Below are 112516 nucleotides of genomic sequence, written 5' to 3'. Positions count from 1 at the left end.
CGATCTTCTTGGTGGCCGAGCTGCGGCGGATTTCCCCCTTGCCGAACGGCAGGCCGTCCAGGCTTTCCAGCGGCGTGACACCCACGCCGGCACCGCGTGGATAGCGCACGCAGACGGGGTGGTTCTGCGCATAGGCCGTGCTCAGCAGCTGGCGGGTTTCGCGCTCGTCGGCCGGACAGGCCATGCTCATATTCGGGATGCAGCGCACAAAGGCGATGTCATAGGCACCGGCATGGGTGGCACCGTCGGCCCCCACCAGGCCCGCGCGGTCCAGCGCAAACACCACTGGCAGGTTCTGCAGCGCCACATCGTGGATCAGCTGGTCATAGGCGCGCTGCAAAAAGGTGGAGTAGATCGCCACCACCGGCTTGAGGCCTTCGCAGGCCATGCCGCCAGCAAAGGTCACGGCATGCTGCTCGGCAATGCCCACATCGTGGTAGCGGCCGGGGAAGCGCTGGTGGAACTCCACCATGCCCGAGCCCTCGCGCATGGCCGGCGTGATGCCCACCAGACGCTGGTCCTTGGCGGCCATGTCGCATAGCCACTGGCCGAACACCTGCGTGAACGTCTGCTTGGGTTGCGTGGCCGGCTTTACCAGGCCCACGGCCGGGTCGAACTTGCCCGGACCATGGTAGGCCACGGGGTCGGCTTCGGCCAGCTTGTAGCCCTGGCCTTTCTTGGTGACCACATGCAGGAACTGCGGGCCCTTCAGGCCCTTGATGTTTTCCAGCGTGGGAATCAGCGAATCCAGGTCGTGCCCATCGATGGGGCCGATGTAGTTGAAGCCGAACTGCTCGAACATGGTGGCGGGCACCACCATGCCCTTGGCCTGCTGCTCCAGGCGCTTGGCCAGCTCCAGCAGCGGCGGCACCTGCTTGAGCACGCTCTTGCCCATATCCCGGGCCTTGGCGTAGAACTGGCCGCTCATCAGCTGGGCCAGGTAGCGGTTCAACGCGCCCACGGGCGGGCTGATGCTCATGTCGTTGTCGTTCAGGATAACGAGCAGATTGGCGTCTGCCACCCCACCGTTGTTCAGCGCTTCAAAGGCCATGCCGGCCGTCATGGCCCCATCGCCGATCACGGCAATGGCGCGGCGGTTTTCACCCTTTTGCTTGGCGGCCAGGGCCATGCCCAGTGCGGCTGAGATGCTGGTGGACGAGTGCCCGGCACCGAACGCGTCGTACTCGCTTTCGGTGCGCAGGGGAAAGCCCGAAATCCCGTCCAGCTGCCGCAGCGTGGACATGCGCTCGCGCCGGCCGGTCAGGATCTTGTGCGGGTAGGTCTGGTGGCCCACATCCCAGACGATGCGGTCATACGGCGTGTCGAACACCGCATGCAGCGCCACGGTCAGCTCCACCGTGCCCAGGTTCGAGCTCAGGTGGCCGCCGGTCTGGGAGACGCTGTCGATCACATAGTTGCGCAACTCGGACGCCAGTGCCTTCAGGTTGCCACGCGGCATGGCGCGCAGGTCGGCAGGCGCATTCACTTTCTGCAGCAGAGGGTAGGCGTTGGTGGTCATCAGCTCTTTTTTTACGGGCTGCCTCGGCGCTTGCGGGGCGCCTCGGCAGCTGTTTTTCATCAATAGGGCGGGCTTTGCAGCCCGGAGGGCAGCGTGCCGCTGGCAGTCAGTGCGAGCGGTCCACCACCATGTGGGCCAGGGCCCGCAACGCCTGCGTATCACGCAGGCCGCTGCGGTCCAGGGCCGCCAGTGATTCTTGCAGCAATGCCGCCGCATGGCGGCGGGCGCCATCCAAACCCATCAGCGACACATAGGTAGGCTTGTCGTTGGCGGCGTCCTTGCCGGCGGTCTTGCCCAGGGTGGCGGAATCGGCCACCACGTCCAGCACATCGTCCACCACCTGGAATGCCAGGCCCAGCGCCGCGCCGTAGTCCTTCAGCGCCTGCAGCGTCGCAGCACCGACCTGTCCGCAGGCCGCGCCCATCAGCACGCTGCCTTCCAGCAGGGCACCGGTTTTCAGACGGTGCATCTGGCGCAACTGGTCTTCGCTCAAAGGCAGACCCACGCTGGCCAGGTCGATGGCCTGGCCGCCCGCCATGCCTTGCGCTCCCGCCGCGGCACCCAGCAGGCGGCACAGCCGGGCCTGCATGGCGTCGGGCACGGCCTCGCCCTCGGGCGTCAGCAACTCGAAGGCCAGCGCCTGCAGCGCATCGCCGGCCAGCAGCGCACGGGCTTCGCCGAACGCCACATGCACCGTGGGCTTGCCACGGCGCAACACATCGTTGTCCATGCAGGGCATGTCGTCATGCACCAGCGAATAAGCATGGATCAGCTCCACGGCGCAGGCCGCGCGCAGCGCGGCCTCGGCATTGCCCTGCACCGCTTCGGAAGCGGCCAGCACCAGCAACGGGCGCAGGCGCTTGCCGCCATCCAGTACGGCATAGCGCATGGCTTCACCCAGACCGGCAGGCGCACTCACCCCCACCCATGCCGACAGTGCGGCCTCCGTGCGCTGCAATTGCACCTGGCTCCAGGCGTTCAGATCGAATGCCTGTGCCGTCACGTCCTCACTCATTGCTTCCATCACTCCTGGGCCCATTTCTTCAGGGTCTCGCCGTCCAATACCTTGATCTGCGCTTCCACCCCGTCGAGCTGTTCGCGGCAATACGCCAGCAGCACCGAGGCACGGCGGTAGCCCGTCAGCATGTCGTTCAGTGGCAGCTGTCCCGACTCCATGCGCACCGCCAGCTGCTCCAGCTCGGCAACGGCGGCTTCATAGCTGTCGGGCGTCTCAATCGGATCGGGTGCAGGAGAAGCCTTTTTGGGCATGGCAACGCTCGGGTGAAAGAAAACCATCGATTTTAGGCGCAGCACCTCCCTCCCGCCGTCGCCCACGTCCACAGATTCCCCGCGCTGGTGCAGCCTGCCCCTGCCAGGGCCGATCCGGACGACCCTGCCGGGCTACAAAGCCCTTACAAAGCGCTTGGCATTAACCAGAAATGCCAATACACATACGGAGGGAACGGAAATAACCCCACCACCTATAATCCCATTCCCGTCGAACCGGCCCCACAGCCTGTGCAGCCAGGCGGACTCCAGCCTCCGGAAGCTTTTCCGGCCAAGGCGCTGTCCGCTTCCTGCCAGCCGCATGGCCGGTTTTTCTTTTCATCGCGTGCGCACGCGCACCCTCCCTGTGGGGAGTCTTTAGGTCAGGTCACCCATGTCTGATTTAAGTCTTCAACTGCAGCAGGCCGCCAGCCAACTACCAGTTTCCAGCTATTTCGATGAAGCGCTGTTTCAGCGCGAAATGGCAACCATCTTCCAGCGAGGACCACGCTATGTGGGCCACGCCATCTCTGTCCCCCATGTGGGCGACTACTACGCCCTGCCGCAGGAAAACGAAGGCCGCGCCCTGGTGCGCAATGCCAACGGCAAGGTCGAGCTGGTCTCCAACATCTGCCGTCACCGCCAGGCCATCATGCTCAAAGGGCGTGGCAACCTGCTGGAAGAAGGCAAGGGACACGCTGGCGGCAACATCGTCTGCCCGCTGCACCGCTGGACCTACAGCCCCGGCGGCGAACTGCTGGGCGCGCCCCATTTCAGCCACGATCCCTGCCTGAACCTGAACAACTACCCGCTCCAGGAATGGAACGGTCTGCTGTTCGAGGCCAATGGGCGCGACGTGCACGCCGACCTGGCGGGCATGCAGCTCAAGGAGCAGCTGAGCTTCGAGGGCTTTGTGCTCAGCCATGTGGAAATGCACACGTGCAACTACAACTGGAAGACCTTCATCGAGGTCTATCTGGAGGACTACCACGTCGGCCCCTTCCACCCCGGCCTGGGCAATTTCGTCACCTGCGACGATCTGACGTGGGAGTTCGCCAAGGAATACTCGGTACAGACCGTGGGCGTGGCACCCAGCTTCGGCAACCCCGGTTCGGACGTGTACAAGAAGTGGCATGAGGTGCTGCTGCAGTACCGCAACGGCCAGCTGCCCGACCGTGGTGCCATCTGGCTGACCTACTACCCCCACATCATGGTGGAGTGGTATCCGCACGTGCTCACCGTCTCGACGTTGCACCCCGTCAGCCCAACCCAGACCATGAACGTGGTCGAGTTCTACTACCCTGAGGAAATCGCGGCCTTCGAGCCGGAATTCGTCGAGGCGCAAAAAGCCGCCTACATGGAAACCGCCATCGAGGACGACGAGATTGGCGAACGCATGGATGCGGGCCGCCGCGCCCTGCTGGCGCGTGGCGACAACGAAGTGGGTCCCTACCAGAGCCCCATGGAAGACGGCATGCAGCATTTCCACGAGTGGTATCGATCCACGATGGGTGAGCACGTCCCGCGATCTTGAGTTTTTTGCTAGCATCCCCAAGCTGCCTGCGCTGAATTTGTCAGCGCAGGCAGCTTTTTTTCGTTCTGACTGGCGGACCCAATGCAAGTGCTGTGGATGGTGATGAGTACATTCCTCTTCTCGACGATGGGGGTGTGCATCAAATATGCGTCGGACAGCTTCAACACCGCCGAAATCGTCTTCTATCGGGGCCTGATGGGCATGCTCATCCTGTGGGCGCTGTCGTCCTCGCAGGGTGTCAGCCTCAAGACCAGGCACCCGCTGATGCATGTCTGGCGCAGCGCCGTGGGCGTCACCTCCATGGGCTGCTGGTTCTACGCCCTCACCCAGATCCCGCTGGCCAGCGCCATGACACTGAACTACATGAGCAGCCTGTGGATTGCCGTGATCATGCTGGCTGGCGCCGCCTGGACGCTGCGCCCCAGCTACCAGGGTCAGCGCCAGGCACTGAACATTCCGCTGGTCATCACCATCGCCATCGGCTTTGCCGGCGTGGTGCTGATGCTGCAACCCAGTTTCGCCAAGGACCAGACCGCTCCTGCGCTGATCGGCCTGTCTTCCGGCCTGCTCTCGGCCCTGGCCTATATGCAGCTGGGCGCGCTGGCCCGCATCGGCGAGCCGGAAAGCCGCACCGTCTTCTACTTCGGCCTGGGCTCCGCGCTGATGGGCCTGGGCGGCATGGTCTTCATGGGGGTGTCGGACTGGCCGGGCTGGCAGCAGGCCTTGTGGCTGCTGCCCATAGGCGTGCTGGCCGCCGGCGGCCAGATCACGCTGACCAAGGCCTACTCCAGCGCCAAGACCCGCAAGGGCACGCTGGTAGCCGCCAATCTGCAGTACTCGGGCATTGTGTTCGCCAGTCTCTACAGCATCTTTTTGTTCGGCGACCACCTGGGCACTGCCGGCTGGACCGGCATGGTGCTGATCACCTTCTGCGGCATTGCCGCCTCCATCTTCCGCGCCCGCGGGGCGACGCAGCCGGCCCCCGCTCCGGCTGCGTCGCCGGGCGCCGACATGCCCTCCAGCAACCACTGAGACCCCAACCCGCCTTCCCCGCTGCACATCAGCGGATACAGCGCCGGGCATGCGGGCTGTCGCACAATGCAGCATTGTCGTTTGCACTGTGCCACCGCCCATGACCTACACCACCCTCATCACTACCGCCCAGCTCCAGGCCCTGCAGGCCCAAGGCCAGCCGCTGATGGTGTTTGACTGCAGCTTTGACCTGGCCCAGCCCGCCGCCGGCCGCCAGCAGTATCTGCAAGCCCATATCCCCGGTGCCGTTTTTGCGGACCTGGACCTGGCCCTCAGCGCCAAGCACGGGCTGCCGGACCGCAACGGCAATGTGGCCGTGGAGCAAAGCGGCAAGCCCGCCTCAGGTGGCCGCCACCCCCTGCCCAGCCGCGAACGCTTTGCCACCTGGCTGTCCAGTGTGGGCTTTGCCAACGGCATGCAGGCCGTGGTGTACGACCGCAACGGCGCCAACTACTGCGGCCGCCTGTGGTGGATGCTGAAGTGGGCGGGCCACGATGCCGTGGCCGTGCTGGACGGCGGCCTGCAGCACTGGCAAGCCGCAGGCCTGCCCGTGGCCGAAGGGGAAGAGCCCAACCGCTTCCAGAGCAATTTCGAGCTGCACCCGCCGCTGCGCACGCTAAGCACAGCCGCCGACGTGCTGCGTGACCTGGGCCAGCCCGCCGTTCAAACCGTGGTCGACGCCCGTGCCCCGGCCCGCTACCGCGGCGAAGTGGAACCGCTGGACCCGGTGGCCGGCCACATCCCAGGCGCCCTGAACCGCCCGTTCACCAGCAATATCGCAGCCGACGGCCGCTTCAAGCCCAAGGACCTGCTGCGTGCCGAGTTCGACGAACTGCTGCAGGGCCGAGACCCCGCCAGCGTGGTCCACCAGTGCGGCAGCGGCGTCAGCGCCCTGCCCAATCTGATTGCCATGGAAGTGGCCGGCTATGCCCCCACCCGGCTGTTCGCCGGCAGCTGGAGCGAATGGTGTTCCGACCCCAGCCGCCCGGTGGAACGCGGCTGACACAACGCCCTGAAAGCCGCCACGGCGCGAGCCCGCCAGCGAGGCCTGCATCGACCCGTGACGCAAGCGCACGGCGGATGCGGTAGAGCGCGGCGGGAGTGGCTTCTGCCCTCCTTGCCATCACCCGCGTCAGCCCATCTGGAGCGGCTCGCCCCGAGGAACCGGGGCGAAGGGACAGGGTTTCGTGCGAGGAATCCAGGCGACAGGAGCGAGCGCCTGCCGGACGCAAAGCCCATTACGATGGCTGGCTGATTGCACATCGAGCCCGGCTTCGGGCTTGCCAAAAACCAAGGAGACCACCATGTTCAGCCACATCATGCTCGGCACCAATGACCTGGATGCCGCCAAGAAGTTCTACGACGCCCTGCTGGGCACACTGGGCGCCAAGCCCGGGGTACTGGACCGCCACCGCCTGTTCTGGCGCCATGCGGGCGGCACGTTCAGCATGTCCCAACCCATCAATGGCGAGCCCGCGACCATCGGCAACGGCAGCACCTTTGGCTTTGCCGCCGAATCCATTGAACAGGCCAACGCCGCCCACGCTGCCGGCATTGCAGCGGGTGGCGTGACCTGCGAAGACCCGCCCGGCTGGCGCGGCGAAGGCAAGGGCGCCATGTACCTGGCCTATCTGCGCGATCCGGACGGCAACAAGGTCTGCCTGCTGCACCGTCCGCCCAAGGCCTGACACCGCCGCCTGGCTAAGCCGGCCAGGCCCTGCACACCACGGCCACCTGGGCCGTCAGATGCGTCCCTGTGCAGGGTGGTTGATGGCCAGATAGTGTTTGACCACCGGCGGTTCGCTGCCGCTGTGGTACTGCAGCACATCGGCCTGGACATCGGCATCGTGGTGCGTCACACGCTGGTGCTGGCGCAGGTGCTCGGCCCAGGACTCGACCTGGAACCACTCGACCAGGGTGTTGTGCGCCGCGGCGTCCTGCACCACGCCCCAGGCATAGGCGCCATCGCGGCGGCGCTCGGCAGACAGCCGGGCCAGTGCCTTCAAGAAGGCGGCCTGCTGGGCATGCTCCACTTGGTAGGTGATCTGTATCATCACCGGTCCCCGGTCGTTGTCCACTTCGGCCTCCGTCAGCGGCTCGGGCCAGTGGTTGGATGGCACGAGGTCCGCCTCCCCTTGAGGCAGCTTGATGCGGTGCGCAACCAGGCCCATCACGACCAGGCCGGCCGCACCGGCCAGCAAGGTGTAGGGCACGCCGATGGCCTTGGCCGTGAAGCCCCAAGCCAGACTGCCCAAAGTCATGGCACCGTTGAAGACCGTCAGATACACGGCCAGTGCGCGGCCACGCACCCAGTTGGGCAGGATGGCCTGTGCCACGCCGTTGAGCGTGGTCAGCGCCGTGATCCAGGCGGTGCCCAGCAGCAGCAAGGCGACCGCTGCCGCCCATTGCGCAGGTCCGATGGACAAAAATGCCATGACCGCCGCAGTGACGCAGGCCGACAGCAGCAGCAGGCCGTCGGAAGAGAACTGCGCGCGCAGCTTGGGCAGCAGGAACGCACCGCCGATGGCCCCCACACCAACCGCCCCCAGCAAGATGCCGTAAAAGCCTGCGCCACCGCCCAGCAGCTGGCGTGCCACCAGCGGCAGCAGCGCCCAGACCGAGCTGGCCAGCGCAAAGAACAGGAATGCGCGCAGCAGCACGACATGCAGTTCACGGCTGGCGCGGGCATAGCGCAAGCCGGCACGGAAGGCCCCCGCAAAACGCTCGGTCAGATCGTCTTGCCCGGACTTGGGGCGCGGCCACCACAACAGCGCAGCCACCACGAACACATAGCTGATGACATCCACGCCATAGGCGACAGACGCACCCAGGCCCGCCAGCACCATGCCCCCCAGCGCAGGGCCCACGGCGCGCGAGATATTGATGCCCAGCGAGTTCAGTGCGACCGCCGATTTCAGGTCTTTCTTCCCCACCAGCTCCGGCACGATGGCCTGCCAGGTCGGCCCCATCAGCGCGGCGCCAATCCCACCCAGAAACGTGAACGCCACCAGCGAGAACACGGTCTGCATGCCCAGCGCAGACAAGGTCATCAGCGCGATGCTGACGCTGGCCAGCAGCAGCTGGATGCAGATCAGAAACTTGCGGCGGTCCAGAATGTCCGACAGCACACCGGCCGGAATCGCCAGCAGGAACGCCGGGGCCGACGCGGCCGCCTGCACCAGCGCCACGGCCGTGGGTGAAGGCGACAGGTCGGTCATGATCCATGAGCTGGCCACATCGCGCACGAAGCTGCCGGTGTTGCCAATGACGGTGGCCACCCACAGCACGGCAAACAGCTTTTGCCGCAACGGCGCAAAGCTGCTGTCACTGGCCGCTGGCGGTGTGGGGCTGGGAGGAATGGAAGCGTTCATGGTTGCGTGTGCAAATGCAGCCCGGTGGACGGCACCATGCCGCCCGCCAGACCCGAATGTGGATAAAAGGAATGGGGTGCCCCAAGGCGCCTCACTCCCGCCGCGGCTGCGCCATCGGGCCGCAGCACCCGGCCTGCCGCGCACGTGGGCGCGAAGATGGCCTGAACCGCCGATATCGGTAACGATGGCGGCCCCAAGTGCCGCCCGCCCTCCGCAGGCCCTACCCTATGGGCGAGGGGGTCGGCACAGAAAATTTCCGAACTATTCATCGCCCCTCCCGGCCCGGCGGGCCATGCAGAAAAACGAAGCCGGCACCGGCCGGCGCCGGCACGGCACATTTGGTCAGAGCCAGCAGGAACACCCCAGCGCCCCGAAGAAGCTCTTGGGGTCGGAGGTGGGTACGCCCGATGCCCAGGAATTCGCGTGCTGGTGCCCGTGCATGCCACAGCTGGTGCCGCAGCCGCAGGCGGCGGCCATCTGGCGGTAGCGCGTGGGGTTCAGTGAGTTCTGGCCTGCACCCTCCGGGTCGCCCCAGGCCGCAAACCCGCCATAGCGGCGCACCGGCGACCAATCGGGCATGGCCGGGGGGATCGGGTTGTCATCGTGCTGCTGGAAGTTGCCCGCGCCATACACCACACGCCCGCCCACCACCGTCATATCGGACACCAGGAAGGAAATCTCGTCCTCCGCCACCTGGAAGTAATCCTTGTCCGGCACGATCAGGTCCGCGAAATGGCCCACCTGGATGCGGCCGCGCTGGTCCACCTCGTTGCTGAACCAGGCCACGTTCTCGGTCCACATGCGCAGAGCGGTTTCGCGGTCGAGCAGATTGCGCTGGGGGTACATCGGGGTGCCGCCCACCGTCTTTCCGGTGACCATCCACGACAGCGACACCCAGGGGTTGTACGAGGCCACCCGTGTCGCATCGGTGCCGGCGGACACCTTGACGCCTTTTTCCAGAATCTTCTTGATCGGCGGCGTGGCTTCGGCGGCCCGGGCGCCGTAGCGCTCGATGAAGTATTCGCCCTGGTAGGCCATGCGGTGCTGCACGGCAACACCACCACCCAGCGCCGCAATACGGTCTATGGACCGGTCCGAAATGGTTTCGGCATGGTCGAAGAACCAGTTCAGGCCGTTGATCGGCGACTCCTGGTGCACCTTCTCGAACACATCGAGCGCACGGCTGATGGTCTCGTCATAGGTGGCATGCAGGCGCCACGGCCAGCGGTTCTGCACCAGGATGCGCACCACCTCTTCCAGCTCGCCTTCCATATTCGGTGGCATGTCGGGCCGGGGCTGGCGGAAGTCTTCAAAGTCCGCGGCCGAATACACCAGCATTTCGCCCGCGCCGTTGTGGCGGAAGTAGTCGTTGCCCTGCTTGTAGCGAACGCTCTGCGTCCACTGCAAAAAGTCCTCTTTCTCTTTCTTGGGCTTCTGCGTGAACAGGTTGTAGGCCAGGCGCACGGTGATCTGCCCATCCTTGTCGAGCTGCTCGATGACGCGGTAATCGTCGGGGTAATTCTGCGAGCCCCCTCCGGCATCGATCACGCCCGTCACACCCAGGCGGTTCAGCTCGCGCATGAAGTGGCGCGTGGAGTTGAGCTGGTAGTCGAACGGCAGCTTGGGCCCCAGCGCCAGCGTGCTGTAGAGGATGGTGGCATTGGGCTTGGCCAGCAGCAGGCCCAGGGGGTTGCCGTTGGCGTCGCGCACGATTTCGCCGCCGGGCGGCTCGGGTGTGTCCCGGGTGTAACCCACGGCACGCAATGCGGCAGCGTTCAGCAGCGCGCGGTCATACAGGTGCAGCAGAAACACCGGCGTATCGGGGGCCACCGCATTGATTTCCGCCAGCGTGGGCAACCGCTTTTCTGCAAACTGGTGTTCGGTGAAACCGCCGACCACCCGCACCCATTGCGGCGCGGGTGTATTGGCAACCTGGGCCTTGAGCATGGCCATGGCATCGGCCAGCGAACGCACGCCATCCCAGCGCAGTTCCAAGTTGTAGTTCAGGCCGCCACGGATCACATGCGTGTGGTTGTCGCACAGCCCGGGCAGCACGCTGCGTTGCTGCAGGTCGATCTTGCGTGTGCCGCTGCCCGCCAGGGCCAGCACTTCGGCGTCCGTGCCCACCGCGGTGAACTTGCCATCCTTGACGGCCACAGCCTGGGCAACGGGCTGACCCTTGTTCAGCGTGGTGATCCGCCCGCTGTGAAAGATGACGTCGGGGGGGCTGTGGGGCATGGCGGGTCCTTGCGAAGAATGGGGGAGCGAACGGCAACCCAGCATACCGCCTGCCGCCAGGCCTGCTGCGGAGGTGATGACTTTGCGGCGCGTGGTCATGAAAGGAAATGGATCAGGAATCTGGGTGGGTGTCGTGCGGTGTGGCCGTGGCCGCCGGTCGGCTTTTGCCGGGCAGCTGCCCCAGGACATGGTCATCGGCCTGGCATGCGGTGCATGCCGTACCGAACGCCGTGCCCGCCAGCAGTTGCTTGCCTATGGGCACGATCTGCTCGCCCAGCAAAATCCCCAGCAGACCGACCAGAGCCACCAAAGGTGGTGCAGGCGAGCGGACCTGGAGCAGGCTGTAGACGACACCGACCAGCAGACCTGCTGCCAGCGAGAGCACATAGAGTTTCATGGAAGGGCCTCCCTGCACCCAGCCCGGGCTGGTGCGGATGGGAATTGCTGTCCTGCACCCTGCAGGGAACAGGGTGCAACGTGCGGGGGGGAGATGGTGGTGGCGCAGCCACCGCCGGTGGTTTTATGGCTGGGCAGGGTTGGGGCCGATGGTGCCGCCATGCTGCACACGCTCCGGCGCCTTGTGCACCATGGTGTAGCAGTAATCCACGCCCATGCCGTACGCCCCGGAGTGTTCGCGCACGATGTCCATCACGGCGTTGTAGGTGTCACGCTTGGCCCAGTCACGCTGCCACTCCAGCAGCACCTGCTGCCAGGTCACCGGCACCACACCCGCTTGCACCATGCGCTGCATGGCGTAGTTGTGTGCATCCAGCGACGTGCCGCCCGATGCGTCGGCCACCATGTAGATCTCGTAGCCCGCATCGTGCATGGCCGACAGCGCAAAGGTGTTGTTGCAGACCTCGGTCCACAGACCCGAGACGATGATTTTCTTGTGCCCCTTGGCCACATTGGCGGCCAGCGCATCGCGGACATTCTGATCGTCCCAGGAGTTCATGGAGCTGCGCTCCAGCAGCGGGTGGTCGGGGAACACGCTCAGCAGCTCCGGATAGGTGTGGCCGGAGAAGCTTTCCGTCTCCACCGTGGTGAGGGTCACGGGAATATGGAACACCTTGGCCGCCTTGGCCAAGCCCACCACATTGTTCCTCAGCGTCTGGCGGTCGATAGACTGCACACCGAATGCCATTTGCGGCTGCTGATCGATGAAGATGAGCTGGCTGTTTTGCGGGGTCAGAACTTCCAGGTAATTGCGATGGGACATGGCAAGGCCTTCCAGGTTGAGGAAATCAGGGTTGAAGGAAAAAAGAGCAGTGAAAGCGCAGGCGCCAGGGCTGTGGCTAAGGCAACGGGGCGGCGTCGACCAGCACGACTTCGCTGTCTTCGCTGGCGGTAATCCGGATGCGGGTTTCGCCGTGGATGGCCGCACCATCCTGCTGGCGCAAGTCCACGCCGTTGACCGTGGCCGCCCCCGTGGCCAGTACCAGATAGCCATAGCGGTCGGCATGGGCAAAGTGGTATTCCACGCTGTCTCCGGCTGGGATGGTGGCGCCCAGCACGCGCGCGTCGGTGCGCAGTGGCAGCACATCGTGGTCGCCCGCCATGCCGCTGGCCAGCGTGACAAACTCCCCTGCACGGTCGCCCTTGGGGAAGGCCTGGCTACCCCAGCTCGGCTTCTCGCCCTGGCGGTCGGGAATGATCCAGATCTGGAAGATGCGGGTGACACCCGGCTCCAGGTTGTACTCGGCGTGAGTGATGCCGCTGCCGGCACTCATGACCTGCACATCCCCCGCTGGCGTGCGGCCTTTGTTGCCCAGGTTGTCTTCGTGCGTGATGGCACCTTGGCGCACATAGGTGATGATTTCCATGTCCCCGTGCGAATGCGGGGGAAAGCCGCTGCCAGGCTGGATGGCATCGTCATTCCAGACCCGCAGACTGCCCCAGTGCATGCGCCGGGGGTCGTGGTACTCGGCAAACGAGAAATGGTGCTTGGCATCCAACCAGCCATGGTTGGCCCCGCCCAGGCTGTCCAACGATCGACGCTCAATCATGTGTCATCCTTTGCTGACGCGATGGTGGAGCAAAGTCTAGTGGCCCCGCATGTGCAGCGAGATGACAGCTATCGAATATCTGGCTTTCACTTTTCGATACCCTATCCAGAGGCCTGCAGTCTTACAGTGCGTCGGCCTACAGCGACTTACCACCCCATGAAAAAACTGCCGGATCTGGAAGCCTGGGCCATCTTTGCCAAAGTGGCTGAAACAGGTTCATTCGCGCGCACGGCACAAGAGCTGTCGCTGTCGCAGGCCACGGTGTCCAAAGCCATCTCCCGGCTGGAGAGCCGCCTCAAGACCATGCTGCTGCACCGCACCTCGCGGCGTGTGGCGCTGACCGATGCCGGCCAGGCCGCACTGGAGCGCGCCACCCGCATCCTGCAGGAAGGTGAATCGGTGGAAACCGAAGTCATGGACCATGCCACCAGCCTGCGCGGGCAGGTGCGCGTGGCGGCGCCCATGACCTTCGGCATCTCGCGGCTGGCGCCCCTGCTGCCGGGCTTCATGCTGCAGCATCCGGAAGTGGATCTGCAGGTCCACTTCAGCGATGCCCAGGTGGACCTGATTGCCGAGCGCTTTGACCTGGCGCTGCGCATTGCCAACCTGGAAGATTCCAGCCTGCTGGCCCGCCAGCTGTGCCGGGTGCGGCTGCCGCTGGTCGGTGCACCGGCGTACTTTCGGCGCCATGGCCATCCCCGGCATCCCAGCGACCTGCGGCAGCACCGCGCCCTGCACTACGGCCACACGCCCCATGGTGCCCCCTGGCACTTCCGGCATGCGCAGCAGGGCGAATTCACCCAGGTCGTGCATGCCCAGTTGCACGCCAACAATGCCGAGGCGCTGACCCCCGCCCTGCTGGCAGGCATGGGACTGGCATTGCAGCCGGCATTTCTGGTCTGGCCGCTGCTGCAGTCAGGCCAGCTGCAGGTGGCGATGGAAGACTGGCAGGCCGACCCGATCGCGCTGCACATCCTCACGCCACCGGGACGCATCCGCCCGGCGCGGGTGCAGGCGTTCATCGACTATGTCGCAACCTGCCTGCCGAACGAGCCCTGGGCGGAGCGGCAATAGGCCGCAGCCCTTGCGGTGGCGGGAAGGCACGGCCTGACCGCGTCCGCAAGGGGCGGCGACCTGGCCGGGCTTTCAGGCTTTTTCGATCTTCAACGCGGCTTCGTCCAGGATCGCGGCGATGGCCGCCACCTGGGCGTCAGTCAACGGCGCGGCCGGCACGCCGGGCTGGCCGTGGGTCTTCAGGCGCAGCGCCGTCTTGAAGTTTTCCATGGCACGCACCAGGCCGGCCGGGCGCTGGCGGGCTTCGCGGTCCTTGCCGTGGGCCAGGCGGGCCAGCAGCTGCTGCAACGCGCCATCCTGCTCCTGCAGCGCGGCCTGGCCTTCGGGTGTGATGGCGTAGCGCTTGCGGCCGCCTTCCACTTCGGTGGCGGTCGCATGGCCCATGTCGACCAGATAGCTCAGGGTGGGGTAGATGGTGCCGGGGCTGGGTTGGTAGTCGCCGCCGACCAGTTCGCCAATGGCGCGGATCACGTCATAGCCGTGGCTGGGTTGCTGGGCGATCAGGTGCAGGGCAATGAGCTTGAGACCGCCGGCCTCGAACATGCGCTCGCGGCGGTGGCGTTCCGCGCCCGGGCCATGCTGAGGGCCGCCATGGCCGTGGCCATGTTCGCGGCCGTGGCCTCGGCTGCCTTCGCCGCCGTCATGGTGCATGCCGCGCGGGCTGTGGAAAGCGTGGTGGGGATGGTGATGGGGATGCATGGTGAATTCCTTGGTTTAGATGTATCTAAGATATATCTTAAAAAGATAGATTTCAAGGCCCTCCATACCGTTCACAGCGCAATTCACACAACTTTACGTCACACCCCTCGGCCCTCTGCCGCAGCCGGCACCAAGCAGAACTTCCGCGGTTTGGGCCAGTTCTAGTTGGCGGGATCAATGCAGGCTGCTATCGAAATCAAGGCATCAGACGTGAAAAAGCCCGCAGCGGCGAACCGGTGCGGGCTTTCAGTATTGGACGATGACTCTTACGCGATCACCGTTTTACGGCAGAACGTCTCTGCAGCTGTCACTTGTATTTTTCTCGTCGGGTGCCCGACGTGCTGGCGTGAGATCAGCATTGTTTGCGCAAACAACGGAGCGAATTATAACCATGTTGCATATTTCATGCAAGTCATACCTGCTTTTCTGTCTATGCAGCCGCTCCGCTGTTGCGCGCCAGGGCCTCAGGCCTCGGCCTTGAAGCCCGTGCTGCGCACCACGGGGCCCCATTTATCGAGGTCCCCTTTGAGCAACTGGGCAAATTCGGCCTGGGTGCCGGTGGTCACGCCAAACGCCATTTCGGCCAGCGCCTTTTGCACGGCCGGCTGGGCAAAGGCGCGGTTGGCGGCATCGTGCAGGCGGGCCGCCACCTCGGGCTTGGTGCCCTTGGGGGCCAGCAGACCGATCCATTCCTGGCTGGTCAGCTCCTTCATGCCCAGTTCGGCAAATGTCGGCACCTTGGGCAACTGGGCAATGCGCTGCGGGCTGGAGACCGCCAGCACGCGCAGCTTGGGGCTGGCGGCATGGGGCACGGCCTCGCTGACCACATTGAAGCTGGACGTCAGCTGGCCGCCCATGACGTCCTGCAGCGCCAGCGAACCGCCCTTATAAGGCACATGCAGATAGTCCACTCCCGCGCTGGCGGCAAACATGGCGCCCAGAAAGTGCGGCGTGGTACCGGCGCCGGGCGATCCGTAGCTGGCCTGCTGCGGATGGGCCTTGAGCCACTGGCCAAATTCCTTGAGCGTGGTGACCGAGGCTGGCACCCCGGGACCGATGTTCACGCTGTAGGGCACAGCGCAGAGGTTGGCCACCGGCACCAGGTCGCGCAGCGGCTGGTAGCTGAGCTTATCGTAGACATGGGGGTAGATGGTGAGGATGGAGCCAGGCGTGACCAGCAGGGTCAGGCCATCGGGCTTGGCATTCTTGGCCACATCCACCGCAATGCGCCCGCCGGCACCAGGGCGGTTGTCCACCACCACGGTGGCGCCCAGTTCGGCCTGGAGATTCTGCGCCAGCTGGCGGGCCACAAAATCGGCCGCACCACCGGCGGCAAAGCCCACCACCAAGCGCACCACATTGGACTGGGACCAGACCGTGGGTGCCAGCGGCAAGGCGGCTGGCAATGCCGCAGCGGCCAGGAATTGGCGACGAGAAACCATGTTGAATATCCCTTGGAGTTTTGAATGGCGAGGCCTTCCAGGGAATATTCAAATTATTCAGATTTCAATAAATCAAATAGCACCCAGCGCAGGCAGGTGGCTGATTTTGCTGAACAAATTACCTGCTTCATTCTCCACCATGGAAAATGCGCATAGGTATTTATCAGATTGAATTAATAATGGTTTTATGGTAGCCTATATAATCGTGCAGACTGTTTTTCAAATATGCACAAAACCTGCGCGCAAGCGGCTCTTTGTGACAGAACCCTGCGGTCTGCGCAGGCCGGCCTGACCCGTTCCCTGCCCCATTTCCGGGCAAACCCGTGCATCCCGCTCGGCCGCCCGTCCGTCTGCCCCATCCCGGGGCCGTGCATGCCTTCCGCCCTCGTCCCGGCAGCCTGCACCGGCAGTGCCGTGCGCAATACCGCAGCGCCCCACGCGTGGAGACGGCCTGGGCCATACTCGGCCGCCACAGCGCATGGGCGCTTCAGCAAAGGAAACTGCGTGCAATCAGCAAGCGGCGAGTGGTTTGACGAGGCGTACTACCAGCGCTTTTACTTCGACAAGAAAACCAGCGTGATCGATCCCGAGCACGCGCGGCGGCTGGGGGCGTTTGTCTGCTCGTACTTGGCGTATCTGCGCGTACCCGTGCACCGCGTGCTGGATGTGGGCTGCGGCATCGGCCTGTGGCGGGATGCGGTGCAGCAGCATTTCCCCGGCGCCAGCTACCAGGGCGTGGAGTTCAGCAGCTATCTGTGCGAACGCTATGGCTGGGCCCAGGGCTCGGTGGTGGACTGGCAACCGGCCGACGGCCAGCCGTTTGATCTGGTGATCTGTCAGGGCGTGCTGCCCTATCTGAGCCCGGCCGACCTCAAGAAGGCCCTGGCCAATCTGGGCCGTCTCACGCGCGGGGGCCTGTACATCGAGGCCGTGGCGCGCGAAGACTATGAGCGCGACATCATCGACGAAGAGCTGACCGACCCCCGCCTGTACCGCCACCGCGCCGAACTGTACCGCCGTGGCCTGCAGCCTTTTTGCAAGGAACTGGGCGGCGGCGTGTGGCTGAGCCGCCAGGCCGAACTGCCGCTGTTCGAGCTGGAATGCCTGGGCGGCTGAACGCTCCATTCCTTGCTCTCCCAGGCATGCACGGCCCCCCCCCCCCGCGGTGGTGGCCTCTGCACTGCCCCATGCCCATGCGCGCCGGTGCGGCCCGCTTTGCGCGGACAATCGCGAGCGTGCCGTTTTCCTCTGATCCGTCCTCTTGCATGGCGTCCCCGCACGCCAGCCCCTCCGCCACCACCCCGCCGCAGGTGGCGCCCCATGCGGTCGCCCGCCTGCGCGACGCCCGACTGGCGCGCAGCACCCGGCCATTTCTGGCCCGGGGCGGCCCCAAGGGCGAACGCTGCGAAGGCTGCCGCCTGCGGCCCAGCCACTGCATCTGTGCGCTGCGCCCCGACCTGCCCACCCACGCCGGCTTTTGTCTGCTGATGCACGACGCCGAACCGCTCAAGCCCAGTAACACCGGTTGGCTGATCGCCGATGTGGTGCAGTCCACCTGGGCCTTCGGCTGGGCGCGCACCGCCATCGATCCGGCCCTGGAGGCGCTGCTGGCCGATCCGCAGTGGCAGCCCTATGTGGTCTTCCCCAGCGAATATGTGCAGCCGCCCGAACGCGCCGTGCAGACACTGCCCCCCGCGCCATCGGCTCCGGTTTCCGGCCACGACGGCGAAGCCGCCAGTGCGGCTGCAGCAAAAAGGCCGCTGTTCATCCTGCTGGACGCCACTTGGCCCGAAGCGCGCAAGATGTTCCGCAAAAGTCCCTATCTGGATCGCTTTCCGGTACTGGGGCTGCAGCCCGAGCAGATCAGCCGCTACCGCCTGCGCCGCTCCCAACGCGACGACCATTTCTGCACCAGCGAAGTGGCCGCCCTGTGCCTGGAGCTGAGCGGCCACCCGCTCGACCAGCGCGCCGGCCAGGCTCTGGAAGCGTATCTGGAGGTCTACACCCACCACTACCTGCAGGCCAAACACCAGTTGCCGGCCGATCTGCACAGCCCGGCGCACCAGCAGCTGCAGCAGGCCGCGGCACGGCAGCCCGGCTGACGAACCACGGCTGCGGGGCATCCGCGGGCCGCACACGCTGCTGCGGCGCCCGCCATCCATAGATGTGTAATTTCCCGGCAGCGTCGGCACCCACACCCGCAGCGACGGCGCGGCCGGGGGCATAAGCATTCCACTGCAAGGTATGAAGCATCTGGAAGAATAGACGCCCTCCCCCCAACTTCCTTTGAGAGGCGCTGCCGCGGTAGCGCCTCCTTTTTTTGCCATGCGTTCTGTGTTTGCCGGGTCTGTCGCCCTGCTGGCCCTGTCGGCCAGTGCCTTGTCTGTCCATGCCGCGCCGTCGGCCACCTTGCAGAAATGGCGCGACGGCGGCACCGTGGTGGTGGGCGTGCGCGAAAGCGCCTCTCCCATGGTCTACACCCTGGACGCCAACGAAACCTTCACCGGCTACCACCTGGAGCTGTGCCAGAAGGTGATCCACGCCATTGCGCCCAAGGCCCGGCTGAAGTACATGGTGCTGACAGCCCAGAACACCATGCCGTTGATCGACAACGGCACGGCCGACTTCAACTGCGCCAGCATGACCAACACCCTGCGCCGCCAGGAGCAGGTGGCCTTCGGTCTGACCACCTATGTGAGCGAGGTGCGCATGGCGGTACCTGCCCATTCGCCCATCACCAGCTTTCAGCAACTGAATGGCAAGAAAGTGGTTGCCACCACCGGCACCACGGCCGTGCAGATTCTGCGCAAGTACGCCGATGCACACAGCATCCAGTTCGACACCCGCATGGGCAAGGACCATTTTGAAAGCATGCTGCAGCTCGAAGCCGGCCGCGTCGATGCCTTTGTACTGGACGACAACCTGCTGGCAGGCGTGATCGCCCAGTCCAAGAACCCGCAGGGCTGGAAGATTGTGGGCGAGGTGATTGGCGCCGAGCCGATTGCCATCCAGTTCACCCGGCGTGACCCGGAAGTGAAGAAAGCCGTGGATGCGGCCTTGCGCCAGATGATGAAGAGCGGCGAGATCCACCAGCTCTATGCCAAATGGTTCACCCAGCCGATTCCACCCAAGAACGTGAACCTGAACCTGCCCATGGGCGAGACCCTCAAGCGCATGCTGGCCCAGCCCGACGACACGCCGCTGGAACAGCTGCAGCTGCCGCTGGCACACTGACAGCGCCCTTGTTCCCGGGCTCGATGGCACGAACCTTTGGAACGGCAGGCCATCCTCCGGGTACCGACGCAGTGCCCGGATCTGGGACCCATGCGGGGACCAGGCGGCCGAGCGATCTCTTTCGCCATAGCCACTTGCAAGCACATCTTGCGGGAATGTCTCGTTTGTCACATTGCGTACAGTCCAGCGACATTGCCCGGGTGCTGCCGCTAGAATGCGCCCACCCCTGCGGGCTGTGCCGGATACCGGACAGCGGAACTTCAGGGCTGCGCATGCACTCAGTCTGCATGCCGTGAAAGCCTCCTGGCGCGCTCCGCCCAGGCCCCGCTTTTGCTGTGGGACGTCCATCCGCTGCCACTGCGCAGGGAGACGGACAGGTCCAGATTGTCTGCCCCTGGGTACGGAACATGCTGCACCAGGACTCCCACACCTTGTTTGAGGCGCCGCGTCCCTGGCGCCACGCTGCAGTCCATGGCGCGCATTGCGCAGGATTGCACTTTGTCTGTTTGCACACCGGGCACGCTGCCCGATCCGAGGAGGTGCCGCGTTTTGCCCCAGAACCCCTTGAAGCTGGCCTACAACCCCGCACTGGATGGACTGCGTGCGGTCGCCATCCTGCTGGTCATCCTCTCCCACGCCCATGCGCCCATGTTCGACGGCGCATTCTTTGGCGTGGACCTATTCTTCGTGCTCAGCGGCTATCTGATCACCTCGCTGCTGCTCAAGGAAATACAGGCCACAGGCCGCGTCGACTTCTGGGAGTTCTACCGTCGGCGCTTTTACCGGCTGATGCCGCCGCTGGCCGTGTTTCTGGCCGCCTACGCGCTGCTGGCGCCCCTGGTCTGGCCCGATCTGGAGGATGTGTACAGCGATGCCCTGGTGTCGCTGCTGTACCTGGCCGATTACGGCATTGCCTTCTTCGACAGCCCGGACACGCTGCTGCACATGTGGTCGCTGTCGGTGGAAGAACATTTCTACCTGGTCTGGCCCATTGCCCTGCTGTGGCTGGCCCGCCGCAGCAGCCCGGGCACGCTGTGGCGTGCGATTGCGGCCCTGTTCGTGCTGGGCTGGGCCTGGCGCGTGCTGTGGGTGATGCTGGGTCAGGAGTTCTATGCGGTGTTCTTCCGCTTTGACACCCGCACCACGGGCCTGCTGCTGGGCAGCTTGCTGGCGGCCCTGGTGCTGGACCGCCACCCGCTGCTGGAGCGCCTGCAGCAGCACTTGCCGCGCCTGATGTGGATTCCGCTGGCCGTGCCGCTGCTGATGGCTATGGAATGGGGCGACATGGGCCCCATGGTGTGGGGACTGACGGTGGTGGAAATGGCCGCTCTGGTGGTGCTGTTGGCCGTGCTGCCCGGCCAGGGACTGGTCTATGAGATGCTGTCTGCCCCCTGGCTGGTCTACATCGGCAAGCTGTCCTACGGCATCTACCTGTGGCACTACCCCGTGGTGCGCTGGCTGCGTGCGGAATTCGCCTGGCCGGTCACCGTGCTGCTGGGTTTTGTCATCTCCACCGCCCTGGCCGCCCTGTCGTTCTACACCATCGAACGCTGGGCACTGCGCCGCCGCGATGCCATCCCCCAGAGCCGCCCACAGACGGCTGCCGACACGGGCAAGGTGGAGGCAGCCAACATGGAAACCGCTCCACGCGGCCGCTGACCGCGCTGCTTCACCGGCCAGGAACCGGGAAGCACGGGAAGCCGATAACACAAAGGCAGTCTTTCTTGCGAAAGCTGCCTTTTTTCATGGGGCGTTGACCCGCTTGCGCCGGCCCTGGGGCGGATGCTGCCCCCACATGGGAGACGGGCCTTCAGCCCTGGCTACCGGGCAAAGACGGCGCCGCAGCAAGGTCATGTCCCCTGCCCGCCTGTGCACCGTGGTGCACGCGCGGACACCGGGCACGCAGCGCCAGCGCTGCAGGCGCTGCACCATCTCACGCAGGCGCAGTACCGCTGGTACAGCCCTTGAGCATGGTGTAGAGCCTTTCCTTGATCAGCAGCTTTTCCTTTTTGAGCTTTTCAATCTGGGTGTGCAGACTGGGCGTACGCCGGTCTTCCAGATTCTTGATCTCATGGTCCAGCGCATTGTGCTGTTCGAAGAGGCGGCTGAAATGGCGGTCGTTGGCGCGCATGTCCGCAATCTGTTCGCGAAACTCAGGAAACATCATCACTCCTTTGCTTGGGTCGGCGAGAGGGGGGTGGTGTGCAGGCCCGGGTGCATTCCAAGGACAGACTGACCTGGGCTGCCGTTTCATCTTACCCAGCAATGGCCGCCATGGCAGCCCATTCCCGAGGTGCGGACGGGGTGGTTGATACAACACAAAACACTTTCAAATCATCCACTTGCACCGACTGCAGATGACCCAACCGCTATCCGTGTGCACGTCCGTCCCCGGAGCACACCCTGGGCGGAATTCCCCGCAGTACACCACCAGCCAGATGCCGCAGGCGTGGCACCGCGCGCCAGGCAGCGCAGCGCGGGCATGCACCCGACTGCGGCACCATGGCCTTGCGAGGACTTGTGAGAGCGGGCGATGCCGGGCCGTGCTCAGAAGCCCGCGCCGGGCTGGGCCAGGTAGACCTTTTCCTCGGCCGTGCTCGCCCGTCCCAGAATGGGATTGCGGTGGGGGAAACGGCCAAAGCGCTCGATGACGTCGCGGTGGCGGTGGGCGTAATCGGCGGTGACGGCAAAGAAATCGCGCGTGTCGGGCCCCGCCTCCTGCGCCAGCTGCTCAAAGGCCACCACGCTGTGCTGCTGCATGGCCAGGTCTTCGGCATGCTCCAGCGGCAGGTAGAAAAAGATGCGTGCCACCGGCGGAATGCGGTCGTCGGTGTCATGGCCCTGGGCAATGCCCTCCAGCGCCAGCTGCAATGCCAATGGGTCGCCGGCAAAGCTCTTGGGCGTGCCACGGTGGGCGTTGCGCATGAACTGGTCCAGCACAATGATCACCGCCAGCCGCCCCAGCGGGGTGGCGGCATCGCCGTTCAGGCGGCCGCTCAGGGCTTCCTGCATCACGGCGCCAAAGCGGTGGCGGATTTCCTCGTCCACGGCTTCATCCTTGCTGAACCACAGCTGCTTGCGCGCCAGTGCCGTGGCGTCGGTGGGCTGCTCGGCGCCCAACCAGTACTCCAGCACCTGTGCCAGCCGGGGGTCCAGCGGCGGATTGCCCGCATGCAGGGTGAAAGCCATGTCTATATCCTTTCTTCGGTATCGGTGAGCATGCCGCCGGTCTGTGCGGCCGCACACCATGGTAGTACGTCCGCAATAGCGCCACGGCATGCCGCACTACGGCACTGCACCAACGGCCTGGCCCGGATCGGTCTCCCGCCCATTGCACAATGGGCACCATGCAAGCCGCTCTCCCCATCCCGTCCAGCTGGCTCCACGACGCCATCGCCCGCATCGAGGCCGACTACCAGCGCAGTGCCGACACCCACCTGATCCCGCTGAACCTGCCCGGCTTTGCCCGCTGCGGCATCGACCTGTATCTGAAGGACGAATCCACCCACCCCACCGGCAGCCTCAAACACCGGCTGGCGCGCTCGCTGTTTCTGTATGCGCTGTGCAATGGCTGGATACGCGAGGGCGCGACGATTGTGGAAGCCTCCAGCGGCTCCACCGCCGTCAGCGAGGCCTACTTTGCCCGGCTGCTGGATCTGCCGTTTGTGGCGGTCATGCCGCGCAGCACCTCGGCCGAGAAGGTGGCGCAGATCGAATTCCACGGCGGGCGCTGCCATTTCGTGGACAGCGCGGCCGAGGTCTATGACGCAGCCCGCAGCATCGCGCACGACACCGGCGGCCACTACATGGACCAGTTCACCTATGCCGAGCGGGCCACCGACTGGCGCGGCAACAACAATATCGCGCAAAGCATGTTCAGCCAGATGCAGCGCGAACGCCACCCGGTGCCGCGCTGGATTGTGGTGGGCGCCGGCACCGGCGGCACCAGTGCCACCATCGGCCGCTGGGTGCGCTACCAGAGCCTCTCCACCCAGGTCTGTGTGGCCGACCCCGAAGGCAGCGTGTTTTCCGCCTACCACCGTACCGGGGATGCCACGCTCACCGCCTGCGGATCGCGCATCGAAGGCATCGGCCGCCCGCGTGTGGAGCCCAGCTTCATTCCCTCGCTGGTGGACCGCATGGAAGAAGTGGACAACCTGGCATCCATCGCCGCCATGCAGTTGCTGGGCCAGCTGCTGGGGCGGCGCGTGGGCCCGTCCACCGGCACCAATCTGGTGGCCATGCTGCGCCTGGCCTGTGAAATGCGCGACCGCGGTGAACAGGGCTCCATCCTGTCGCTGCTGTGCGATGCCGGTGAACGCTATCTGTGCACCTACCACGATGCGCAGTGGGTGCAACAGCAACTGGGCGATGTGGCCCCGGCACTGGCCCGGCTGCAGCAATTGCTGGACCGCCAGGGCCAGGTGCAGCGCTGGGTATGAGCGTACGGCCCCCTCTTGCGCCGAACGCGCCGTCCCTGCCCCGCCGCCATGCACTGCGCACCTTGGGTGCACTGGGGTTGCTGGGAGGCGCCGGCGCACTGCTGCCCCTGGCCAGCGCCTGGGCCCTGCCGGCCAGGACACTGGCTTTTCCGCGCGACTTTGGCAGCCACCCCGATCTGGGCACCGAGTGGTGGTACATCACCGGCCATGTGCAGGCCGGCGGGCGGCCCTGGGGTTTTCAGCTGACGTTCTTCCGCAGCCGGGTGGACGCGGCACAGGGCCTGCGTTCCGCCTTTGCCGCCCAGCAGTTGCTGTTCGCCCATGTGGCGCTGTGTGATGTGCAGGGCCAGGTGCTGCTGCACGACCAGCGCATGGCGCGCGCCGGCTTTGGCCTGGCCGAGGCGGCGCTGGAGGACACGGCCGTGCACATCCAGGACTGGCGCCTGGCCCGCCAGCCTGTCCCCGGCCAGAGCGCTGCCCAGGCCAGCCGCTACAGCGCGAAGCTGCAGGCCGCCGACTTTGCGCTGGAGCTGGAGCTGGCCACCACCCAGCCGGTGCTGCTGCAGGGCCGGGGCGGCCTGTCCCGCAAAGGCCCTCTGCCGGAGCAGGCCAGCTACTACTACAGCCAGCCCCAGCTGGCCGTGACCGGCCACATCACCGTGCGCGGCCAGAAGCTGGCCATCGACCCCGTGGCCGCCAACGCCACCGCGGCACTGCACAACCGTGCCTGGCTGGACCACGAATGCAGCACGGCGCTGATGCACCCCGAGGCCGAAGGCTGGGACTGGATCGGCATGAACCTGACCGATGGCAGCGCCCTCACCGCCTTTCACCTGCGCCGGCGCGATGGCTCGGCCCTGTGGGGCGGCGGCTCGCTGCGCACATCTGGTGCCAGTCCGCAGGTGTTTGCCGACCAGGAGGTGCAGTTCACCCCGCTGGCCTGGTGGACCAGCCCGGCCAGCCAGGCCCGCTACCCCGTGCGCTGGCGCGTGGACACGCCCGGCCGGCGCTATGTGGTGCGCGCCCAGGTGGCCGCCCAGGAACTGGACAGCCGCGCCACCACCGGCGCCGTGTACTGGGAGGGGCTGAGCGATCTGCTGCAGCTGCCCCCCGGGGGCGATGCGCTGGACGACCAGCTGCCGCTGGTGGGGCGGGGCTACCTGGAAATGACGGGCTATGCCAGCCGGCTGAAGATGTAGGGGTCTGGGCCGGTTGTACGCTGAACGGAGGCGGTAGCCGCCCTCTCCGCGCGGGCATGCACGGCCCCCCCTGCTCCTTCGCCTCCTGCCCCTGGGAGCCGAAACACTTTCCCCCCCCAAAAAACAAACGCCACGCACCCAGGTGCGTGGCGTGGTCCGTGCAAGGCCCGCAGGCCTTTCAGCAGGGTCTCCTCAGCCCCTCACGCTGTCCCGTTCTTGCGGCGGGTCAGCCAGGCAATGATTTCGCCCATGATGCCGCGGCGGAAAGCCAGCACGCAGATCACAAAAATCAGGCCGGTGACGATGGTCACCGATTCACCCAAGGTGGAGAACCACTCCACGCCGGTGAGCTTGGCCAGGAAGCTGCCGAAGTCGCCGATCTTGTTTTCCAGCGCCACCACCACGGCCGAGCCGACGATAGGGCCGGACAGCGTGCCCAAACCGCCCATCAGCGTCATCAGGATCACGTGGCCGGAGGTCGTCCAGTGCGCGTCCGACAAGGTGGCAAAACCCAGCACCACGGTCTTGAGCGCACCGGCCAGGCCGGTCAGCGCGGCCGACAGCACAAACGCCAGCAGCTTGAAGCGGTGGACGTCATAGCCCAGCGAGATGGCGCGCGGTTCGTTCTCCTTGATGGCCTTGAGCACCTGGCCGAACGGCGAATGCACGGTGCGCACGATCAGCAGGAAAGCCAGTGCCACGATCACCAGGGCCACGTAGTACATGGTCAGGTCGCTGGACAGGTCGATCACGCCGAACATCTTGCCGCGCGGCACGCCTTGCAGGCCGTCTTCCCCACCCGTGAACTTGGCTTGCAGGAAGACGAAGAACAGCATCTGCGCCAGCGCCAGCGTGATCATGGAGAAATAGATGCCCTGGCGGCGAATGGCCAGCCAGCCGGCCACCAGACCGATGAAGGCCCCGGCCAACGTGCCCAGGATCAGGCCCAGCTCGGGCGTAAACGCCCAGGCCTTGATGGAATAGCCGGCCACGTAGGCCGCACCGCCCAGAAAGGCCGCGTGGCCGAAGGACAGCAGGCCGGTGTAGCCCAGCAGCAGGTTGAAGGCCGAGGCGAACAGTGCGAAGCACATCAGCTTCATCACGAACACCGGGTAGGCCCCGAAGAAGGGGGCCACGATCAGGCCCAGCAGCAGCAGGCCGTAGCCGGTAAAAGCGAGTTTCTTGGAGTTCATGTGGCTGGCCCCTGCTTACTTTTCTTTGCCGAACAGGCCGGCGGGGCGGATCAGGAGAACGATGACCATGATGAAGAACACCACGGTGGAGGAAGCTTCGGGCCAGAAGACCTTGGTCAGGCCTTCGATCACGCCCAAACCCAGACCGGTGAGAATGGAGCCCATGATGGAGCCCATGCCGCCAATCACCACCACAGCGAACACCACGATGATGAGGTTCTGCCCCATCAGCGGCGTGACCTGGTAGACCGGTGCAGCCAGCACGCCGGCAAAGGCGGCCAGGCCCACGCCGAAGGCGTAGGTCAGCGTGATCATCACCGGCACGTTGACGCCGAAGGCTTCCACCAGGCGCGGGTTTTCGGTACCGGCACGCAGGTAGGCGCCGATGCGGGTCTTTTCAATCACATACCAGGTGGCGACGCACACCACCAGCGAGGCCACCACCACCCAGGCGCGGTAGTTGGGCAGCATCATGAAGCCCAGGTCGGTGGCACCGGTCAGGGCCTCAGGGGTGTCGTAGCCCAGGCCCGAGACGCCGTAGACGGAGCGGAACACGCCTTCGATCAGCAACGACAGCCCCAGCGTCAGCAGCAGGCCATAGAGGTGATCAAGCTTGTAGATCCAGCGCAGCAGGAACCGCTCAATGAACACACCGAACAGCCCGACGATGAACGGGGCCGCAATCAGCATGACCCAGTAGTTGATCTCGAAATAGTTCATGGCCATCCAGGTGACCATCGCCCCGAGCATGAACAACGCGCCGTGCGCAAAGTTGATCACGTTGAGCAGACCGAAGATCACGGCCAGGCCCAAGCTCAGGATCGCGTAAAACGAGCCGTTGACGAGCCCCAGCAACAGCTGGCTCATCAGGCCCGGCAATGACACACCGAAGATTTCCATGGGAAACGACACAAAAGGGAAAAGAGGGGGGATGCCCTGGTGGCGCCGGCCCCGCGCCCGCAGGGCACAGGACCGGACCGCAGCCTGGGTGCCTAGGCACTCAGGCGCGGCGGCTGCGGCTTATTTCCAGAGCGCACATTTGGTTTCGGCCTTGGTGGTCCACACCTGGTCGGCCGGCAGGGTCTGCAGCACCTTCAGGTAGTCCCAGGGCTTGGTGGAGTCCTTGGGCGCCTTCACTTCCACCAGGTACATGTTGTGGGCATAGGTACCGTCAGGACGGATGCGGCCCTTGGCGTAGAAGTCGTTCAGCTCCGTGCTCTTCAGGTAGGCCATGACCTTTTCCGGGTCGGTGGTCTTCACGGCCTGCACGGCCTTGAGGTAGTTCATCACCGCCGAGTAGTCGGCCGCCTGCACATCGGTGGGCATGCGCTTGGTCTTGGCCATGAACTTGCTGGCGAAAGCACGCGAGGCATCGTTCATATCCCAGTACCAGCTGGTGGTGTGCAGCAGGCCTTCGGTGTTCTTCAGGCCCAGCGAGTGGATATCGGTCAGGAACACCAGCAGACCGGCGGTCTTCATGGTCTTGTTGATGCCGAACTCGCGCGCCGCCTTGATGGCGTTGATGGTGTCCCCGCCGGCATTGGCCAGGCCCAGGATCTGGGCCTTGGAGTTCTGCGCCTGCAGCAGGAAGCTGGAGAAGTCCGAGGCGTTCAGCGGGTGCTTGACCGAGCCCAGCACCTTACCGCCCTTGGCCTGCACCACCTTGGTGGTGTCGGCTTCCAGCGCCTGCCCGAAGGCATAGTCCGCCGTCAGGAAGAACCAGTCCTTGCCGCCCCGCTCCACCACCGCCGCACCGGTGCCCTTGGCCAGGGCCACGGTGTCGTAGGCGTAGTGGATGGTGTAGGGATTGCACTGCTCGTTGGTCAGGGCCGAGGAGCCCGCGCCGTTGTTGATGTGCACGCGCTTCTTCTCGTTGGCCACCTGCGCCACCGCCAGGGCCGTGCCCGAGTTGGTGCCGCTCATGATCAGCGTGATGCCTTGCGTGTCCACCCACTCGCGCACCTTGGAGGCGGCGATGTCGGCCTTGTTCTGGTGGTCGGCGCTCATCAGCTCGATGGGCTGACCCAGCACCTTGCCGCCAAAGTCGTCGATGGCCATCTGCATGGCCAGCGCGCCGTTCTTGCCTTCCACGTCCGCGTACAGGCTGGACATGTCGGTCACGAAACCGATCTTGACCTTCTCCTGCGCGGCCGCGCCCACTGCCACACCTGCGGCGCACAGCGCCAATGCCAACTTACCGAGCTTGTGCTTCATCGCCTGTCTCCTCATAGGGGTCTACCGATCGAACACTGCGCCCGCTGCCGGACCGTCCTTCAGACGGCCCGGCGCGTGGGCCTTACTTCCAGAGAGCGCACTTGCTGTCTGCCTTGGTGGTCCACACCTGGTCGGCCGACAGCTTGGTGACCACCTTGTAGTAGTCCCAGGCTTCCTTGGATTCCTTGGGCGACTTGACCTGCATCAGGTACATGTCGTGGGCATAGCGGCCATCGGGACGGATCACGCCCTGGCCGTAGAAGTCCTTCAGCGGCGTGCTCTTGAGCGTGGCCATGACCTTGTCGGCATCGGTGGTGCCGGACTTTTCCAGGGCCTTAAGGTAGTTGGTGACGGCCGAGTAGTTGGCAGCCTGCACATCGGTGGGCATGCGCTTAGTCTTGGCCATGAACTTCTTGCCGAAGGCACGGGTTTCGTCGTTCAGGTTCCAGTCCCAGCTGGTGGTCAGCAGCAGGCCTTCGGTGTTCTTCAGACCCAGGCTGTGGATGTCGGTCAGGAACACCAGCAGGCCGGCCATCTTCATGGTCTTGTTGATGCCGAACTCGCGCGCCGCCTTGATGGCGTTGATGGTGTCACCGCCGGCGTTGGCCAGGCCCAGGATCTGGGCCTTGGAGTTCTGTGCCTGCAGCAGGAAGCTGGAGAAGTCCGAGGCGTTCAGCGGGTGGCGCACCTGGCCCAGCACCTGGCCGCCCTTGGCCTTGACCACGGCAGCGGTGTCGGCTTCCAGCGAGTGACCGAAGGCATAGTCCGCCGTCAGGAAGAACCAGCTCTTGCCGCCGTTTTCCACCACGGCTGCGCCCGTACCCTTGGCCAGGGCCACGGTGTCGTAGGCGTAGTGCACGGTGTAGGGGGTGCACTGCTCGTTGGTCAGGGCCGAGGCACCGGCGCCGTTGTTGATGTAGACGCGCTTCTTCTCGTTGGCCACCTTGGCCAGGGCCAGGGCCACGCCGGAATTGGTGCCGCCCAGCAGCATCGTCAGGTTCTGGGTGTCGATCCATTCGCGCGCCTTGGTGGCGGCAATGTCGGGCTTGTGCTGGTGATCCTGGGTCAGCAGCTCGATGGGCTTGCCCAGCACTTTGCCGCCAAAGTCATCGATCGCCATCTGGATGGCGATGGCACCGTTCTTGCCGTCCACGTCCGCGTAGTTGCTGGACATGTCGGTGATGAAGCCGATCTTCACCTTCTCTTGCGCCTGGGCGTTCACACCCAGCAGGCCTGCAGCGGCCAGACCCAGAGCGAGGGCTTTCATCGAAAAATTCTGCATGGTCTACGGTCTCCTTGTATTTATGCTGATTTCAGGCTGCTCGGCACGCTTCACGCGCTTAGCAGCTCTCTTTTTTACCTAGCCTCTTGCGGTGCAAGAAACACTCATACGCCCAGCAGCTCATTGAGCACGGACATCTTTTCCTGCAGTTGCGCAGATTCGAAACGTTCGACGATGGAGCCATGCTCCATCACATAGAAGCGGTCGGCCAGCGGTGCGGCAAAGCGGAAGTTCTGCTCCACCATCACCACCGTGTAGCCCTTGCTGCGCAGCATGGTGATCATGCGGGCCAATGCCTGCACGATCACGGGCGCCAGCCCTTCCGAGATTTCATCGAGCAGCAGCAGCCGTGCACCGGTGCGCAGAATGCGGGCCACGGCCAGCATCTGCTGCTCGCCCCCCGACAGGCGCGTGCCCTGGCTGTGGCGGCGCTCGGCGAGGTTGGGGAACATCTCGTAGATTTCCTCCACGCTCATGCCTTTTTCGCCGGTCTTCAGCGGTGGCGGCAGCATCAGGTTCTCTTCGCACGACAGGCTGGAGAAGATGCCGCGCTCTTCGGGGCAGTAACCCACGCCCAGGTGGGCAATCTTGTGGGTCGGCAGGTGGATGGTTTCCTGGCCGTTGATCTTGATCGAGCCTTTGCGGCTGCCCGTCAGCCCCATCACGGCACGCATGGTGGAGGTGCGACCCGCGCCATTGCGGCCCAGCAGCGTCACCACTTCACCCGGCTGGACCACGATGTCCACACCGTGCAGCACATGGGATTCGCCGTACCAGGCTTCCAGGCCGCGGATCTCCAGCGCCGGAGTTGTTGTGTTGTTCTTCATTGCGTATCTCTTCAAAGCACCGCGCACCGGGCGCGGCGTGCACAACCGGCACGCGCCAGTTGCGTGGCGTCGAGCAAGGCCCCTTCTGCCGCGCAGCGGCAGCCCCCTTGGGGAGAAGGCGCGAAGCGGCGCAGCAGGGCAGCCATCAGTGCGCGCCCTGCAATTGGCCGTCGGTGGTGCCCATATAGGCTTCCATCACCTGCGGATTCTTCGAGACTTCTTCATACGGACCTTCGGCCAACACCGCACCGCGCTGCAGCACGGTGATGCGGTCGGCGATGGAGGAGATCACCTTCATGTTGTGCTCCACCATCAGGATGGTGCGGCCGGCCGAGACCTTCTTGATCAGCTGGGTGACGCGGTCCACGTCTTCGTGGCCCATGCCCTGGGTGGGCTCGTCCAGCAGCATCAGCTCGGGCTCCATGGCCAGGGTGGTGGCGATTTCCAGCGCGCGCTTGCGGCCGTAGGGCAGGTTCACCGTCACCTCATCGGCCAGGTCTTCCAGGCCCACTTCGGTGAGCAGCTCCATGGCACGGGTGTTGAGCTTGTCCAGCGACTTCTCGCTGCGCCAGAAATGGAACTCGGTGCCCAGCTGGCGTTGCAGGCCGATGCGCACGTTCTCCATCAGCGTCAGGTGCGGGAACACCGCCGAGATCTGGAACGAGCGGATCACGCCACGGCGTGCGATCTGCGCCGGCGCCTCGCCGGTGATGTCCACGCCGTTGAACTTGATGGTGCCCGAGGTGGGCACCAGAAACTTGGTCAGCAGGTTGAAACACGTGGTTTTGCCTGCCCCGTTGGGCCCGATCAGGGCATGAATGCTGCCGCGCTGAACGTCCAGATTGACGTTGCTCACGGCAGTGAAACCCTTGAACTCCTTGGTCAGGTTCCGGGTTTCGAGAATGACATCGCTCATCGCTGCAGTCCCACTTCAAGGTTGGGATAGTGCTACTTGTGGCTTGTCTCCAGGCCGCACCATCCATGTTCTTATGTTGCAGCGCATCCTACGTAGGCCCCTCTGTCACCGCACTGGGGCTAATGCGTAAGACTTACAACCTAAGCACAAACCCTAGACAGCCAACGAATCCAAAATTCTCTGCAAATACAAGGTGTTAGAAGAATTTTCAAGCACCGACGGGACAACCAGCTCTGTCGCCCAGCCACAAGTTCGGCAGCTTTTTGTCAGTTAGCGCAGCCCGGCGCAGCTTTCCTGCGCGCTGCGGGCATAAAAAAACGCTCCACCCAGGGAGCGTTTTGCACAGTGGAACCCGCAATGCGGACTGCAGGCCCTATTGCAAGGTCTCTTTGGACGTATCCGGCACGGCCAGCGGCAGCACGCCGATGCCCTCTTCCAGCAGTTCCAGCGCCTCACGCGGTGTGGCCTGGCCGCGGATGCCGCGCTCCTCCACCTCGCCCCGGTGGATGCGCCGCGCCTCGTCGGCGAATTGGGCACCCACATCCTCGGTCTGCTGCACGATGCGGCGGCTCATCTGCAGCCAGGCCGCCTGCACGGCCCGCAGGCGGTCTTCCGGGACAGGAGGGGTGGATGACGCCGCAGCAGCCGGCGCTGCCGGTACCCCTGGCGTGCTGGGGGCGGTGGCTGCGCCCAGGTTCAGGCGCGCGGCGCTGAGGCCTTTGTGGATGCGGACACTGCTGCACACGGGGCAGGCAATCAGATCACGGGCCAGCTGGCTTTGGAAATCGTCTTCCGAGCCGAACCAGCCTTCGAACAGATGCCCTTGCTCGCAGCGCAGATCCAAGACCTTCATGTCGCCCTCCTCAGCACACGCAGGCCGACTCAGGCCTGGGTGCGGCGGCGTTGTCCCAGATAGCGGTAGACAAAGCCTGGAAATGCCAGCGTCAGGAACAGCGCGCCGGTTACGGCATAGAACTCCCAGCCCTGCGGGTAGATCTGGCCGGCGCGCTTTTCCAGCGCCAGTGCCAGGCCACCGACCAGCAGGTACAGCAGGAACAGTTCCAGCAGTCGCCCCCAGAAGGGCTTGGCGTGGCCACGGGCCACGGGGCCGGCCAGCAGCCAGCGCTCATTCAGAAAAGGCAAATTGGCTGCCACAAGGGCAGCCAATATCACGAGCCAGATAGAAGCAGTTTGGGTCACGCTTCGATTTTAAAGCCTCATGACGCCAGGGCGCGCACTATCGCATCAGCGCACAGGGACATCAGTGCGCTGGGGAAGATGCCCAGCAGCAGCACCAGGGCGCCATTGACGGTCAGCACGGCACGCACGTCGAACGGAGCGGACACGCTGGTCGCCGTCAGCGGCTTGTCGAAGTACATGACCTTGACGACGCGCAGGTAGTAGAAGGCGCCGATCAGCGACATCACCACCGCGAACACGGCCAGACCGATGTACAGCGCCTGGCCGGAAGCCACCAGGGCCTGCAGCACGGCCAGCTTGGCGTAGAAGCCCACCAGCGGAGGGATACCGGCCATGGAGAACAGGCAGGCGGCCATCACGCCGGCATACAGCGGGCTGCGCTGGTTCAGGCCGGCCAGGTCGGAGATCTCTTCGCTTTCGAAGCCTTCACGCGACAGCAGCAGGATCACGCCGAACGCAGCCAGGGTGGTCAGCACATAGGTCACCACATAGAACATGGCGGAGCTGTAGGCGCTTTCCACGTTGGCAGGGTTCACGTTGCCGTTGACCACGCCGGACAGCAGGCCCAGCAGCACAAAACCCATTTGCGCAATGGTCGAGTAGGCCAGCATGCGCTTGAGGTTGGTCTGCATGATGGCAGCCAGGTTACCCACCAGCAGCGAAGCAATCGCCAGCACGGCCAGCATCTGCTGCCAGTCGATGGCCAGCGGCAGCAGGCCGTCCACCAGCAGGCGCATCACCATGGCGAAAGCGGCCAGCTTGGGCGCGCCACCGATCATGGCGGTGATGGCGGTGGGAGCGCCCTGGTACACGTCAGGCACCCACATGTGGAAAGGCACGGCACCCAGCTTGAAGGCCAGGCCAGCCACGATGAACACCAGACCGAAGACCAGCACCTGGTGCTTGATCTGGCCGGAGTTGATGGCCTTGAAGACTTCACCGATGTCCAGCGAACCGGTGGCACCGTAGAGCATGGACATGCCGTACAGCAGGAAACCGGAAGCCATGGCACCCAGCACGAAGTACTTCATCGCCGCTTCGGTGGAAGTGGCATGGTCGCGGCGCAGCGCCACCAGCGCGTAGCTGGAGAGCGTCAGACATTCCAGGCCGAGGTAAATCAGCAGGAAGTTGTTGCCGGAAATCATGATGAACATGCCCAGCAGCGCGAACATGGACAGCGTGAAGAACTCGCCGCCTTGCAGCATGCCCCGGTCGCCCGCGTAGGGACGGCCGTAGACCAGGGTCACCATCATGGCGACAGTGGCGAAGCACTTGAGCCAGTTGCCCATGGCGTCGGAGACCACCATGTTGCCCCAGCCGTAGAAGGTATTGCCGCTGGAGGCATACATGGCCTGCATGACGGCGACCACGGCCAGCGTCAGCAAGGTCAGCACATAGGTCGCTGTGCGGCGTGGGCTTTTGACGCCCAGATCTACCAGGGCGATCACGCATCCCATGACAAGGAGCACGATCTCGGGGTAGATCGAAAGCCAGCTGATGTTGTCAATCATCTCGAATCTCTCAGTTCTGTCCTGTCAGGGGAGCTTGCTCTGTGCCACGTGCTGCAGCAGCTGCGCCACGGACACATCCATCACGTCCGTGAAGGGCTTGGGATAGATACCCATGTACAGCACGGCGACGGCCAGCACACCCAGCACCAGGAATTCGCGGCAGTTGATGTCCTGCAGCTCCTTCACATGGTCGTTGGCCACAGGGCCCAGGTAGACGCGCTTGTACATCCACAGGGTGTAGGCCGCGCCAAACATCAGTGCCGTGGCAGCGCCCATGCCCACCCAGAAGTTGAACTTCACGGCAGCCAGGATCACCATCCACTCACCCACGAAACCGGCCGTGGCAGGCAGGCCGCAGTTGGCCATGGCAAACAGCAGGGCAAACGCTGCGAACTTGGGCATGGTGTTGACCACACCGCCGTACGCGGCGATTTCACGGGAGTGCACGCGGTCGTACAGCACGCCGATGCACAGGAACATGGCACCCGACACAAAGCCGTGGGCAATCATCTGCACGATACCGCCGGCCACGCCCAGGTCGTTGAAGATGAAGAAGCCCAGGGTCACGAAACCCATGTGGGCCACGGACGAGTAAGCCACCAGCTTCTTCATGTCCTTCTGGACCAGCGCCACCATGCCCACGTAGATCACGGCCACCAGGGACAGCGTGATCATCAGCCAGGCCCATTCACGGGCGGCATCCGGAGCGATGGGCAGCGAGAAGCGCAGGAAACCATAGGCACCCAGCTTCAGCATGATGGCCGCCAGCACGGCGGAACCGCCGGTAGGCGCTTCCACGTGCACGTCGGGCAGCCAGGTGTGCACCGGCCACATCGGCACCTTCACGGCAAACGCAGCGAAGAAGGCAAAGAAGATCAGCGTCTGGGCCGTGCTGCCCAGCGGCAGCTGGTGCCAAGTCTGGATGTCAAAGCTGCCACCCGACTTGTTGTACAGGTAGATCAGCGCTACCAGGGTGAGCAGCGAGCCCATCAGGGTGTACAGGAAGAACTTGAACGCGGCGTAGATCTTGTTCGGACCACCCCAGATACCGATGATCAGGTACATCGGAATCAGCGTGGCTTCGAAGAACACGTAGAACAGCAGGCCGTCCAGTGCGCAGAACACACCGACCATCAGACCCGACAGGATCAGGAACGCGCCCATGTACTGGTTCACGCGCTCGGTGATGTTCTCCCAGGAAGCGATCACCACGATCACCGTGATGAAGGCCGTCAGCGGCACGAACCAGAACGACAGACCGTCCAGGCCCAGGTGGTAGTGGATATTGAAACGTTCAATCCACAGCGACTTTTCCACGAACTGCATGTTGGCAGTTGTCGTGTCAAAGCCGGACAGCAGCGGCAAGGTCACCAGCAGGCCGGCGATGGCCCCGATCAGGGCCAGCCAGCGCACGGCGCGGACCTGGCTTTCACGTCCCAGTGCCAGCAGCACGACACCAAAAAGAATCGGTGTCCAAATGGCAAGACTCAACAATCCCATTTTTCTACTTCCTTACTTGTTGAGCCACACGAAATAAGTCATGAGCAGGAAGATGCCCAGGATCATGACCAATGCATAGTGGTAGATATAGCCCGACTGGAACCAGCGGACCACCGAAGCGATCTTGCCCACCAGCTTCCAGGAACCGTTGACGACAACACCGTCGATCAAGGTTTGGTCACCCACCTTCCACAGACCGGTACCCAGGCAACGCGAGCCGCGTGCAAAGATGTTTTCGTAGACCCAGTCCACACCGTACTTGCCTTCCAGCACCTGGTACAGGCCGATCTTTTGCGAGAACGACTTGATGGCCGTGGGGATGGCAGGCATGACCATGTAGAACACATAGGACACCACCACACCGGCCAGAGCCAGCCAGAACGGCGCAGTCTGGAAGCCGTGCAGTGCCATGGGCAGCCAGCCGTGGATGTCCGCGGCCAGTTCGGCCATGGCGTGGTGCTTGGTGCCGTCGACGTAGATCACGCCCTTGAAGAAGTCACCAAACAGCATGGGCATCAGTGCCATGGCACCGATCACCACCGACGGGATGGCCAGCAGGACCAGAGGACCGGTCACCACCCAGGGCGACTCGTGCGGCTTGGCATCGTGGCCATGGCCGTGGTGGTCGTCGTGGTGGTCATCATGGGCATGGTGGTCGTCATGGTGTGCATCGGGGTTCTGGTCGTAGCGCTCCTTGCCGTGAAACACGATGAAGTACAGACGGAACGAATAGAAAGCCGTGATGAACACGCCGGCCAGCACCGCAAAGGTGGCGAAGCCAGCCGCGGGCAGATGCGAAGCGTGTACCGCTTCGATGATGGCGTCCTTGGAGTAGAAACCCGAGAAGAACGGCGTACCGATCAGCGCCAGGTTGCCCAGCAGGAAGGTGATCCAGGTGATGGGCATGTACTTGCGCACGCCACCCATCCAGCGGATGTCCTGATTGTGGTGCATGCCCATGATGACAGAGCCGGCACCCAGGAACAGCAGCGCCTTGAAGAACGCGTGCGTCATCAGGTGGAACGTGGCCACCGAGTAGGCCGACACGCCCAGGGCGATGGTCATGTAACCCAGCTGCGACAGCGTGGAGTACGCAATCACGCGCTTGATGTCGTTCTGGATGATGCCCAGGATACCCATGAACAGGGCCGTGATGGAGCCGATCACCAGGATGAAGTTCAGCGCGGTGTCCGACAGCTCATACAGCGGCGACATGCGCGAGACCATGAAGATACCGGCGGTCACCATGGTGGCCGCATGGATCAGCGCGGAGATGGGGGTAGGACCTTCCATCGAATCCGGCAGCCAGGCATGCAGCGGGAACTGGGCCGATTTGCCCATCGCACCGATAAACAGGCAGATGGCCGTCACGGTCACCAGCAGCCAGGCCGTGCCAGGCAGCAGCGTGTTCTGGATCTCGGGCAGCTTGGCGAAGATTTCCGAGTAGTTGAACGTGCCGGTGTAGGCAGCGATCAGGCCGATGCCCAGGATGAAGCCGAAGTCACCGACGCGGTTGACCAGGAAGGCCTTCATGTTCGCAAAGATGGCCGATTCCTTCTTGAAGTAGAAACCGATCAGCAGATACGACACCAGACCCACGGCTTCCCAGCCGAAGAACAGCTGCAGCAGGTTGTTGCTCATCACGAGCATCAACATGGAGAAGGTGAACAGCGAGATGTAGGAGAAGAAACGGTTGTAGCCGTCATCTTCTTCCATGTAGCCGATGGTGTAGATGTGCACCATCAGCGACACAAAGGTCACCACGCACATCATCATGGCCGTCAGGCTGTCGATCAGGAAGCCGATTTCCATCTTCAGGCTGCCCACCGTCATCCATTCGTAAATGGCCTGGTTGAAGGTGGCGCCGTCGAAAACGACCGACTGGAACGTCATCGCGGAAAGCACGAATGCCACCAGCACACCCAAGATGGTGAGCGAACGGCTGGCACCGCGTCCGAACTTGTTGCCGCCAAAGGCTGTACCAAAGATACCGGCCAATGCGGAGCCCGCCAGCGGTGCCAAAGGCACCGCCAGGAGCATGGATGCAGAGAGGGTTTGACTCATTCTTCTGGACCTTGCTAAGACCGGCGACTCAACCCTTCAGGGTGTTGAGATCTTCCGCATTGATGCTGGACTTGTTGCGGAACAGCAGCACCAGGATGGCGAGGCCGATGGCCGATTCGGCTGCAGCCACAGTCAGGATGAAGAACACGAACACCTGGCCGTGCATGTCACCCAGATAGTGGGAGAAGGCCACGAAGTTCATGTTCACCGACAGCAGCATCAGCTCGATGGCCATCAGCAGCACGATCAGGTTCTTGCGGTTCAGAAAGATCCCGACAACCGACAGCGCGAACAGCATCGCGCCCAAGGTCAGGAAATGTCCCAGTGTGAGCGTCATGCCTTCTTCTCCTCCACAACGGTTTCCTCCACAGGAGCCACAGGCGCCTGGGTGCTGGGCATCTTGACGATGGACAGACGGTCCTGGGCACGCACTCGCACCTGGTCGGAAACGCTGATTGCCTTGTTATCTTTGCGCTTGCGCAGCGTCAGTGCAATGGCCGTGATCATGGCCACCAGCAGGATGACTGCCGCGATTTCAATCGGGTACAGGTACTCGGTGTACAGCAGCTTGCCCAGCGCCTGGGTGTTGGAATAGGGAATGACCTGACCGGCAGCATTCACCAGATCGGCCACGGGCTTGGGTTCATCCATGCCGCTGAAGCCGCCCATCACCACCAGTGCCATTTCGAACGTGATGATCGCGCCGATCACGGCGGCCAGCGGGAAATGCCGCCAGAAGCCACGTCGTACGTCGTCGATGCGGATGTCCAGCATCATCACCACAAACAGGAACAGCACCAGCACCGCGCCCAGGTACACCAGCACCAGCGCGATAGCCAGGAATTCAGCCTTCAGCAGCAGCCAGATGGCGGAAGCCTGCGAGAAAGCCAGAATCAGATTGAGCACGGCGTGCACGGGGTTGCGCGCCGTAACCACTCGGAAGGCTGCAAACAGCAGCACTGCCGAGAAGAGATAGAAAAAACCAGTCTTGGCGTCCATGGATCGAATCTTCTTGGTTGATCAGGAGCCGCTTCAGCGGTACTTGGCATCGGCTGCCTTGGCAGCGGCGATGTCGGCTTCATAGCGGTCACCCACGGCCAGCAACATGTCCTTGGTGAAGTACAGGTCGCCACGCTTTTCGCCGTGGTATTCAAAGATCTGCGTTTCGACGATCGAGTCGACCGGGCAGCTCTCTTCGCAGAAACCGCAGAAGATGCACTTGGTCAGATCGATGTCGTAACGCGTGGTGCGACGCGAACCATCGTCACGCACATCCGATTCGATGGTGATGGCCATGGCCGGGCACACGGCTTCGCACAGCTTGCAGGCAATGCAGCGCTCTTCGCCGTTTTCATAACGGCGCAGGGCGTGCAGGCCACGGAAGCGTGGCGACAGCGGCGTCTTTTCCTCGGGGAACTGAATGGTCACGCGGCGCGAAAATGCGTAGCGGCCCGTCAGAACCATGCCCTTGGCCAGTTCCCAGAGCATGAAGCTCTTGAGAAAGTCCTTCAAGGAGAATGGGGTTGCAGCAACAGCAGACATTGTTCGTATCCCGCCTTAATTCCAGATGTTCCACGGCGAGTGCAGCCAAGCACCCACAAGCACCAGCCACACCAGGGTGACAGGGATAAAGATCTTCCAGCCCAGACGCATGATCTGGTCATAACGGAAGCGCGGGAACGTTGCACGGATCCAGATGAAGCACGACACCACCAGGAACGTCTTGATCGCCAGCCAGATCCAGCCGGGGATGAAGCCCAGGAAGTCGAACGGAGGCAGCCATCCGCCCAGGAACATGATCACGGCCAGGATGGACACCAGCCACATGCTGGCGTATTCGGCCAGGAAGAAGATGGCAAAGCCCATGCCCGAGTACTCGACCATGTGGCCGGCCACGATTTCCGACTCGCCTTCCACCACGTCGAAGGGGTGGCGGTTGGTCTCGGCCACGACCGAGATCAGGTAGACGATGAAGATGGGCAGTAGCGGCAGCCAGTTCCACGACAGGATGCTCACGCCCATGCTCGCAAAGTGGCCCTGGCCTTGGCCCAGCACGATCTGCGTCAGGTTCATGCTGCCGCTGACCATGATGACCACCAGGAAGCAGAAGCCCATGGCGATTTCATAGCTCACCATCTGTGCCGAAGCACGCAGCGCGCCCAGGAAGGCGTACTTGGAGTTGGAAGCCCAGCCCGCAATGATCACGCCATACACTTCGATCGAGGTGATGGCCATGATCAGCAGCAGACCTGCGTTCACATTGGCCAGCGCCACTTCGGGGGCAAAGGGAATCGCCACCCAGGCGGCCAGGGCCGGCATGATCGCCATCACCGGGCCGACATAGAACAGACCCTTGGCGGCAGCCGAGGGGAAGATCAGTTCCTTGGTCAGCAGCTTCAGGCCGTCGGCCATCGGCTGCAGCAGGCCCCAGGGACCCACGCGGTTGGGACCGGGACGCACCTGGATCCAGCCCAGGAACTTGCGCTCCCACAGCGTCAGGTAGGCCACGGCAATCATCAGCGGTGCCACGATGGCAATGATGCCCAGCAGAACCCAGATCACCGGCCAGGCCACATCGGTCCACCAGGAAGCGGCGATCAGGCCAGCGCCTGCATTCTTGAGTGCGTCAATCATGCAGCACCTCCCTCACGAGCCTGGCGCGCATCGGCTGTCAGTTGCAGCGACGTCGCACGGCGGACAATGCTGTCCAGTTGGTAAATACTGGCCACCACCGGTTCGGCCACAGCACCCTGCACCACGGCCGCAGCGGCGGCTGTGCGGTTGTTCAGCTCGGCACCCAGCTGGCTCACGCCGCCGGCAGCTGCCGCCAGCACGTCCTGCGAGGATTCGAACGCCATGCCTTGCACACCCAGCAGATTGCCCAGCACGCGCAGCACCTTCCAGCCCGGACGGGTCTCGCCCAGTGGCTTGACCACGGCGTGGAAGCTCTGCACACGGCCTTCGGCGTTGACGAAGCTGCCCGAGGTTTCGGTGAACGGTGCAATCGGCAGCAGCACATCGCTGACATCCAGATTGGTCTTGAAAGGGCTCAAGGTCACCACCATCTCTGCCTTGGACAGGCCTTCGACGGCCTTGGCACCGGCAGCCGTGTCGAACACGGGCTCGTTGTTCAGCAGAATCACGGCTTTGGCCTGGCCGGCCGTGATCTGTGCCGCATTCAGGCCCTGGGCCTGAGGCTGGGCCTTGACCCATTGCGCACCCACGGTGTTGGCCGCTTCGGTCAGGTAACCCACGTGGGCACCGGTCTGCTCGCCAATCCACTGCGCCAGAGCCAGCAGGCTTTCGGCCTGTGCATGGTGCGCAGCCGCATTGCCCAGCAGGATGGCCTTGCGCTCGCCCGACAGCAGTGCGCCGGCAATGGCGGCCGCTTCTGCGTTGTCAGAGCCTTGCACGGGAGAGGCCACGCCCTTGGCCTGGGCCACGGCAGCAGCCACATCGGCCAGCGCCTGCGCCCAGTCGGCAGCAGCCACCACCGAGGCGGACACGGGCAGCGCCCAGTCGTACACCTTGCCATTGATGGCAAACACCTGGCAGCCCTTCTTGGCGGCCTGGCGGATGCGCTGTGCAAACAGCGGATGGTCCTTGCGCAGGTTGGAACCCACGACCAGCACGGCCTGCAGCTCGTTCATGGCGGCAATGGGCATGCCCAGCCAGCGCACGCCTTGTGCGGCGGCAAATTCGGCATGGCGCAGACGCCAGTCGATGCTGTCGCTGCCCACACCGCGCACCAGCGCGGCAGCCAGGTACAGCTCTTCCAGCGTGCTGTGCGGGCTGGCCAAAGCAGCCACGCTGTTGGCGCCGTGGTCGTTCTTGATGGTACGCAGACCATTGGCCACGTATTCCAGCGCGGTCTGCCAGTCGACTTCCTTCCACTCGCCGCCCTGCTTCAGCATGGGACGGGTCAGGCGGTCTGCACCGTTGAGCGCTTCATAGGAGAAACGGTCGCGGTCGGCAATCCAGCATTCGTTGACGGCTTCGTTCTCGAACGGAACCACGCGCATCACCTTGTGGTTCTTCACCTGAACGATCAGGTTGGCACCGGTGGAGTCATGTGGCGACACCGACTTGCGGCGCGACAGTTCCCAGGTACGGGCGCTGTAGCGGAAAGGCTTGCTGGTCAGCGCGCCCACGGGGCAGATGTCGATCATGTTGCCCGACAGCTCCGAGTCCACGGTATCGCCCACCACGGTGGTGATTTCCGAGTGCTCGCCGCGGTGGATCATGCCCAGCTCCATGATGCCGGAGATCTCTTGGCCAAAGCGCACGCAGCGGGTGCAGTGGATGCAGCGGCTCATTTCCTCCATGGAAATCAGCGGACCCACATCCTTGTGGAACACCACGCGCTTTTCTTCTTCGTAGCGCGAGCTGCTGCTGCCATAGCCCACGGCCAGATCCTGCAGCTGGCATTCACCGCCTTGGTCGCAGATCGGGCAATCCAGCGGGTGATTGATGAGCAGAAACTCCATCACCGACTGCTGGGCCTTGATGGCCTTTTCGCTCTTGGTGCGCACGATCATGCCTTGCGTCACCGGGGTGGCGCAGGCGGGCATGGGCTTGGGCGCTTTTTCCACGTCCACCAGGCACATGCGGCAGTTCGCCGCAATGGACAACTTCTTGTGGTAGCAGAAATGTGGAATGTAGGTACCGGCCTTCTCGGCTGCATGCATCACCATGCAGCCTTCAGCCACCTCCACCTTCTTACCGTCCAGTTCAATTTCAACCATATGCTTGTCTCGCGATCAGGCGGCCTTGGCAGCCTGTTTGGAAGCGTTCTGGATCTTCGCTTCGAACTCGTGGCGGAAGTGCTTGATCATGGCGCGCACCGGCATGGCCGCTGCATCGCCCAGGGCGCAGATGGTGCGGCCCATGATGTTCACGGACACAGAGTCCAGCAACTCGATGTCTTCCGGACGGCCTTCACCGTGCTGGATACGGTTCACCACGCGCCACAGCCAGCCCGTGCCTTCGCGGCAGGGCGTGCACTGGCCACAGGACTCGTGCGAATAGAAATACGACAGGCGCAGCAGGCTCTCGACCATGTCACGCGAATCGTCCATCACGATCACGGCACCCGAACCCAGCATGGAACCAGCCTTGGAGATGGAGTCATAGTCCATCGTGCATTCCATGATCACGTCGGCCGGCAGCACCGGGGAGGACGAACCACCAGGGATCACCGCCTTGAGCTTGCGACCAGTGCGCACACCGCCCGCCAGTTCCAGCAGCTTGCTGAAAGGCGTACCCATCGGCACTTCGTAGTTACCGGGCAGGTTCACGTCACCGCTGACCGAGAAGATCTTGGTGCCGCCGTTGTTGGGCTTGCCGCATTCGAGGTAGGCCTGACCGCCATTGCGGATGATCCAGGGCACCGCCGCGAAGGTTTCGGTGTTGTTGATGGTCGTGGGCTTGCCGTACAGACCGAAGCTGGCCGGGAATGGCGGCTTGAAGCGGGGCTGCCCCTTCTTGCCTTCCAGCGATTCCAGCAGCGCGGTTTCTTCGCCGCAGATGTAGGCGCCAAAACCGTGGTGGGCGTGCAGCTGGAAGCTGAAGCTGCTGCCCAGGATGTTGCTGCCCAGGAAGCCGGCGGCACGGGCTTCTTCCAGAGCGGCTTCGAAGCGTTCGTAGACTTCGAAGATTTCGCCGTGGATGTAGTTGTAGCCGACCGAGATGCCCATCGCGTACGCGGCAATGATCATGCCTTCGATCACGATGTGCGGGTTGTGCATCAGGATCTCGCGGTCCTTGCACGTACCGGGCTCACCCTCGTCCGAGTTGCACACCAGGTGCTTCTGGCCGGGGAACTGGCGGGGCATGAAGCTCCACTTCAGACCCGTGGGGAAGCCTGCACCGCCACGGCCACGCAGACCGGATTCCTTCATGGTGGCGATGACCTGGTCCTGTGTCAGACCTTCGCCGCCGTCCTTGCCCAGCAGCTTGCGCAGGGCCTGGTAGCCACCGCGTGCTTCGTAGTCCTTGATGGACCAGTTGCTGCCGTCCAGATCCGCATAGATCTGCGGATTGATGTGGCGGCCATGGAAACAGGTTTCGTTGCCGGACGAAGCGAACTTCGCCAGCACCGCATTGGCGGCGGGATTGTTCAGGATGGTGGAGCTCATGCCTTGCCCTCCGCAGCGCGCAGGCCGTCCACCAGCTCGTCGAGCTTTTCATTGCTCATGAAGCTGCACATGCAACGGTCGTTGACCAGCATCACGGGCGAATCGGCGCAGGCGCCCAGGCACTCGGACTGCTGCAGCGTGAACATGCCGTCGGCCGTGGTCTCGCCCATCTTGATGCCCAGCTTGTGCTCCAGGTGGTGCAAAGCCTTGTAGCCGTCGCGCAGCTGGCATGGCAGGTTGGTGCACACATTCAGCTTGTACTTGCCCACCGGCTGCTGGTTGTACATGTTGTAGAACGTCGTGACCTCATGCACGGCAATGGCCGGCATGCCCAGGTAGTCACCGATTTCAGCTTCGCTCTCAGGGCTGACCCAGCCCTGTTCCTGCTGAACGATGGTCAAGCAGGCCATCACGGCAGACTGCTTCTGCTCGGGCGGGTACTTGGCCACCTCGCGCGCAAAACGCGCCTTAGTCGCTTCAGTAATCATCGGTCAATCTCTCCGAACACGATATCCATGGTGCCGATGACCGCCACCACGTCGGACAGCATGTGTCCGCGAATCACCTCGTCCATCATGGACAGGTGGGCAAAGCCCGGGGCACGAATCTTCAGACGATAGGGCTTGTTGGCGCCATCGCTCACCATGTAAATACCAAACTCACCCTTGGGGTGCTCAACGGCGGCATACGCTTCGCCTTCGGGCACCTTGAAGCCTTCGGTGAAGAGCTTGAAGTGGTGGATCAGCTCTTCCATGTTGGACTTCATGGCTTCGCGGGCAGGCGGGGCCACCTTGTGGTTCTCGGTGATCACCGGACCGGGGTTGGCACGCAGCCACTTCACGCACTGCTGGATCAGGCTGTTGGACTGGCGCATTTCGGCCACGCGCACCAGATAGCGGTCGTAGCAGTCGCCGGTCTTGCCCACGGGGATGTCGAAGTCCAGCTCCGAATACACCTCATAGGGCTGCTTCTTGCGCAGATCCCAGGCAATGCCGGAGCCACGCAGCATCGGGCCGGTGAAGCCCATGTTCAGCGCGCGCTCGGCGTTCACCACGCCGATGCCGACCATGCGCTGCTTCCAGATACGGTTGTCCGTCAGCAGGGTTTCGTATTCATCCACACACTTGGGGAAGCGGTTGGTGAAGTCTTCGATGAAGTCCAGCAGCGAACCCTGGCGGTTCTTGTTCAGCTCTGCAATGCCCTTGGCATTGCGCACCTTGCTGGCCTTGAACTGGGGCATGGTGTCCGGCAGGTCACGGTAGACGCCGCCCGGACGGAAGTAGGCTGCATGCATGCGCGCGCCGGAGACGGCCTCGTACATGTCGAACAGGTCTTCACGCTCGCGGAAGGTGTACATCAGCACCGTGGAAGCGCCGCAGTCCATGCCGTTCGAGCCCAGCCACATCAGGTGGTTCAGCAGGCGCGTGATTTCGGAGAACAGCACACGGATGTACTGCGCACGCTTGGGCACGTCGATGCCCATCAGCTTTTCAATCGCGAGGCAGTAGGCGTGCTCATTGCACATCATGGACACATAGTCCAGGCGGTCCATATAGGGCAGCGACTGGATGAAGGTCTTGTGCTCGGCGAGCTTTTCGGTCCCGCGGTGCAGCAGGCCCACGTGCGGGTCGGCACGTTGCACCACTTCACCGTCCAGCTCCAGCACCAGACGCAGCACACCGTGCGCTGCCGGGTGCTGCGGACCAAAGTTCAGGGAATAGTTCTTGATTTCAGCCATGGTCTTCCGTCAGAAGGCGACGCGCGCCTTCAGTGCAGGCCTCCGCCGTAGTTGTCTTCACGGATGATGCGCGGAGTGATTTCGCGCGGCTCGATCGTCACCGGCTGGTAGACCACGCGGCCCAGCTCTTCGTCGAAGCGCATTTCCACGTGACCCGACAGGGGGAAGTCCTTGCGGAAGGGGTGGCCGATGAAACCGTAGTCGGTCAGGATGCGGCGCAGGTCGTCGTGGCCTTCGAACATGATGCCGAACAGGTCGAACGCCTCGCGCTCGAACCAGTTGGCCGAGCTCCACAGCGGATTCACCGAAGCGACCACCGGAAAATCATCGTCCTCGGCGTACACACGCACCCGCAGACGCTGGTTCAGCGACACCGACAGCAGGTGCGACACCACGGCAAAGCGGGCACCTTCGGTACCCACTTCAGCGTAAGCAGAGTAGTCAAGACCGCACAGGTCGACCAGTTGTTCGAACTGGCAGCCGGGCGCATCGCGCAGCGTTTGCATGGCAGCGTAATACTGGGCCGCAGGCACCTCAGCGGTGACCTCGCCCAGCGCGACAGTGACGCTGCGGGCTTTGTCGCCCAGGGCAGCAGCCACCAGATCCCGAAGCTTTTCGGGATGGATAGCGATAGCAGACATCTCGACTCCTTAGACGCGAGCGATGGTGTTCGTGCGGCGGATTTTTTGCTGCAGCTGAATGATGCCGTAGATCAGCGCTTCGGCAGTGGGGGGGCAGCCAGGCACGTACACGTCCACAGGCACCACGCGGTCGCAACCGCGCACCACGGAATAGCTGTAGTGGTAGTAGCCGCCGCCATTGGCGCAGGAACCCATGGAGAGCACCCAGCGCGGCTCGGACATCTGGTCGTAGACCTTGCGCAGGGCCGGTGCCATCTTGTTGCACAGCGTGCCAGCCACAATCATCAGGTCAGACTGGCGCGGGCTGGGACGGAACACTTCCGCACCAAAGCGCGCCAGGTCATAGCGCGCCGCGGCGGCATGCATCATTTCCACCGCACAGCAGGCCAGACCGAACGTCATGGGCCAGATCGATCCGGTTTTGGCCCAGTTCACCACAGCGTCATAGCTGGTGGTGACGAAGCCTTCCTTCATCACACCTTCGATCATCGTGTTTCCTTTTCGAATTCAGCTGTTATTCCCAGTCCAGGGCGCCCTTTTTCCACTCGTAGGCAAAGCCTACGACAAGAACGGCCAGGAAGATCAGCACAGCGACGAAACCAGCAATGCCCACGTCCTCGAGCGCAACGGCCCAAGGCAGCAGGAAAGCGATTTCCAAATCAAAGAGGATAAACAGAATGGCGACGAGGTAGTAGCGCACATCGAATTTCATGCGCGCGTCTTCGAAGGCCTCAAAACCGCATTCGTAAGGAGAGTTCTTGGCGTCATCCGGTCGGTTGGGACCCAGCACGTAGCCGAGCACCAGGGGCACGACACCGACGGCCATGCCAACGAGGATGAACAAGAGAACGGGGAGGTATTGATCGAGGTTCATCTTGAGGTCGCGTTTCCCGCTTGACCTTGCCCCGACCACTGCCTGATCAGGGCAGGCTTGTTATGTGTGGTGCCGTCGGCGAGACTCGAACTCGCACAGCTTTACGCCACTACCCCCTCAAGATAGCGTGTCTACCAATTCCACCACGACGGCTTTTTTCGTCTCAGATCACCCGGATGGCATGAGGAGCCCCCTCTAACTGGGCTTTGGCTGTCCAGGCAATCCCTATATTCTATCCGGAAAAACACTTGCATCGAAGTATTTTCCGGATTGCTTCAATTTATTTCGCGGGAGCAGGCTCCGTTGTGGCAACAGGCTGCTGCACCGGTGCGGGCACGTCATTCGCCACGGGCGCGGGCACATCCTTGCTCACGGCAGCCGGGGCAGGAATGCTGGCGGCAGGCGTGTTTTCCAGCACGCTGCCGGTGCTGGCAGGGCGTGTGTTGCCCAGGTAGGCCAGGGCCAGCGTGCAGACGAAGAACACCGCGGCCAGGATGCCGGTGGTACGCGACAGGAAGTTGGCACTGCCCGAAGCCCCGAACAGGCTGCCGGAGCTGCCGCTGCCAAAGGCCGCGCCCATGTCCGCACCCTTGCCGTGCTGGATCAGGATCAGACCGATCATGCCCAGGGCCGCCAGCATTTGAATGCCCAGAATCACACCAGAAAACGCTTGCATTTCATTCACTCCTAAATCAGTAGCTATTCACACTGCAGCTTATTGAGCTGCAGCAATAATTTGCAGAAAATCTGCGGCCTTGAGCGACGCACCGCCGATCAGACCGCCATCGATATCGGGCTGGGCCAACAGCTGGGCCGCATTGGCGGCATTCATGCTGCCGCCGTACAGCAGCGGCACGCGATCGCCCTGCTGGGTCGCAGCCGCCAGCTGTGCACGCAGCACGGCATGCACCTGCTGGGCCTGCTCGGGCGAAGCCGTCTTGCCGGTGCCAATCGCCCAGACCGGTTCGTACGCCACCACCAGTTCGCTGACGCAATGGCCCACGTGCTGGATCACCGCCGCCAGCTGGCGCTTGACCACGGCTTCGGTCTGGCCGGCTTCGCGCTCGGCCAGGGTTTCGCCCACGCACACCACCGGCGTGATGCCCTTGGCCAGAGCCGCCTGGGCCTTGTGCGCCACATCGGCATCGGTTTCGCCGTGGTACTGGCGGCGCTCGCTGTGCCCCACCAGGGCATAGCGCACACCAAACTCCTGCAGCATGGCGGCCGACACTTCACCGGTGTAGGCACCTTTTTCGTGCTGCGACACATCCTGGACGCCCAGCGCAATCGGCGAATCCTGCACCAGCGCCTGCACCTGGGCCAGGTAGACCGCCGGAACGGCCACACCCACGCCGCACTGCAGCGCGGCCGGCAGCCCCTGGCGGATGCCCGCCAGCAGCTCGGCATTGGCCTGCAGGCCGCCATTCATCTTCCAGTTGCCAACAATCAGCTTCTTCTTCATGTGTTCGCTCACCACGTCAAAACGATCTTGCCAATGAGTTGACCCGACTCCATCAAGGCATGGGCCTGGGCGGCATCCTGCGCTGCAAAGCGGCTGTGGATGATGGGACGCACGCGGCGCTGCTCCAGCAGCGGCCACACCCTGTCCCGCAGTTCCTGACCGATGGCGGCCTTGAACGCCTCGCTGCGCGGACGCAGCGTGCTTCCCGTCACCGTCAGGCGGCGGCGCATCAGCAAGCCGGCATTGAAGCCCGACTCCAGGCCACCCTGCACCGCAATCACCACCAGGCGACCGTCTTCCGCCAGGCAGCGCACTTCGCGCTCCACATAGCTGCCGGCCACCATGTCCAGGATCACATCGACCCCCTTGCCACCCGTCAGGCGCAAGGCTTCCTGCTCGAAATCCTGGCTCTTGTAATTGATGGCATGGTCGGCACCCAGAGCCAGGCATTCGGCGCATTTCTCATCCGAACCCGCAGTCACAATGACCGTGGATCCAAAGGCCTTGGCCAGCTGGATGGCCGTGACGCCAATGCCGCTGCTACCCCCTTGGATCAACAGCGTTTCGCCCGCCTGCAGGCGGCCCCGCTGGAACACATTGCTCCAGACCGTGAAAAAGGTCTCGGGCAGCGCCGCAGCCTCTTCGTCGCTCAGCCCCTGCGGCACCGGCAGGCACTGGCCCACCGGCACGGTGCAGTACTGGGCATAGCCGCCGCCTTGCAGCAGCGCACAGACCCTGTCACCCACGGCCAGACCGGCAGCCGCCATGGCGGCTGCATCACCCGATTCGATGACACCCGCCACTTCCAGACCGGGCAGGTCCGAGGCACCGGGCGGCGGCGGGTAAGCACCTTTGCGCTGCACCACGTCCGGGCGGTTGACACCACTGGCGCGCACGCGAATCAACACCTCGCCCGCCTGCGGCTGGGGCGTGGGTCGTTCGCAGGGCTGCAGCACTTCGGGAGGACCGAAACGGCTGATTTCTATGGCCTGCATGCTTGGCGCACGTCCTTTACAAAATTCTGGCCTCCATTGCCGGCACCGTCCAAGACCTGTGCGGCAATAGCGCGCTTTTTTGACACAAAAACCGTGGGTGCTGCAGATTGCTCTGCAGCCACCCACGGCCGGCAGCATCCCTTACGGGAAGGGATTACTGCTGTTGCTGTTGCTGCTGTTGGTCAGCATCGACAGCCGGGTCACGCGGCTGGCGGGGCTCACGCGGCTCGCGGGGTTCACGGAACTCGCGCGGTTGGCGGGGAGCACGGTCACCACGCTCGGCCGGGGCGGGACGTTCGCTGCGCTCCATGCCGGCGGGACGCTCGGTCAGCGCCTTCATGGACAGCTTGACGCGGCCCTTGTCGTCAGTCTCCAGCACCTTGACCTGGACCACTTGGCCTTCTTGCAGGTAGTCGGTGACCTTTTCCACGCGCTCGTGGGCGATCTGGCTGATGTGCAGCAGACCGTCCTTGCCGGGCAGCAGGTTGACCAGTGCGCCGAAGTCCAGGATCTTGACCACGGGACCTTCGTAGACCTTGCCGATTTCGACTTCGGCCGTGATCTGCTCGATGCGCAGCTTGGCGGCTTCGGCCTTGGCGCCGTCGGTGGCGGCAATGGTGATGGTGCCGTCTTCCTCGATGTTGATCTGGGTGCCGGTCTCTTCGGTCAGCGCACGGATGGTGGCGCCGCCCTTGCCGATCACGTCACGGATCTTCTCGGGGTTGATCTTCATGGTGTACAGCTTCGGAGCGAAGCTGGAGACTTCGGTCTTGGCTTCACCCATGGCCTCTTGCATCTTGCCCAGGATGTGCATGCGTGCTTCCTTGGCCTGGGCCAGGGCGACCTGCATGATTTCCTTGGTGATACCCTGGATCTTGATGTCCATCTGCAGGGCGGTGATGCCGTTGGTGGTACCGGCCACCTTGAAGTCCATGTCACCCAGGTGATCTTCGTCACCCAGGATGTCGGTCAGCACGGCGAAGCGGTTGTCTTCCTTGATCAGGCCCATGGCGATACCGGCCACGTGCGCCTTCATGGGCACGCCGGCGTCCATCATGGACAGGCAGCCGCCGCACACCGATGCCATCGACGAAGAGCCGTTGGATTCGGTGATTTCCGACACCACGCGGATGGTGTAGGGGAATTCTTCCTTGGTCGGCAGGCAAGCGGCCAGAGCACGCTTGGCCAGACGGCCGTGGCCGATTTCGCGGCGCTTGGTCGAACCCATGCGACCCACTTCACCGGTGGCAAAGGGAGGCATGTTGTAGTGGAACAGGAAGCGGTCTTCGAACTCGCCAGCCAGTGCGTCGATGCGCTGGGCATCGCGCTCGGTGCCCAGGGTGGAGATCACCAGGGCCTGGGTTTCACCACGGGTGAACAGGGCCGAACCGTGGGTGCGGGGCAGCACGGAGTTGCGGATCTCGATGGGACGCACGGTGCGGGTGTCGCGACCGTCGATGCGGGGCTCACCGGCCAGGATCTGCGAACGCACGATACGGGCTTCGATGTCGAACAGCATGCCTTCGACCTTGACGCCGTCGAATGCAATGCCTTGCTCGGTCAGGCCGGCCTTCACGTCGGCGTAGGCCAGACGGCAGGCGTGCGTACGGGCTTGCTTGTTGCGCAGCTGGTAGGCATCGCGCAGCTTGGCTTCACCCAGTTCGGCGACCTTGGCGATCAGGGCTTCGTCCTTGGCAGGAGCGGTCCATTCCCAGGCGGGCTTGCCGCCTTCACGCACCAGCTCGTGGATGGCGTCGATGGCGATCTTGCCTTGCTCGTGACCGAACATCACGGCGCCCAGCATCACTTCTTCCGGCAGTTGCAGGGCTTCGGATTCCACCATCAGCACAGCGGATTCGGTACCGGCCACCACCAGATCCATCTGCGAATCCTTGCGCAGGGTCTGACCGGGGTTCAGCACGTATTCACCGTTGATGTAACCCACGCGGGCGGCACCGATGGGGCCGTTGAACGGGATGCCCGACACCGACAGGGCGGCGGACACAGCGATCATGGCGGCGATGTCGGCATCCACTTCGGGGTTCAGCGAGATGGTGTGGATGACCACGTGCACATCGTTGAAGAAACCTTCGGGGAACAGCGGACGGATCGGGCGGTCGATCAGGCGGCTGGTCAGGGTTTCCAGCTCGGAAGGCTTGGCTTCACGCTTGAAGAAGCTGCCGGGGATCTTGCCGGCGGCGTAGGTCTTCTCGATGTAGTCGACGGTCAGAGGGAAGAAGTCCTGACCGGCCTTGGCGATCTTCGAGCCCACCACGGTGGCCAGCACCACGGTGTCATCGATGTTGACCAGCACGGCGCCGGAGGCCTGGCGGGCGATTTCGCCGGTTTCCATGGTGACCGTGTGCTGGCCCCATTGGAAGGTCTTGGTGACTTTGTTGAACATCGTCATGTGTGTACTCCTGTTGGAATGGCCGCAAGCACGCTTGCAGCCAGGATTTGGAGATCAAACAGAACACGATGCCATTCCACAAACGCACAAAACGCTATTTTTTCAATAGCTTGCAGATTTATGGAATGACACAGCTTCGCTCTGTCTGGGCAAACTCCAAAGTAAAAAACGCCTGAGCTAGCGCGCTAACTCAGGCGTTTTGATCTTGCACTGTGCTTACTTACGCAGGCCCAGCTTGGCGATCAGGGCGGTGTAACGGTCAGCGTCCTTGGACTTCAGGTAGTCCAGCAGCTTACGACGACGGCTCACCATGCGCAGCAGGCCGCGACGACCGTGGTGGTCCTTGGCGTGTTGCTTGAAGTGAGGGGTCAGTTCGTTGATGCGAGCGGTCAGCAGAGCCACTTGCACTTCGGGGCTACCAGTGTCGTTTTCAGCACGGGCGTTGGCCTTGACAACTTCAGCCTTGATAGAGGCAGCGATCATGATTTTTCCTTATTGGAAGGCAGCGCAAAGCCGCCTTTGGTTACTTGCGCAAGGGCTGGAACGGCCGCCTGCGTGCGTCTTGCACCATGCAAAACCCCGCGATTATAACAAGTCGCCGCACGCCTGCCCCAGCGCAACCCTTCCAGCGGGTCGGAGCCTCAGAATTGGTCGCGTCCCGGGACACGGGCCAGCACCCGCAGGTCTCCACCGACCGGCACCACATCGTGAAATGCCAGCGGCACGCGCTGGGCCAGATCCGTCAGCGGCCCCCATTGCGCCATGTCCGCCCCCGGCCCCAGCAAGCTGGGCGCCATATACAGCAGCAGTTCATCCAGCATGCCGCAGGCAATCACCGCACCATTGAGCACGGCACCCGCTTCCACATGCAGCTCATTGACTTCGCGCCGCGCCAGATCCCTCAGCATGGCAGGCACATCCACCCGCCCCTGGGCATCCGGCATTTCCACCAGCACCGCACCGCGTGCCTGCAACGCCTCGGCGCGCGCCCCCTGCACCTGGGCGGCATAGATCAGCACCTGCCGGTCGGCCGCGAACAGCGCGGCATCGGGCGGCGTACGCAACTGGCTGTCGGCAATCACCAGACGCGGCTGGCGCTCCGTGGGCAGGCTGCGCACATCCAGGCGCGGATTGTCCGCCAGCACCGTCCCCACCCCCGTCAGGATGGCACAGGCCCGGGCGCGCCAGACCTGGCCGTCTTCGCGCGCCGCAGGCCCGGTGATCCACTGGCTTTGCCCGTTGGGCAGCGCCGTTTTCCCATCCAGCGAGGTGGCCGCCTTCATGCGCACCCACGGCTGGCCGCGCACCATGCGGCTCAGAAAACCCAGATTCAGCTCACGCGCCTGGGCAGCACCCTCCCCCACTTCCACGGCAATGCCATGGGCGCGCAGGTGGGCAATGCCCTGCCCCGCCACACGGGGATTGGGATCCAGCAAGGCCACCACCACCTTGGCCACCCCGGCCTCGGACAAGGCGACGCAGCAGGGCCCGGTCCGCCCGGTGTGCGCACAGGGCTCCAGCGTGACGTAGGCCGTGGCCCCCTGCACCTGCTGACCGCGTGCTGCGGCATCCCGCAGCGCCATGACCTCGGCATGCGGGCCACCCGCCTTCTGCGTGGCACCTTCGCCAACCACCTGCCCCTGCGGATTGACCAGCACACAACCCACCCGTGGATTGGGCGAGGTGCGGTTCATCGCCTGCTGCGCCAATTCCAAAGCCCGGTTCATAAAAAAAGCAGCCTCGCTGTGCGGCTGCTGCTGACTGTCACCCATGTGCACTCCCATCCGAATCGGCCATTTATTCGCCACACCACCGGCACCGCACACCCCGAAACCGGCCATTGGCAGCACCAACCATGCGCTTTGGCACCGGCGGTACGCAGGCCGCCGTCATTGTCCCGGGTTTTGGCGCCAGTCCGCACCAGCACCTCCGCGCCCAGATTACCCGCCAGCCATGGTGGACCACAGCCCATCTTCCTCGAGCCCACGCAGCCGCACCCACCACCGGACGGCACGGCAGCTTGCGCAAGCGCCCTCTAATCAGCAGGCGACGGGTAGCGCACCTCCAGCACTTCCAGCATGCGCACGCCACCCGGCGTCGGCAGCGGCACCTCATCCCCCACGCGCGCTTTCAGCAAGGCACGCGAAACCGGCGCAATCCAGCTCACCTGCCCCTGGCTGCTGTCCGCCTCATCAATCCCCAGAATCGTGATGGTGCGCTCTTCACCTTCGTCGTCGGCATAGGTGACCGTGGCACCGAAGTAGACCTGGTCGCTGCCATGGTGCACGGCAGGGTCCACCACTTCGGCAATTTCCAGGCGCTTGGTCAGAAAGCGGATGCGGCGGTCGATCTCACGCAGCCGCTTCTTGCCATACAGATAGTCGCCATTTTCCGAGCGGTCGCCATTGCTGGCCGCCCAGTGCACCACATCCACGATCTTGGGACGCTCGTTGTCGATCAGCTCCAGCAGCTCGGCCCTGAGCCGCTGGCAACCCGCAGGCGTCATGTAGTTCTTGCCACCTGCGGGCAAAGGCGGCAAGCCGGGCTGATCGTCATCGTCATCCCCGTCGGATTCTTTGGTGAAGGCCTTGTTCATAGGCTGTCCATCTTCACACATCCGCGCCGCACCCACGCCAAAAACGAAAAAGCCTCAGAACATTTCTGTTCTGAGGCTTGACGTTTGGTGCGGCTGGCAGGAATCGAACCCACGACCCCTTGGTTCGTAGCCAAGTACTCTATCCAGCTGAGCTACAGCCGCTAAGCTATCGATTATAGGACAGTTTTATTGTCTTACTTTCGAAATTCCAAATTTCTTTGGAAGAAGCTTGTTTTTCATGACGCTGAAAAGCAAGGCTTTCACAAATAGACAAAAGCCCCAGAAACTTTCGTTTCTGGGGCTTGTATCTGGTGCGGCTGGCAGGAATCGAACCCACGACCCCTTGGTTCGTAGCCAAGTACTCTATCCAGCTGAGCTACAGCCGCATTGGCGGAGAGGGTGGGATTCGAACCCACGGTACGTTATTCACGTACGCCTGATTTCGAGTCAGGTACATTCGACCACTCTGCCACCTCTCCGGTGTGTCGAAGCATCTATTGTAGCCTAAAAATCAGGCCTTCAGCAAAGTTTTGCCACCCATGTACGAAACCAGTGCTTCCGGCACCGTGATGGAGCCATCCGCGTTCTGGTAATTCTCCAGGACGGCGACCAGCGTGCGGCCCACCGCCAGGCCAGAGCCGTTCAAGGTATGGACCAGTTCGTTCTTGCCCTGGGCATTCTTGAAGCGCGCCTGCATGCGACGGGCCTGGAAGGCTTCGCAGTTGGAGACCGAGCTGATTTCACGGTACACATTCTGGGCAGGCACCCACACTTCCAGGTCATAGGTCTTGGCTGCGCCAAAGCCCATGTCGCCGGTGCACAGGCTGACCACACGGTAGGGCAGACCCAGCTTCTGCAGCACCTGCTCGGCGTGCACCGTCATCTCTTCCAGCGCTTCGTAGCTCTTGTCGGGGTGCACGATCTGCACCATCTCGACCTTGTCGAACTGGTGCTGGCGGATCAGACCACGGGTGTCGCGGCCGGACGAGCCGGCTTCCGAGCGGAAGCAGGGGCTGTGCGCCGTCAGCTTGATCGGCAACTGGTCTTCGGCCAGCACTTCATCGCGCACCAGATTGGTCAGCGGCACTTCCGACGTGGGAATCAGGTACAGCGCGGCGGTGTCAGGCACTGGCTCGGCGTCCTGCCCGCCCTTCTTGGCTGCAAACAGATCCTGCTCGAACTTGGGCAGCTGGCCCGTGCCCTTGAGCGAGTCGCTGTTGACGATGTAGGGCACATAGCATTCGGTGTAGCCATGGGCCTCGGTCTGCAGATCGACCATGAACTGCGCCAGCGCGCGGTGCAGGCGGGCGATCTGGCCCTTCATCACGGTGAAGCGGGCACCGCTGAGCTTGATGCCGGATTCAAAGTCCAGGCCCAGGGGGGTGCCCAGGTCCACATGGTCTTTGATGTCGAAGTCGAACGTCCTGGGCGTGCCCCAGCGGCGCACTTCCACATTACCTTCCTCATCCGCACCCACGGGCACGGAGGCGTGCGGCAGATTGGGCACAGCCACCAGCATGGCCTGCAGCTCGGTCTGGATCTGTTCCAGGCGTGCGGCGGACTGCTCCAGCTCGGTCTTCATGGCGGCCACCTCGGCCTTGGCGGCTTCGGCGGCGTCTTTCTCACCCTTGCCCATCAGCATGCCGATCTGCTTGGACAGCTGATTGCGCTTGGACTGCAGTTCCTCGGTGCGCGTCTGGATGGACTTGCGTTCCGATTCCAGTGCCTTGAAGGCTTCCACGTTCAGGAAGGCTTGGGGGTTCTTGCGGGTCAGCAGTCGGGCGACGACCGAGTCCAGGTCTTTGCGGAGAAGTTGAATGTCGAGCATAGAGCGCGATTTTAGTGGCGCCGCCGCCGCTGCGCGCGCCGCAGTGGCTTGCATGCTGCGCCGGCATGGCCCCACCCCCCGCTTTCCCCGACCTGCCCCGCCAGATGCGAAGCCGGACTGTCAGCGAAACCGGGCACAAGAAAAGCGCGCAGATGCCGATAGCATGGAGAGCGCACTGCAATGGACGGCCCATGGCGCGCACAGACCGACCAGCACGAGGGAGACACCATGTTTTATGTATTCGGCATCAACGGCCCCATGTACCACGGCGGGCCGGAACGGCTGTCGCAGATCGCCCCGGTACGCCGCGTGCAGCGCCCCCAGGCATTGAACACGCTGGTAGCCGACACCGACACCGATTCCAGCACCCTGTTGCCGCAACCGTCCACCGAGACCACGCTGCGCCGCGCGCCGGCGCAAAGTGCGGTGTCGGCCTACGCCAGCGCCGCACAAGGCCCCAAGGAAGAGCGCCGCCCGCTGAGCCTGGTACGGGATGTGATGACACGCGGCGCCCTCACCGTCTCGCCGCGCAGCATGGTCAACGATGCCTGGCAGACCTTGGCTCTGCACCGCGTCAGCCAGGCGCCGGTGCTCAACGATGCCCAGCAGGTGATCGGCTTGCTGCTGCGTGCCGACATGGCCCCACTGGACCTGCTGCCCACCCCCGGTGCGGTGCGCGACGCCATTGCCTTGGCGCGCCGCCCGGTGTCTGAGGTGATGGTGACGCCCGTGCCCACCGTGGCGGAAGACACCGACCTACGCCGCGTGGCCAGTGTGCTGCTGGACAATGGGTTGCCCGGCCTGCCCGTGACCAATGAGCAGGGCCACCTGGCCGGCTTCATCTCGCGCACCGACCTGCTCAAGGCGATTGCCAGCGACCCGCCTCTGGATCTGTGGAGCTGATGCGCTACGGGCAGTCCTGTAAAGACAACGCGATCAATCCATAGCAGGCTGTGCGCATTTGGCTTGCACTGCATACTGCAGAGACTTGTTAAAGGGAGGAAGGACCATGTTCACGCTCTGTCTGCTGGCTTTGCTGGGCACCGCCACCCTGGCTTTCTGGCCGCTGGACCGCCAGGCGCCCAATCCGGCGCGCGCCGCTGCGCTGGCCTTGCTGATGCTGGGCAGCGCAGCGGCCGCCCTGGCGCTGGCCGTGCTGACCTGGTGGAGCAGCCTGTCGGGCGCCGCCACCTGGCGCGCCAGCCTGGTGCTGGCCGTGGTGACCAGCGCCTGCGCCGCCAAGGGCCTGCTGCGCCACCGCCCGGTGCCGCTGACCCTGGCCATGCACCGCTGAAAACTGCCTGCCGCCGGCTGGCCCATGCGGCGGCTGGATTCCCTCAAAAAGGAACGTCCCAAAAAATGGGACGTCCTGATCTTGAGAGATAGAGAGATTGAAAGAGGAGCAGGCCGCCACCGCAGCCTGCACTGCCTTTTTCAGGCCCCGGTTTCCGGCGTCTTGCGCACCTCGATCTCCAGCCCCGTGGCCGCGTCGATCTTCAGGCCCTTGGGCAGGGGGAACTTCACCGTCTCTTCGATACCGTCCATCTTGCGCACCGACACCGCGCCCAGGCTGCGCACCCGGGCGATCACGTCGTGCACCAGCACTTCGGGTGCAGATGCACCCGCCGTCAGGCCAACGCGGGCCGCGTTGGCAAACCACTCTTCCTTCAGCTCGCCCGCGTTGTCCACCATGTAGGCCGGCGTGCCCAGGCGGGCGGCCAGCTCGCGCAGGCGGTTGCTGTTGGAGCTGGTGGGGCTGCCCACCACAATCACCACGTCCACCTGCGGCGCCAGCACCTTGATGGCGTCCTGGCGGTTCTGCGTGGCGTAGCAGATATCCTGCTGCTTGGGCTGGCGCACCTGTGGAAAGCGCAGCTTGATGGCCGCCATGATGCCGGCGGCATCGTCCACGGACAGCGTGGTCTGCGTGACCACGGCCAGCTTTTCGGTCTGGCGCGGCGCCACGGTAGCCACATCGGCCTCGTCTTCCACCAGGTGGATGCCTTCGGAGAGCTGGCCCATGGTGCCTTCGACTTCCGGGTGGCCCTTGTGGCCGATCATCAGGAACTCGTAGCCTTCCTTGGCCAGCTTGGCCACTTCCACATGCACCTTGGTGACCAGCGGACAGGTCGCGTCAAAGATGGAAAAACCGCGCGCCTGGGCTTCCAGCTGCACGGCCTTGCTCACGCCATGGGCGCTGAAAATCAGGGTGGCCCCAGGCGGCACTTCGTCCAGTTCTTCAATGAAGATGGCGCCCTTGGCCTTGAGGTCGTTGACCACAAAGGTGTTGTGCACGATCTCGTGGCGCACGTAGATGGGTGCGCCAAACTTGGCCAGTGCGCGCTCCACGATCTCGATGGCACGGTCCACGCCGGCGCAGAAGCCGCGCGGCTCGGCCATCAGGATTTCCTTGGCGCCCTGCACCTCAGAGCACCCCGATGATCTTGACTTCGAACGTCACCGGCTGGCCGGCCAGCGGGTGGTTGAAGTCGAACAGCACGGCGCCGTCCTCGCGCACCTGCACCACGGCACCGGCGTACTGACCCAGGCCGTCGGGCGTGGGAAACTGCACCACATCGCCGGCGCTGTACTGTTCGTGCGGGTCGCCCAGCTCGTTCATCAGCTTGCGCGCCACCCACTGCACCATGTCGGGGTTGCGATCCCCAAAGGCAGCGCCCGCAGGCAGCTCGAACGTGGTGTGCGTGCCTTCGGCCAGGCCCAGCAGCTGCTCTTCCATCGCAGGCGAGAGCTCACCCGCGCCCAGCGACAAGGTGGCGGGCTTTTCGCTGAAAGTGTTGATCACGTCACCGGCCGGACCGGCCAGACGGTAATGCAGTGTGAGGAAGGAGCCCGGCTGTACGGTGGGCGCGGATGCGTGGGTGGTGGTCGTCATGGATGTCCCGTTAATCTGCCGCTATTGTAAAAAGCCGCACATGCCCCCGCAGCATCCACGCGCATAGCGTGGTCCGACCGCACTGCCCATGGCCCTCAAAGACCTGCCCACAGACGCCCAACCCCGTGAAAAACTGCTGGCCCGCGGCCCGGCCGCACTGGCCGACGCCGAGCTGCTGGCGATTCTGCTGCGCACCGGCCTGGCGGGCTGCGGGGTGCTGCAACTGGCGCAAAGCCTGCTCGATGCCCCAGGCCGCCACCCGGAGACGGGCCTGCCCCAGGGCGGGTTCGACGGACTGGCCGGTCTGCTGAATGCCAACGCCCAGGATCTGGCCCGCATCAAGGGGCTGGGCCCGGCCAAGCGTGCCGAGCTGCTGGCCGTGATGGAGCTGGCCAAGCGCGCCACCGCCCAGCAGCTGCGCGAGCGCACCGTGTTCACTGACCCGCAGACGGTGCAGCACTACCTGCAGCTGCATCTGGCACCACGCCCGCACGAAGTGTTTGCCGCGCTGTTTCTGGACAGCCAGCACCGGCTGATCGCGCTCGAAGAGCTGTTTCGCGGCACCCTCACCGCCACCGCGGTCTACCCCCGCGAAGTGGTGCTGCGCGCCCTGCACCACCAGGCCGGCGCCGTGATCCTGTCGCACAACCACCCCAGTGGCAGCGTGCAGCCCAGTCCGGCCGACAAGGAGCTGACCCGCACCCTGACCTCCGCCCTGGCCCTGGTGGATGTGCGCGTGCTAGACCATGTGATCGTCGGCCCCGGTGCGGCACTGTCCATGGCCGAAGCCGGCTGGATGTAGCAGCCAGGCAACACCCCGCCCCCGCACCGGCGCAGGCCGCCGCAAGGCGCGGCACCACCATATAATGAGAAAAGCTCTCATTTGCATTCATCTACTCCCATGTCCGCGCCTGCCACCACCGATCCGGTCCACACCCTGTATGTCGACCACGGCAAATGGCTGCACGGCTGGCTGCGCCGCCGGCTCGGGGATTCCCATCAGGCGGCGGATCTGGCCCAGGACACGTTTGTGCGCGTCATTACCGGCCGCCAGGCCCAGGCCATCCTGGAGCCGCGCGCCTACCTGACCACCCTGGCGCAGCGGGTGCTCTACAACTTCTGGCGCCGGCGCGAGCTGGAACAGGCCTGGCTGGATGCCCTGGCCCAGCAGCCGCCCGCACTGGCCCCCTCGGCCGAGGACTATGCCCTGGTGTGCGAAGCCATTCACACCCTGGATCTCTGGCTGGGCGGTCTGCCGCCCAAGGTGCGCCAGGCCTTGTTGCTGCGCCAGCTCGACGGCCTGAGCCACAGCGAGATCGCCACCCGCCTGGGGGTGTCCCTCTCCACGGCCGAGCGCTACCAGAAGCAGGCCTTGCTGCACCTGTGCACCCTGCCCGAGCCGCTGTGGTGATGTCGCCCACACCTGCACTGCCCGGCTGGGCCCTGGAACAGGCCGTGGACTGGCTACTGCGCCTGGATCCGCCCCACCAGGCGGATGCCCAGTTGCAGCAGGCCCTAGAGCAATGGCTGGCGCAGGATCCGCTGCACCGCCAGGCCTGGAACCATCTGCACGCCCGGCTGCAAGGCAGCATGGGTGCGGCCATGTTGCAGCTGCAACGCAGCAGCGCAGGCGTCCACCATGCCAGCCGCCAGGCGCTGCTGGCCCCGCTCCCCACCCAGGCGCGGCGGCGCAAGCTGCTGGGCTCGGGCCTGGCCGTGGTGCTGGCCGGCCTGGGCACGTCCTGGCTGGCCAGCCGCCACACCCCTTTTCCCGCCCTGGTGGCCGATCTGCATACCGGCACCGGGGAACGCCTGCAGCACCAGTTGGCCGACGGCAGCACCTTGCTGCTGGACGCAGGCTCCGCCGTGGACATTGCCTTCAGCAGCACGCAGCGGCTGGTGCAACTGCGTGAAGGCGCGTTGATCGCCCAGGTGGCACGGTTGCCCGGCGTGCTTCGCCCCTTCACCGTGCAAAGCGCCCAAGGCACGGCCCAGGCGCTGGGCACACGCTTCATGGTGCGCCAGCAGTCCGACAGCACCCTGGTGCAGGTGCTGGAGCACAGCGTGCGCATCACCACCGCCAGCGGCCAGCAGCGCAGCTTGCAGCAGGGCGAAAGCGCCCGTTTCACCGACACGCAGATCACCCTGCTGGAGCCCGGCAGCGCCCCCGCCGCCTGGGCCGATGGCCTGATCGATGTGCGCAACCAGCCGCTGGGCGAGGTCATCGATGCGCTGCGCCCCTACCAGCCCGGGCTGCTGCGCATCAGCCCCGAAGCCGCGCAGCTGCGCATCTTTGGCGTGTTTGCGCTGGAGCACCCGCAGCAGGTGCTCCAGGACCTGGTGGACACCCACCCCATCCGGGTGCGCCACTGGGGCCAGTGGCTGACGCTGATCGACCTGGCGCCCCCGCGCACCTGAAGCCAGGGCCGCGCGCGGGCTCCACAGGCCGCACGGCACCGGTACCGCACACCGGATGCCGCCACCTGGTGACTCCGGACTTTCCCGCCCCACCACCCCACCGTCCCAGGCACCGCGGCAGGCCACCCGGGCGGATACGCACACCGCTGCCCCTTGAAAAAAATTTCCATTTCGTGAGGGTTTTGTCACACCCCGTTGGACAGACCAAAGAACCCGCTTTTTTCTCATTGCCCTCACAAGGATGGTCTGCACCATGGTTGCACCGCTCTCGCCCTCTTCTGCATCGCTTGCCTCCCACACGCCGCCCCACCGCCACTCGCCCCTGGTGCTGGCCTTGGCCTGGGGCCTGCTGGCCCAGATCCCGCTCGCCCACGCACAGACCGCCAGGCCGCCTGCATCCCGCAGCGCAGCCGTGCTGCAATGGAATCTGCCCGTCGGCCCGCTGGGCGACACCCTGGCACGCATCGCCCGCGAAGGCAGCCGCCGCATCAGTGCCGACCCTGCGCTGCTGGCCGGCAAGCAGGCAGCCCCCGTGGTCGGTGCACTGAGTGCCGAGCAGGCCGCACAGCGCGCCCTGGCCGGCAGCGGCCTGCAACTGGCCGTGACCACCAGCGGCACCTTGACCGTGGTGCCGGGCAACCCGCCGGCACCGGTCAGCAGCAGCGGCGACAGCCCCACCCTGAAGGAAGTCACCGTCAAGGCCGCGCCGGAACTCAATGGCGTGACCGAGGGCTCTACCAGCTACACCGCCACCGGCCCCAGCCGCATGGCCACCGGCCTGTCGCTGACGCAACGGGAAACGCCCCAGGCCGTCACCGTGGTCACGCAGCAGCAGATCCTGGACCAGAACATGCAATCGCTGGACGACGTGGCCAACGCGGCCACCGGCATCAGCTACTCCAAAAACGGCACCGAGCGCTCGGTCTACTACGCGCGCGGCCTGCAGGTCAGCGACCTGCAGATCGACGGCATGTCGGTCAGCATGTCCGAGAACTACTCGATGGACGCCATGTCCGGCAACAACCTGGTGATCTACGACCGCGTGGAATTCGTGCGCGGCGCCAACGGTCTGATGCAGGGGTCAGGCAACCCGTCCGGTGCCATCAATCTGGTACGCAAGCGCCCTACGCGGGAATTCCAGCTCAAGGGCGAAGTCGGCGCCGGCTCCTGGGCCGACTACCGTGCCCAGGTCGATGTGGCCGGCCCGCTGAACGAAGCCGGCACGCTGCGCGGCCGTGCCGTGGCCTATGCCAACAACGGCAACAGCTACAAAACCGGCTCCGGCAAGGACAACCAGTTGCTCTACGGCATCCTGGAAGCCGACCTGAGCCCCGACACCTTGCTGACGCTGGGCGCCACCGTCCAGCGGGACCGCCACCGCGGCTATGAATGGGGCGGGCTGAACACCCGGCCCGACGGTTCGTTCTACCAGCTGCCCCGCTCCACCTCGCTGGCAGGCCCCTGGGCCCACCTGAACCGCGACAACTACACCCTGTTCAGCGAACTGAGCCACCAGTTCGGCAACGGCTGGAAAGTCACGGGTGCGGTCAATGTGATGCGCTCCAATGCCGACTACCTGGCCTCCTACCCGGCGCGGGTCAGCGGCTCGGACGATCTCTACCGCCTGGTGGCCGTGGACGTGGACTACATCGACAAGCAACTGGCGTTCGACCTCAAGGCCAGCGGTCCGTTCACGCTCTGGGGCCGTGAACACGAGCTGATGCTGGGTGCCAGCCACCGCAAGGATGACTTTGCCTTCCCCATCTATTCGGCCACCAACACACCCATCGTCGACATCACCAACTTCGACTACTGGGCCATTCCCGCGCCCATCATCAACTACGCCAAGCCGGCCAACTACCGCTACCAGCGCAGCGAAAAAGGCCTGTACGCCGCCACCCGGCTGCGCGCCACCGATGCGCTCAGCGCCATCGTGGGCAGCCGCCTGAGCTGGGCCGAATACGATGTCCAAAGCCCTTATGTGAACGAACCCTACGCCACGGGCCGCCAGTTCATTCCCTATGCCGGCCTGGTCTACGACCTGAACGGCCACCACAGCCTCTACGCCAGCTACACCAGCATCTACCAGATCCAGAGCTACTTCGGCCCCGGTGGCCTGCTGGACCCCGTCAAGGGCAGCAACTACGAAACCGGCATCAAGAGCAGCTTCTTCGACGGTCGGCTTCAGACCGCGCTGTCGGTGTTCCAGTCGGAGCTGACCAACCTGCCCGAAGAACTGGACCTCGACCCCAACTGCGGCACCTCCGGCACCAGCAGCTGCTACACCGAAGGCGGCAAGGTGCGCAACCGCGGCTTCGAGATCGAAGCCTCCGGCTCCCCGCTGCCAGGCTGGAACCTGAGCGCGGGCTACAGCTACAGCCACCCCAAGTATGTGCAGGGCAGCAGCCGGGGCACGGACTACGACACCCTCACCCCGCGCAAGCTGCTGAAACTGGCCACCGATTACCGCCTGCCCGGCGGTCACTGGCGTCTGGGCGGCGATGTGCAGATGCAAAGCGGCACCCACAGCAGCCTGCTGCCCAACCTGGCCCAGGGCGGCTACACCCTGCTGAACCTGCACGCCAACTACCAGCATGACCGCCACCTGAGCGTGCAGTTCAATGTGCGCAATGCCACGGACAAGCACTACTACCAGACCATCCCCAGCCGTGCCAACTGGGGCAATCTGATGACCGGAACCCCGCGCAGCTTTGCCGTGACCGTGCGCTACCAGTACTGAGGCTGCGCAGCCTCCACCCGCCAGGGTGCCCGGGCTGTGCCCTCTGGACACCCGTCCCCGTCTGTCGCCGCCACAGGCGGGGAACGACAAAGCCCTGTGTGCCAGCCATGGACTTGGTTTATCCGGTACAAACGGGCTTCCATGATGCTCAAAGCCCATTCCCTGCAGGACCTCCAGCCGCTGCGCCAGCACCTAGCGCAGGCTGCTGCGCGTGCAGAGGCCGAAGCCCAGGCGCGGCGCGAAGCCGCTGCCCGCGTGGAGCGCGAACGCAATCTGTTCGTGCTCAGCGTGGGGGATGTGACCCCGCTGCCCACCCACAACCAGGCCGCTCTGGAAGCGCCGGTGCCCGCGCCCGAACCCATCCAGTTCGTGCTGGACGAGCAGCGCGTGCTGATGGAAGCCATGAGTGACGAGTTCGATGTCAGCACCTTGCTGGACACCGACGACCAGCTAAGCTTCCGCCGCCCCGGCATTGGCACCGATGTGACGCACAAGCTGCGCGGCGGCCAGTGGAGCATCCAGCGCCAGCTGGACCTGCACGGCCTGCGCGTGGACGAGGCACGCGAGGCGCTGGGCCAGTTCATCCGCCTGTCGCACCGCACCGGCCTGCGCTGTGTGCGGGTGGTGCACGGCAAAGGCCTGGGCTCACCGGGCAAGACGCCGGTGCTCAAAGGCAGGGTGCAAAGCTGGCTGGTGCAGAAGAAAGAGGTGCTGGCCTTTGTGCAGGCCCGCCCGGCCGAAGGCGGAGCCGGTGCGCTGGTGGTGCTGCTGCAGCCCGGCAAGCGCTGGGTCCCCGGCGGCTGACAGGACCCTAACGCTTACGTCCTGACTGCCGCGAATGTAGTGGCACAGGCTCGCCACGGTGACGCGCCGAACCCGGCGGCCGCAGCAGTGTCAGTACGCCTGCAGATCGCCAGGGCGTCCACGCACCACCACCGCACGCCCCTTCAGGCGGTCAACTGGCACATGGCCTGCCCGCTTGCAGCGCGGCGGCTGCAAGCTCGGGATCAGAAACACCTCTGGGCTCGCCCTGCGCCGGCACACCTTCGGCAGCCTGCAGCAGGTCCAGATGGGCAAAGCCGATCAGCCGCGCCAGCAACAGATCGGGAAAGCGACCGGCGCGGCGGTTGTAGTCCGCAACCTGGCTGTTATATGCCTGGCGCGCCAGGCCCATGCGCTTGTCGGTGCTGCCCAGGGCTTCGCGCAACTGCAGCATGCGCTCGTCGTCCTGTAACTGGGGATAGGCTTCGGCCTGCTGACGGAACTGGCCCATCTGCCCGTTCAGGCTCTGCTCTGCCATGGCCAGGGCCCCCATGGCGCCGGGTTGGCCGGGGTGCCGGCGGGCGGTACTGGCAGCCCCCTGGGCAATGCAGCGTGCACGGATCACGGCCTCCAGCGTGGCGGCTTCATGCACCATGTGGGCGCGTGCCACCTCCACCAGGTTGGGGATCAGATCGTGGCGGCGCTTGAGTTGCACGTCGATCTGCCCGTAGGCCGTCTCCACCCTGTGGTGCAGCGCACGCAGACGGTTGTAAGCCAAGGCCACCCACAGCAATGCCAGCACAATCACCGCCAGCACGCCCCACCCGCCTGTTGCCATATGCGCCTCCCTCTTGTTGGATGGCGCATCCTAGCGGATACCCTAGCGTCAGCGCGCTACGCTCATCGGTCTTCCGTCCCCGAAATCGGGCCGTCGTTGACCCGCATCAACACCGGCGGCCAGGCAGGCCACCCAAAGCGTCTGCGCCCCCACCACCGCACCGGTCTGGGCGGCAGCGCCGGGTCGTCGGATTCAAACGCCTTTGTTGCGCATCCAGTCGGCCGTCTGGGTGAAGCTGGCTTTCAGGCGTTCGCGCAGCGCCGGGTCCAGCTGCACCTCGCCCATGGCCTGGTCCATGCACGCCACCCACTGGTCACGCTCCAGAATGCCGATGGAAAACGGCATGTGGCGCATGCGCAGGCGTGGGTGACCAAAGCGCTCCACAAAGTGATCGGGGCCGCCCAGCCAACCGCACAGAAACCAGAACAGCTTGTCACGTGCATCCTCCAGCGTGCTGCCATGGGCGGCACGCAGCTCGGTGTAAGCAGGCTCCAGGTCCATCAGGTCATAGAAACGGTCCACCAGGCGGCGCACGGCGGGCTCGCCGCCAATCCATTCGAAGGGGGTGGCAAAAGCGGGTTGGTCGTCAGAAGACATAGCAGCAGAACACGGAAAGCGCCCCGGGCCGCACACGGCGCCTGGAACGAAAAGGCCAAGGGAAAGCGCCGCGGGCAGCGCTGCCACGCCGCAAGGGTTTCCCTACCCCAGGAGTGTAGGCCCTGCCCTGCGGGCTACTTCTCAAACTGGGATTGGCAGGCAATGCAGCGTGCCGCTGCCGGGTGGGCCAGCAGGCGCGGCACGGCAATGGCCTTGCCGCAGTCTATGCACAGGCCGTAGCTGCCCTCCGCCATGCGGGCCAGTGCCGCACGCACCAGCACCAACTCGTCGTGGTCGCGCCGGGCTTCGGCGTCGCTGAGCACCTCGCCGGTCAGGCGCTCCGCCTGTTCTTCCGGGTCATCCACCACCCGGTCATCCGGATCCGCCGCCTGGCGCAGGTGGCTGTGCTGCACGGCTTCCAGCTCCTGCAACAGCACTTCCTTGCGATCCTCCAGGGTCGCGCGCAGCTGCTCACGTTGGGTGGCATTCAAGGTGGTCATGCCGTTCAGCATGCCACGATGGCCTGCTGCCGGTGTGCTTTTTTTCACGTAGGACAGCCTACGTGGTGTGCCCCGCCGCAGGCGCCTTCCAGCCCAGCACCAGCAAGGCCCCGCCGGCCAGCAGCGACAGGGCCAGCGTCAACCCGAAGGCCGCGCCTCCCCACCACTGCATGCACCAGCCAAAGCCCCAGGGAGCCAGCGCCTGGGCAAAGCGCCCGGGCGCGTGGATCCAGCCCATATGGCGGCCGTACCCCGCCGGGCCGTACAGCTGCAGCGGCAGCGTGCCCCGGGCAATGGTCAGCACGCCGTTGCCCGCCCCGTGTACCACACCGAACACCGGTGCCGCCTTGTTGCCCAGCCCCCACAGCAACAGCACCGCGGCCGCATGGGCCAGTGCGGCCAGCCGCGCCGACCACAGCGGCGAAGCGCTGCGCAAGGCCACAAAATCCAGCAGCCGTGCGGCCACCTGAGAAGGGCCAATCAGCGCCCCCACCATCACGGCCTCGCCCAGACTCAGGCCCTGCAGTTGCAGCAACTGGGGCAGGTGCGACGCCACGGCACTGGTGACGAAACCGCAGGCCGCAAAGGCAAAGGCCAGCAAGGCCGTGACGCGCCAGGGCACGGCGGTGGAGGATGCGGAAGTGTCGGCAGGCGCGGCCGCCGCAGTCTGCGTATCCGCCGCTGCCACGTCCGCGGCCCGCACGCCGCGCCCCGGCAGGCAGGCGGCCAGCGGCAGGCCCAGCAGCAGGTGCAGCGCCGCCCAGGCCAGGCAGGCCTCCCGCCAGCCCCAGGCCGTCGCCATCCAGGCTGACAGCGGCCAGCCCACGGTGCTGGCAAAGCCGGCGATCAATGTCACGCCGGTGATGGCCGTCTTGGCGTCACGTCCCTTGATCCGCACGATGGTGGCAAACGCACCTTCGTACAGCCCCAGCGCCATGCCCACGCCCAGCCACAGCCAGGCGGCCCACATCCAGGCCAGCGAAGGCGCCCAGGCCAGCGCGGCCAGACCCAGGGCAAAGACGATGTGGCTGCCCCCCAGCACCTGGCGGCCGCCACGCTGGTCGATCAGCCGCCCGGCCTTGGGCCCCAGCAGCGCCGTCACCACCAGCGCCGCGGAAAACGCCGCGAATACCGCTGGCGGATCCACCGCCAGATCGGCCGCCATGGCCGGTGCCAGCACGGCGGGCAGGTACACGCTGGAAGCCCAGGACAGCGTCTGGGTGCTGCCCAGCAGCAGCACCAATGTCCGGTTGTTCGTCCTGTCCCCGCCCTGTGCCATGGCCTGCCCCGCTGCGTTGCAGCGCCTGATCCTGGAAATGTGAATGCCCCGTGCAGAGGCGACGGGGCATCTTAATCAGTGCCGCTACAGCAACGGGGCCAACCGCCGCTGCGGCTGGCAAACCGGCGACAGCACCGGGCCGTGCCAGGACCGCATCCGCGCCCGACAGGCCCAGGCGCATTGCAGCCGGGGCCAGCCGCTGCATCCCAACAAGCCCTGCGGGCCATCACAAAGCCTATTGCGCGTCCCGCAACGTGGCCATCACCGGGCGGGTGAGCACCTCGCGCAATCCCCACCAGCCGGCGGCCAGTGCCAGCACGGCCCCGGCCAGGGCGCCGGCCAGCGGCACCCACAGCGGCGCAGTCCAGGTGAATTCAAACACCCAGCGCGCCAGCGCCCAGCCCACGGCCACGGCCACAGCGCTGGCCAGGGCGCCGGCCAGCAGGCCCACCCCCGCCAGCTCGGCCCGCTGCACCTGGCGCAGCAAGCCGCTGTGGGCCCCCATGGCGCGCATCAGCGCGTATTCGTGCGCCCGTTCCTCACGGGTTGCCGTGACGGCAGCAAACAACACCACCAGTCCCGCCGCCAGCGTGAAGGCAAACAGGAATTCCACCGCCCGGATCACCTGGTTCAGCACGCCCTGCACCTGGGCGATGGTGGCAGCCATGTCCACATTGGTGATGTTGGGGAAGTCATGTACCAGGGCGTTGTCAAAGCCTGGGGTGTCCGGCGCGCGGTAGGCCGCCAGATAGGTGGTGGCCACGCCTTCGAGCTGTTCCACCGGGAACATCACAAAGAAGTTGGCCCGCATGCTGCCCCAGTCCACCTTGCGCAGGCTGGTGATGCGCGCAGCATGCCGCACCCCGCCCACATCGAAGGTCAGCTGATCGCCCAGCTTCAGCCCCAGGGTGCTGGCAATGCCTTCTTCCACGCTGGCACCATCGGCCTCGCCGGGCGTCCAGCGGCCCGCGGTGATGGGGTTGTGCGCCGGCGCCTCCAGCGCGTTGGACAGGTTGAACTCCCGGTCCACCAGGCGCTGGGCGCGCTCTTCGGCGTAGTCCGCAGGAGCCACATCCCGGCCGTTCACCTGCACCAGCCGGCCGCGGATCATGGGGTACCAGTCGTAGCGGGCCACGCCACCGCGCTGCAGCGCGGCCTGGAAGTCCTGCGCCTGTTCGGGCTGGATGTTGATGACAAAGCGATTCGGCGCATCCGGCGGCGTGGCGGCGCGCCAGCTGGCCACCAGGTCGGTGCGCAGCAGCACCAGCAGCACCAGGGCCAGCAGGCCCACGGCCAGGCTGCTGATCTGCACCACGGCATAGCCCGGCCGGGCCGACAGCTGGCGCGTGGCCAGCACCAGCCAGCGCGGTGCCGTGGCCTCATTGACCAGGCGACGCAAGGCCCGTACCGCCAGCCAGCCCAGGCCTGCAAACAGCAGCGTGGCGGCCGCAAAACCGCCCACGGCGATGCCGCCCAGCTTGGCATCCTGGCTGACTGCCATCAACAGTGCGGCAAACCCGGCCACGCCCACGGCCAGCACGCCCACCGATGCCGACCGCAACGCCCCCAGCTCACGCCGGATCACGCGCAGCGGCGGCACCTGCGCCAGCTGCAGCACCGGTGGCAGGCCAAAGGCCAGCAACAAGGTCAGCCCCATGCCCACGCCAAAGGCCACCGGCCAGCCGCTGGGCGCGGGCAGGCCGGCCTCCACCAGGCCCGCCAGCAGCCAGACGAATACATGGTGCACGCCCCAGCCGATGGCCACGCCGATGGCGCTGGCCACCAGCCCCACCAGCGCGAACTCCAGCGCATAGGCGGCGGCAATGCGGCGCTGCGGTAAGCCCAGCACACGCAGGAGCGCTGCCGTATCCAGGTGGCGAGCGGCAAAACTGCGTGCTGCCAGCGCCACGGCCACGGCCGACAGCAGCGCAGCCAGCAGGGCCACCAGGCTCAGAAACTTCTCGGCCCGCTCCAGCGTCTGCTTCATCTCGGGACGGCCGCTGTCCATGGCTTCCACGCGCAGTCCGTGGTGGGCGGGGTTTTCGACCTCCGCCCTGGCCCAGCGGGCATAGGCGGCGATGGTGCTTTCTGCATCGCCGGCCACGGCCAGGCGATAGGTCAGGCGGCTGGCAGGCTGCACCAGACCGGTAGCAGGGACATCGGCGGCGTGGATCATCACCCGCGGGGCAAAGGCCATGAAGCCTGCGCCCCGGTCAGGCTCCACCGTCAGGATGCGGGCGATGCGCAGACTGGCGTCGCCCAGCAACAGGCTGTCGCCCACATTCAGATTCAGCGCGGCCAGCAGCGGGGCCTCGACCCAGGCGGTGCCAGGTGCGGGAATGTCCTGCGTCACCCCGGCGGGCTGCTCCAGCCCCTGCGCGGTCTGCAGCTGTCCGCGCAGCGGATAGCCGGGCTCCACCACCTTCAGCGCCACCAGCTTGGCCGCGCCACCGTTGACGTCCGGTGCCCGGCCCATGGTGGGAAAGCTGAGCGTCTGCACTATCCGCATGCCGCGCTGGCGGGCCTGTTCGGCAAACACCGCCGGTGGTGCGTTGTCGCTGACCACCACCACATCGCCGCCCAGCAACTGGCGTGCATCGCGCTGCAGGCCGCCTTCCAGCCGGTCGGCAAAGAAGGCCACCGAGGTGAGCGCCGCCACGGCCAGCGCCACGGCAATCACCAGCAGGCGCAGCTCGCCCGCACGCGCGTCGCGCCACAGCGTGCGCCAGCCCAGTTGCAAAAAACCCATGTGCATGGTTCGCACGATAGCGCATGCCCCCATAACCCCAGCCGCCGCTGCGCACCCGTGCGGCGGCGGCCCGCAGTGCCCCCAACTGTCGCGCGGGCGTCAGCCACGGACGCCTGCAGCGCATTCCGAAGTCATTGCCCACACCAGTTCCACCCCGCATTGCTGACAACCGACTGTCCACATGCCACTTGCAGATTGAAGGTATTTATGACGGTTTTGAAATTTTCTTCAGGATGACAAAACCCAGGGTTTCCACTAGACCTTGAAAACAGGCCACCGATGACCATTGCGCCCGCAACAACTTAGATAACTTGGGAGCGTTTCAATCATGGTTTGGCAACAAATCTATGACCCGATGGGCAACATGTGGATTTCCACGCTGTTGGCTGCCATTCCGGTCGTGGTCATGCTGGTGGGTCTTGGCTTTCTGCACATGAAAGCCCATATTGCGGCGGGCGCCGGCCTGGTCGCCGCCCTGCTGATTTCCGTCTTTGTGTACAACATGCCCGCCGACATGGCCGGCCGTGCCGCGCTGTTTGGCGCGTTCACCGGCCTGCTGCCCATCGGCTGGATCGTGCTGAACATCATCTTCCTGCACCAGCTGACCGAACAAAACGGCAGCTTCAAGGTGCTGCAGGACTCCCTGTCCGGCATCACGGAAGACCGCCGCATCCAGCTGCTGCTGATTGCTTTCTCGTTTGGCGCCTTCTTTGAAGGTGCCGCAGGCTTCGGCACCCCCGTGGCCGTGACCGCCGCCATCCTGATCGGCCTGGGCTTCTCGCCGCTGGCCGCTTCGGGTCTGTCGCTGATCGCCAACACCGCTCCCGTGGCCTTTGGCGCCCTGGGTACACCGGTGATCACGCTGGCCAAGGTGCACGGCTACGACCTGATGGAAGTGACGGCCATGATCGGCCGCCAACTGCCCTTCTTCTCGGTGCTGGTGCCTTTCTGGCTGATCTGGGCCTTTGCCGGCCGCAAGGCAATGTGGGAAATCTGGCCCGCCATTCTGGTGGCCGGTGTGTCCTTCGCGATTCCGCAGTACCTGGTGTCCAACTTCATGGGCCCCGAGCTGGTGGACATCATCGCCGCCCTGGTCTCCATCGCCAGCCTGGTGGGCTTCCTGCGTGTGTGGAAACCCAAGACCATCTGGACCTCGGCCGCCATCCGCGGCAAGGACATCAGCGCTTCGGAAGCCAAGCCGCCCCAGCCCCGCGTGCAACACAGCAAGAGCGCGCTGATCGCTGCCTGGACTCCCTGGGTCATCCTGTCGGTCTTCGTGTTCATCTGGGGCATGCCTCCGGTCAAGGCCTGGCTGAACAGCCTGTTCGCCCCCGCCTTCCCCATGGTCGGCCTGCACAACCTGATCGAGAAGATGCCTCCCGTGGTGGCTGGCCCGACCAAGGAAGGCGCTGTCTACACGCTGAACCTGCTGTCGGCCACCGGTACCGCCATCCTGCTGGCCGCGATCGTCAGCGCCTTCGTGATGAAGTACAACCCGGTCGCCATCGTGCGCACCTTCTTCAAGACCATCTGGCTGGTGCGTTTCTCGCTGCTGACCATTGTGCTGATGCTGGCCCTGGGTACGCTGACACGCTACTCCGGCACCGACACCACCCTGGGTCTGGCCTTTGCCAACACCGGCGTGTTCTACCCCTTCTTCGGCACCTTGATGGGCTGGCTGGGCGTGGCACTGACGGGTTCGGACACCGCTTCGAACGTCCTGTTCGGCGGCATGCAGAAGGTGGCTGCCGAGCAGCTGGGCCTGTCGCCCAACCTGATGGGCGCGGCCAACAGCTCCGGCGGCGTGATGGGCAAGATGATCGATGCACAGTCCATCGTCGTGGCCTCCACCGCCACCCGCTGGTTCGACCGTGAAGGCGACATCCTGCGCTATGTGTTCTTCCACTCGATCGCACTGGCCTGCCTGATGGGCCTGTTCGTGACGCTGCAGGCGTATGTCTGGCCGTTCCACCTGATGGTCGTCCACTAAGCATCTGGCTTGCACCAGACAAAAGGCCCATGCGCACTGCATGGGCCTTTTTTTATTACCGGCTGCCGCAGGGCTGCGGGCAAGGACCTCAGGCGGCCGCCACCGTGCGCGCCAGCACCCGGCCCGGGCGGGCGCCCGTACAGGCCTGCGCCTGGTAGACCGGCTGGCCGTTGACCAGCACCCAGTCAATGCCCTCGGCCGCCTGCTTGGGCTGGTCGTAGCTGGCACGGTCCCGCACGGTGACCGGGTCAAACACCGTCAGGTCGGCAAAACAGCCCGGCGCCACCTGGCCGCGTTGCGCCAGGCCGAAGACGCTGGCCGTCAGGCCCGTCATCTTCCACACCGCAGTCTCCAGCGGGAACAGGCCCACGTCGCGGCTGTAGTGGCCCAGCACGCGGGGGAAGGTGCCCCACAGGCGGGGGTGGGGCTGCTCCCCGGTGGGAATGCCATCGGAGCCGATCATCGTCGGCTCGAACGCCAGAATGCGCTGCACATCCGCCTCGTCCATGCTGAAGTAGATGGCGCTGGCCGGCTGCAGGCGCGCCGAAGCCTCGGCCCGTGACACGCCCCACAGCGCGGCAATATCCCCCAGCTCCTGGCCGCGCATCTCCGGGTGGCTGCCGCTGGAAGCAATCACCACCTTGCCCTGCAAGCGCGCCTCGTCCAGGTGCAGCATGGTGGAGCTGGCGTTGTAGGGGTAGCAGTCCAGCGCCACGCACTGGCACTGCATCTGTTCGGCAATGCGCGCCAGCGTGGCCGTCGATTGGCCGAAGTTGGGCTCGCGCATCAGCTTGTGGTGCGAAATCAGCACCGGCGTGTCCACCGCCTCGCCAATGGCAAAGGTTTCCTCGATGGAGGCCATGCAGCCTTCGGCCTCGTTGCGCATGTGCGTCACATACAGCGCCTGGCGGGGCCCCAGCGGGCGCGACACGCCAATCACCTCGTCGGTGCTGGCCGCCGCCGAAGGCGGGTAGTAGGTGCCGGTGGACATGCCCACAGCGCCTGCGTCTAGGGCCTCCTCCAGCAGGGCCTGCATGGATTGCACTTCCGGCGCGGTGGCACTGTGCCCCAGATCGTCCATGCTCAGCACGCGCAGATTGGCATGGCCCACCATGGGCACCACGTTGACGGCGGCCGGCTGGGCCTTCAGCGCATCGACATAGCCCCGGAAAGTGGGAAAGCTCAGGCTGCCGTCGCCCAGCAGGTTCAGCGGCGCGGGCAAGGACTGGCCCGCGCGCATGGGCGCCAGGCTGATGCCGCAGTTGCCGGTGACCACCGTGGTCACCCCCTGCGAGACCTTGAAGACCATGTCCGGCTGGCACAGCACCGCGTGGTCGTCGTGGGTGTGGGCATCGATAAAACCGGGCGCCACGATCTTGCCCCGGGCATCGATGCGCAGCCGTGCCGGCTGCCCCTGCAGATCCCCCAGTGCCACGATGCGGTCGCCGACCACCCCCACATCGGCCCGGAAGCGCGGGCGTTTGCTGCCGTCAATGACTTCGCCCCCTTCGATCAGCACATCCCAGATGCCGTCAGGCAAGGCCTGTTCCGTTTGCAGTTCCATGTCCAGCGTCCTCAATCGATGCGCGCGCCGCTCTTGCGCACGATGTCCTGCCAGGTGCCGCGCTCGCTGCGCACCAGCTCGGCAAAGGCCTGTGGCGTGCCGCCCAGCGGCACAAAGGCAATCTTGGCCAGTTGCTCGCGCACCTCGGGATCGGCCAGCACCGCATTCATTTCCTTGTTGACCCGCTGCACCGCCTCGGCAGGGGCACCCGGCGGCATCACCAGACCGCCCCAGGCACGCACTTCGAACTGGGGCAGCCCGGATTCGGCCACCGTGGGCAGATCGGGGAAGGTGGCCAGGCGGGTGCGCGAGGTCACCGCCAGGGCATGCAGGCGCTTACCCTGCACCATGGGCCCCACGGAGGCGATGTTGTCGATCAGAAAGTCCACATTGCCGGCGACCAGGTCATTGATCGCCTGCGGAGCGCCCTTGTAGGGCACATGCAGCGCCTGGATGCCGGCCTGCACCTTGAACATTTCAGCCCCCAGGTGGCCCGACGTGCCGTTGCCGCCCGACGCAAAGGTCAGCTGCCCCGGATGCTGCTTGGCGTAGCCCACCAGCTCCTGCACCGTCTTCACCGGCAGGCGCGGCGACACCACCAGCAGGCTGTGGGTAGACACCAGACCGATCACCGGCAGCAGTTTGGCCGGGTCATAGGGCAGGTTGGCGAACAGAAACTGGTTGGTGGCCAGCGTGGCGTTGTTGGCATAGCCCAGGGTGTAGCCGTCGGGCACGGCAGTCATCACGGCCTGCATGCCGATGTTGCCGGCAGCACCTGGGCGGTTGTCGACCACCACGGCCTGGCCCAGGCGCTTGGACAGGGCATTGCCCAGCAACCGGGTGACGATGTCCGGGCTGCCGCCTGCCGCCGAAGGCACGATCACGCGCAGCGGCTTGCTGGGCCATTCGGCGGCCTGGCTGGCCAGACACCAGCTCCAAGCCAGGGTGGCGACAGCGGCCACGGCGGTGCGACGCAGAACCTGATTTTTCATGGAAAGACTCCGAGAGGGGGGTAGGAGAGGGGGAGAAAAAGAAAGACGGATCAGCGGAAAGCGCGCACGGCATTCCCCCTGCCCGGCCGCAGCCGGGCATGCAGCCCTTGCCGGGCCTGGGGTTCCCAAGGAATGCAGCACCGCAGCACGGCTGCGGTCACGCCACTGCGCTCAGGCGCTGGTGCGGCCGCTGGCAGCCTGCCAGGCGCTGTAGGCAGCCACGACATCGGTCAGGCCAATGCCCACCGACTTGAACACCACGATGTCCTGGGCGCTGCGGCGCCAGGGGGCCTCGCCGCGGTAGAGCTGGGGCAGGTCCACCACGTCGGCCTCCGTCAGCACCCCGGCCGACAGGGCCTGCACCACTTCGCCGGCTTCGACCAGACTTTGCGGCTTCCATTCCACCAGCAGCCGGCCGGCGCGGCGGAACGTGGCATCGTCCAGTTCCGAGCCATTCGGCAGGCTGGTGCCCATCGCCACCACCACGGCGCCGGGCTTGAGCCATTCGCCGTCCAGCACGGGCTTTTTGGAGCGGGACGCCGTCACCACCAGATCGGCATCGATCACGGCAGCCTGTGGCGTGCACAGCTGGGCATCGACGCCCATGCGCTGGCCAAAGGCCTGCACCCAGGCGGCGTCGCCCGCTGGGTCGACAAAGCACACCTGCTGCAGATCGAATTCCTCGCACAGCACTTCGGCCTGGGTACGGCCTTGCAGGCCGGCACCAAACACCGCCAGCTTGCGGGGGGCCGTGATGCCTGCCGTGGCCTTGCGTGCCACCAGGCGGGTCAGTGCGGCCGTGCGAAACCGTGTCAGCTCATTGGCTTCCAGCACAGCCAGCGGCTTGCGCTGGGCGGTATCGAACAGGTTCACCAGAAAGCTGAACTGCCCGTCCACGGTGATATAGGACTTCACGGCCGCGGCGTGGCGGGCCTGCCAGATGCCGCCCATATTGCTCAGCTTGGCAGGGCCGCAGTCGATGCGGTGGCGCGCCTGCACCGCCGCTTCGCCTAGCGCCAGATCGGCAAAGGCAGCGTCCAGCGCATCCACCAGCGGACCATGCTGCAGCAAGGTGCCGACTTCGGCGTCGGTGATCAAAGGAAGACCCTGGGACATGTTCAATTCAACTTTCTCTCGCACATCAACCTGCGGACATCGGCAGGCAGAAGCGGTCGATGCAGACTTCATGCCCAAAACCCGGTAAGCCTCCAATTTATGGCATGGCCAATGCGCTGGGCAAACCAAAGATTCTCATTGCAGCATCAATTGAATTCATGCAACCCTGTCTGGTGCACGACGCGCCACACCCGGCAAAACCCTGCCCCAGCGTGGCCCACAACCGGATCCGCAACCTGTGCACTGCAGCATTGGATGCACCAAATCAATGCATACCCAACAACCTCCCGCGGCGCCGGCTCCTCCCCAGCTCAGGGAATGGCCATAGGCGGGCGGATGCTGTCCAGCCATTCACAGAATTTGCGCAACGCGGGCTGGCCGCTTTTCCAGCGGGGAAAGCGCAGGTAATAGGCTTTGGAGGACGTCCATGAGACCTCGGACAGCCGCTGCAGCTGTCCGGTCTGCAGTGCCGCATCGGCAATGTAGCCGGGCAGCAAGGCCACCCCCAGGCCTGCAATCGCCCCGTTGAGCGCCATGGACAGCAGGTCGTAGCGCGAGCCCCGCGCGCAGTGCTCCAGCTGTACCTGCTGCGCCAGCCCCGCCACCTCCAGCCAGCCGGGCCAGGCCTCCATCAAGGTGTTCTGGTGGATCAGGGGCACGCTCTGCAGCAGCTGTGCCAATGGCTGTCCCGCATGCTCCGCCAGCAGCAAGGGCGCGCCATAGGGGTGCACCACCACATCGGCCACCTTGTGGGCACACAGCTCCGGCGTGGCACCAGGGCTGAATTCCACCGCCGCATCGTGGCGCATGCTGGAGAAATCGACCTCGCCGATGTGCATGGAGATGTTCAAGGTCACCTCCGGGTGCCGGGCCAGAAAGCCGCCCAGGCGCGGCAGCAGCCAGTAGGTGCCAAAGCTGGAAGCCGTGCTCAGGTTCAGCATGCCGCCTTGCTCCCCCTGCATGCGGATGCTCTGGGTGGCCCGTTCCAGCTGCTGCAGCGCCAGCAGCACATCATTCCAGTACGCCCGTCCGCAAGGTGTCAGCACCAGACCGCTGCGCTTGCGCTCGAACAGGGGCACACCCAAGTCCTCCTCCAGCTTCAGTATCTGGTGGCTGACGGCGCCTTGCGTCAGATGTACCTCCTGTGCCGCGCGCGTGAAAGAGCCCAGGCGGGCGCTGGCGTCCAAACAGCGCAAGGCCGTGAGACTGGGAATTCCCCGCCCCACACCCACCGACGGAACGGCGGGCGTGGCGGGCAAGGGGCGCGGGGCATCAGTAGTCATGGCATGCGGAAGGTGGGGACTGCACCGGCAGCCACCATGCTCCGGTTTCAGCGCCAAGCTTACCGCCAGCCTCTCCGGTTCTGTCCGGGCAGCAGGCACAAAAAAACCGGCGCGGGAGGCCTCCCGGCGCCGGTCGGAGCCTGGCACCGCCTGGTGCCTGCCCTGTACCGATCAGGTGTTCTGGCTCACCGTGATGGTGGGGAACTTGGCCGAGAAGTCCTTGGCCTTCTGTGCCACCTTCACCGCCACGTCGCGTGCCAGCTTCTTGTAGATCTGGGCGGCTTCGCTGTCCGGCGAGGCCACCACCGTGGGCGTGCCGCTGTCGGCCTGCTCACGGATCTGCATGGACAGGGGCAGCGAGCCCAGGAAGTCGATGTGGTAGTCGGCCGCCATCCGGGCGCCGCCGCCGTTGCCGAAGATGTGTTCCACATGGCCGCAGTTGCTGCAGACATGCATGGCCATGTTCTCGACCACGCCCAGAATGGGCACGCCCACCTTCTCGAACATCTGGATGCCCTTCTTGGCGTCCAGCAAGGCAATGTCCTGCGGCGTGGTCACCACCACGGCGCCGGTCATCGGCACGCGCTGGCTCAGGGTCAGCTGGATGTCACCGGTGCCGGGCGGCAGGTCGATGATCAGATAGTCCAGGTCTTTCCAGTTGGTCTGGCGCAGCATCTGCTCCAGCGCCTGCACCGCCATGGGGCCGCGCCAGATCATGGCCTGGTCGTTGTCCACCAGCAGACCGATGGACATCACCTGCACGCCATGGTTGATCTTGGGCTCCATGGTCTTGCCGTCCGAGCTCTCGGGCTTGCCGGACACGCCCAGCATCATGGTCTGGCTGGGCCCGTAGATGTCGGCATCCAGCACCCCGACGCGCGCACCTTCGGCGGCCAGCGCCAGCGCCAGATTGGCCGCGGTGGTGCTCTTGCCCACGCCGCCCTTGCCCGATGCCACGGCGATGATGTTCTTCACGCCCGGCAGCAGCTGCACACCGCGCTGCACCGAGTGCGACTGGATCTTGGTGGAAATGTTGACCGAGACATTGTCCACGCCCGCCAGCGTCTTGGCGGCCGCGATGAAGGCGCGGCGCAGCTCGGGCACCAGGCTCTGGGCGGGGTAGCCCAGTTCCACATCAAATGCGACATCCCCACCGCTGATCTGCACATTGCGCACGGCACGGGTGCTGACAAAGTCTTTGCCGGTATGGGGGTCCTGGACGCTGGTCAGCGCCGCCAGCAGGCTGGATTCGGTGAGTGACATTCTTCTGGAGGTTCGAAGGGGAACGTTTGTTGTACGTATGGGTCGATTAGTCTATCGAAGCACAGCACCCCCTGCGCATGCGGGAGAATCTCCGGCTTCCGTTCGCGCATTCCCCGACGACAAAGGTCCCCTCCGTGAAGTTCCAAATGGCCCCCAACTCCCTGTTCGCCATCCTGCTGCGCTCGCGCTGGTGGATCAGCTTTGCCATCACCGGGGCCATCGTGCTGCTGGCCCTGGCCCTGCTGCCGCCGGACTACAAGCTGGTGGGCGCGCTCGGGGCCACACCGTTCTTCGCCGTGGGCATCGTGGCCCTGGTGCGGCAGCTGAACGCCCCCAGCCTGGCGCGCGTGCAGGCCATGCTGGACCTGGCCGCGGCCCAGAACTGGAGCCAGTTCTCCGCCACGCTGGAAGCGGCCTGGAAGGCCGAAGGCTATACCGTGCAGCGCATCGGCAGCCCGGCCGCCGACTTCCGCCTGGAGCGCCAGGGCAAGACCGCACTGGTCTGCGCCAAGCGCTGGAAGGCAGCCCACCACGGGGTGGAACCGCTGAAGCTGCTGGACAACGCCCGTACCGCCGAAGGCCTGCAGGACGCGGTCTACATTGCCCTGCAGCCGCTGCACGACAACGCCCGCGCCTTTGCCGGCGACCAGAACATCGTCGTGCTGCAGGACGCCGATCTGGCCGGGCTGCTGGCAAAAGCCAAGTCCAAGCCCAGCCCCTCGGCCTGACGGCCCCGCCGGTACCGACCGCTGGGGGATGCCCGCACTGCCATCCCCGCGCCCCGGCGCCATACTGTGCAGGCCATGCCTGCCATTCCTCCTTCACCGAAGTACACGCTACCCACGACGGCCTTGCTGTTGTCCGGTGGCGGTGCGCGTGCGGCCTACCAGGTCGGCGTGCTGGAAGCCGTTTCCGATCTGCGCCGGGCCTGCTACGCCCACCACATGCCGAATCCCTTCGGCGTGCTCGCCGGTACCTCGGCAGGCTCCATCAACGCCACGGCCCTGGCCTGCGGGGCCGACCATTTCGATCTGGCCGTGCAGCGCCTGGCAAGCCACTGGCGCGCCCTGAATGTCGGCAGCGTCTACCGGGCCGACCACCCCAGCCTGCTGCGCACCGGCATGCACTGGCTGGGCATGCTGGCGCTGGGCTGGGCCATGCCCAGCCGCCGCCGCATGCGCCCGCGTTCCCTGCTGGACAACAGCCCGCTGCGCCAGCGCCTGGAACAGCTGCTGCCCATGCACCGCATCCCCGGCCTGCTGGACCATGGCTACCTGCACGCGCTGGCCGTCACCGCATCCAGCTACACCACGGGCGAGCATGTGACGTTCTTCGATACCCGGGTCGAGCTGGAGCCCTGGAAGCGTTCCCAGCGCAGTTCGCGCCGCACCACGCTGACCCACGAGCATCTGCTGGCCTCTTCCGCCATTCCGTTCGTGTTCCCCGCCACACCGCTGCCGCACCATGCCCCGCAGGAGTACTTCGGCGATGGCGCCATGCGCCACACCGCGCCGCTGTCTTCGGTGATCCACCTGGGTGCCCACCGCGTGATGGTGGTGGGTGCCGGCCGCATGTGGGAACAGCCGTCCATGGCACCGCTCCCGCCGGCCAACTACCCCAGCCCGGCACAGATGGCCGGCCACGCCCTGTCCAGCATCTTTCTGGACACCCTGCCGCTGGACGTGGAGCGCGCCTTGCGCATCAACCAGACGCTGTCGCTGATCCCCCCAGCCGAACGTGCCCGCAGCAACCTGCGGCCGCTGGAACTGCTGGTCATCAACCCCAGCGACCGGCTGGACAGCCTGGCGGCCACCCACCTGCCGGCCCTGCCGCAGGGCATGCGCAACCTGCTGCGCGTGCTGGGGGTGGACAGCCAGCGCCCCGAGGCCCAGGGCGCCGCCCTGGCCAGCTACCTGATGTTCATCCCCCCCTACATCCACGCGCTGATGGCGCTGGGCCGCGCCGACACGCTGGCAAAGCGGGAAGACGTGGTGCGGTTTTTCGGCTGGCACGACCGAGGTGTTGCAGTTATGCCGCACCACAACCGAGCGCGGCACTGAGACTTCGGGCGATCCGCCGCCGTCTGTCACCACAATCCGGGGGACTCGCCCGTGCTGGCGGTATCGCCTGCCCGTTCTTTTTCCTCTTTGCCATGCCCGACTCCCCTGCCCTTGACCCGGCACCACCCGCTGTGCCCGCAGGCACCGCACCGGCCTCCCCCAAATCCTGGCGCAATACGCTCAAACTGAGCCTGCTCCTGCCCTATATCGGCCTGATCGTCTTGCTGACGGCCACCATCGGGGGTATCACCTACTGGGCCGGCGCCCGCACCGTGTCGTCGCTGACAGAACGCATGCTGCAGGAGATGGTGAACCGCATCGGCCAGTCGGTGGTGCACCATGTCAGCGGCTCCGGTGCCGTGCTGGAAGCGGCCTTTCCCACCGGCATGCCTGCGCCGGAACGCATCGAAGACGGCTGGCGGGATCTGCGCAACCGCCTGTGGGCCGCCACCACGCTGCACCCCAGCACCAACGACTATGTGTACTACGGCAATCTGCGCGGCCAGGGCGTGGGCCTGAAACGCCTGCACGACCATACGTCCGAGCTGCGGGTCAAGACCGAATCGACCGCCCACCGCCGCTATTTCCGCCTGGAGCAGATCGATGGCGAGGAACAGTTCCTGTTCACGGAAAAAGGGCTGTTCGACCCCCGTACCCGCCCCTGGTTCCAGCAGGCCCAGGCCGCGCCCAGCCATACCTGGACCTCGGTCTATATCGACTTCAGCGCACACGATCTGGTGGTGACGCGCGCACGCCGCGTGCTCAACACCCATGGCGAATTCCAGGGCGTGGTGGCCACCGATGTGTCGCTGCTGGCCCTGAACCGCTTTGTCAACGAACTGGGCAACAGCGTGCAGGGCCGCGCCTTCATCATCGAGCCCAGCGGCGATCTGGTGGCGGCCTCGGGCATGGCCAATGTGCGCCAGAAGGACAGCGGGGAGATGGAGCGCATTTCCGTGCACAGCGTGAACGACCCGCTGATCGAAGGCGTGTACAAGGAAATCCGCCACCTGTTCAACATACCCGCCCGCGACGATGAATCGGCCGTGGGCGGAAAGACCATGCACATGCAGGACAGCCAGGGCCGGAACCTGCTGGTCGCCTACCGCCGCGTGCTGGACGATGCCGGCATGAACTGGGTGGCCGTGGTGGCCGTGCCCCGCACCGCCATGCTGGCCGATGTGTCCAACCTGGTGGAAATGGTGACGGCGGCCGGCGTCTTCGCACTGGCCTGCGCGCTGATCATGGGCATGCGCGTGTTCGGCAAGGTGGCCGACGAGGTGCACCAGCTCTCGCACGCCGTGCGCCGAGTGGGCCAGGGAGCCATCGACACCCCCATCGATTCGCGCCGCAGCGACGAGCTGGGCGATCTGGCCCGGACCTTCCAGGGCATGCGCCAGGAATTGTTCACCGACCGCCTCACCGGCGTGTCCAACCGCAGCGCCCTGCAGCACGTGCTGGCCGCGCTGACGGCGGGCGACGCCGCATCGGCCCAGCCGTTTGCCCTGCTGTTCCTGGACCTGAACCTGTTCAAGCCGCTGAACGACCGCTGGGGCCATGACAACGGGGACCGCGCCCTCACCGAAGTGGCCCAGCGCCTGCGCCAGCAGGTGCGTGCCGTTGACCATGTGGCGCGCCTGGGCGGTGACGAATTCGTGGTGGTCCTGCGCGGCGTGGAGACACCGGAGATGGCGCGCGCCCTGGCCGACAAGCTGGTCGCCGCGCTCAGCACCCCCTTGACCACCCTGGAAGGCATTCCTGCCGGAGAAACCGTCCACCTGAGCGCCTCGGTGGGCATTGCGCTGTACCCGGCCGACGGCCAGGATGTGCAGACCCTGCTGCGCCAGGCCGACCAGCAGATGTACCAGGACAAGGCCCGGCGCGGCCCCCCTGCGCGCTAGGCGCACGCCGGACGGTCGCCTTCCTGCAAGGGTGATCCCGTAGGGCCCCGCCACAGTCGGCGGCCCGGTGCTACGATCGCGCCACTCTTGCAGGTCCTGCAGTGTGGAACGATGGATGCGGCCCGGACATGAAGCCCGCTTGCACCATTGCCCTCCGGCGACCGAGCAACCTTGCGCCCTGGGGCGGTCGTGCTGCGACGCCCCCTTCAGCCAGGCGGGATGTGCAAGTGTTTCGATCACCACCACTTGTGAGGGCTTTCACATGCAACGCCGCCAATTTATCCAACTCTCCACCATTGCCGCGTCCGCAGGCAGCTTTGGCTCCGTCTTCGCTGCCGTCTCTGCCACGACCGCCGGATGGCGCAACTTTGAAATCACCACCACCGTCGACCTGAGCGAAAAGACCGCCCAGTCCAAGGTGTGGATCCCTGTGCCCGCTGCGGAACTGCCGGGCTACCAGCGCACGGTGGACGTGTCCTTCAACGCCCCCGGCGCTACCAAGGCCGAGCTGTACCGCGTCCCCGGCACCGATGCCCGCATGATCGCCGTGCAGTGGGCCGATGCCAGCGCCGCCCACACCGTGGAAGTGACCAGCCGCATCGCCGTGCTGGACCGCGCCACCGACCTGGGCAACGCCGGTACCGCCCGCAAGCTGTCGGCAGCGCAGCTGCGCCCTTACCTGCAACCCACTTCGCTGGCACCGCTGGACGGCATCGTCAAGGAAACCGCCGACAAGATCCAGGCCGAAGCCGGCAAGCCCCAGGATGCCATTGGCAAGGCCCGCGCCATCTATGACTGGATGGTGGCCAACTGCACGCGCAATGGATCCGTGGCCGGTTGCGGCACAGGCGACGTGCGCTACACGCTGACCAGCGGCAATCTGTCGGGCAAGTGCGCCGACCTGAACGGCCTGTTCACCGCCCTCTCCCGCGCCAGCGGCGTGCCGGCCCGCGACGTGTACGGCGTGCGCGTGGACGATTCCGTGCACGGCTTCAAGAGCCTGGGCAAGAGCGGCGACATTTCCAAGGCGCAGCACTGCCGCGCCGAGTTCTACGCCGACGGCTACGGCTGGGTGCCGGTCGACCCCGCCGACGTGGCCAAGGTCGCACTGGAAGAGCAACCCGGCGGCCTGCCCAAGGACGCCCCCAAGGTGCGCGCCGCCCGTGCCATGCTGTTCGGCGGCTGGGAAGGCAACTGGATGGCCTACAACACGGCCGCCGATGTGCGCCTGCCCGGTGCAGACAAGACCGTGGGCTTCTTCATGTACCCCCATGGCGAAACCGCCCAGGGTCGCCTGGACAGCCTGGATCCGGCCCACTTCGCCTACCGCATCACCTCCAAGAAGCTGGCCTGACCGGCCCTTGGTGACGTTGTGAAGCCCCTCCCCCCCAACCGCCGCCACTGCCTGCAGCTGCTGGCCGGCGCGCTTGGGGGCACCTGGGGCAGCCACGCCCTGGCCCGCGAAGCTACCGCTTCGCCCCCAGCCGAGGCGGTGGGCCGGCTGGCGCCCTGGCCTGCCCGCCAGGCCACACCGGCCCTGAAAGCCCTGGCGCTGGACGGGAACCGCCGCAGCCTGTCCGATTTCGCGGGCACCCCTCTGATCCTCAATTTCTGGGCCACCTACTGCGCGCCTTGCCGCCTGGAGATACCCCAGTTCAACCAGTTGCTCGTCCGGCACCAGGCCCGGGGCCTGCGCGTGCTGGCCGTCAACCACGGCGAAATGCCGGCGCGCGTGCTGCAGTTTCTGCAGGCCGTGCCGTTCCACGGGGATGTGCTGCTCGACCGCAGCCAGACCCAGCTGCCCGCCTGGGGCGGCATGGCCCTGCCGACCAGTTTTGTGATCGATGCCCAGGGCCGGGTGCGCTTTTGGCACATGGGCGAAATCGACTGGCTGGGTGCCGACGCACAGGCCGCGCTGCAGACGGTGCTGCAGGGCTGAGCCCCTGGCGCCTCCCGCCACCCCACACCAGAATCCCCGTGCGACCGGCCTGCGCCACAAACGCCTAGAATTGGCCGGTTCTGGTGCGCCGCGGGGCGCAGACGGCTGCCTACAGCCGTCCACGTGACCAGAACCGGTGCCCGGCCTCCTGCCGTGCGCCCCTCAGCGATCAGAAAGTTCCGCAACCCTATGTCTCAACGAAAGTTATTCGTCACCACCGCCCTGCCGTACGCCAACGGCAACTTCCACATCGGCCACATCATGGAATACATCCAGGCCGACACCTGGGTGCGTGCGCAGCGAATGCAGGGCAATGCGGTCAACTTCGTGGGTGCCGATGACGCCCACGGTGCCCCCATCATGATTGCCGCCGAAAAGGCCGGCAAGACGCCCCAGCAGTTTGTGGCCGACATCGCCGCCGGCCGCAAACCCTACCTCGACGGCTTCCACATCGCCTTCGACAACTGGAGCAACACTGACAGCCCGGAAAACCACGAGCTGTCTAAGCAGATCTACCGCGACCTGAAGCAGGCCGGCTTCATCGAGACCCGCACCATCGAACAGTTCTTCGACCCCGAGAAGAACATGTTCCTGCCCGACCGTTTCATCAAGGGCGAATGCCCACGCTGCCACGCCAAGGACCAGTACGGTGACAACTGCGAAGTCTGCAGCTCGGTCTACGCGCCGACCGACCTGATCAATCCGTTCTCGGCCCTGTCCGGTGCCACGCCAGTGCTCAAGACCTCGGAGCATTTCTTCTTCAAGCTGTCCGACCCGCGCGCCGTCGAGTTCCTGACCGAATGGACGCAGGACGGCAAGCATGTGCAGCCCGAAGTGGCCGCCAAGATCAAGGAATGGTTTGGCGTGCGCACCAACCCCGATGGCTCGACCAGCGAAGGCCTGGACGACTGGGACATCAGCCGCGACGCGCCCTACTTCGGCATCGAGATCCCCGATGCACCGGGCAAGTACTTCTATGTGTGGCTGGACGCGCCCGTGGGCTATCTGGCGTCGCTCAAGGAACTGCTGAACCGCCGCGGCGAGGACTACGACGCCTACATGGCCGACCCCGATCTGGAGCAGTACCACTTCATCGGCAAGGACATCATCACCTTCCACACGCTGTTCTGGCCTGCGATGCTGAAGTTCAGCGGCCGCAAGACGCCGACCCGGATCTGCGTGCACGGCTTCATGACCGTCAACAACGGCGAAAAGATGAGCAAGAGCCGCGGCACCGGTCTGGATCCGATGAAGTACCTGGCCCTCAAGATGAACCCCGAGTGGCTGCGCTACTACCTGGGCGCCAAGCTCAACGGCCGCAACGAAGACATCGACTTCAACCCCGAAGACTTCATGCTGCGCGTCAACTCCGACCTGATCGGCAAGTACGTCAACATCGCTTCGCGTGCTGCCGGCTTCATCAGCAAGCGCTTCGAAGGCAAGCTGGGGGCGGTCAGCGAAGACGGCCAGACCCTGCTGGCAGCGCTGCGCGAGCAGAAAGACGCCATCGTGGCAGCCTACGAGGGCCGCGACACCGCCCGTGCAGCCCGTGAAATCATGCTGCTGTGCGACAAGGTCAACAGCTACGTGGATGCCAACAAGCCCTGGGAACTGGCCAAGCAGGAAGGCATGGACGCCCGTCTGCAGGATGTCTGCACCACCTGCATCGAAGCCTTCCGCCTGCTGACGATTTACCTCAAGCCCATGCTGCCCGCCGTGGCCACGCAGGTCGAAGCCTTCCTGAATGTGCAGCCGCTGCAGTTTGCCGATGCCGCCAGCTTGCTGGGCGCCGGCCATGGCATCGGCAAGTACGAACACCTGATGCAGCGCGTGGTGGTGGAACAGCTCGACGCTCTGTTCGAGCCGCCCGCAGCCCCCGTGGTGGAAGCGGTGAAGCCCGGTGGCGAAGAAATTGCGCCCACCATCACCATCGATGACTTTGCCAAGATCGATCTGCGCATCGCCAAGATCGTCGAGTGCAAGGCCGTGGAAGGCTCGACCAAGCTGCTGCAGCTGACGCTGGACGCCGGCGAGGGCAAGATGCGCAATGTGTTCAGCGGCATCGCCAGCATGTACCGCCCGGAACAGCTGGAAGGCAAGCTGACGGTGCTGGTGGCCAACCTGGCTCCGCGCAAGATGAAGTTCGGCATCAGCGAAGGCATGGTGCTGGCCGCCAGCCACGCGGACGAGAAGGCCGTGCCCGGCATCTATGTGCTGGAGCCCTTCCCGGGCGCCCAGCCGGGCATGCGCATCGGCTGATGCCCCAAGCCTGATGCGCTTTCCGCCCATCACCCAGCCCCTGCGGCCCCTGGCCGCCGGGGCTTTTTTCTGTGCACTGCTGCCGCTGTCCGGCTGCACCGTGATCGCCGTGGCAGGCACGGCCGTCAGCGTGACGGCCGGTGCCGTGGGCCTGGCGGCCGACGCGGCGATCGGCACGGCCAAGATTGTCGGCAAAGGCGTGGGCAAGGCTGCCGATGCCCTGATGGACGACGACCCGCCCGACACCTCCGGCGTGAACGTGCACTACCGCGACGCAGGGCCCTCTGCGGCATCTACTGCGCCGCAGTGATCCCGCAGCGCGCCTGCGCGCCCTGTCGTCCTATCCCAACCGCTTGCTGCGCTGCCCCCATGGGGCAGCTGTCGCTCTCCCGTTCCAGGCATTCAGCGCGCCCCGCGGGCACGGCCAAGCACATTGCCGCGGCATAAATAAATAACCAATAACTTCCTGTAACAGTGCTCCGTTATTGGCCGCCGTGCCGCTGCGTCTGTTCCTAGAATCCGCCCACCCACCGCTGTGCTTGCGGCGGGCGACAAGGCCGCGAAAGCCTGCACCCGGAGTGCCACCGCGCCGCCCCCTGTCGCCAGGACGCCCAAGCAGCCAGGCTTTTCCCTAGGATGCCGGATGCCTGCGATGGCCTTGCCCCACAGACTCTTCAGGAGACCCCATGCCTCTTGCATTTCGCTCTTCCCGAGCCCCCCGCGCTGTCCAGGCGCTCTGGCCCGTGCTGGCACTGACGGCGGCCTTCCACGCCCAGGCCGCCACCGACGCTCCCGCCCCCCTGCGCGCCCAGGATGTGGCGGTGCTGGCAGCCACCTGCGCCAACTGCCACGGCCCCGACGGCCGTTCCACAGGCGGCATTCCGCAGCTGCGCGGTGTGGGCGAAGCCCATCTGCTGCAGCGCCTGCAGGCCTTCAAGGCCGGCACCGCCCAGGACGCCACCGTGATGACCCGCCTGGCCAAGGGCTACGAAGACGAACAGATCAAGGCGCTGGCCGCATGGTTCAGCAAGGAGGGCAAGTGATGCAATTCAACCGTCGTCAAATGCTGGGCGGTGCCGCAGCCGGTGTCACCAGTCTGGCCCTGCCGTCCATCGTCCGCGCCCAGGCCGCATCCGCCCATGTGGTGGTGATCGGCGGCGGCTTTGGTGGCGCCACCGCCGCCCGCTACCTGCGCCAGCTGGCTCCCCATCTGCGTGTCACGCTGGTGGAGCCTGCCGCACGTTTCTACACCTGCCCCTTCTCCAATCTGTACCTGGCCGGCCTGCGCAGCTGGGAGAGCATCGGCCACAGCTATGACGGCCTGCGCAAGGCCGGCGTGCACGTGGTCCACGCCCGTGCCGACCATGTGTTGACCGACACCCGCCGGGTGCTGCTGTCCAATGGCCAGGCCCTCTCTTACGACAAGCTGGTGCTCTCGCCCGGTGTGGACATGCGCTGGAATGCAGTGGAAGGCTATGACGAGGCGGCTTCGCAGCTGGCCCCCCACGCCTGGAAAGCGGGTCCGCAGACCCAGTTGCTGAAAAAGCAGCTGGAAGCCATGCCCGATGGCGGCAAGTTTGTGATGGTGATCCCCGCCAACCCCTTCCGCTGCCCGCCCGGCCCCTACGAGCGCGCCGCCATGGTGGCCCACTACCTCAAGCAGCACAAACCCAAGAGCAAGATCCTGCTGCTGGACGACAAGGACGCCTTCTCCAAGCAAGGGCTGTTCATCCAGGGCTGGAAGGCGCTGTACGGCGACATGATCGAGTGGGTCAAGCAGTCCGACGACGGCAAGGTCACCCGTGTGGACGCCAGGAACCTGGAAGTGGAAACCGCCTTCGGCACCAAGCACAAGGCCGATGTGCTGAACGTCATCCCGCCCCAGAAAGCCGGCTTCATCGCCGACCGCGCCGGGGTGACGGACGCCAGCGGCTGGGTGCCGGTCAAGGCCGGGTCGTTCGAATCCTCCAAGGTGCCGAACGTCTACGTGCTGGGCGACGCCACCATCGCGGCCCCCATGCCCAAATCGGGCTTTGCCGCCAACACCCAGGGCAAGGTGGCCGCTGCGGCCATTGCCGCCGAGCTGACCGGCCAGCCGGTACCTGCGGCCTCGTACGCCAACACCTGCTACAGCCTGATCGGCAACGACTACGGCATTTCCGTGGCAGGGGTCTACCGTGCCCAGGAAGGCAAGCTGATCGAAGTGCCCAACTCCGGCGGCGTGAGCCCGCTGGACGGCAATGCCGCCTTCCGCAAGGCCGAGGCCGACTACGGCTCGGCCTGGTACAAGGCCATCAGCACCGACATCTGGGACCGCTGATCCATGCCGCCTACCACCCAGCTGGCTGCCGCATTCGCTCTGGGCTGCGCCTTCGGTCTGGCCGCGCGGCTCAGCCGCTTCTGCCTGCTGCGCGGCCTGCGCCAGGCGCAGGGGCTGGATGGCGATACCGCACGCGGCAGCGCGCCGGCGCTGCAGGCTTTTGCCCTGGCCCTGGCGGTGGCGTTGCTGGGCACCCAGGCCCTGGTCTGGGCCGGCCAGCTGGACTGGAGCCTGGCACCCATCGTGCGCACGCAGTTCTCGCTGCCCGGCGTGCTGCTGGGCGGTGCGCTGTTCGGCGTGGGCATGGTGCTGGCACGCAGCTGTGGCGCGCGGGCCCTGGTGCTGCTGGGAGGCGGCAATCTGCGCGCGCTGGTCACGCTGGTGTTTTTGGGTCTGGCGGCCCAGGCCACGTTCACCGGCGTGCTGGCACCGCTGCGCCAGTGGTGGCAGAACCTGGGTGCGGTGGCGCTGGAACACAGCACCCTGCCCGCCTTCCTGTCCGCAGCGGGCGGGAACAGCACCGCAGCACTGGCGGTGTGCACCGCCCTGCCCGCGGCAGCGCTGCTGGCTTATGCATGGTGGAACCCCGCTCTGCGCCGCAGCCCGGTGCAGTGGCTGGGGGCCGTGGCCATCGGCGCCCTGGTGGCCGCCGGCTGGTGGATCAGCAGCCATGTGGGGGTGGACCCGTTCGAGCCCACGCCCACCACCTCGCTGAGCCTGATTGCGCCGGTGTCCGAAAGCCTGCTCTACCTGCAGCTGGCCGTGGGGCGCGACTTCAGCTGGGGCCCTGCCCTGGCCGCCGGCATTCTGGCCGGCGCCGCAGCGGGCGCGCTGCTGGACCGCAGCGCCCGGTGGGAGGGGTTTGACAGCACGCCACGCCTGGCGGCGTCGGCACTGGGCGGCACCTTGATGGGCCTGGGCGGGGTGCTGGCAGCAGGCTGCTCCATCGGTCAGGGCCTGAGCGGACTGTCCACCCTGGCCGTGGCCAGCCTGCCCGCCGCAGTCGGGATTGTGCTGGGCGCCTGGCTGGCACTGCGCCTGCTTCCGGCCACATTTCGATAAGTGAGCACACTCTCACGTCACACCACTGCGGCATGCGCACCACAGCGGTGCGGTGCCGTCCGGTCGCTGTCCTAGAATCCGCGCATCAGACAGTGCTGTATGTGCCGCGTGACGGCTGTGACGGATCCCCGGATACCGTCTGCCTGCCCAGCCTTGCCAGGGTGTTCCACCCTGCGCCCACCGACCACATTCCCCTGCTGACGCCTTCGCTGATCGCATCGGTGCTGGCTGCCGCCGCCAGGCCCCTGGCTGCTACCCCGCTTCCGAAGGGTGGTATTCCCTGGGCACCTGGAACCGGTCTGGCTGCCAGGCTGCTGCGCTGCTTTTTTGCCTGCGTCATTCTTTTTCTTTTGCAAGGTCCCCCCACATGCAACGTCGCCACTTTCTGACCCGTCCGCCCGTCATGGCGGCTGCCGCCATCGCAGCGCCTTCGCTGGCCCTGGCCGCACCGGCCATCCTGACACCCCAGTCGCGCATCCTGCCCCGCCAGGGCAAGGGCCCGCGCATCGTGATCTGCGGCGGCGGCTGGGGCGGCATGACAGCAGCGCGCTACCTGCGCGAGCTGATGCCGACATCCGAAGTGGTGCTGCTGGAGCGCAATGCGACTTTCTGGTCCGGCCCGATGAGCAACAAGTGGCTGATCGACATCGTGAACACCGATTTCGTCAACCGCGACATGCTGCACCCGGCCAACAAGTACGGCTACACGCTGCTGCAGACCGAGGTGACCGGATTCGAGCGCGACCAGAAGCTGGTGCGTACCAGCCATGGCCTGATCGAATACGACTTCCTGATCCTGTCGGGCGGTATCCGCAACGACTACGAAGCCTGGTTCGGCAACGACCAGCGCGCCATTGAATACACGCGCACGCACTTTCCCAACGCCTACATCCCCAACCAGGAGATGCTGTCGCTCAAGAGCAAGGTCAAGAACTTCAAGGGCGGCACGCTGGTGATGACCCTGCCACCGCCGCCGCACCGCTGCCCGCCCTCGCCCTACGAGCGAGCCTGCCTGATTGCCTGGCACATCAAGAAGAACAAGATCCCCGGCAAGATCCTGATCCTGGATCCCAAGCCCAAGATCGCCCCCATCAGCATGGGCTACCAGCAGGCCTTCGAAGAGCTGTATCCGGACATCATCACCCACGTGCCCAATGCGCGTGTGCAAGAGGTCGACCCCTTCAACAAGAAGATCAAGACTGCCGCCGGCGAATTCAAGTTCGACGATGCCATCCTGATGCCGCCGCACCAGGCGGCCGACATGGTCTGGCAAGCCGACCTGATCGGCAAGGACCCGGCCACCGGCAAGCCCACCGGCTGGGCCGATATGCACAACCGCCTCTACCATGCCAAGACCGACGACCGCGTCTACTTTGTGGGCGACCTGATGGGCGCCATCTCGCCCCAGTTCGGCCACTACCCCAAGAGCGGCCACGTGGCCAACTACATCGGCAAGATCGTGGCCAAGAACATTGCCCAGCGCGTGGCCGGCAAGGAAGTCACGCCGCTGCTGCCGGACAACCTGTGCTACATGATGGTCAACGGGGATCCGCAGGAGGAAATCTCGGTCAAGTTCGAGTACGAAGTGGATGCCGCCAGCGGCAATGTGATCCAGCACCAGATCGACATGGACGTGCGCACGCCCGATCTGGTCAAGGAAGACTTTGCCTGGATCAACAGCAAGTTCAGCGACTTCCTGGGCGTGTAAGCCCTCCGGGCGGGATACCGCCCGGGTTCTGCATAGCGACCGATAGCAAAAAAGGTAGACCGACTTCATGCTTCACCACACCTCCCGCAGAAGCCTGGTACTGGGCGCGGCAGCGCTGGCCCTGCCCGTGGCCGCACTGGCCCAGCAAAGCAGCGCGGCCGGCGCCAAGACACCGCTGGTCGGCCCTCTGGCCCCCAACCCGGCCGAATTCAAGAAACAGGTGGACCAGTTCACAGGCAGTGCCACGCCCGTGGCCGACGGCCTGCAGCTGGATGTGCCGGCCCTGGCCGACAACCCCAGCGCCGTGCCGGTCAAGGTGAAGGTCACGGCCCCCATCACCGAGCAGGACTGGTGCGAGGAAATCATCGTGCTGGCCGAACTCAACCCCTCGCCGCTGACCTGCCGCCTGCACTTCACCGCGCTGACGGGCACGGCCGAAGCCGCCGTGCGCGTGCGCCTGTCGCAAACACAGACCATCCACGCCCTGGCCCGCATGAAAAGCGGCAAGGTGCTGGTGGCCAAGCAGGCCGTCACCGTCGCCGCCAGCGGCTGCGGCATGTGAGCCAAGGAACCGCCATGAACCCTTCCAAGCCCCCCCGCATCTGGGTCAGCAATGCCAGCCCCAAAAAGGGCGAAGTGCTGCGCGTGCGCGCACAGATCGAACATGTGATGGAAAGCGGCCTGCGCACCGACCCGGCCACCGGCAAGCTGCGCCCGCGCAACATCGTCAACCGCTTTGAGGCCCGGCTGGACGATGCCCTGCTGTTTGCCTGGGCGCCCGGCATCTCCGTGGCCCAGAACCCGTACATCGAATTCACCTTCCTGGCCCGCCAGAGCGGCACGCTGCACTTCCACTGGAAGGATGAAGGCGGCCAGGCACTGAAAGCCGAAAAAGCCATCACCGTGGCCTGACGCCACAGCATGTGCCATGCAAGGCGCACGCCCCCCGGCCCCGCTCTGCGGGGCTTTTTCATGTCCCTGTGCGGCACCACCGGCGGCGGTTGCCGGCGACCTGGCGCTTACAGCACGGTGCAGGCTGTGCGCGCATCCGGCTGGCATGCGGCATACACTGCCACGCGGTTGCGCCCCAGGGCCTTGGCCCGATAGAGCGCATCGTCCGCACGCTCCATCAAGGCCTTGGCCTGACCGGCATGGGCGGGAAACGCCGCCAGTCCGCACGACAGCGTGGCATGCACCGTATGGCGCTCCAGCCGACGCGGGCTGCCGGCAAATGCCTGGCGCAGCGTCTGGGCACGCTCCCAGGCGGCCTCGATCGGCGTGTCGGGAAACAGCACCAGGAACTCGTCCCCGCCGTAACGGAACACCATGTCCTGCGACCGGCAGGAATGCTGCAGGTGGCGGGCCAGGGACTGCAGCAACTGGTCGCCCGCCACATGGCCGTGGCGGTCATTGGTCTGCTTGAAAAAATCCACGTCCAGCAGCATCAGCGCCAGGCTGGTCTGGCGCACCCGACAGGACTCCAGCAGACGCGGCAGGCTGTCCTCCAGCATGCGGCGGTTGAGCAGGCCGGTCAGCGGGTCGCGCTCGGCCTGCTCGGTCAGGCGGTCCTTGAGCGCACGGATCTCTTCCAGCTTGTTGCGCAACTGGCTGCGCTGCTGGTGCAGCACGGTGGCACGCCGGTAGCTGTCCTGGGCAAACACCGCCAGAAACGCCATCAGCGTGGCCATGCACAGCACGGTGGTCAGCATGCTGCTGTCGGGCACAAAGTGCAGCGGGCGCACCAGACCCACCAGCAACACCCCCACCGCCATGGCCACCAGGGCCTCCAGCCAGCCCAACCAGCTGCGGAACGCCAGCAGATTGACACTGGCCCCCACGAACAGGATGAAGCTCACCCACAGCGAAAAGTCCAGCACCGCCGCCCAGGCACCAAAACACAGCGCATCGGCCAGCATGTGCTGCACTTCGGCCTTGCGCGGGTGGTCGGCATACAGGCCGCGCACATACAGCAGGTGGGGATAGACCAGAAATTGCAGCACCAGCAGCCCCCACAGCCAGACCGCACCGTGCTGGGCCTGCACCTGGCTGCCCAGGGCCAGGCCCAGCAAGGCGAACGAGGTGCTGCGGTTTTTCCAGTTCATGCGCACCGCCCAATGGGCGCGCGGGGCAACAGCGGTGTGACTTGCGGCCATACGGTGTGATCCACGGAAGGTGTGCAACCTGCTGCAGGGCCGATCAAGCATGGGCTCGACCTGTCTCCTCCCTGTGGCACGGTGGCCTGCGGCTGCGGTTGATGTGCCAAGCGCGCCGGCGCTTGGCACCCGCTGACGCTTTTATTATTTATTAGCTTTTAATTATAGAAACTCAGATTTCAATACAGTTCAGTTATCAATTCCCGAGTGCATTCCATGTGATTGCAGGGATACAAAAAAAGGCCTCTTGCGAGGCCTTTTATCGATGGACGGAGGAAAAACCTCCCACTAGTTGCCGCGATAGCGCCCTGGCCGGTGGCTCACCGCCAGAAACACGCCCATGACCACCGCCGCCAGCACGGACCAGGCCACGCGCTCCCACGGCACCACCCACAGCGCCAGCATCACCACCGTGCAGTCGATGGCCATCTGCACCTTCCCGGCGCGGATGCCATAGCGTTCCTGCAGGTACAGCGAGGCAATGGTGGCCCCGCCCAGGCTGGAGCGGTGGCGTGCCAGAAACAGGATGCCGGTGCCCATCAGCAGGCCGCCGGCGATGGCCGCAAACACCGGGTGCAGATAATCGATATGAATGAAGCGGGGTCCCAGCTCCACAATCAAAGAAAGTATGCCCACACTTACAAATGTTTTGATCGTGAATACCCGGCCGATATGCTTCCAGGAAAACCAGTAAAACGGGATATTGATGGCGAAGTAAATCGCACCAAACGGCCAGCCGGTGGCGTAGTGCAGCACAAAGGCCAGACCGGCCGTGCTGCCCGTCAGCAGACCGGCCTGGGAGAACATCATCATGGTGATGCCCACGAACAGGGAGCCGGTGAACAGGGCCTGGGCATCTTCGAAAGTGCCGTGGCGTAGGCCGGAAGGAGGTTCAGCCGCTGCGAGGGGGCTGGCGCCGGAAGCCGGGCTGGAGGCGGCGCCGGCAGAAACGCCGGCCGCCAGGGGGGCGGAGGTGGATGCAGTGACAGTGTGAGCCATGGTATGGACCTTTGCGACGTTGCACCGGCAGTTGTGCCGCCGGCAAAAAAACGCTTGCAAGATGGATGCCTGCAAGCACGTCGCTCAGCCCGTATTTTGCTGCAATGCAGCAACCCCATTCAATGCCGTGGTGCAATCACCACGCATATCCGGGGCCACACCGCGGTCAGTGCTCGCCTGACGCGCGTTTTTGCACCGAAGCGCTGCGGATCACCCGGCCTTCGTCGCTGAAAGTCACCGTGAACACCATCTCGCGGTTGGGCGGGTCGATCCACTGCCAATCCCAATCCGTCTCCTGCTTCAGTGCAAACCGCATGCGCTTGGCCGGCATGCCCAGCATGCGGCGGACCTGTTCGTCCGTCATGCCGGGCTGGATCTTTTCGAACATGTGCGGCGCCAGCACCTGGCGCAGCGCGCTCATCTTGCCGTCCGGACCGATGGTGACCATGTAGTTGCGGTGACCGGCTGGCTGGCGGTTGTATTCAAAGGTGCGCGAGCCGTCGGACTCGTTCCACACATAGGCCGGCTCCCCGAATTCGGCACGCACATCGGCTTCGGTGGACAGCCCCTCTTCCAGCTTGTCGATCTTGTGCTGGTCACAGCCCACCAGGCCCACAGCGCCCAGCGCCACGGCCGCCAGCATGCCTGCGATACGCGAGAAAGATTTCATGGGCGTTGTCCTGTCCATCATGCTGCACTGCAACCATACAGTCCCGCCAGTCTAGCGGGCTTGCAGACCCGCTGCGCGCAGCACCTTGGCAGTTCCGCCCGGCGAACAGGGCATGATGACGTTCTTTCACTGAGTATCCATCCGCCCATGTCTGCTTCCCTGCCCGATCTGTTTGCCCACTTCCACGCCTGCGCCGCCCAGGCACTGCAGCAGGACAACAAATGGCTGGTGATCGACCCCGTGTACGACCACATGGAGCAGCTGGCCGCCCAGCCGCTGGAGCAACTCCTGCCCCAGATCCTGCAGCTGATCGAAACCTATCCCACGCTGGACTACGGCGGCCCCGGCCCATTCGGCAGCCTGATCGAAGAACACCCGCTGGCCGCCTATACCCCGGCACTGCTGGCCTCGCTGCAGCGCCAGCCCAGCGTGCAGGTCATGGGCTGGCTGGACCGCGCCGTGCGCGCCGAGGGACTGGATCTGCCCTGCGGCCCCAATCCGGTGCGCCCGGCCGATTACGCCGCCGTGCTGGAGCAGCTGCTGCAGCACCCTCTGGCCTCCGAGGAGTGCAAGGCCTTCGCCCAGGACAGCCTGGACGACGCTCGCCAGGCGATCCGCCCCTGACCCGCTAAAATCCCCGCTTCTGAGAGGTTTACCCACATGTCCATCTTCCGCCGTCCCGACTACCAATCCGAAACCACCCAGTTCCTGAACGAGCTGAAGAAGCAGAACCCCGCGCTGGAATCCCAGCAGCTGGCCGGTCGCGCCCTGCTGTGGGACAAGAACGTGAACTATGAAGTGGCGGCAGACACCGCCCAGGCCCAGGTGGCCCAGAAGCCCTACGTCTACCAGACCAACGCCAGCTGATCCCAGGCGGTCTGCCCGGCTGTGTACCCTGCACAGTCCTGCGGGCCGTGTGCGCCACCCCGTGCGCACCCGCGGCTCTCTGAATTGCAGCACCCATGAAGCAGCGCGCCTCCCAGGCCGGTGACAACGACGCGCTGGCCGCGTCGTCCGCACTCACGCCCCTGTCGCCCGACGGCCTGCCCGACGTGGTGGACCAGGTGGCGTTGGCACGCCTGTACGGGGAGCCGCTGTTCAACCTGCCCAATGACCTCTACATCCCGCCGGATGCGCTGGAGGTCTTCCTCGAGGCCTTTGAAGGCCCGCTGGACTTGTTGCTGTATCTGATCCGCAAGCAGAACTTCAACATCCTCGACATCCCCATGGTGGATGTCACCGCCCAGTACCTGCGCTATGTGGACGAGATCCGCACGCGCAACCTGGAACTGGCGGCCGAATACCTCTTGATGGCTGCCATGCTCATCGAGATCAAGTCGCGCATGCTGCTGCCGCCCAAGAAAAAAGAGGGCGAGGAAGAAGCCGAAGACCCGCGTGCCGAACTGGTGCGCCGTCTGCTGGAGTACGAGCAGATCAAGCTCGCGGCCGCCCAGCTGGGCCAGATTCCGCAGTATGGCCGCGACTTTCTGAAGGCCCAGGTCTACATCGAGCAAAGCCTGCAGCCGCGCTTTCCGGATGTGGAAGTCTCCGAGCTGCAGGCCGCCTGGCAGGACATCCTCAAACGCACCAAGCTGGTCCAGGCCCACCGCATCACCCGCGAAGAACTGTCGGTGCGCGAGTACATGAGCCAGATCCTCAAGCAGTTGCAGGGCCGCCGCTTTGTGCCGTTCGAGGACATCTTCGTGCCCGAAAAAGGCAGCACCGTGCTGGTGGTGACTTTTATCGCGCTGCTGGAGCTGGGCAAGGAAACCCTGATCGAAATCACCCAGGCAGAGGCCTACGCACCCATTTATGTGCGCCTGGCCTATCGCCCTGTCGAGCCCGTGCTGGCCCCGCTGGACGCCGACGAAGGCGTGTACTCGACGGACTGAGTCCCCCTCCACGTTCCGTGGTCCCTGTGTCGCCTCCCGCCACGCTGCGCGGAATCAGAGGCCAGAGCCAGCCCGCCTGCGGCATCTGCTGACGCCGCGCCCAATCCATTGCCACTACCGCCCAACCCTGCTGCGCAGGCCATACCCGGGCCTGGCGCTCGGAATTGCAGCGGCTTTTTTCTTCCCCAAAGCCGCCAGACCCGGTCACCAAGGCCGTCACAGCGCTGGCGCTTTTTGCAACCATCAACCGGGGGATCGATTTCCGCAGCGAAAACAACGGCAACACCGCCCAATCCGGCCTGTTTGGCAGCGCCACAATGGGCCACAGAGGAAAAATTGACCACCATTTGCGCGAAGATGCAGCCAGCTTGCATGCAATTTGCATCAACACCCTTTCAACCGCACGCAAACTCTCCCCAAAAAACACGTTGGCGCCGCACGGACCGCCCAGCGCCATCTGGCGCAATTTGCACCCACTGCAGCATGCCCACAATGCCCGGCATTCCCTGTTCGACCCGGAGCTTTCGCCATGCCGCACGCCACCTCTTCCACGGACTGCGCCAGCCACGCTGCCCCCCGCGCCCCTGCTGCCGCTGTATCCCCGCCTGCCACACAGGCCATGCACTGGCACCAGCCCGTCACCCGACCCGCTGCACAGGCGGCCGGCACAACCGGCCAACGCTGGTCGGTGGACGCCATCCAGGCCCTGCTGGACCTGCCTTTTCTGGACCTGCTGCACCAGGCCCAGAGCGTGCACCGCCAGCACTGGCCGGCCGGTGAGATCGAGCTGGCCACGCTGCTTTCGGTCAAGACCGGAGGCTGTCCCGAAAACTGCGGCTACTGCCCACAGTCGGCCGAATTCGATACCGGCGTGCAGGCCGACAAGCTGATGAGCGTGGAAGAAGTCACCCGCGCTGCCAAGGCCGCACAGGACGCCGGGGCCACGCGCTTTTGCATGGGCGCCGCCTGGCGCGCGCCCAAGGACCGCGACATCGAAAAAATGAACGTGCTGATCAGCGCCGTGAAGGGGCTGGGCCTGCAGACCTGCGCCACGCTGGGCATGCTGCAGCCACACCAGGCCAAGGCGCTGCACGACGCCGGGCTGGATTACTACAACCACAATCTGGATACCGCACCCGAGTACTACCAGGACGTGGTCAGCACCCGCCAGTACCAGGACCGGCTGGACACCCTGGCCGCCGTGCGCAACGCCGGCATCAGCGTGTGCTGCGGCGGCATCATCGGCATGGGGGAAACCGAGGTCCACCGCGCCGGGCTGATTGCCCAGCTGGCGAACATGGAACCCTACCCCGAGTCCGTCCCCATCAACAGCCTGGTGCGCGTGCCTGGCACCCCACTGGCCGACAGCGAGCCCGTCGATCCACTGGATTTCGTGCGCGTGATTGCCGTGGCCCGCATCACCATGCCCCAGGCCCGCGTGCGCCTGTCGGCAGGTCGCCAGCAACTGGGCGAGGCGGTGCAGACCCTGTGCTTCATGGCCGGCGCCAATTCCATCTTCTACGGCGACAAGCTGCTGGTCACCGGCAACCCCGATGCCGACGCCGACCGACAGCTGCTGCACAAGCTGGGGCTGCACGGCCTGCAAACCCAGACATCCGCCGCCTGAAAACCCGCGCGCCATCGGCTGCCGCGGCGCCCGGCCCGTGTAACCGCCGCGGCACATACCCTGCAGGACGGCCCGCCGCCCTGCGCTCTTTGCCACCATCACGGACCACTCCCGCAGCCCCGCGCTGCGGCCCTGGCCCAGGGAGTTCCGCATGACCTCTACCCTTGCCCGCCGCAGCATGGCGGCTGTCTGGCACCCTTGCACCCCCATGCAGCGGCACGAAGCCGCGCCCCCGCTGGCCATTGACCGCGCCAGCGGCCCCTGGCTGTATGACACCGACGGACGGCGCTACCTGGATGGCATCAGCTCCTGGTGGGTCAACCTGTTCGGCCACGGCCACCCGCACATCCGCGCCGCACTGGCCGACCAGCTGGAGCGACTGGACCACATCCTGCTGGCCGGCTGCACCCACGCGCCGGTGGTGGAACTGTCCGAACGCCTGGCCGCCCTCACCGGACTGGGCCACGCCAGCTATGCCAGCGACGGCGCCTCGGCCACCGAAATCGCACTGAAGATGAGCGCTCATTACTGGCGCAATCTGGGCATGCCCGAAAAGAACCGCTTTGTCGGCCTGGCGGGCGGCTACCACGGCGAGACCGTGGGCGCGCTGTCCGTCACGGATGTGGAGATTTTCCGCAGTGCCTATGCCCCGCTGACCCGCCTGTCCGCCACCGTGCCCAGCCCGGATGCACGCCACGCCCTGCCAGGGGAAAGCGCTGCCGACGTCGCCCTGCGTGCGGCAGCCGCCCTGGAAGACTGGCTGCAGGCCCACCACCAGGAAACCGCCGCACTGATCGTGGAGCCGCTGATCCAGTGTGCCGCCGGCATGGTGATGTACGACGCCGTCTACCTGCGCCAGGCCCGCCAGCTGTGCGACCGCTACCAGGTGCATCTGGTGGTGGACGAGATCGCCACCGGTTTTGGCCGCACCGGCAGCCTGTTCGCCCACCAGCAGGCGAGCATCACGCCGGACTTCATCTGCCTGTCCAAAGGGCTGACCGGCGGCACGCTGCCGCTGTCGGTCGTGCTTACTACCGACACCGTCTACCAGGCGTTCTACGGCACCGATGCGGCACGGGCTTTCCTGCATTCCCACTCCTACACCGGCAACCCGCTGGCCTGCCGCGCTGCCCTCGCCACACTGGATCTGTTTGCGCAGCGGGATGCGCTGACCACCAACCAGGCCATGGCGGCGCAGATCAGCGCCGCCTTCGCACCGTTGAACGCCCACCCCCGCGTGCGCCACGCCCGCCACCTGGGCATGGTCTGGGCCTGGGACATCGACACGGACTTGCCCGACTTTGCCCAGCGCTACCACCATGCGGCCTTGCGCCACGGCCTGCTGCTGCGCCCCATCGGCCGCACGCTGTACTGCATGCCGCCCTATGTGCTGGACGCCCCCGCCATCGCCCACCTGGGCCGCGCGGCCCTGGCGGCACTGGAAGACTGCTTGCAGCAGGAAGCCGCGCTGCGACTGCGCACGGAGGCCGCATGATCGGCTGCTTTGTGACCGGTACCGACACCGGCGTGGGCAAGACCCTCGCCAGCTGCGCGCTCTTGCACGCCCTGGGCCGCCACCACGCTCGCGTGGTCGGCATGAAGGCCGTGGCCGCGGGGGCCGAACCCGACGGCCATGGCGGCTGGGCCAATGAAGACACGCTGGCCCTGCGCGCCGCCTCCACGCTGGCAGTGCCCGCCGCCTGGGACAACCCGGTGCTGCTGGCCGATCCGCTGTCGCCCCATATCGCCGCCCAGCGCGCCGGGGTGGAGGTGACGCTGCCCCCCATCCTGTCCGCCTACCGCCAGCTGGCCGCCCAGGCCGATGCCGTGGTGGTGGAGGGTGCCGGCGGCTGGCGCGTACCACTGTCGGACAGCCTGTCGATTGCCGATCTGGCCGTGGCGCTGCAGCTGCCCGTGGTGCTGGTCGTCGGCCTGCGACTGGGCTGCCTGAACCATGCGCTGCTGACGGCCGACGCCATCCGGGCCAGCGGCCTGCCGCTGGCCGGCTGGATCTGCAGCCGCGTGGACCCCCACATGCTCGCCCCCGAGGACAACCTGGCCACGCTGCGCCGTGCACTGGGCAGCCTGGGTGCGCCGCTGCTGGCCGACCTGCCCCACCAGGCCCGGCCCGATCCCCGCACCGCATCCGTACAACTCCCGCAGGCATGGCAATGACCCCCACCACCGCACCATCCACCGGTTCTTGGCTGGACGAACTCCCCCTGCAACTGGCCGCGCTGGACGCCCAGCACCTGCTGCGCACGCGCCGCGCCGTGGCGCCGCTGCAGGGGGCGCACATCCGCGTGGACGGCCAGCCCCTGCTGCAGTTCTGCAGCAACGACTACCTGGGTCTGGCCGGCCACCCGGCCCTGGCCGAGGCAGCCTGCACCGGCGCCTGGGACTTTGGCGTGGGCTCCGGCGGCTCGCCCATGGTCAACGGCCACAGCACGGCCAATGCTGCACTGGAAGCCGATCTGGCGCAGTTTGTGCAGCTGCCGCGGGCGCTGTACTTCTATGCCGGCTTTGCCACCAATGCCAGCGTGATCCCGGCACTGGTGGGCGCGGGCGATGCCATCTTCTCGGACGCACTGAACCACGCCAGCCTGATCGACGGCTGCCGACTGTCACGCGCCAGCATCCACCGCTATCCGCATGGCGACCTCGCTGCGCTGGATGCGCTGCTGGCGGGCAGCACCAGCCGGCGCAAGCTGGTGGTGAGCGACGCCGTGTTCAGCATGGACGGCAACGTGGCCGACATTCCCGGCCTGCTGGCCTTGTGCGAACGCTACGATGCCCTCTTGATGCTGGACGACGCCCACGGCCTGGGCGTGCTGGGCCCGCAAGGGCGTGGCAGCCTGGCCGCCGCCGGGCTGACGGGTGCCGCAGCCTCCCCCCGGGTGCTGTACATGGCCACGCTGAGCAAGGCGGCCGGGGTCTCCGGGGCCTTTGTGGCCGGCAGCGAGGTTCTTGTGGAATGGCTGCTGCAAAAGACACGCAGCTACACCTTCGCCACCGCCGCGCCCGCGTTGCTGGCGCGGGCGCTGCAGGCCAGCCTGCGGTTGATGGAACACGAGACCCGCCTGCGCACCCAGTTGCAGGCCCGCATTGCCCAGCTGCGCCAGGGGCTGCAGCCCCTGCTGGCACACACCGGCTGGCGGCTGCTGCCGTCGGACACCGCCATCCAGGCGCTGGTGGTGGGCAGCAATACCGCGGCCCTGGCGCTGATGGATGGCCTGCGCCAGCGCGGTCTGTGGGTCCCGGCCATCCGTCCGCCCACCGTGCCCGCGGGCACGGCACGGCTGCGCATCGCCCTGTCGGCCGCACACACTGAAGCCGATGTGCAACTGCTGCTCACTGCCCTGACAGCGCTGGCGCCCACCGCAGAACCCGCCCTGGCGTGAGCCGATTTGCACCCGGCTGTGAACGGCTTTCAGCCCCGGCCTCCCGGTGGCGACCGCACTTGGCCTGACAATCGGCAGTGTGGCAGACCGGGTCATGCCCGGTCTGCCGCCTTTTCCCATCACACCGCCCGAGGAGACACCATGCCCCACCTGTACGTGGAATACAGCAACAACCTGACCGGCCTGAACGAACAAGGCCTGCTGGAAAAGCTCAACGCTGTGGTCTGCGGCCACGCCACCGTCGCCGATGAAGCCGACGTCAAGGCCCGCATTGCCGCGTTGCAGCAATTCCGCATCGGCACCAACCCTGCGCAACGCGGCTTTGTGCACGTGCAACTGCGCCTGCTGGCGGGCCGCACACCCGAGGTGAAGAAGGAGCTGTCCGACGCCATCGCTGCCGTGCTGCGCGCCGAAGTCCCTCAGCCTGCTGGCGTGATGGTCCAGCTGAGCGCCGAGATCGCCGACATGGACAAGGCCAGCTACTACAAGGACCGCCTGTAATCGCCCTGGCAGCCATATGCACCCGGGTGGGTCGACCGACCACCCGGCCGGTGCACGGCGCGCAACGGCTGCACCACGCCTGCTGCGTACCGCGCTGTCACCGCCCCCGCCTGCGGCCAGACAGGTGCGCAGGCATCCGCTGCGGCCGCATTTCCCTTGGCACCCGCCACGTTCCGTGAATACCGCGCCCCCTTCCACCCGCCGTGCGCAGTGCCCTGACTGCCTGCGCCCGGCCAGCGCCTGCATCTGCGCATGCGTGCAGACGGTGGCGCACGCCACCCAGGTGCTGCTGCTGCAGCATCCGCTGGAAGTGCAGCACCCCAAAGGCACGGCACGGCTGTTGCACCTGTGCCTGCCGCACAGCCGCATGGAGCAAGGCGAATGCTGGCCTGCAGACCGTCTGCAGGCCCTGCTGCAGGACGCATGGCCTTCAGTGGGCGACAGACAGGCAGAGCCGGCTCCGGCGCTGACGCTGTTGCTCTACCCGCCCTCCCCACCCGATCCGGCGCTGCCGCTGCTGGAGCCGCCGCCCTGGGACATGGCCGATCTGACCGCATTGCCTGAGGGCGCTGTGCTGCGCCTGGTGGTGCTGGACGGCACCTGGCGCAAAAGCCGCAAGATGCTGTACCGCAACCCGGCATTGCAACAACTGCCCCGCCTTCCGCTGCGAGAGCTGCCGGCCAGCCGCTACGCCATCCGCAAGGCGCACAAGCCAGGCCAGTTGTCCACGCTGGAAGCCAGCTGTGCGGCACTGCGCCAGCTCGAGCCCGCCAATTCCACGCTGGACGGTCTGCTGCAGGCCATGGCCGCCATACAAGACCACTACCGCGCGCAGCTGACACCATAAGCAGCTCCTGCACAACATGCAGGGGGGAGGCATCTTGAGGCCGGGCAGCCCGCAATCCCGGGGAAATGCATGCAGCACTCCCTGGCATGCGCTCTTTCGCCCCCTGCAGGGTCTGCCGACCAGACCCGGTTCAGGCCAAGGCCCGGGGGCGCGGGGCTTTCTGCTGCCGCCGTTGGCACGGCTGAGAGACACCTCTGCCGCACCGGCGCACAGACACGATGGCGCCGCCAAAAAAAAGCGCTGCCGATGGCAGCGCAATCCATGCAAATCACCACGTCATCCGCGTGATCCAGAGCAGCGCACACAGCCCGGTTCACATTGCGCAGATGCACTGGCGGCCTTGCATGCCTCCAGGGCCGAGGGGTGCGTCACCCCCTGGCCGGGTGTTCAGGGCTGGGCCGGGGCCTGGCCTTGGCGGGCCGTGGTCTGCACGGAACCCATGTACTTGGCCACGGTCTCCTGGAAGGCAGGGCCGTTGCGCAGCTGTTCGTACTTGCGATATTCAGGGGTGTACTTCACGTCCGGGAACTGCGCCGGCGACGGCATGAAGCTCATGCCCGACTTGTGCCACAGCTCCAGATCGGCTTGCACCTGGGCTTTTTGCAGGGTTTCGGCGTCGGCCGACACGGCCGATTCGGCGTGGGCAGCGCCCACCAGGGTCATCACAGCCGCGGCAGCGGCCATCCATTGCTTGCGCATGGCATTGTCCTTTCCAGACACATTCACAGAGATTGCCGGGCTGCTGACAGTGGCAGCACAGCCTGGAAAGCAGTGTCGGGGCAGGAGCGGGGTACCGTCTGTGCGTTTTCTCACGCAGTGCAGCAAAAAGCCGAAAAGACCCCTGGCAGCTCAGCGCATGTCTTCCAGCAGCACGCGCAGACCATCCACATTGGTCAGGCGCAGGCCGCGGCCTTCGCGCTGCAGCAGGCCCAGGCGGGTCAGGCGCGACATCTCGCGCGCCACTTCTTCGCGGCTGCTGCCCAGCAAGGCCGCCAGGCTGACCTGGGTCGGTGCGGGTTGCAGCAAGGCCTGGTTGTTCTGCACCCCGGCGCGCTCCGCCAGCATCAGCAAGCGCGCATGCAGACGCCCGCCCACGCTGAGCGTGCCCATTTCCACCAGCCGGGCCACCAGCGCCCAGACCAGGCGGTTCATGCCTTGCAGCAGGGCCGATAGCATGCCCTCCATCACCGCCGGGTCCCGGTCGAACAGGGCCTTGACCTCATGCCCTTCCAGCGTGGCAATCAGACTGGCATCGGCCGCCTCCACCACCAGCGGCACGCTGGGCGGCTGGGAGCATTCTCCCAGCCAGTGGTTGCCGCACCACTGGCCCGGCATCAGGTCCCCCACGATCATCTCGCGCCCCTGGCTGCCGTAGTAGCGCACCCACAGCCGGCCGTGCACGATCAGATTCAGCCGGCCCTCATCGAAGGCATCCGGCAGCGGCTGCCCCGGCTCCAGCAAACGCCAGCGGAAGCGTGTGGCCAGGGACTGCAGATCCGCCTCCCCCAGATGGGCCAGCAAAGGCATGGTCTGCAAGGCCTGCCATGACGCCGGAACCGGTGCCGGCGCAAGCGCTGCCCCTGCATCGTCAGAACGCAGCAGCGGTGGCGAAGAAACAGAAAGGGAGGCCATAACGGGCCATTGTGCCGTGGCCGCCACCGATCCGCTGCAGGCAGAAACCTCGGCGGTTTCCGGGCTCTCGCCCAGCCCTTGGCGCCCTGCAGCGCCTACTGCGGCACAAACCCCGGCGGCGCGCTGGTGAACTGGCTACCGCTGCATTGCAGCATCCCCTAGACTCGCGCCAGATTGCTGCACTGGCCCAACGCAAAAAACACCTCTGGGAGACAACATGTCCGCAAGTACCACCGGCACGCCTTACGGCACCATTCCGCCCGCATCCCCGCTGCCCCAGCGCCGCCCCGTCAGCCTGCCGCGCCTGGCGCAAATGCGTGCGGCCGGCGAAAAGATCACCATGCTCACCGCCTATGACGCCACCTTCGCCGCCGTGGCCGATGCCGCCGGTGTGGAGTGCATTCTGGTGGGCGACTCCCTGGGCATGGTCTGCCAGGGCCTGCACAGCACCGTGGGCGTCAGCCTGGACGATATGTGCTACCACACGGCCAGCGTGGCGCGCGGTCTGCACCGCGCCCAGGCCACGGCCTGGCTGATTGCCGACCTGCCCTATGGCAGCTACCAGGAATCGCGCGAACAGGCGCTGCGCAGCGCCAGCGCTCTGATGCAGGCCGGCGCACACATGGTCAAGCTCGAAGGTGGCGGCTGGACCGCGCCCACGGTGCAGTTTCTGGTGGAGCGCGGCATTCCCGTCTGTGCCCACCTGGGGCTGACACCCCAGACCGTCCACGCCCTGGGGGGCTACCGCGTGCAGGGCAAGGACGATGTGGCCGCCGCCACGCTGCGCCGCCAGGCCCGCGAACTGCAGGATGCCGGCGCCGCCATGCTGGTGCTGGAGATGGTGCCCGCAGCCCTGGCCGCCGAGCTGACGCAGGCGCTGACCCACTGCCACACCATCGGCATAGGCGCTGGCAACGGCACAGCCGGACAGGTACTGGTGCTGCACGACATGCTGGGCGTCAACCTGGGCAAGATGCCCAAGTTCGTGCACAACTTCATGCAGGAGGCCGGCAACGTCAAGGGCGCCATGGCGGCCTATGTCCAGGCAGTCAAGGATGGCAGCTTTCCCGACAACCAGCTGCACGCCTGGTAAGCCCAGGCTTCTCCCGTTTCCGTCCCGTTTTCCGACACCATGCACATCGTCCATACCATCGCCGACCTGCGCTCCGCCCTGGCGGGCCGCGGCCGCCCCGCTTTCGTTCCCACCATGGGCAATCTGCACGAGGGCCATCTGTCCCTGGTGCGCAGCGCACGCCAGCATGGCGATGTGACCGTGGCCAGCATCTTCGTCAACCGCCTGCAGTTTCTGCCGCATGAAGATTTCGACAGCTACCCGCGCACCTGGGATTCGGACTGCAGCAAGCTGCAGGCCGCCCACTGCGACCTGCTGTTTGCGCCGCGCGAAGCCGATCTCTACCCCGAAGCCCAGACTTTCAAGGTGCAGCCCGACCCCACGCTGGCCGACATGCTGGAAGGGCATTTCCGCCCCGGTTTCTTTACCGGCGTGTGCACCGTGGTGATGAAGCTGTTTTCCGCCGTGTTTGCCACCACTGGCGGCGGCGCGGCCATCTTCGGCAAGAAGGACTACCAACAACTGATGGTGATCCAGCGCATGGTCCAGCAGTTTGCCCTGCCCATCACCATCATCGCAGGCGATACCGCCCGTGCCGACAGCGGCCTGGCACTCAGTTCCCGCAACGGCTACCTGAATGCCGAACAGCTGCAGCAGGCCATGGCCCTATCCCAGGCACTGAAGACCCTGGCGCAGGCGGCCCGCACGGGCCGCATTCCACTGGCAGACCTGGAAACCCAGGCCATCGGCCAGCTGCAGGCCCTGGGCTGGGAGCCCGACTACCTGACGGTGCGCCTGCGCAGCAACCTGCAAATTCCCGGTGCCACCGACCTAGCCACGGCCCCGCTGGTGACACTGGGCGCCGCCAAACTGGGCAGCACCCGGCTGATCGACAACCTCGAGTTCTGAACCGCGGCAGGTCTCAGCACTGGAACGCCCCGGTGGCGCAGTGCGGGGCCTCCGGCAGGACTTCCAGCCCATGGGCGACCACGCGCAGCTGCGCACCGCTGGCAAAGTCCAGCTCCAGCACCAGGGGCTGCTGCAATGCACAGGGCACGGGCAAGGCCGACAGGCATTGCCCCTCCAGCAGCACACGCCCGGCCTCCAGCTTCCCGAAAAGCGCTTGCACGGGCGGCAGGGGCCCGGACAGCGTACAGACCAAGCGCATCGGCAGCCACAGGCCTTCGCCGCTGCCGGTCTTGCCCCCCTCCTCCGCGTACACCCGCGCAGCGGAAAAACGCACGGTCAGCAGTGCGGCGGTGCCTGCACTCACGCTGCACGCGGCGACTTCTGAATCTTCAAATACCCATTGCATGGCCGTGAGCATAGAGGCTGCACGGCCCCATGGCATGCCCGTGGCGGGGGCAAGAAAGCTTTTCAGATAAGCAAGGCGAAATTTGTTTCTTCTGCCCTGCAGGCGGCATTTCCACAATGGCTGGACCAGGTGCGGCCCGCACCGCTTTTTCCGCCATGGAAGGATGTTCGTTTTATGCAATTCAAGAAGTGGATCACCGCCGCCGCTGCAGGCGCCGCGCTGCTGACAACCGGCTCTGTCTGGGCCGACCGCCTGCAGGACATCAAGAAGGCCGGCGTGCTGCGCGTGGCCGCCTTTGATGGCAACCCCCCGTTCGGCTTTGTCGACGCCAAGACCCGCAAGATCGTGGGCCTGGACGTGGACTACGCCGAAGAATTTGCCAAGCGCCTGGGTGTGAAGCTGCAGCTGGTGCCCACCAATCCTGCCAACCGCGTGCCGCTGCTGGTGTCCGGCAAGGTGGATCTGGTGCTGGCCAACTTCACCATCACCGAAGAGCGTGCCAAGCAGGTGAACTTCAGCGTGCCGTATTTCTCGTCGGGCACACAGTTCCTCGCTCCCAAGGGCACACTGGCCTCGGCCGACCAGCTCGGCAGCCTGCGCATTGCCGTGGACAAGGGCACGACCAACGAGATCGTGCTGCGCGAAAAGTATCCGCAGGCCACCCTGGTCGCTTTCGACGACACGCCGTTTGCCTTCACCGCCTTGCGCAACGGCAATGTGCAGGCACTGGCACAGGATGGTCCCAAGCTGGTGGGCTTGTTGGGCACCATCAAGGACGCCCAGGAACGCGCCAAGTGGGAAGTGCCTGCGTTCACCATCTCGAACGACTTCATCGGCGTGGGCATTCCCAAGGGAGAGACCGCGCTGACCGACTGGGTCAACACCACGCTCAAGGAACTGGAAGGCAATGGCCAGGCCGGCAAGATTTACGACGCCTGGTTCGGCCCTAAGAGCAACACGCCGCTGGTGCGCACTTTCAAGATCGGCGACAAGGTCTAAGCCACCGCATCCGTGCCGCTTTTCGCCAAGGGCGGCGCGCCGACCGGTGCGCGGCCCTGGCTGCTTTCCCATGACCCCTGTTCTCCCCTGGCCGGACGCGGTGCTGGCCCTCAAGTACTGGCAGTGGCTGCTCAGCGGCTGGTCGGTCACCATGGGCACCTCGCTGCTGGTGATTGCCCTGTCCACCCTGCTGGGCGTGCTGTTTGCCATGGCCCGTGATGCCGCAGCGCCGGCGCTGCGCACTGCGGCCGGCGTCTACCTCTCGGTGTTTCGCAACACACCGCTGCTGGTACAGCTGTTTTTCTGGTATTTCGGCGTTCCCAGCCTGCTGCCTGCGGGCTGGATGGGCTGGCTGAACACGCCGCATGTGCTGGCCCTGGGCGGCTGGCATCTGGCCTGGCCGTCGCTGGAGTTCCTGTCCGCCGCCCTGGGCCTGGTGCTGTATTCCACGGCCTATGTGGGCGAGGAAATCCGCGCGGGCATAGCCAACGTGCCGCGCAGCCAGCTTCAGGCGGCCCTGAGCCTGGGCATGACGCGCTGGCAGTCGCTGCGCCATATCGTGCTGCCGCAGGCGCTGGCCCATGTGGTCTCGCCGCTGTGCGGGCAGTACATGAACATCACCAAGAACACCTCGCTGGGCATGACGATCGGCCTGGTGGAGCTGTCCTACCGCGCACGCCAGGCAGAGGCCGAGACCTTTCAATCCTTCCAGGTCTATGGCATCAGCACCGTGCTCTACATCGTGCTCATCATCGGCCTGGAACTGCTGAGCCGGCAGGTGCAGCGCCGGCGCCGCTGGGGCCGGCTGCCCGTGGGGCGCACATGAACCTGGCAGCACTGGCCGACGACTGGCTCTACCTGCTGGTAGGCACCTTCCCCGAAGGACCGCCCGGCGGTGCGCTGCTGACCTTGATCCTGAGCGCCACCTCCGGCCTGGCCTCGGCCGTGCTGGGGCTGGTGCTGGGCATTGCACTGGCCATGGGCAGCGGGCCGTGGGCCACGCTCTTGCACACCGTGCTGGGCTTTCTGCGCGCCATTCCCGTGCTCATGCTGATCTTCTGGATCTACTTTCTGCTGCCCATGCTGTTCGGCATGGATGTGCCGGGCACGGTGTCTGTGGTGTGCGCCCTGTCGCTGATCGGCGGTGCCTATCTGGCCCACGCCGTGGCGGCGGGCATCCATGCCGTGCCCCAGGGCCAGTGGGACGCAGGCCGGGCGCTGGGCATGGGCCGCTGGCAGGTCCTGCGCTGGCTGGTGCTGCCGCAGGCACTGACGGCCATGCTGCCGTCGTTGGTCAACCAGTGGATCACGCTGATCAAGGACAGCTCGCTGGCCTATATCGTCGGCGTGGGCGAACTGTCGTTTCTCTCCACCCAGGTGAACGCGCGGCTGATGGTGAACCCGGCCGAGGTGTTTGTGTTCGTGGGCGGTGTGTACTGGCTGCTGTGCTCGCTGCTCCATCTGCTGAGCTGGGCCATCGGACGGCAGCAGCCAGCGCAGCGCGCCTGATTGGCGCCCGCGCTGCTGCCTGCGCTACAGGGCCGTCACGCCCGGCCTTGCATACTGGCCGGCATTCACCACAAGGAGAGCGACATGCCGGAAAAGAAGCTGTACCTGGACGATTTGTACGTGGGCCAGACCTTTGTCAGCGGTGAGCACCTGCTGGACGAAGCCCAGATCATTGCCTATGCCCGGCAGTTCGACCCGCAGGTCTTTCACCTCGACCCCGAAGCCGCCAAGTACACCTTCTTCCAGGGTCTGGCGGCCAGCGGCTGGCACACGGCATCGGTCAGCATGCGCCTAGTGACCGAGAGCATTCCGCTGGCGGACGGCGTGATCGGCGGCGGCATGGAAGAGCTGGCCTGGCCCCAGCCCACACGGCCCGGCGACCGGCTGCATGTGGAATCCGAGATCGTGGAGATCATCCCCTCCCAGTCCAAGCCCAACCGCGCCATGCTCCGCGTGCTGTGCCAGACCAAGAACCAGCGCGGCGAAGTGCTGCAGCGTTTTCGCCCCAAGATGCTGGCCTTCAAGCGCCCTACCGTCTGAGGCGTTCAACCGGCGGATGGCTGCAGCGCCTGCGCCGTGTGCTGCAAGGCAGCCACCAGCGCGTCCACCGCAGGCTCGGCCGGGCGGTGCAGCGGCAGCAGCACATGCACCTGGTAGGGAATGGCAAAGGCCAGCGGGCGCACCACCAGCTGCGGCCCGGCACAGGCCTGGGCGGTATAGGGATTGACGATGGCCACGCCCAGCCCCTGCTGCACCAGCGCGCAGACCGAGACCGCGCTGGCCGTCTCCAGCCCCAGCTGGCGCTCCACACCGGCCTGGGCAAACACCGCATCGATCTGCTGGCGGTACGGATCGTCCCGTGCCAGGCTGATGAAGGGCTGGCCGGCAAAGTCCTGTGCTGCCAGCACCGGCTGCTGCGCCAGCGGGTGGGTAGCGGGCAGCACCGCCACCTCGTCCAGCGCCGGCAGCGGCAGGCTGCGCGTGCCGGGAGGGGCGTCGGCCAGCTCGGCCAGACCCAGGTCAAAACGCTGTGCGGCCATCCATTCCTGCAGCAGCGGCCCTTCCTGGGTGGTAATGCTCACCGGCACCGGGGGGGGGGGGGGGGGGCCGGGGGGGCCCGGCGCCGGCCGCCGCCCCCCGGCCCTGCCTTAATAAAAAAAAAACAGAGCGCCCCCCCCAAAAAACAATTAAAAATACGTGGGGGGCGGATCATTAAAAAAAT

At 65.3% G+C, this 112516-nt stretch carries 108 protein-coding genes, 4 tRNA genes and 1 pseudogene (1 of these 113 cut by a window edge); 48 read left to right on the top strand and 65 right to left on the bottom strand.

Annotated features, from left to right (window positions below):
- The 3 genes from dxs to xseB all read right to left on the bottom strand — a co-directional run.
- A protein-coding gene (gene dxs / locus QM470_RS12175; RefSeq protein WP_283339457.1) for a 1-deoxy-D-xylulose-5-phosphate synthase crosses the window boundary here: on the bottom strand, positions 1-1519 show its 5' portion. 350 nt of this gene lie to the left of the window's left edge; the window shows 1519 of its 1869 coding nt (coding positions 1-1519); it begins with the start codon at positions 1517-1519; the stop codon falls past the left edge of the window.
- 106 nt (positions 1520-1625) lie between these two features.
- Entirely contained in the window at positions 1626-2543 is a 918-nt protein-coding gene (locus QM470_RS12170; protein ID WP_502846837.1) for a polyprenyl synthetase family protein, read from the bottom strand.
- The gene (gene xseB / locus QM470_RS12165) at positions 2543-2788 is read right to left on the bottom strand and encodes an exodeoxyribonuclease VII small subunit (protein ID WP_192334338.1); all 246 of its coding nucleotides are present in this window, start codon (positions 2786-2788) and stop codon (positions 2543-2545) included. The genes QM470_RS12170 and xseB overlap by 1 nt, the downstream gene beginning before the upstream one ends.
- A 391-nt stretch (positions 2789-3179) precedes the next feature.
- On the opposite strand from xseB, the gene QM470_RS12160 reads away from it, so the two are divergent.
- The 4 genes from QM470_RS12160 (at position 3180) to QM470_RS12145 (ending at position 7039) form a co-directional block, all read left to right on the top strand.
- On the top strand, positions 3180-4319 hold the full coding sequence (locus QM470_RS12160) for an aromatic ring-hydroxylating oxygenase subunit alpha (protein WP_283339456.1): 1140 nt from the start codon (positions 3180-3182) through the stop codon (positions 4317-4319).
- An 81-nt stretch (positions 4320-4400) separates the two neighbouring features.
- The gene (locus QM470_RS12155) at positions 4401-5351 is read left to right on the top strand and encodes a DMT family transporter (protein ID WP_283339455.1); all 951 of its coding nucleotides are present in this window, start codon (positions 4401-4403) and stop codon (positions 5349-5351) included.
- 100 nt (positions 5352-5451) lie between these two features.
- Positions 5452-6354, top strand: coding sequence for a sulfurtransferase (locus QM470_RS12150; protein WP_283339454.1), 903 nt, complete (start codon positions 5452-5454; stop codon positions 6352-6354).
- Between the two features lie 301 nt (positions 6355-6655).
- Complete coding sequence (locus tag QM470_RS12145) at positions 6656-7039, top strand: VOC family protein (protein WP_066539527.1); 384 nt, start codon at positions 6656-6658, stop codon at positions 7037-7039.
- 54 nt (positions 7040-7093) lie between these two features.
- On the opposite strand, the gene QM470_RS12140 is transcribed toward QM470_RS12145, so the two are convergent.
- From QM470_RS12140 to QM470_RS12120, 5 genes are all read right to left on the bottom strand, one after another.
- Positions 7094-8722, bottom strand: coding sequence for an MFS transporter (locus QM470_RS12140; protein WP_283339453.1), 1629 nt, complete (start codon positions 8720-8722; stop codon positions 7094-7096).
- A gap of 342 nt (positions 8723-9064) precedes the next feature.
- A complete protein-coding gene (locus QM470_RS12135) occupies positions 9065-10960 on the bottom strand; it encodes an amidohydrolase (protein WP_283339452.1) in 1896 nt (631 codons plus the stop codon).
- A gap of 112 nt (positions 10961-11072) precedes the next feature.
- Positions 11073-11357, bottom strand: a complete 285-nt coding sequence (locus QM470_RS12130) for a XapX domain-containing protein (RefSeq protein ID WP_280010978.1) — start codon at positions 11355-11357, stop codon at positions 11073-11075.
- Positions 11358-11480: 123 nt separating this feature from the next.
- Positions 11481-12179 (bottom strand): hydrolase, encoded by a 699-nt coding sequence (locus QM470_RS12125; protein ID WP_283339451.1) that lies wholly within the window; start codon positions 12177-12179, stop codon positions 11481-11483.
- 76 nt (positions 12180-12255) lie between these two features.
- On the bottom strand, positions 12256-12966 hold the full coding sequence (locus tag QM470_RS12120; RefSeq protein WP_283339450.1) for a pirin family protein: 711 nt from the start codon (positions 12964-12966) through the stop codon (positions 12256-12258).
- A 156-nt stretch (positions 12967-13122) separates the two neighbouring features.
- On the opposite strand from QM470_RS12120, the gene QM470_RS12115 reads away from it, so the two are divergent.
- Positions 13123-14040: a LysR family transcriptional regulator gene (locus tag QM470_RS12115; protein WP_283339449.1), complete on the top strand. Its 918-nt coding sequence runs from the start codon at positions 13123-13125 to the stop codon at positions 14038-14040.
- 72 nt (positions 14041-14112) lie between these two features.
- On the opposite strand, the gene QM470_RS12110 is transcribed toward QM470_RS12115, so the two are convergent.
- A complete protein-coding gene (locus QM470_RS12110; RefSeq protein WP_283339448.1) occupies positions 14113-14739 on the bottom strand; it encodes a PadR family transcriptional regulator in 627 nt (208 codons plus the stop codon).
- 464 nt (positions 14740-15203) lie between these two features.
- Entirely contained in the window at positions 15204-16181 is a 978-nt protein-coding gene (locus QM470_RS12105) for a Bug family tripartite tricarboxylate transporter substrate binding protein (protein ID WP_283339447.1), read from the bottom strand.
- Here QM470_RS12105 and QM470_RS12100 point away from each other — a divergent pair.
- The 5 genes from QM470_RS12100 to QM470_RS12080 all read left to right on the top strand — a co-directional run bounded on the left by QM470_RS12100 (position 16180) and on the right by QM470_RS12080 (position 21074).
- Complete coding sequence (locus QM470_RS12100; RefSeq protein WP_283339446.1) at positions 16180-16353, top strand: hypothetical protein; 174 nt, start codon at positions 16180-16182, stop codon at positions 16351-16353. The genes QM470_RS12105 and QM470_RS12100 overlap by 2 nt on opposite strands.
- A gap of 332 nt (positions 16354-16685) precedes the next feature.
- Complete coding sequence (locus tag QM470_RS12095; protein WP_283339445.1) at positions 16686-17297, top strand: class I SAM-dependent methyltransferase; 612 nt, start codon at positions 16686-16688, stop codon at positions 17295-17297.
- 149 nt (positions 17298-17446) lie between these two features.
- The gene (locus QM470_RS12090; RefSeq protein WP_283339444.1) at positions 17447-18283 is read left to right on the top strand and encodes a tRNA-uridine aminocarboxypropyltransferase; all 837 of its coding nucleotides are present in this window, start codon (positions 17447-17449) and stop codon (positions 18281-18283) included.
- A gap of 223 nt (positions 18284-18506) precedes the next feature.
- Positions 18507-19415 (top strand): transporter substrate-binding domain-containing protein, encoded by a 909-nt coding sequence (locus QM470_RS12085; RefSeq protein ID WP_283339443.1) that lies wholly within the window; start codon positions 18507-18509, stop codon positions 19413-19415.
- 549 nt (positions 19416-19964) lie between these two features.
- The gene (locus QM470_RS12080) at positions 19965-21074 is read left to right on the top strand and encodes an acyltransferase family protein (protein ID WP_283339442.1); all 1110 of its coding nucleotides are present in this window, start codon (positions 19965-19967) and stop codon (positions 21072-21074) included.
- Between the two features lie 274 nt (positions 21075-21348).
- Here QM470_RS12080 and QM470_RS12075 read toward each other — a convergent pair whose 3' ends face one another.
- The gene (locus QM470_RS12075) at positions 21349-21579 is read right to left on the bottom strand and encodes an HP1242/YdcH family protein (protein WP_283339441.1); all 231 of its coding nucleotides are present in this window, start codon (positions 21577-21579) and stop codon (positions 21349-21351) included.
- A gap of 383 nt (positions 21580-21962) precedes the next feature.
- On the bottom strand, positions 21963-22604 hold the full coding sequence (locus QM470_RS12070) for a DUF924 family protein (protein WP_283339440.1): 642 nt from the start codon (positions 22602-22604) through the stop codon (positions 21963-21965).
- Between the two features lie 158 nt (positions 22605-22762).
- On the opposite strand from QM470_RS12070, the gene QM470_RS12065 reads away from it, so the two are divergent.
- Positions 22763-23857, top strand: coding sequence for a PLP-dependent cysteine synthase family protein (locus QM470_RS12065; protein ID WP_283339439.1), 1095 nt, complete (start codon positions 22763-22765; stop codon positions 23855-23857).
- Positions 23854-25056, top strand: coding sequence for a lipocalin-like domain-containing protein (locus QM470_RS12060; RefSeq protein WP_283339438.1), 1203 nt, complete (start codon positions 23854-23856; stop codon positions 25054-25056). The genes QM470_RS12065 and QM470_RS12060 overlap by 4 nt, the downstream gene beginning before the upstream one ends.
- 200 nt (positions 25057-25256) lie before the next feature.
- On the opposite strand, the gene QM470_RS12055 is transcribed toward QM470_RS12060, so the two are convergent.
- The 34 genes from QM470_RS12055 to serS form a co-directional block, all read right to left on the bottom strand.
- On the bottom strand, positions 25257-26249 hold the full coding sequence (locus QM470_RS12055; RefSeq protein WP_280010965.1) for a branched-chain amino acid ABC transporter permease: 993 nt from the start codon (positions 26247-26249) through the stop codon (positions 25257-25259).
- Positions 26250-26264: 15 nt separating this feature from the next.
- Positions 26265-27149: a branched-chain amino acid ABC transporter permease gene (locus QM470_RS12050; RefSeq protein WP_066539293.1), complete on the bottom strand. Its 885-nt coding sequence runs from the start codon at positions 27147-27149 to the stop codon at positions 26265-26267.
- 120 nt (positions 27150-27269) lie between these two features.
- Positions 27270-28463 carry an ABC transporter substrate-binding protein gene (locus tag QM470_RS12045; protein ID WP_283339437.1) on the bottom strand — a complete coding sequence of 398 codons (1194 nt, stop codon included), beginning with the start codon at positions 28461-28463 and terminating at the stop codon, positions 27270-27272.
- An 82-nt stretch (positions 28464-28545) separates the two neighbouring features.
- Positions 28546-29745 carry an ABC transporter substrate-binding protein gene (locus QM470_RS12040; protein ID WP_066539295.1) on the bottom strand — a complete coding sequence of 400 codons (1200 nt, stop codon included), beginning with the start codon at positions 29743-29745 and terminating at the stop codon, positions 28546-28548.
- Between the two features lie 104 nt (positions 29746-29849).
- Positions 29850-30572: an ABC transporter ATP-binding protein gene (locus tag QM470_RS12035; RefSeq protein WP_283339436.1), complete on the bottom strand. Its 723-nt coding sequence runs from the start codon at positions 30570-30572 to the stop codon at positions 29850-29852.
- Between the two features lie 145 nt (positions 30573-30717).
- Positions 30718-31488 (bottom strand): ABC transporter ATP-binding protein, encoded by a 771-nt coding sequence (locus QM470_RS12030; RefSeq protein ID WP_066539296.1) that lies wholly within the window; start codon positions 31486-31488, stop codon positions 30718-30720.
- Positions 31489-31861: 373 nt separating this feature from the next.
- Positions 31862-32341, bottom strand: a complete 480-nt coding sequence (locus QM470_RS12025) for a DUF1178 family protein (protein WP_283339435.1) — start codon at positions 32339-32341, stop codon at positions 31862-31864.
- A 29-nt stretch (positions 32342-32370) separates the two neighbouring features.
- Positions 32371-32688 carry a DUF2818 family protein gene (locus QM470_RS12020; RefSeq protein WP_066539299.1) on the bottom strand — a complete coding sequence of 106 codons (318 nt, stop codon included), beginning with the start codon at positions 32686-32688 and terminating at the stop codon, positions 32371-32373.
- A gap of 17 nt (positions 32689-32705) precedes the next feature.
- On the bottom strand, positions 32706-34199 hold the full coding sequence (gene nuoN / locus QM470_RS12015) for an NADH-quinone oxidoreductase subunit NuoN (protein WP_066539300.1): 1494 nt from the start codon (positions 34197-34199) through the stop codon (positions 32706-32708).
- 24 nt (positions 34200-34223) lie between these two features.
- Complete coding sequence (locus QM470_RS12010) at positions 34224-35699, bottom strand: NADH-quinone oxidoreductase subunit M (protein ID WP_066539301.1); 1476 nt, start codon at positions 35697-35699, stop codon at positions 34224-34226.
- Between the two features lie 12 nt (positions 35700-35711).
- The gene (nuoL, locus tag QM470_RS12005; RefSeq protein ID WP_283339434.1) at positions 35712-37763 is read right to left on the bottom strand and encodes an NADH-quinone oxidoreductase subunit L; all 2052 of its coding nucleotides are present in this window, start codon (positions 37761-37763) and stop codon (positions 35712-35714) included.
- Between the two features lie 28 nt (positions 37764-37791).
- Positions 37792-38100 carry an NADH-quinone oxidoreductase subunit NuoK gene (gene nuoK, locus QM470_RS12000; RefSeq protein WP_066539304.1) on the bottom strand — a complete coding sequence of 103 codons (309 nt, stop codon included), beginning with the start codon at positions 38098-38100 and terminating at the stop codon, positions 37792-37794.
- Positions 38097-38762: an NADH-quinone oxidoreductase subunit J gene (locus QM470_RS11995; RefSeq protein ID WP_280010959.1), complete on the bottom strand. Its 666-nt coding sequence runs from the start codon at positions 38760-38762 to the stop codon at positions 38097-38099. Before QM470_RS11995 ends, nuoK begins: the two co-directional genes overlap by 4 nt.
- Before the next feature lie 33 nt (positions 38763-38795).
- Entirely contained in the window at positions 38796-39305 is a 510-nt protein-coding gene (gene nuoI, locus QM470_RS11990; RefSeq protein ID WP_066539308.1) for an NADH-quinone oxidoreductase subunit NuoI, read from the bottom strand.
- Between the two features lie 15 nt (positions 39306-39320).
- Entirely contained in the window at positions 39321-40397 is a 1077-nt protein-coding gene (gene nuoH, locus QM470_RS11985) for an NADH-quinone oxidoreductase subunit NuoH (RefSeq protein WP_066539310.1), read from the bottom strand.
- Positions 40394-42508, bottom strand: a complete 2115-nt coding sequence (nuoG, locus tag QM470_RS11980; protein ID WP_218332722.1) for an NADH-quinone oxidoreductase subunit NuoG — start codon at positions 42506-42508, stop codon at positions 40394-40396. The genes nuoH and nuoG overlap by 4 nt, the downstream gene beginning before the upstream one ends.
- Positions 42509-42523: 15 nt before the next feature.
- The gene (gene nuoF, locus QM470_RS11975) at positions 42524-43900 is read right to left on the bottom strand and encodes an NADH-quinone oxidoreductase subunit NuoF (RefSeq protein WP_280010957.1); all 1377 of its coding nucleotides are present in this window, start codon (positions 43898-43900) and stop codon (positions 42524-42526) included.
- Positions 43897-44388, bottom strand: coding sequence for an NADH-quinone oxidoreductase subunit NuoE (gene nuoE / locus QM470_RS11970; RefSeq protein WP_066539315.1), 492 nt, complete (start codon positions 44386-44388; stop codon positions 43897-43899). Before nuoE ends, nuoF begins: the two co-directional genes overlap by 4 nt.
- Entirely contained in the window at positions 44385-45638 is a 1254-nt protein-coding gene (locus QM470_RS11965) for an NADH-quinone oxidoreductase subunit D (protein ID WP_280010955.1), read from the bottom strand. The genes nuoE and QM470_RS11965 overlap by 4 nt, the downstream gene beginning before the upstream one ends.
- Positions 45639-45667: 29 nt before the next feature.
- Positions 45668-46279, bottom strand: coding sequence for an NADH-quinone oxidoreductase subunit C (locus QM470_RS11960; RefSeq protein ID WP_218332724.1), 612 nt, complete (start codon positions 46277-46279; stop codon positions 45668-45670).
- A 9-nt stretch (positions 46280-46288) separates the two neighbouring features.
- Positions 46289-46768 (bottom strand): NuoB/complex I 20 kDa subunit family protein, encoded by a 480-nt coding sequence (locus QM470_RS11955; RefSeq protein ID WP_066539321.1) that lies wholly within the window; start codon positions 46766-46768, stop codon positions 46289-46291.
- Positions 46769-46793: 25 nt separating this feature from the next.
- The gene (locus QM470_RS11950; protein ID WP_066539531.1) at positions 46794-47153 is read right to left on the bottom strand and encodes an NADH-quinone oxidoreductase subunit A; all 360 of its coding nucleotides are present in this window, start codon (positions 47151-47153) and stop codon (positions 46794-46796) included.
- 67 nt (positions 47154-47220) lie between these two features.
- Positions 47221-47306, bottom strand: a tRNA-Leu gene (locus QM470_RS11945).
- A 127-nt stretch (positions 47307-47433) separates the two neighbouring features.
- The gene (secG, locus tag QM470_RS11940; RefSeq protein ID WP_283339433.1) at positions 47434-47829 is read right to left on the bottom strand and encodes a preprotein translocase subunit SecG; all 396 of its coding nucleotides are present in this window, start codon (positions 47827-47829) and stop codon (positions 47434-47436) included.
- Between the two features lie 39 nt (positions 47830-47868).
- Entirely contained in the window at positions 47869-48615 is a 747-nt protein-coding gene (tpiA, locus tag QM470_RS11935) for a triose-phosphate isomerase (protein WP_283339570.1), read from the bottom strand.
- 8 nt (positions 48616-48623) lie between these two features.
- Positions 48624-49610 carry an NAD(P)H-quinone oxidoreductase gene (locus tag QM470_RS11930; RefSeq protein ID WP_066539327.1) on the bottom strand — a complete coding sequence of 329 codons (987 nt, stop codon included), beginning with the start codon at positions 49608-49610 and terminating at the stop codon, positions 48624-48626.
- Between the two features lie 154 nt (positions 49611-49764).
- Complete coding sequence (pnp, locus tag QM470_RS11925) at positions 49765-52020, bottom strand: polyribonucleotide nucleotidyltransferase (protein WP_283339432.1); 2256 nt, start codon at positions 52018-52020, stop codon at positions 49765-49767.
- Positions 52021-52236: 216 nt separating this feature from the next.
- Positions 52237-52503, bottom strand: a complete 267-nt coding sequence (gene rpsO / locus QM470_RS11920) for a 30S ribosomal protein S15 (protein WP_083520526.1) — start codon at positions 52501-52503, stop codon at positions 52237-52239.
- 158 nt (positions 52504-52661) lie between these two features.
- On the bottom strand, positions 52662-53747 hold the full coding sequence (gene ribD / locus QM470_RS11915) for a bifunctional diaminohydroxyphosphoribosylaminopyrimidine deaminase/5-amino-6-(5-phosphoribosylamino)uracil reductase RibD (protein WP_283339431.1): 1086 nt from the start codon (positions 53745-53747) through the stop codon (positions 52662-52664).
- Positions 53748-54055: 308 nt separating this feature from the next.
- Positions 54056-54616, bottom strand: a complete 561-nt coding sequence (greB, locus tag QM470_RS11910; RefSeq protein ID WP_218332728.1) for a transcription elongation factor GreB — start codon at positions 54614-54616, stop codon at positions 54056-54058.
- 85 nt (positions 54617-54701) lie between these two features.
- Positions 54702-54778: transfer RNA gene (locus QM470_RS11905), tRNA-Arg, on the bottom strand.
- Positions 54779-54925: 147 nt separating this feature from the next.
- Positions 54926-55002, bottom strand: a tRNA-Arg gene (locus tag QM470_RS11900).
- 2 nt (positions 55003-55004) lie between these two features.
- Positions 55005-55095, bottom strand: a tRNA-Ser gene (locus tag QM470_RS11895).
- A gap of 32 nt (positions 55096-55127) precedes the next feature.
- Positions 55128-56444 carry a serine--tRNA ligase gene (gene serS / locus QM470_RS11890; RefSeq protein ID WP_283339430.1) on the bottom strand — a complete coding sequence of 439 codons (1317 nt, stop codon included), beginning with the start codon at positions 56442-56444 and terminating at the stop codon, positions 55128-55130.
- Between the two features lie 228 nt (positions 56445-56672).
- On the opposite strand from serS, the gene QM470_RS11885 reads away from it, so the two are divergent.
- Together QM470_RS11885 and QM470_RS11880 are read left to right on the top strand one after the other, a co-directional pair.
- The gene (locus tag QM470_RS11885; protein ID WP_283339429.1) at positions 56673-57347 is read left to right on the top strand and encodes a CBS domain-containing protein; all 675 of its coding nucleotides are present in this window, start codon (positions 56673-56675) and stop codon (positions 57345-57347) included.
- A 106-nt stretch (positions 57348-57453) separates the two neighbouring features.
- On the top strand, positions 57454-57738 hold the full coding sequence (locus QM470_RS11880; RefSeq protein ID WP_283339428.1) for a hypothetical protein: 285 nt from the start codon (positions 57454-57456) through the stop codon (positions 57736-57738).
- 140 nt (positions 57739-57878) lie between these two features.
- Here the strand turns inward: QM470_RS11880 and ispH are convergent, their stop codons facing one another.
- Together ispH and QM470_RS11870 are read right to left on the bottom strand one after the other, a co-directional pair.
- On the bottom strand, positions 57879-58868 hold the full coding sequence (gene ispH / locus QM470_RS11875) for a 4-hydroxy-3-methylbut-2-enyl diphosphate reductase (protein WP_172591863.1): 990 nt from the start codon (positions 58866-58868) through the stop codon (positions 57879-57881).
- 1 nt (position 58869) lies between these two features.
- Positions 58870-59337, bottom strand: coding sequence for an FKBP-type peptidyl-prolyl cis-trans isomerase (locus tag QM470_RS11870; protein ID WP_218332731.1), 468 nt, complete (start codon positions 59335-59337; stop codon positions 58870-58872).
- Positions 59338-59425: 88 nt separating this feature from the next.
- Here QM470_RS11870 and radC point away from each other — a divergent pair, with 88 nt between their 5' ends.
- The 5 genes from radC to QM470_RS11845 all read left to right on the top strand — a co-directional run bounded on the left by radC (position 59426) and on the right by QM470_RS11845 (position 65299).
- Positions 59426-60139: a RadC family protein gene (gene radC, locus QM470_RS11865; protein ID WP_066539343.1), complete on the top strand. Its 714-nt coding sequence runs from the start codon at positions 59426-59428 to the stop codon at positions 60137-60139.
- Between the two features lie 99 nt (positions 60140-60238).
- Positions 60239-60748: a sigma-70 family RNA polymerase sigma factor gene (locus QM470_RS11860; protein WP_283339426.1), complete on the top strand. Its 510-nt coding sequence runs from the start codon at positions 60239-60241 to the stop codon at positions 60746-60748.
- Entirely contained in the window at positions 60748-61755 is a 1008-nt protein-coding gene (locus QM470_RS11855; protein WP_283339425.1) for a FecR family protein, read from the top strand. The genes QM470_RS11860 and QM470_RS11855 overlap by 1 nt, the downstream gene beginning before the upstream one ends.
- Positions 61756-62008: 253 nt before the next feature.
- A complete protein-coding gene (locus QM470_RS11850; RefSeq protein ID WP_283339424.1) occupies positions 62009-64495 on the top strand; it encodes a TonB-dependent siderophore receptor in 2487 nt (828 codons plus the stop codon).
- A 141-nt stretch (positions 64496-64636) separates the two neighbouring features.
- Complete coding sequence (locus QM470_RS11845) at positions 64637-65299, top strand: Smr/MutS family protein (protein ID WP_066539347.1); 663 nt, start codon at positions 64637-64639, stop codon at positions 65297-65299.
- A 151-nt stretch (positions 65300-65450) separates the two neighbouring features.
- Here QM470_RS11845 and QM470_RS11840 read toward each other — a convergent pair whose 3' ends face one another.
- The 5 genes from QM470_RS11840 to QM470_RS11820 all read right to left on the bottom strand — a co-directional run bounded on the left by QM470_RS11840 (position 65451) and on the right by QM470_RS11820 (position 71226).
- On the bottom strand, positions 65451-66095 hold the full coding sequence (locus tag QM470_RS11840; protein WP_283339423.1) for a LemA family protein: 645 nt from the start codon (positions 66093-66095) through the stop codon (positions 65451-65453).
- Between the two features lie 192 nt (positions 66096-66287).
- The gene (locus QM470_RS11835; RefSeq protein ID WP_218332736.1) at positions 66288-66692 is read right to left on the bottom strand and encodes a group II truncated hemoglobin; all 405 of its coding nucleotides are present in this window, start codon (positions 66690-66692) and stop codon (positions 66288-66290) included.
- 134 nt (positions 66693-66826) lie between these two features.
- Complete coding sequence (locus QM470_RS11830; protein ID WP_218332737.1) at positions 66827-67192, bottom strand: TraR/DksA family transcriptional regulator; 366 nt, start codon at positions 67190-67192, stop codon at positions 66827-66829.
- A 58-nt stretch (positions 67193-67250) separates the two neighbouring features.
- Positions 67251-68471 (bottom strand): MFS transporter, encoded by a 1221-nt coding sequence (locus QM470_RS11825; RefSeq protein WP_283339422.1) that lies wholly within the window; start codon positions 68469-68471, stop codon positions 67251-67253.
- 235 nt (positions 68472-68706) lie between these two features.
- Positions 68707-71226 (bottom strand): ABC transporter permease, encoded by a 2520-nt coding sequence (locus QM470_RS11820; protein ID WP_283339421.1) that lies wholly within the window; start codon positions 71224-71226, stop codon positions 68707-68709.
- A gap of 322 nt (positions 71227-71548) precedes the next feature.
- On the opposite strand from QM470_RS11820, the gene QM470_RS11815 reads away from it, so the two are divergent.
- Complete coding sequence (locus QM470_RS11815; protein ID WP_283339420.1) at positions 71549-73210, top strand: L-lactate permease; 1662 nt, start codon at positions 71549-71551, stop codon at positions 73208-73210.
- An 88-nt stretch (positions 73211-73298) separates the two neighbouring features.
- Here the strand turns inward: QM470_RS11815 and QM470_RS11810 are convergent, their stop codons facing one another.
- The 5 genes from QM470_RS11810 to apbC all read right to left on the bottom strand — a co-directional run bounded on the left by QM470_RS11810 (position 73299) and on the right by apbC (position 79428).
- Positions 73299-74774, bottom strand: a complete 1476-nt coding sequence (locus QM470_RS11810; protein WP_283339419.1) for an N-acyl-D-amino-acid deacylase family protein — start codon at positions 74772-74774, stop codon at positions 73299-73301.
- A gap of 11 nt (positions 74775-74785) precedes the next feature.
- A complete protein-coding gene (locus tag QM470_RS11805; protein WP_283339418.1) occupies positions 74786-75766 on the bottom strand; it encodes a Bug family tripartite tricarboxylate transporter substrate binding protein in 981 nt (326 codons plus the stop codon).
- A 171-nt stretch (positions 75767-75937) separates the two neighbouring features.
- Entirely contained in the window at positions 75938-76882 is a 945-nt protein-coding gene (locus QM470_RS11800) for an ornithine cyclodeaminase family protein (protein ID WP_283339417.1), read from the bottom strand.
- 311 nt (positions 76883-77193) lie between these two features.
- A complete protein-coding gene (locus QM470_RS11795) occupies positions 77194-78165 on the bottom strand; it encodes a LysR family transcriptional regulator (RefSeq protein WP_283339416.1) in 972 nt (323 codons plus the stop codon).
- 171 nt (positions 78166-78336) lie between these two features.
- Positions 78337-79428, bottom strand: coding sequence for an iron-sulfur cluster carrier protein ApbC (gene apbC / locus QM470_RS11790; RefSeq protein ID WP_283339415.1), 1092 nt, complete (start codon positions 79426-79428; stop codon positions 78337-78339).
- Positions 79429-79562: 134 nt separating this feature from the next.
- On the opposite strand from apbC, the gene QM470_RS11785 reads away from it, so the two are divergent.
- The 13 genes from QM470_RS11785 to soxZ all read left to right on the top strand — a co-directional run bounded on the left by QM470_RS11785 (position 79563) and on the right by soxZ (position 93589).
- Entirely contained in the window at positions 79563-80156 is a 594-nt protein-coding gene (locus tag QM470_RS11785) for a restriction endonuclease (RefSeq protein WP_349307067.1), read from the top strand.
- A 75-nt stretch (positions 80157-80231) separates the two neighbouring features.
- On the top strand, positions 80232-81488 hold the full coding sequence (locus QM470_RS11780; RefSeq protein ID WP_283339414.1) for a patatin-like phospholipase family protein: 1257 nt from the start codon (positions 80232-80234) through the stop codon (positions 81486-81488).
- Between the two features lie 92 nt (positions 81489-81580).
- Positions 81581-83389 (top strand): sensor domain-containing diguanylate cyclase, encoded by a 1809-nt coding sequence (locus QM470_RS11775; RefSeq protein WP_283339413.1) that lies wholly within the window; start codon positions 81581-81583, stop codon positions 83387-83389.
- Between the two features lie 262 nt (positions 83390-83651).
- Positions 83652-84743 carry a transglutaminase-like domain-containing protein gene (locus QM470_RS11770; RefSeq protein WP_283339412.1) on the top strand — a complete coding sequence of 364 codons (1092 nt, stop codon included), beginning with the start codon at positions 83652-83654 and terminating at the stop codon, positions 84741-84743.
- Between the two features lie 18 nt (positions 84744-84761).
- Complete coding sequence (locus tag QM470_RS11765; RefSeq protein ID WP_283339411.1) at positions 84762-85328, top strand: TlpA family protein disulfide reductase; 567 nt, start codon at positions 84762-84764, stop codon at positions 85326-85328.
- A gap of 189 nt (positions 85329-85517) precedes the next feature.
- Entirely contained in the window at positions 85518-87587 is a 2070-nt protein-coding gene (gene metG, locus QM470_RS11760; protein WP_280013831.1) for a methionine--tRNA ligase, read from the top strand.
- A gap of 13 nt (positions 87588-87600) precedes the next feature.
- A complete protein-coding gene (locus QM470_RS11755; RefSeq protein ID WP_280013830.1) occupies positions 87601-87897 on the top strand; it encodes a hypothetical protein in 297 nt (98 codons plus the stop codon).
- 376 nt (positions 87898-88273) lie between these two features.
- Complete coding sequence (locus tag QM470_RS11750) at positions 88274-88630, top strand: c-type cytochrome (RefSeq protein WP_283339410.1); 357 nt, start codon at positions 88274-88276, stop codon at positions 88628-88630.
- Positions 88630-89907, top strand: coding sequence for an NAD(P)/FAD-dependent oxidoreductase (locus tag QM470_RS11745; protein ID WP_283339409.1), 1278 nt, complete (start codon positions 88630-88632; stop codon positions 89905-89907). Before QM470_RS11750 ends, QM470_RS11745 begins: the two co-directional genes overlap by 1 nt.
- Before the next feature lie 3 nt (positions 89908-89910).
- A complete protein-coding gene (locus tag QM470_RS11740; protein WP_283339408.1) occupies positions 89911-90969 on the top strand; it encodes a YeeE/YedE thiosulfate transporter family protein in 1059 nt (352 codons plus the stop codon).
- A gap of 367 nt (positions 90970-91336) precedes the next feature.
- Positions 91337-92677, top strand: a complete 1341-nt coding sequence (locus QM470_RS11735) for an FAD-dependent oxidoreductase (RefSeq protein WP_066539371.1) — start codon at positions 91337-91339, stop codon at positions 92675-92677.
- 67 nt (positions 92678-92744) lie between these two features.
- A complete protein-coding gene (locus QM470_RS11730; RefSeq protein ID WP_283339407.1) occupies positions 92745-93239 on the top strand; it encodes a thiosulfate oxidation carrier protein SoxY in 495 nt (164 codons plus the stop codon).
- Between the two features lie 14 nt (positions 93240-93253).
- Positions 93254-93589 (top strand): thiosulfate oxidation carrier complex protein SoxZ, encoded by a 336-nt coding sequence (gene soxZ, locus QM470_RS11725; protein WP_283339406.1) that lies wholly within the window; start codon positions 93254-93256, stop codon positions 93587-93589.
- 107 nt (positions 93590-93696) lie between these two features.
- Here soxZ and QM470_RS11720 read toward each other — a convergent pair whose 3' ends face one another.
- The 3 genes from QM470_RS11720 to bamE all read right to left on the bottom strand — a co-directional run bounded on the left by QM470_RS11720 (position 93697) and on the right by bamE (position 96499).
- Positions 93697-94830: a sensor domain-containing diguanylate cyclase gene (locus tag QM470_RS11720; protein ID WP_283339405.1), complete on the bottom strand. Its 1134-nt coding sequence runs from the start codon at positions 94828-94830 to the stop codon at positions 93697-93699.
- A gap of 288 nt (positions 94831-95118) precedes the next feature.
- Entirely contained in the window at positions 95119-95829 is a 711-nt protein-coding gene (locus tag QM470_RS11715) for a YitT family protein (protein ID WP_283339404.1), read from the bottom strand.
- A gap of 166 nt (positions 95830-95995) precedes the next feature.
- Positions 95996-96499 carry an outer membrane protein assembly factor BamE domain-containing protein gene (gene bamE / locus QM470_RS11710; RefSeq protein WP_066539379.1) on the bottom strand — a complete coding sequence of 168 codons (504 nt, stop codon included), beginning with the start codon at positions 96497-96499 and terminating at the stop codon, positions 95996-95998.
- 147 nt (positions 96500-96646) lie between these two features.
- Here bamE and QM470_RS11705 point away from each other — a divergent pair, with 147 nt between their 5' ends.
- From QM470_RS11705 to QM470_RS11665, 9 genes are all read left to right on the top strand, one after another.
- Entirely contained in the window at positions 96647-97123 is a 477-nt protein-coding gene (locus tag QM470_RS11705; RefSeq protein ID WP_283339403.1) for a hypothetical protein, read from the top strand.
- Between the two features lie 36 nt (positions 97124-97159).
- Positions 97160-97366 carry a DUF3460 family protein gene (locus QM470_RS11700; RefSeq protein ID WP_066539383.1) on the top strand — a complete coding sequence of 69 codons (207 nt, stop codon included), beginning with the start codon at positions 97160-97162 and terminating at the stop codon, positions 97364-97366.
- Positions 97367-97461: 95 nt separating this feature from the next.
- Entirely contained in the window at positions 97462-98391 is a 930-nt protein-coding gene (locus tag QM470_RS11695; RefSeq protein WP_066539385.1) for a segregation and condensation protein A, read from the top strand.
- A gap of 619 nt (positions 98392-99010) precedes the next feature.
- Positions 99011-100018 carry a biotin synthase BioB gene (bioB, locus tag QM470_RS11690; protein ID WP_283339568.1) on the top strand — a complete coding sequence of 336 codons (1008 nt, stop codon included), beginning with the start codon at positions 99011-99013 and terminating at the stop codon, positions 100016-100018.
- Between the two features lie 151 nt (positions 100019-100169).
- Positions 100170-101513, top strand: coding sequence for an adenosylmethionine--8-amino-7-oxononanoate transaminase (bioA, locus tag QM470_RS11685; protein WP_283339402.1), 1344 nt, complete (start codon positions 100170-100172; stop codon positions 101511-101513).
- Positions 101510-102193 carry a dethiobiotin synthase gene (gene bioD, locus QM470_RS11680; protein ID WP_283339401.1) on the top strand — a complete coding sequence of 228 codons (684 nt, stop codon included), beginning with the start codon at positions 101510-101512 and terminating at the stop codon, positions 102191-102193. The genes bioA and bioD overlap by 4 nt, the downstream gene beginning before the upstream one ends.
- Complete coding sequence (bioF, locus tag QM470_RS11675) at positions 102190-103419, top strand: 8-amino-7-oxononanoate synthase (RefSeq protein WP_283339400.1); 1230 nt, start codon at positions 102190-102192, stop codon at positions 103417-103419. The genes bioD and bioF overlap by 4 nt, the downstream gene beginning before the upstream one ends.
- 141 nt (positions 103420-103560) lie before the next feature.
- Positions 103561-103920: a 5-carboxymethyl-2-hydroxymuconate Delta-isomerase gene (locus QM470_RS11670; RefSeq protein WP_066539401.1), complete on the top strand. Its 360-nt coding sequence runs from the start codon at positions 103561-103563 to the stop codon at positions 103918-103920.
- Positions 103921-104095: 175 nt separating this feature from the next.
- Positions 104096-104767, top strand: a complete 672-nt coding sequence (locus QM470_RS11665) for a tRNA-uridine aminocarboxypropyltransferase (RefSeq protein ID WP_283339398.1) — start codon at positions 104096-104098, stop codon at positions 104765-104767.
- Positions 104768-105154: 387 nt separating this feature from the next.
- Here the strand turns inward: QM470_RS11665 and QM470_RS11660 are convergent, their stop codons facing one another.
- Positions 105155-105466 (bottom strand): hypothetical protein, encoded by a 312-nt coding sequence (locus tag QM470_RS11660; protein ID WP_283339397.1) that lies wholly within the window; start codon positions 105464-105466, stop codon positions 105155-105157.
- 150 nt (positions 105467-105616) lie between these two features.
- Positions 105617-106294, bottom strand: coding sequence for a Crp/Fnr family transcriptional regulator (locus QM470_RS11655; RefSeq protein WP_283339396.1), 678 nt, complete (start codon positions 106292-106294; stop codon positions 105617-105619).
- Between the two features lie 322 nt (positions 106295-106616).
- Between QM470_RS11655 and panB the strand changes: the two genes are divergently transcribed.
- Both panB and panC read left to right on the top strand, forming a co-directional pair.
- Positions 106617-107492, top strand: a complete 876-nt coding sequence (gene panB / locus QM470_RS11650) for a 3-methyl-2-oxobutanoate hydroxymethyltransferase (protein ID WP_283339395.1) — start codon at positions 106617-106619, stop codon at positions 107490-107492.
- Positions 107493-107531: 39 nt separating this feature from the next.
- Positions 107532-108380 (top strand): pantoate--beta-alanine ligase, encoded by an 849-nt coding sequence (panC, locus tag QM470_RS11645; RefSeq protein WP_283339394.1) that lies wholly within the window; start codon positions 107532-107534, stop codon positions 108378-108380.
- A gap of 13 nt (positions 108381-108393) precedes the next feature.
- On the opposite strand, the gene QM470_RS11640 is transcribed toward panC, so the two are convergent.
- On the bottom strand, positions 108394-108744 hold the full coding sequence (locus QM470_RS11640) for a hypothetical protein (RefSeq protein WP_283339393.1): 351 nt from the start codon (positions 108742-108744) through the stop codon (positions 108394-108396).
- A 216-nt stretch (positions 108745-108960) separates the two neighbouring features.
- Between QM470_RS11640 and QM470_RS11635 the strand changes: the two genes are divergently transcribed.
- The 4 genes from QM470_RS11635 (at position 108961) to QM470_RS11620 (ending at position 111834) form a co-directional block, all read left to right on the top strand.
- Positions 108961-109785 carry an ABC transporter substrate-binding protein gene (locus tag QM470_RS11635; protein ID WP_283339392.1) on the top strand — a complete coding sequence of 275 codons (825 nt, stop codon included), beginning with the start codon at positions 108961-108963 and terminating at the stop codon, positions 109783-109785.
- Positions 109786-109855: 70 nt separating this feature from the next.
- The gene (locus tag QM470_RS11630) at positions 109856-110611 is read left to right on the top strand and encodes an amino acid ABC transporter permease (RefSeq protein ID WP_283339391.1); all 756 of its coding nucleotides are present in this window, start codon (positions 109856-109858) and stop codon (positions 110609-110611) included.
- Positions 110608-111294, top strand: coding sequence for an amino acid ABC transporter permease (locus QM470_RS11625; RefSeq protein WP_283339390.1), 687 nt, complete (start codon positions 110608-110610; stop codon positions 111292-111294). The genes QM470_RS11630 and QM470_RS11625 overlap by 4 nt, the downstream gene beginning before the upstream one ends.
- Positions 111295-111378: 84 nt before the next feature.
- Entirely contained in the window at positions 111379-111834 is a 456-nt protein-coding gene (locus QM470_RS11620; protein WP_283339388.1) for a MaoC family dehydratase, read from the top strand.
- 5 nt (positions 111835-111839) lie between these two features.
- On the opposite strand, the pseudogene QM470_RS11615 reads toward QM470_RS11620, so the two are convergent.
- Positions 111840-112385 (bottom strand): annotated as a pseudogene (locus QM470_RS11615) (LysR substrate-binding domain-containing protein); the annotation flags it as partial.
- Between the last annotated feature and the right edge of the window lie 131 nt (positions 112386-112516).

Origin of the sequence: Comamonas sp. 17RB, from assembly GCF_030056555.1 — a bacterium.
In the GTDB taxonomy this organism is placed as follows: Bacteria; Pseudomonadota; Gammaproteobacteria; order Burkholderiales; family Burkholderiaceae_C; genus Comamonas; species Comamonas terrigena.
This window is presented reverse-complemented; position numbering and strand designations above follow the sequence as displayed.

What these genes read in the sequence shown, in the direction of transcription:
- QM470_RS12170 (WP_502846837.1), bottom strand. Translation starts at nt 2,543, where the DNA reads ATGGAAGCAATGAGTGAGGACGTGACGGCACAGGCATTCGATCTGAAC.
- xseB (WP_192334338.1), bottom strand. Translation starts at nt 2,788, where the DNA reads ATGCCCAAAAAGGCTTCTCCTGCACCCGATCCGATTGAGACGCCCGAC.
- QM470_RS12160 (WP_283339456.1), top strand. Translation starts at nt 3,180, where the DNA reads ATGTCTGATTTAAGTCTTCAACTGCAGCAGGCCGCCAGCCAACTACCA.
- QM470_RS12155 (WP_283339455.1), top strand. Translation starts at nt 4,401, where the DNA reads ATGCAAGTGCTGTGGATGGTGATGAGTACATTCCTCTTCTCGACGATG.
- QM470_RS12150 (WP_283339454.1), top strand. Translation starts at nt 5,452, where the DNA reads ATGACCTACACCACCCTCATCACTACCGCCCAGCTCCAGGCCCTGCAG.
- QM470_RS12145 (WP_066539527.1), top strand. Translation starts at nt 6,656, where the DNA reads ATGTTCAGCCACATCATGCTCGGCACCAATGACCTGGATGCCGCCAAG.
- QM470_RS12140 (WP_283339453.1), bottom strand. Translation starts at nt 8,722, where the DNA reads ATGAACGCTTCCATTCCTCCCAGCCCCACACCGCCAGCGGCCAGTGAC.
- QM470_RS12135 (WP_283339452.1), bottom strand. Translation starts at nt 10,960, where the DNA reads ATGCCCCACAGCCCCCCCGACGTCATCTTTCACAGCGGGCGGATCACC.
- QM470_RS12130 (WP_280010978.1), bottom strand. Translation starts at nt 11,357, where the DNA reads ATGAAACTCTATGTGCTCTCGCTGGCAGCAGGTCTGCTGGTCGGTGTC.
- QM470_RS12125 (WP_283339451.1), bottom strand. Translation starts at nt 12,179, where the DNA reads ATGTCCCATCGCAATTACCTGGAAGTTCTGACCCCGCAAAACAGCCAG.
- QM470_RS12120 (WP_283339450.1), bottom strand. Translation starts at nt 12,966, where the DNA reads ATGATTGAGCGTCGATCGTTGGACAGCCTGGGCGGGGCCAACCATGGC.
- QM470_RS12115 (WP_283339449.1), top strand. Translation starts at nt 13,123, where the DNA reads ATGAAAAAACTGCCGGATCTGGAAGCCTGGGCCATCTTTGCCAAAGTG.
- QM470_RS12110 (WP_283339448.1), bottom strand. Translation starts at nt 14,739, where the DNA reads ATGCATCCCCATCACCATCCCCACCACGCTTTCCACAGCCCGCGCGGC.
- QM470_RS12100 (WP_283339446.1), top strand. Translation starts at nt 16,180, where the DNA reads ATGTTGAATATCCCTTGGAGTTTTGAATGGCGAGGCCTTCCAGGGAAT.
- QM470_RS12105 (WP_283339447.1), bottom strand. Translation starts at nt 16,181, where the DNA reads ATGGTTTCTCGTCGCCAATTCCTGGCCGCTGCGGCATTGCCAGCCGCC.
- QM470_RS12090 (WP_283339444.1), top strand. Translation starts at nt 17,447, where the DNA reads ATGGCGTCCCCGCACGCCAGCCCCTCCGCCACCACCCCGCCGCAGGTG.
- QM470_RS12085 (WP_283339443.1), top strand. Translation starts at nt 18,507, where the DNA reads ATGCGTTCTGTGTTTGCCGGGTCTGTCGCCCTGCTGGCCCTGTCGGCC.
- QM470_RS12075 (WP_283339441.1), bottom strand. Translation starts at nt 21,579, where the DNA reads ATGTTTCCTGAGTTTCGCGAACAGATTGCGGACATGCGCGCCAACGAC.
- QM470_RS12070 (WP_283339440.1), bottom strand. Translation starts at nt 22,604, where the DNA reads ATGGCTTTCACCCTGCATGCGGGCAATCCGCCGCTGGACCCCCGGCTG.
- QM470_RS12065 (WP_283339439.1), top strand. Translation starts at nt 22,763, where the DNA reads ATGCAAGCCGCTCTCCCCATCCCGTCCAGCTGGCTCCACGACGCCATC.
- QM470_RS12060 (WP_283339438.1), top strand. Translation starts at nt 23,854, where the DNA reads ATGAGCGTACGGCCCCCTCTTGCGCCGAACGCGCCGTCCCTGCCCCGC.
- QM470_RS12055 (WP_280010965.1), bottom strand. Translation starts at nt 26,249, where the DNA reads ATGAACTCCAAGAAACTCGCTTTTACCGGCTACGGCCTGCTGCTGCTG.
- QM470_RS12050 (WP_066539293.1), bottom strand. Translation starts at nt 27,149, where the DNA reads ATGGAAATCTTCGGTGTGTCATTGCCGGGCCTGATGAGCCAGCTGTTG.
- QM470_RS12045 (WP_283339437.1), bottom strand. Translation starts at nt 28,463, where the DNA reads ATGAAGCACAAGCTCGGTAAGTTGGCATTGGCGCTGTGCGCCGCAGGT.
- QM470_RS12040 (WP_066539295.1), bottom strand. Translation starts at nt 29,745, where the DNA reads ATGCAGAATTTTTCGATGAAAGCCCTCGCTCTGGGTCTGGCCGCTGCA.
- QM470_RS12035 (WP_283339436.1), bottom strand. Translation starts at nt 30,572, where the DNA reads ATGAAGAACAACACAACAACTCCGGCGCTGGAGATCCGCGGCCTGGAA.
- QM470_RS12030 (WP_066539296.1), bottom strand. Translation starts at nt 31,488, where the DNA reads ATGAGCGATGTCATTCTCGAAACCCGGAACCTGACCAAGGAGTTCAAG.
- QM470_RS12025 (WP_283339435.1), bottom strand. Translation starts at nt 32,341, where the DNA reads ATGAAGGTCTTGGATCTGCGCTGCGAGCAAGGGCATCTGTTCGAAGGC.
- nuoN (WP_066539300.1), bottom strand. Translation starts at nt 34,199, where the DNA reads ATGATTGACAACATCAGCTGGCTTTCGATCTACCCCGAGATCGTGCTC.
- QM470_RS12010 (WP_066539301.1), bottom strand. Translation starts at nt 35,699, where the DNA reads ATGGGATTGTTGAGTCTTGCCATTTGGACACCGATTCTTTTTGGTGTC.
- nuoL (WP_283339434.1), bottom strand. Translation starts at nt 37,763, where the DNA reads ATGAGTCAAACCCTCTCTGCATCCATGCTCCTGGCGGTGCCTTTGGCA.
- nuoK (WP_066539304.1), bottom strand. Translation starts at nt 38,100, where the DNA reads ATGACGCTCACACTGGGACATTTCCTGACCTTGGGCGCGATGCTGTTC.
- QM470_RS11995 (WP_280010959.1), bottom strand. Translation starts at nt 38,762, where the DNA reads ATGGACGCCAAGACTGGTTTTTTCTATCTCTTCTCGGCAGTGCTGCTG.
- nuoI (WP_066539308.1), bottom strand. Translation starts at nt 39,305, where the DNA reads ATGTCTGCTGTTGCTGCAACCCCATTCTCCTTGAAGGACTTTCTCAAG.
- nuoH (WP_066539310.1), bottom strand. Translation starts at nt 40,397, where the DNA reads ATGATTGACGCACTCAAGAATGCAGGCGCTGGCCTGATCGCCGCTTCC.
- nuoG (WP_218332722.1), bottom strand. Translation starts at nt 42,508, where the DNA reads ATGGTTGAAATTGAACTGGACGGTAAGAAGGTGGAGGTGGCTGAAGGC.
- nuoF (WP_280010957.1), bottom strand. Translation starts at nt 43,900, where the DNA reads ATGAGCTCCACCATCCTGAACAATCCCGCCGCCAATGCGGTGCTGGCG.
- nuoE (WP_066539315.1), bottom strand. Translation starts at nt 44,388, where the DNA reads ATGATTACTGAAGCGACTAAGGCGCGTTTTGCGCGCGAGGTGGCCAAG.
- QM470_RS11965 (WP_280010955.1), bottom strand. Translation starts at nt 45,638, where the DNA reads ATGGCTGAAATCAAGAACTATTCCCTGAACTTTGGTCCGCAGCACCCG.
- QM470_RS11960 (WP_218332724.1), bottom strand. Translation starts at nt 46,279, where the DNA reads ATGTCTGCTATCGCTATCCATCCCGAAAAGCTTCGGGATCTGGTGGCT.
- QM470_RS11955 (WP_066539321.1), bottom strand. Translation starts at nt 46,768, where the DNA reads ATGATCGAAGGTGTGATGAAGGAAGGCTTCGTCACCACCAGCTATGAC.
- QM470_RS11950 (WP_066539531.1), bottom strand. Translation starts at nt 47,153, where the DNA reads ATGAACCTCGATCAATACCTCCCCGTTCTCTTGTTCATCCTCGTTGGC.
- secG (WP_283339433.1), bottom strand. Translation starts at nt 47,829, where the DNA reads ATGCAAGCGTTTTCTGGTGTGATTCTGGGCATTCAAATGCTGGCGGCC.
- tpiA (WP_283339570.1), bottom strand. Translation starts at nt 48,615, where the DNA reads ATGAAGAAGAAGCTGATTGTTGGCAACTGGAAGATGAATGGCGGCCTG.
- QM470_RS11930 (WP_066539327.1), bottom strand. Translation starts at nt 49,610, where the DNA reads ATGCAGGCCATAGAAATCAGCCGTTTCGGTCCTCCCGAAGTGCTGCAG.
- pnp (WP_283339432.1), bottom strand. Translation starts at nt 52,020, where the DNA reads ATGACGATGTTCAACAAAGTCACCAAGACCTTCCAATGGGGCCAGCAC.
- rpsO (WP_083520526.1), bottom strand. Translation starts at nt 52,503, where the DNA reads ATGATCGCTGCCTCTATCAAGGCTGAAGTTGTCAAGGCCAACGCCCGT.
- ribD (WP_283339431.1), bottom strand. Translation starts at nt 53,747, where the DNA reads ATGAACCGGGCTTTGGAATTGGCGCAGCAGGCGATGAACCGCACCTCG.
- greB (WP_218332728.1), bottom strand. Translation starts at nt 54,616, where the DNA reads ATGAACAAGGCCTTCACCAAAGAATCCGACGGGGATGACGATGACGAT.
- serS (WP_283339430.1), bottom strand. Translation starts at nt 56,444, where the DNA reads ATGCTCGACATTCAACTTCTCCGCAAAGACCTGGACTCGGTCGTCGCC.
- QM470_RS11885 (WP_283339429.1), top strand. Translation starts at nt 56,673, where the DNA reads ATGTTTTATGTATTCGGCATCAACGGCCCCATGTACCACGGCGGGCCG.
- QM470_RS11880 (WP_283339428.1), top strand. Translation starts at nt 57,454, where the DNA reads ATGTTCACGCTCTGTCTGCTGGCTTTGCTGGGCACCGCCACCCTGGCT.
- QM470_RS11870 (WP_218332731.1), bottom strand. Translation starts at nt 59,337, where the DNA reads ATGACGACCACCACCCACGCATCCGCGCCCACCGTACAGCCGGGCTCC.
- radC (WP_066539343.1), top strand. Translation starts at nt 59,426, where the DNA reads ATGGCCCTCAAAGACCTGCCCACAGACGCCCAACCCCGTGAAAAACTG.
- QM470_RS11860 (WP_283339426.1), top strand. Translation starts at nt 60,239, where the DNA reads ATGTCCGCGCCTGCCACCACCGATCCGGTCCACACCCTGTATGTCGAC.
- QM470_RS11855 (WP_283339425.1), top strand. Translation starts at nt 60,748, where the DNA reads ATGTCGCCCACACCTGCACTGCCCGGCTGGGCCCTGGAACAGGCCGTG.
- QM470_RS11850 (WP_283339424.1), top strand. Translation starts at nt 62,009, where the DNA reads ATGGTTGCACCGCTCTCGCCCTCTTCTGCATCGCTTGCCTCCCACACG.
- QM470_RS11845 (WP_066539347.1), top strand. Translation starts at nt 64,637, where the DNA reads ATGATGCTCAAAGCCCATTCCCTGCAGGACCTCCAGCCGCTGCGCCAG.
- QM470_RS11840 (WP_283339423.1), bottom strand. Translation starts at nt 66,095, where the DNA reads ATGGCAACAGGCGGGTGGGGCGTGCTGGCGGTGATTGTGCTGGCATTG.
- QM470_RS11835 (WP_218332736.1), bottom strand. Translation starts at nt 66,692, where the DNA reads ATGTCTTCTGACGACCAACCCGCTTTTGCCACCCCCTTCGAATGGATT.
- QM470_RS11830 (WP_218332737.1), bottom strand. Translation starts at nt 67,192, where the DNA reads ATGACCACCTTGAATGCCACCCAACGTGAGCAGCTGCGCGCGACCCTG.
- QM470_RS11825 (WP_283339422.1), bottom strand. Translation starts at nt 68,471, where the DNA reads ATGGCACAGGGCGGGGACAGGACGAACAACCGGACATTGGTGCTGCTG.
- QM470_RS11820 (WP_283339421.1), bottom strand. Translation starts at nt 71,226, where the DNA reads ATGCACATGGGTTTTTTGCAACTGGGCTGGCGCACGCTGTGGCGCGAC.
- QM470_RS11815 (WP_283339420.1), top strand. Translation starts at nt 71,549, where the DNA reads ATGGTTTGGCAACAAATCTATGACCCGATGGGCAACATGTGGATTTCC.
- QM470_RS11810 (WP_283339419.1), bottom strand. Translation starts at nt 74,774, where the DNA reads ATGGAACTGCAAACGGAACAGGCCTTGCCTGACGGCATCTGGGATGTG.
- QM470_RS11805 (WP_283339418.1), bottom strand. Translation starts at nt 75,766, where the DNA reads ATGAAAAATCAGGTTCTGCGTCGCACCGCCGTGGCCGCTGTCGCCACC.
- QM470_RS11800 (WP_283339417.1), bottom strand. Translation starts at nt 76,882, where the DNA reads ATGTCCCAGGGTCTTCCTTTGATCACCGACGCCGAAGTCGGCACCTTG.
- QM470_RS11795 (WP_283339416.1), bottom strand. Translation starts at nt 78,165, where the DNA reads ATGACTACTGATGCCCCGCGCCCCTTGCCCGCCACGCCCGCCGTTCCG.
- apbC (WP_283339415.1), bottom strand. Translation starts at nt 79,428, where the DNA reads ATGTCACTCACCGAATCCAGCCTGCTGGCGGCGCTGACCAGCGTCCAG.
- QM470_RS11780 (WP_283339414.1), top strand. Translation starts at nt 80,232, where the DNA reads ATGCCTGCCATTCCTCCTTCACCGAAGTACACGCTACCCACGACGGCC.
- QM470_RS11775 (WP_283339413.1), top strand. Translation starts at nt 81,581, where the DNA reads ATGCCCGACTCCCCTGCCCTTGACCCGGCACCACCCGCTGTGCCCGCA.
- QM470_RS11770 (WP_283339412.1), top strand. Translation starts at nt 83,652, where the DNA reads ATGCAACGCCGCCAATTTATCCAACTCTCCACCATTGCCGCGTCCGCA.
- metG (WP_280013831.1), top strand. Translation starts at nt 85,518, where the DNA reads ATGTCTCAACGAAAGTTATTCGTCACCACCGCCCTGCCGTACGCCAAC.
- QM470_RS11755 (WP_280013830.1), top strand. Translation starts at nt 87,601, where the DNA reads ATGCGCTTTCCGCCCATCACCCAGCCCCTGCGGCCCCTGGCCGCCGGG.
- QM470_RS11750 (WP_283339410.1), top strand. Translation starts at nt 88,274, where the DNA reads ATGCCTCTTGCATTTCGCTCTTCCCGAGCCCCCCGCGCTGTCCAGGCG.
- QM470_RS11745 (WP_283339409.1), top strand. Translation starts at nt 88,630, where the DNA reads ATGCAATTCAACCGTCGTCAAATGCTGGGCGGTGCCGCAGCCGGTGTC.
- QM470_RS11740 (WP_283339408.1), top strand. Translation starts at nt 89,911, where the DNA reads ATGCCGCCTACCACCCAGCTGGCTGCCGCATTCGCTCTGGGCTGCGCC.
- QM470_RS11735 (WP_066539371.1), top strand. Translation starts at nt 91,337, where the DNA reads ATGCAACGTCGCCACTTTCTGACCCGTCCGCCCGTCATGGCGGCTGCC.
- QM470_RS11730 (WP_283339407.1), top strand. Translation starts at nt 92,745, where the DNA reads ATGCTTCACCACACCTCCCGCAGAAGCCTGGTACTGGGCGCGGCAGCG.
- soxZ (WP_283339406.1), top strand. Translation starts at nt 93,254, where the DNA reads ATGAACCCTTCCAAGCCCCCCCGCATCTGGGTCAGCAATGCCAGCCCC.
- QM470_RS11720 (WP_283339405.1), bottom strand. Translation starts at nt 94,830, where the DNA reads ATGGCCGCAAGTCACACCGCTGTTGCCCCGCGCGCCCATTGGGCGGTG.
- QM470_RS11715 (WP_283339404.1), bottom strand. Translation starts at nt 95,829, where the DNA reads ATGGCTCACACTGTCACTGCATCCACCTCCGCCCCCCTGGCGGCCGGC.
- bamE (WP_066539379.1), bottom strand. Translation starts at nt 96,499, where the DNA reads ATGAAATCTTTCTCGCGTATCGCAGGCATGCTGGCGGCCGTGGCGCTG.
- QM470_RS11705 (WP_283339403.1), top strand. Translation starts at nt 96,647, where the DNA reads ATGTCTGCTTCCCTGCCCGATCTGTTTGCCCACTTCCACGCCTGCGCC.
- QM470_RS11700 (WP_066539383.1), top strand. Translation starts at nt 97,160, where the DNA reads ATGTCCATCTTCCGCCGTCCCGACTACCAATCCGAAACCACCCAGTTC.
- QM470_RS11695 (WP_066539385.1), top strand. Translation starts at nt 97,462, where the DNA reads ATGAAGCAGCGCGCCTCCCAGGCCGGTGACAACGACGCGCTGGCCGCG.
- bioB (WP_283339568.1), top strand. Translation starts at nt 99,011, where the DNA reads ATGCACTGGCACCAGCCCGTCACCCGACCCGCTGCACAGGCGGCCGGC.
- bioA (WP_283339402.1), top strand. Translation starts at nt 100,170, where the DNA reads ATGACCTCTACCCTTGCCCGCCGCAGCATGGCGGCTGTCTGGCACCCT.
- bioD (WP_283339401.1), top strand. Translation starts at nt 101,510, where the DNA reads ATGATCGGCTGCTTTGTGACCGGTACCGACACCGGCGTGGGCAAGACC.
- bioF (WP_283339400.1), top strand. Translation starts at nt 102,190, where the DNA reads ATGACCCCCACCACCGCACCATCCACCGGTTCTTGGCTGGACGAACTC.
- QM470_RS11670 (WP_066539401.1), top strand. Translation starts at nt 103,561, where the DNA reads ATGCCCCACCTGTACGTGGAATACAGCAACAACCTGACCGGCCTGAAC.
- QM470_RS11660 (WP_283339397.1), bottom strand. Translation starts at nt 105,466, where the DNA reads ATGCGCAAGCAATGGATGGCCGCTGCCGCGGCTGTGATGACCCTGGTG.
- QM470_RS11655 (WP_283339396.1), bottom strand. Translation starts at nt 106,294, where the DNA reads ATGCCTTTGCTGGCCCATCTGGGGGAGGCGGATCTGCAGTCCCTGGCC.
- panB (WP_283339395.1), top strand. Translation starts at nt 106,617, where the DNA reads ATGTCCGCAAGTACCACCGGCACGCCTTACGGCACCATTCCGCCCGCA.
- panC (WP_283339394.1), top strand. Translation starts at nt 107,532, where the DNA reads ATGCACATCGTCCATACCATCGCCGACCTGCGCTCCGCCCTGGCGGGC.
- QM470_RS11635 (WP_283339392.1), top strand. Translation starts at nt 108,961, where the DNA reads ATGCAATTCAAGAAGTGGATCACCGCCGCCGCTGCAGGCGCCGCGCTG.
- QM470_RS11630 (WP_283339391.1), top strand. Translation starts at nt 109,856, where the DNA reads ATGACCCCTGTTCTCCCCTGGCCGGACGCGGTGCTGGCCCTCAAGTAC.
- QM470_RS11625 (WP_283339390.1), top strand. Translation starts at nt 110,608, where the DNA reads ATGAACCTGGCAGCACTGGCCGACGACTGGCTCTACCTGCTGGTAGGC.
- QM470_RS11620 (WP_283339388.1), top strand. Translation starts at nt 111,379, where the DNA reads ATGCCGGAAAAGAAGCTGTACCTGGACGATTTGTACGTGGGCCAGACC.